Here is an 82,328-nt window from a genome sequence, read left to right as displayed (position 1 = left end):
TCCTGATCAATCTGGCGAGCCATCAACTCTTCCCTGCGGCGCGAGACACGGATTTGGAAAAGCGTTATCATCGCAGAAAGAGATTGGACGCGCTACCGCAGATTACCTAAAGTGCGCGCTGGCCGTGCGCCGTGTTTTGTCCTGAGAAGAACGAGATCGAGTCTTAAACATAGTAGTACCTAAGTATATAAGAGCATAAGAATAGAAAAGCCTATACGACAAGAATTTGCCGTACGAGGTCTCGGTCGGAAAAGAAAATCTGGGGGGCAGTGCCCCAAGACAAGGTGTTACGAGGTAGTGTGCGCTTATTTGCGAATCGGGTCAATAAAAATATTCAAAAATACCTGACCGTCATAAATTGCCTAATAATGGAAGGTGTTTACGTATCAATTCGCAAAAACGTACTTAAATAACGATAGTGCAAAATGGGAAATGCCCGATACGCAAGGTGGCTGTGAGGAACAAGCTTCCAAACTGAGCCATTTTGCCTGGCGGGTAAAACAACGGAGCACTACAAAGTATGAGCAGCAAAATAGCTTGCTAGTGATATCAAAATAAATATTCAACCCATAGATGTGAAATAGCGATAGAACGCACGCAGTCTGACCCGAACCGACCAAGCAAAGTGGCTCAGTGTGCCCGGGTGAACATCCTGACAAGACGCTGCTCTATCTTGGTTATTTCGCCAAGCTATTGCCTGTCGTCCGTTTCTCGGCCAGAACTGCAAAAGGAAATCGATCCGGGCCAACTCGTTTTAAAGTCAAGCCTTAGTCGGTGAGTTCCAGTTGAAACTCGTTGTTTCCGTCTGAAGTGACGTTTACCTTCGCGTCGGACGAACTATCGGAAGCGTATTTTTTAGGGAACGAAAGCTTTGTTTTAGGGGCGGCATACGCAGCGGCGCCTGCATCCGATGCAGGGATCTCTTGGTTGGGAGCTAAGGTCATGGTGTATTCTCCCGGCAGAACACCTCCGCCGGGTGCCGTACTTGTAAAGCTTTCTGCCTTGCCCGTTTCGTCGGTGAATGCGAATGCAGACTTTCCATTGCTATTGAGTAGATTTACGCGAACATCCTGGACCGGTTCGCCTTTGTAGGTGACCGAAACCGTAACGGGACTCGGCCCTTCCGAGTTGCAAGCGAGCGCTGTTACGCCCAATCCAATTGTCAATAAACCAGCAAGCAAGCGATTAGGATTCATGAGTTTCTCGAGGCAAGTGTTTCTGACAGCCTGGTGTCGTTGGCAAGCTGCCGTGGTGGAGATAAGCAGAACTCAGCATTGATCAGGGAAGAGAACCTAATTGGAATTCACTTCGCCACCAGCCATCGTGGCATTGTTTCGATATACGGCGATGTCGATCGTTTCAGCCACAAAGGAAACACTTCCGTCGGCATAGGCAAACTGAAGTCCGCCAGGGTGAGAACTCATGAACGAGTAGTTGTTTGGCCAATCATCGTGGGCACACAACAGATCAGCATTTCGATTACCGGTCTGACATGTCGACTTCTGGGCCAACGGATTGGGAGGAACCGCACAAGTTCCCGTCGTTCCGTTAAACCACCACCACCAAGTGTGATTGCAGTAGGCAGGAATGGATTCACCGATCATGTAGGTGTTGGATGTACCATCCTTTATATCGGCCATGTCCGTTTTGCACGGAGCTGAGCCACCGCGGAAGAAAATACCATTGCCTTGATTTAGCCCATCGCCAGACACTCCCCAAGACGTAACGGCATGCTGGCCGGAGTTCACAATCCAAGTGCCCCATTGCCAGTTGGCACCGCAGACGCCTTTGTAGTTGTTCACGCCCATGGCCGCGTTGCCGTCGATGTTGGCCCGGCTCTTTCTCTTTCCGTCGTCGTGTAGCCCATCGCTAGGGCACAGAAATGCCTCGATACTATGCTGGGCAACCCAGGTATTTGAGCCTTGGGTGGGATCGGTATACCACGTGGACGCGGTGTTTTCGGGATCGTTTCCAACGCCGTAATTGAAATCGATCGCGTCGTACAAGTTTGCTTGTTCAACGAAGGGGAGCGTCTCACGTAGCCAACTGGTTCCTTTGTTGTTCACGTCGTAACCACCGTTGCTGTAGCTGAGCGGGAACTTGCCGAAGGTATCGTGATAGTTATGGCACGCAAGAGCGAGCTGTTTCATATTGTTCGAGCATGACATCCGCCGCGCGGCCTCTCGAGCCTGTTGAACTGCGGGAAGTAAGAGTGCAATCAGCACACCGATGATGGCAATCACCACCAAAAGTTCGACCAATGTGAATGCATGACGGGTAGGCACCCTAGAACGAAACGACACAAACATGAGGAGTCTCCAGGATTAGATAGATATAGAAATACATTGAACTGATGCGGTCAAATACCAATAGATACGGGCACGAAGACGCATCGCCAATGGGGGACGAACGAACGCCAAAAGGAGGACTCGCTCAGTGTTACCAAAATTGCGAATCGGGTCAATGAAAACCTGGATAAAAATCTGACATTAAGAAAATCGCGTAAAGGCCGAGAGTTATCGGGTAAAATCCCTTTTCGGGTGGAGAAGACAGAAGAATGCAGTTCGGGCTATGCCCAATTCGCAATTTTGATGAGATTCGTTGCGATCTGTGGGATTTCACAAAGATTGGGTGATAGATACTCAAGACGAGTATCTCAGTATCAAAGAGATGTTAATAGCATAATGCTAATATGATAGCGCTCATGCCATACTTGTCTCGACTAGGTTGACTGCCGTCTACTTGGGATTCAACGGAATATCGAAGTCGTGCTGAGATGCTTCTTCTGGCACGTCGATTTCATCGCGGTAGACAGGAAACAGCATGTTGCCTTTGGGATGAAAGTCGTTGCGGGCGGAAGACTGCCCGTCGAATCCTTCGACGCGTACGGTATGGGGACCCGGCACGACTCCTTTGGCATGGGCCGAGTTGGTATCGTAGTGGCCATCGACGATGTCGGTGTATCCACCCGGCCCGCTGTTGCCGGCTGCGGTGTCAGGCGTAAAGAAAACTTTGCCGGCCGGAAGTGGCTTTCCATCGTAGAGGACATCGCCGGAGACGCGATATCGCTTGGGACCATCGTCCCGATAACTACAGCCAACGGTGGCGATCAGCGCCACGCATGTCGCCACCATTGGCCACAGTAGCCCCTGCCCACGATTGAAATGATGCCAAGTAAAGATCACGGGGCGTAGCCTCCGATCGGTCCGCCATCGCCACGTCGACCTAGCGAACGGTAAACGGCCAGGTCCATATTTTCGCTGAAGAATCGCACCGAAGCGTCTCCCAAGGTAAACATGCAGCCGCCTGGGTGACGGCTACCATAGGTCGACGTCATCTCGGCCAGTTGATGCGAAGTGGAAATCGGCACAGCGCTATTGATGGGGTTCGCCGAGGCGCACAGCGTGATCGAGGTACCAAAGACCGAGTTGACTAACTGGCCCGAAGCCCAGCTCGTTTCGCGACTCGCAATCCCCGGGTGCGAACCCAAGAGGAAGTGATACATCGATTCGCCCACCATAAACGTGTTGGTCGTTCCATCGGTCACATCGCTGAACCGGGTCGTCGAGTTGTTGTAGAACATGCCGTTGGTGAAAAAATAACGCGTGGGACTACTGGTACCTGCACAAGCAACATGAAGTTCCGCATTGACGGTGCTTGGGTCGCCACCACCTTGGCATGCCAGGTAATTGAGCGTCGGGGCATCTCCGCCTGAGTTTGGATCGGACGGGCACTTGTACATGTCCAGTGGTTCAAACTGGTATTGTTTGTTGGGTGACGAACAGCTGGAACTAAAGGGAGAAAAGATTCGTGTGAAGTCGAACTTATCGTGAAGATTGTTCTGTTCCACAAAGGGAAGAATGAGCACCGTCCACGGGGCGAACGTCTGGTTGCATTCGTTGCCGTTGCCGCCTAGCGGAGTGGTTCCATTCACGCAGGTGACATGGCCACTAATGGCACCTGGAGGAAACTGAAGATGCGTATCGTGATAGTTGTGTATGGCGATACCGATTTGCTTCATCTGGTTGGAACAACTCATGCGGCGAGCAGCCTCACGAGCTTGCTGAACCGCCGGCAATAACAAGGCGATAAGAACACCGATGATGGCAATGACCACTAACAATTCGACAAGCGTAAAGCCTGGCGACCGTTTCACGGGCCTGTTCGGGATCACCTTAAGGGATGATGAGAACATGATCATGAACTCCCTATCAGCGCATGACGGCCAGCAAGGATCGCCAAGGAGGATGAGTGGCTGCCGCGTCATGAAAGGAAAAAAGACGAGAAATAAAAGGTATTTCCTTAGTTTCGTCGTTTCCCCGTATTGGGTCAACAGATTTCGCCCGATCTTAGCAATTTACGAAGATTAAAGGGCCATAGTGTCCAGATAAGACGGGGTAAAGGCGCAATGGCAGAAATGGATGGCCACGCGTTCATAGAGTGACTATCGTTTATCTGACGCCGCTGGACCGTCGGAAGATGCGATTTCAGGTGGTTTCTCACCCATTCCGGTCTTCCTCGGAGGGATGATCACAATACCGATCGTCAGAGGGGGCAGCTGGGGAGCTTTCACATGGTTAATTTCGATAGGCTTCTGGACGATTGCGGTGGGAAAGCGGGCTAACCAGTCTCGGATATGTGGGGGGCTAACCTCTGAATTTTCCCACACGACGACCGCGCCTCGATCGTGAATGTTGGTTTCGTCGATCCAAGGTGCGCAGTGAGGATTGCATTCGGGATACACATCGACCGGCCGATCGGCATAGACCGACGCATTGCCTGCCGGCCACCACGATCCGGCGATCGTGGGAGGTTGACCCACTTGGCCGACCGATTGCCAGCGAAGTTGCACCTCGGCGGCAAGTTGATCGCCGGGGTAATCGACGCGCAAGTATTTCTCACGTATCGCGGTCCCGTAGGTGTTGCGGACGCCAACGGCGATTGCGAAGATAACGCTTAGCGTAGCGCAGGCGACAGCAACTCGGCCGCAGGTAAGTGGATCTTGGCGGCGGCGCTCAAAGCACATCACCAACAACGCAGGCAGAAAGATCCAGATCGGAGCCCCGAGCATGCTGCGAATCATTCCGCCGGTGGCCAGCGATGCGAACACCGCGATCGAGAGCGGCCCTACCACCACAGCCAAAAGGTAGTCGCGTGCCAGGCGGTCTTTCTCGTTGAGGTCGGTTCGCCACTTCCAGAAGAATCCGAGTAGCGCCATCGAACCGATCAGCATACCTGCGATCGATCCAAGCTGTTCTCCGAGGAATCTGGCCGGCATCCACAGGTGATTCCAGGCGTTGGGTTCAGTGTGCGTGCGATCTTGGATGTATTTCAGCGTAATAAAGTCATTTTCGACCATCCACCATATATGCGGCGCGAACAGCAGTAGCGAAACGCCGATCAAGACATAGGGGCCCGGTGTTTTCCACAAACCACGCACTTGAGGGTGAATCGCGGCGAACACGACCAGGCTCAGCACTAACATGCCGTGGTCGTATTTAGAAAGCATGCCTAGCGCAACAAACACGCCGGCGGCTGCCCAGTACGCTAGACGTCCCTTGGTAATTGCCCAGTACAAAAACAACACCGTTAGCGCGGTCATGGCCCGGCGGACCATGTTATTGTTCAGTTCGATCGTGGTGAAGTTATAGAACGCACAGGCTTCCAATAGCGCGGCCGCGGCCAATGCAATCCATGGTTGGTTCCGATCGCGAACGACTTCCCAAACCGCCCACAAGCAGGCCAAGATGCATGCTTGGGCAACGATATACGAAGCCCAGGCAGGGTCGCTAAATACGTTACTCGAACCGGCCGCCAACCAGGCCGGTAACGGAGGATGCTTGTAGTAACCCCACTGCCATTGGTTTCCCCAGTAGATCATTTCGATCGTATCTAACGGGGCGTTGGCTGCGGTCAGAATGGGCATCAGCGACCAGACGACAACGTGCGTCAGCGCAAAGATCCAGAACCATCGCGTCCAAACCGACGACGAAGCTTCCAAGTCCATTAGTAATTCCCATCCTGACGAGTGGCCTGCTATCTAAGTTCGCAGGAAGGATACCAAGAGGATGCTCGTGAGGAAAGATCGATCAGATGGGCCGCCCGGTCTGGTGCTAGGTTTCTGACTTCTTCAACCGCTCTGCTAGCATCGCGATGGCCTCGTTGGCTTCTCCTTGCATCAGCTTGACGCCGGCTCCTACTAGCATCGAGGCGACGGAAATTGGGATGATGAGAAGGAAGAAGGTCAGCCCATAGAGAATGGCCTGCATTAAGTCAGGTGCTAGCTTGATCACCGGCACATCTTGATTGGCTACTTCGGCGGCGGCTTTCTCCTCCGCGATATCTTGGATGCGAGCAATCAGCGGCGGGGCTTCTTGCCCATAGATTAGCTCTAGCGTCGCGTTGGCCACGTAAATACCCAACGCCACACCGAGCACAATGAGCAGCGTGCCGGCCATCAGTTTATAGATGGTGACGGCACTGAGCCCTTCCGAACTTTTTAGGGCATCGTGCCGAAATGGATCGTCTCGCATGGCTTCGCACACCTAATACCAAAACAATGGGCTAACTGATTGCGGCACGAACCCGAAGGCCCGTCTCTACATTTCACAGAGAGCAACGAGCTGGCTTAGTCGATCCAGGTTGAATACCCTGGACCGCCTGTTTCTTAAAGTTTGTTGCCCAACGCGTTAGTTCTCAGCCTGAACGTACTGCGTACCGCTCGATTTGCCGTTGCCGCTATTCAGGTTGAAAAGCACATTAGCTCCGCGCGGGATGATGCTGACCTCGGCCTTCGAGTCTAGCAGTCGCTCGACTTCCATCACCTCGAGCACCGATTCCAGAATCTCCGGGTCGTTCTTGCCGATTTCGTTCAGCATCTTACCCACGATGTCAGGCCGCATCGCACCGGCTTCGGCCATCTTTTGCGAGACTTCCTTGGCCGTTTCACTTTTGATCAAGCCAACGCGGTTTTCGCCGTCCTGCTTCATCGCACTGGTGACCTGAATCAGACGCTTGACGACCTTATCGGTAATGTTGTGCACCATCTGCACGTCGGTGAAGAAGACCTTACGGATATAGACCGAACCGAGACGATAGCCCCACTTCTCGGAAAGGGGCGAAACGGTTGCCCGAACCGTTCGGCTCAAGCTGTGACGGTCTTCCAGCATCTTGTCCATTTCCAGGTTACTCAGCGTGCTGATTGCGCTGGAAGCGACGTTGGCCTGAAGCGAACCTTCGGGGTTCGTATTAATAAACAGGTAAGCAACCGGGTCGTTGACTTCCATCTCGTACCACAGACCGACACCCATGGGTGTGCCTTCTTCGGAGTTGACCATCTGCCCGCGAAGGTAATGTTGACGCAGCGCCGTGCTGACCACGTGCCGTTTGCCAAACAAGGGAACGAGCAGCGCACCCAGGCCGAACTTCGAGATCGGCAGGTGCAAGCCAGGCTCGTCGATGGTGCCGATGACTTTACCAAAGAGCGTGTAAACCTGGGCCTCGCACTCGTGAACGATGACGTACAAACCGAAGCTGGTGGCCAGCTTCAAAAGAATCGGAATGGTTACCAGTCCGACGAATATGCCAAAGAAAAACATGATTGAATCTCGCGTATATGAATGGTGAATTTTGTCCCTGCGTCTCTTGGGAACACGCTATTTTTCTTCGCGGGTTTGAACCACACTGACCGCGCGGGATAGCAGCGGCACCTTCAAGTCGCGGAGGTAGGCATGCAAGGCGGTCGATTCCCCTTCTTGTTTGATCTGCGTCAGCGTACGGGCCAGTTCTCGCAGCGGAGCAACTTCGGCCTGAGCGTTGTTCGAGGCAATGTCGACGGCTCGCTTGCTCATCGTGATCTGCTGTTCGGCATCGGCCTGGGCGGTGCTCAGGTCAGCGGCCACCTGGTTACGTGTGCTGTTAATGGCAGACAACGCGCGGTCGACTTCCGGCGGCGGATCGATGCTGGTAATCAGCGCCGCATCGAGTTCTACCCCATAGCGCCCCGGCGTGCAGCGGCATTGATCTTCCATGTACGAGTTCAACAACGGAAGATTCTTGCGCAGGTCGTTGATTGAAACGCCTTCGGAAAGGTAAACGCTCGTTTGCCCTTCATCCTCGTCGTCGGTCGGCTTGGCTAACAGGCTGGCTCCCTTGGGGTCGCTAAAGGTCGCGATGCGTTCACGAAGCACGCTCACGAAATAGCCCATGATGTGTTCCAGAGGGCTCGAAACTCCGAATAAGAACGCGTAGAGATTGTTCTCGTCGACGCGGTAGCGAATCTGGCCGTTCACGCCGGTTGTCAGGTTATCTTTGGTGACCGCTTCGATCGTTTCCTGTTTCTTCGTGGGGTCCCACACCAGGTCGACGCTGCGGGTAGCGACGCTCACTTTATGCACTTTCTGCCACGGCATCTTAAAGTAAGGGCCGCCTGGGCCGACGACGCGGACCTTGGGATAGGTGTAGCGTTTCTTCTCGTCTTCGCTCAGGTTCGGATCGTCCAGCGGTTCGACGAACTCTTCACTCAATCGCTCGGCCCGACCAAACGTGGTGATCACGGCCCGTTGATCAGGCGGAATGATATAGAACGCCGTCAAAACGACGCGAAAGAAGACGTAAACCATGAGCCCGCATACGAGCCCCATCAATAACCAAGTCATGAAGTATCCCCCTAAGATGTCCGCAGTCTAATGCCCATTGTTTTTCAACTGTAGCACTGCGCAAAAGCCGTGCGACCTGATGGTATCGCGCCGCGTGCAGGTTGCAACGGTTGTCCCCTCTGTAGGGTCGATGGTGGCGACGCGAATCGTGATGGGCGCGAAAAGTTAATGGTTTCGCGGCCAGTTATTCGCTGGCAGATGGGGGATCTTGGGATGAGTTCACGGTTATTCGCTGGATGCTTGGTGGTCCGTCCGAGCTGAATTAGCGAGCGTCTCAGAGCTTTATATCTCAAATGGCCGCAGGCCACACGCGGCTCATGTTCCCGGCAGGAATAAAGATGGGTGCCTAACGTTTAGATCACGTTCTCGCATTAGCCGCTTGTCGGCGATGCCGACCCAGAGATAAAACTCTGGGCCACCCTACGCTCTATTTTTTTAGGTCTGTTTATCTACTAGTTGTTAACGACAACGTTGGCCGAGCCAACTTTGCCAGCGGGGATACCTTGGTTTCGGCTGACGATGATTTCTTTGAGTGACTTCATGCCTTGCAATGCCTGAAGGCCCTCGACTGTGACTGCCGTTTCTCTGAGAGAGAGAACTTCTAGTTTCGTAAGTCGCTTCAGGTCAGGAAGGCCGTTGTCGGTTATGTCGGATCGAAATAGATCTAGCTTGACTAGCGAAGACATTTGAGCGATCGCCGCAACCGAACGATCGTCCACGCTGCAGCCAATCGCGGATAGTTCTTCCAGCGAATCAAGTCGTGCCAGCAATTTCGGAGCTTTCAAGGTGATTTGAGGCATGAAATTTAATGTTAACGTTTGCAACTTGGTAGAGCTGAGCAGTGGTAGCAAGTCTTCGTCCCTTGCCATATTTGCGTGAAGCGTCAAATGTTTTAGCTGTGGCCATGGTTCGAACTGCTTTAGTTGCCCGGGAGAAGCAAGGCTTCCGAACAACTCCAGAGATTCGATTATTGGGTGCGTACGCAGTCGGTTGAAAGCTTGCGGTGAAACCTGGTCAGCATCGAGAGTCAATTCTTTTAGCTGAGATACCATTAGTAGTGAATCGATACTCTTGTCCGTCACGGAGGATGAATTCAGGAGAACGACCTCTAAATTTTGTAAGCGAGATAAGTTGGCGATCAGCTCGTCGTCGACTTGATCGTTGGTAAGCCAAACGTATTGAACGCTGGCAAAGAGATTCTCGCCTAGGATGTTTCGAATCCACTTCGGACCTGGGGCTGGGTTCTTGGAGCTCTTATAAAACCCACCATCCTGCGAAGCTTCCTTCTGATGTGGGTAAATCACCGTCCCTTCGGCCGCAAGAATCATGTCCACCACTTCATCTTCAATACGCATTCGAGCGTGTTTTTGGCCGAGCCAGGCAAGCGGTACACTCAGCAATACGATTAATACCATGAACGACCGCAGGCTGAAGCGTAGCCAGCGACCGCGATGGGGTTTCGTCGGACTCTCATTCGTGGGGTTCATGCTTCAGATCGTACCGAATCTAACGGTCGTCCGCGAATAAATTGCGGCTTGCTTACCTCTTGCGCTTTCTAGGTGACCTAACCTTTTCCAGCCGTTTGTTGAAAGCTTTGCTGGGAATGTCTTGCGAATACGTGCCGGACCTGTTCCGCGGCCGGCAAGCGGAAGACACCTCAGACGAACACCATGTAAGCATCTTAGGAAGATTAAGCGATGCTCGATATCGAAAGCCAAATGCTGGATGCCTTGGATATCCTCTATGGCTGCCTGGAAGATCCGGTTGAAGGGCTCGACGACGAGGTTCGTATTATCTGTTTGAACGAGGTAGACGACCTGGGGCAGCGGACGTACCAGCACATTCTGGTGCCGGAACCTGTGCTGCGGGACGATTTGGTGATACGGAATGTATTCGATCGCGAGATGTTTCCCTTGCCGATTGCGATTGCGGCCGAACGCTACTTGGAGCTTTACGACAACGCTCCTCTTCCGTCGCATGACCGGCCGATCATCGACATGGTACCCACCCAGTCTAATATTCCGCTGACTCGTGTTCGGAACGTTCAGTGGGAGACGTTCACCTACGAAGCGAGTGTTACCGGTCGTTTTCTGACGTGGACCCACATGTTGATCAATGCCGATCTAGTCTACGCTTCGTTGGCCGATCGCGTTTCGGCTGCTCAGATGCAGTCTTGCTACGAACAAGACACCTCTTCCTTGCAATACCAGCTGGTTTCCCGTTGGAACTTGGCCGACAGCATTCCGCAGTACAATCTGGAAGTGGGACTCTCGGAAAGTGTATTTTTAGCGCTGCATCCGAATCACGCAGCAACCGACTTTTTAATTCACTTTCAGTTCATGCTCACGAAGTGGATCGAGAACAACACGCAACGGAAGCATTTGAGTCTGAAGGAGGCGGTGCTCAGCTATTGCACCGATATTCCGGAAGACGTCTATGCAGAACTAATGCCGCCGCTCTCGCAGATTGTCATCATCGATAAGAAGCATCGATCGCTTTATCACTTTGGCTGCGATGTAAATTCGGTTCAACGGATGATGCGACTGCGGCAGCCTGAGTTCGCGTGACGAACGATCGATAAATTACAATGGCCTCACGCGTTTTGCTAGTTCGCCGACGCAAGTGTCAGTTCAGTTTTCTTCAGGAAGCGAATAGATAAACGCTTCACGGACGAGCGCCCCTTTTGTCTTACGAACCACCACCCGCCGGTTTTCGTCCTGAAAGGTCATACCATGGGTCGGTGGATCGGTGAGATGTTCTAAAATCCAGTCGTTCACATTCAGCACCGGCTTTTCGCTGACAGGCTTGAGCGTTAGCCCAGAAACATGTTGCAGGTGATGTAGCGAGGCGAATCCACCGGCAATCCAACCATCGCCACTGCGACGAACGTAAGTCGGCAGGCGATCGAACTCGTCGTGGATTTCGCCGATGATCTCTTCGACGATATCTTCCAGCGTCACGATCCCGACGACACGATCGTCCTCGCGAACTAAGGCGATATGCTGACGTTCGCGCATCAGCCGCTCGAGACATTCAGAAACCGAAGCTTTCGCCGTGAACGAAATGATTGGTCGGGTCAACGTACTCACCTTTTGGTTCGCGTTGCCGTTGGTTTCTTCGGCCACGATATCTTTCAAATTGACGTATCCCGTAATTTGCTGCGGACTGCCTGGTTGCAGCGTGACCGGATACCGCGTGTGCATCGTTTGATAGGCCAGCTGCAATGCATTCTCCATGGTTTCGTCTGCAGGAAGCATGCCTACGTATTCGGTTGGTAGCATAATATCGGATAGCGGTGTGGCTGAAAGCCTGGACGCGCTGACGATGATCCCTTCTTCGCGGCGACCGATCAACTTACTGATGCGCGCGAGTGACGCCGCACCGCGTAGTTCGCGAATGGCCGCTTCCGAGACATTTCCTTCACTGCTTTGACCTTTGCCGAAAAGCGAGACAATGCCGGTGACGGACCTTTCAAAGAACCAGACGGCTGGCCAAACCGCGTAAGAAAACCATTCCATCGGCGGCGAGAGTTTTAAGCAGATCCATTCTTTGTTCTTCAGCGCGAAGACCTTGGGAACCAATTCGCCAAACAAGATGGTAATCATGGTCAACGGCGCGACGACCAAGGTAATGGCCAGCAGCGCGGCAATGGTTCCGGAGAAGCCGGCCTCGATCAGCATGGGCTCGACCTTCTCGGCCGCCCCTGCTCCGCCGGTGGCCGCGGCTACGGCGGCCACCAACGTGATACCCAGCTGCACAACGGCCAGGCTGGCCTCCATGTTTTCCTTCATGCGCAAAGCGGCCGCCGCCCCGTGCCGCTTCTCATCGACTAACGCGTGCAGTCTTCCTAGTCCGATCGACGCGAGAGCAATCTCATACGCCGCAAAGACACTGTTGAACGCGATCATCAACGCGATTATCAGCAGTTCGAACGTTCCCATTGGTTTCAACTTAACGCTTAGCATCCGTCATTTCGCCGAAGTGATCACTTCGATCTCTACAACTTCACTTTCGCATTGTTCTTGGGCAGAGAAAACCGTGGGGAACGAAAAAGGGAAGGCGGGACTGCTTTATTTGGAATTAAGATCGAAGTTAAACTCATTCGGCTCGGCCTTCACGTCCGCAGTTAATTCCGACTTTTCGTGGTACTTCTTGGGCAAGGTTTCCCGTTTGGCACTTCCCGGATTGGCATCGTCGCCCGGCTGCGCCGTTGTAATAAAGACCTTGTTAGCTCCTACCACAGCCCCTTTGGTGTCGTTGAGAAGAATCAACTCGTAGTGTCCCTGGGCATCGGTTTTGCCCGAGGCCATTCTTCCCAGCTCAACCGACTGAAATGAAACGGTTGCATCCGAGAGGGGATTTCCGTCGAGGGTCACGGTGCCGGACACTTCGCCCAAGTCGGGTTGATCACTGGGTTTCGCTGAAGAGCAGCCGCTGCACCAAACAGCGCCCATTAAAATGAACCAAAATCCAAGACGATTATGATAGACCAATGGCCGTTGCATGTCGTTCGTTCCTTCTCTATGGACGTACGGTGGGTTATGGAAAATTCGAGTTGCCGGAGGCCCTCACGTATTTGGGCATCCGGCTAGGATAGAAACTGAGCCAGCGGGTGATTTAGAAGTCGCCGATTGGATTGTTGTCATCGACGCAGATTAGGTACTCGTAGAGACTATCGATGTTGCTGGTGTTATTGGCAGGCGAGGCCGTGCGAATGAATTCAATGTTTTCAGACAGGAAGCGAACGCTACCATCAAACATGAGAACCATCGCCCCACCTGGGTGCAGGCTGCTAAGCGTTTCCCCTTTCTGATCGGTTGAGCCGGTGCTGTCGTTGATGGGCCAACGACCCGAGATAGCGACTTCGTCGATACAGTTGCCACCCAAACTTTGTTGACAGCCTGCCCACGACTTCAAGCTCATCGTTTGTCCGTTGAGCTTTGAGCAGCTTTCTCCAACGGCTAGCGTATTGCTCAGGCCATCAACAACGTCACGGAAATTACGCCCACTATGACGGTAAAATCCAGCGTCGCCACCGTTGAGGTTGCCTGAGCGCGAGTGATTATAGACGGCGTAGTTCATTCCGCCCCCCTTGAGGAAACGCTGGGCCGCGTCGCCAACTGGCTTACCAGTATCGGAAGGACAACGATAGGCGTCGACCGGAACCAACATCGTATCGGTTAGCTCGTTCTCTAGCAGGTTTCCTTGGGTGATGCCTGCTTGTTCATGCAACGCTCCTTGCTCGATGAACGGCAGAATAAACGCGGCCCAGCCCCAACCTTCGACTTCGTCCGCTCCGTTACCATTGTCGTCCGCATCACCAACCGGCGATATCACCATGGGCGGAAGGGTCTGGAACGTGTCGTGATAGTTATGCAGACCTAGTCCAATCTGTTTGAGATTGTTACTGCACTGCATCCGGCGGGCCGCTTCACGGGCCTGTTGTACCGCTGGCAGTAATAAGGCGATCAAAACACCAATGATCGCAATCACCACGAGTAATTCCACGAGCGTAAAGCAGCCTTGGTGGATCGAGAAGTTGACATGCTTTGTGTCCTCGAAAGAGAAGAGAAAGTAAGAAAGAGGCGTTCAATACACCCCAAGATAGGCAGGGACTGCGAAGCAGTCAGCAAACTTATAAAAACTGAGAGAATTTCTGTTAGGTGTGCATAATGCACCAATAAATGTCGTTTAAGGACGATAATCTTAAAAACCCACTAAACAGCTAAGCGTCTTATGGTGCACAAAAAATGTCCGATTTTACATATTAATTAGCTAGGCTATCTAATACACTGAATCTTCTGGCGAACAATCCTGTGTCAGAAGCCTGGTGATTGGGGGCACAATCAAGCCGAATGCTTCACTTTTCCATCTGTCTCAGCTCACGAAAAACTGCTCACTCGATGTGAGAGCACTTCCTTATCCAATCACGTTCTTTTCCACACTTTTCAGGAGTCATATGATGTCGTTCCGTAAGGATCATCGGCGTGGGTTTACCCTCGTCGAGTTGCTGGTTGTCATTGCCATCATTGGTGTGCTGATCGCCTTGCTATTGCCGGCGGTGCAACAGGCCCGCGAAGCTGCTCGTCGAATGCAATGCAGCAACAATTTGAAACAGTTTGGTATCGCGCTGCACAACTACCACGATACCTACGGAAACTTTCCGCCCGGTTATTTGCTGCAAGACCTAAGCGGCAGCACCCTCGACTACAACGGCGCCGGATCGTCGTGGGGTTGGGGCGCTCAGATTCTTCCTTTCATTGAACAGAACGCTCTTGCTGACTCTCTAAGCGTGGGATCCCAGTCCCTGACCGATGCGCTCGACACGCCCGCCCTGGTCACATTGATGCAGCAGCCGGTCCAGGCATTCCAATGCCCCTCCGATACCGCACCCAACCCGAACACGGGGCATAAATTGAAGAAGTCGTCAGGGGACGAATCGGTTGCGACAAGCAATTACATTGGTAACAACACGAGCCACAAATGGCACTCAGGCGGACGGCTTACCGGGTACAGCAACGGTGAAGCAGGCGGTTGGACAGCTCCTGGTGTAAACCAGGCTCCGACTGGGATCTTTTGGCGAAACTCGCGAATGGGAATGCGTGACATCACCGATGGGACATCGAATACGATCGCCATCGGAGAACGCAGCTGGCGTTTGAACAATCCGGCTGGCGGAGAATTTGTCTGCGATGCCGGCGTCGCCATCGGAACGGCACACAACAACGAACAATTGACGATTCGCCATGTGCTCGGAGGTGGTGCGGTCCGCATCAATTTCGCAAACAACGAATGCAAATACGGTTTCTCCAGCCGTCACCCTGGTGGTGCGATGTTTGGGCTGTGCGATGGTTCGGTCCGGTTCCTTCCCGAAACGATCGACCATACACCCACCGCATCTGGTTCCGGCGGAGCGTTCAACAACAGTACGTTCGAGAAGTTGCTGGCGCGTAACGACGGTCAGCCGATCGGGTCTTACTAACACACCATCGTGGTCTCATTCGCAGCAGATCTTCGACTCACGATCGCCCAGGAGGCACTGTCCTCCTGGCGGCGTGGTCTTAGACTTTAACACCCCTTAAGGAAACGGAAATGAAGTGCGCACTAGGTCTGTCCCTGCTTGCCGCTATTGCCATGGTGCTCGGCTGTGGAGGCGGTCACAACGGCCCCCCTGTGGGAAGCGTCTCAGGGACGGTCACGATCCAGGGAAAACCGGCTCCTGACGTGGTCGTTGAATTCACTCCGGCCGAAGGAGGCCGCGGTTCCAGCGGTACCACAGACGGTAGCGGTAACTACGAGTTGATTTACAGTTCAACTCAAATGGGAGCCCAAGTCGGTAAACACGAAGTCAAGGTTAGCGGAAATCAAGCTCTCGACGATAGCAACACGAACCTGATGAAACCGAAAACTTCGGTGCCCAAGGAAGTTAGCGAGATGACTCGCGAGGTCGACGTTACCTCCGGCAGCAACACCATCGATCTCGAATACCCGTAATTCCTTCTTCAGCGACCTGAACCTAAACTAGGGCGACCAGCACAATGATTTGTTGCTGGTCGCCTTTTTTTATCGATTGCTCGCAAGTTAAGAATGAACCTTTTGTGCGATCGGGTGTCTTAAAGGGCTTGGGAACCAGGCCCTGCTATTCTGCGAGTTTGTTCCCGTTTAGAACGATACGGTGGCAAAAACGTTCTACTCGTATTCTCACTCCATCAAGGTCGGTTGATGCCTCCTACGATACGTTGCCAGGACCTCGTTAAGACCTATCCTGGCAAGCCGCCGGTGGAAGCCGTGCGAGGACTCGATCTTGAAGTTCATCCGGGCGAATGTTTCGGGCTGTTGGGGCCCAATGGGGCTGGTAAGACGACCACCATCGAGATTCTCGAGGGACTATTATCCCCGACCAGTGGCGAAGTCGAAGTACTTGGCAAACACTGGGGTGGAAGCGGAGAAGAAGAGATTCGTCAGCGGATAGGTATCTCGCTGCAAGAGACACGCCTGAGCGACAAGTTGACCGTTCACGAAACGATCGTTCTCTTTCGCAGTTTCTACAACCAAGGCATCTCGCCGGACGAAGCTTTAGGGCTTGTCTCGTTGAATGAAAAATCGAGTGCCCGGATCAATAATCTTTCGGGCGGCCAGAAACAGCGACTCGCGGTGGCGTGTGCTTTGGTGGGTGACCCGCTGTTGGTCTTTCTCGACGAACCGACGACCGGGCTCGATCCGCAATCGCGCCGGCAGCTTTGGGACGTCGTTCGTAATCTGCGAGATGGTGGCCGCACGATTATGCTTACCACGCACTACATGGACGAAGCCGAACGTCTGTGCGATCGCGTGGCGGTGGTCGACCACGGAAAGGTTATTGCATTGGGTTCGCCGCGCGATCTGATTACTCGTCTCGGCGGCGATCAGGTCATCGAATTCCGTCTGAAAGAAGACAGCCGAGAGCTTACGCACGAATCGTTCGGGCCGCTTCCTGGCGTGCAATCGACCTTTTTCGACGCCGGAACAATTGTACTGCATGTCGAGGAACTGCACGCCGCGCTGCCGGCGGTAATGGATAAGCTGCGAGCCGACCAAGCGGAACTGGCCCAACTGACAACACGTCAGGCCAGCCTGGAAGATGTTTTCGTCACGCTCACCGGTCGTCACTTGCGGGATGGAGGAGAATAGTCATGGCCTGGTCGATCCGTCCACTGACGCATTTGGTTGTTGCCCGCCTGAAAGAGTTTTACCGCGAGCCGGAAGCCGTTTTCTGGGTGTATGGATTTCCTATTTTGATGACGGTCGCGCTGGGTGTGGCCTTTCGCGAACAGCCTGAGCAGACATTTCGAGTGGAAGTGATCGGTCCGCAAGCTGAAGTAGCGCGCACGGCACTTGAAGCGGACAAGCGTTTCGTTTTGGGGGACAACGAAGAAGCGGCCGCGAAAGAACGTCTTCGGACAGGGCGAACCGATCTGGTGGTTACGGCCAGCGGCACGAAGCAGTTCGACTACTTGTTGGTCCCCACGCGGCCGGAAAGCCAACTGGCGCGAAACGAAGTCGACCTGGTCCTACAAACGGCTTCCGGTCGAATCGACGCGGCAGAGGTTAGCTCGACTGAGCTTGATGCCCCTGGCGGACGTTACATCGACTTCCTGGTGCCAGGTTTGCTTGGCATGGGGTTGATGGGTGGCGGTTTGTGGGGGCTTGGCTTTGTCGTGGTCGACATGCGGCTAAGGAAACTGCTGAAGCGGTTCTTAGCCACCCCCATGCGAAAGACCGACTTCCTGGCCTCGTTAATGATTAGCCGTTTGATTTTTATGGTTCCGGAGGTTCTGCTGCTGTTGGTATTTGCCTGGCTGGTATTTGGTGTGCAGATCGCCGGCAACCCTCTCACCGTGGTGTTCTTTATTCTGCTGGGCGCGGTCAGCTTTGCCGGACTGGGGCTGCTGATTGCTTGTCGTGCTAAAACCCTTGAGACGGTATCTGGACTGATGAATTTGGTCATGCTGCCGATGTGGGTGTTATCTGGCATCTTCTTCAGCCGCGAGCGTTTCCCCGAGTTCCTGCAGCCGGCCATCCGACTGTTGCCGCTGACGGCTCTGAACGATGCCCTGCGAGGGGTAATGCTCGAAGGGACGAGCCTGTTTTCGTTAGCACACGAAACGATTGTCTTGGTTCTTTGGGGAGTCGTTTCGTTCGTGGTTGCCTTGAAGTATTTCCGCTGGCATTGATGAGACTCAGCAAGCCACAGGATGACGTTTCGATGCGGCCTGCAGACGGCGATTTCCCTTACTTAGCTCAGCGGTTGGTTAAGGGAGGTGCCTGCGATCGAGACGTGATTTCCAGGGCTATTGGCTTCCTGCTCTTGGTCTGCGTACCGGTACCCATCGCTGGTAAACATGACGCAAGAGTGAAATTTTGACAGATTCAAGCAAACAATACCTTTTCCCATTGACTACGATTCTCGAGGATCGCTACATTCAAACTTGAATCTAAGCATGGCTGTCAGTCTGCCTGCAATGATCGACCTGTTGGATGTGTTTTCTGAGAGACGTAATGGCGGATAGGGCTTTCTTGCCTGAGTTCGTCCGCTTGTTCGGATGCCTGTTGGCATCGCTCGAACCACCTACTAGTTGACGATTTTGGCGACAGAAAGACGCGGTGGGCCCGACGCCACTGCATAGATGATGTGAAAGGCGCACCGAGCCCATGGGCGAGCGTGCGACGCCCGATCGAGCGAATCGGTCATTTCCGATTTTATGTCTTTCTTGCTAGTAGGTTTAGATCCGTGAAGAAGAAATTGTACGTAGGGAATCTCCCTTACAACTTTACCGGTACTGACTTAGAAAATCTTTTCGGTGAGTACGGTCCCGTCGCGTACGTGAGCGTTATTTCCGATCGTGAAACAGGCCGTTCGCGCGGTTTCGGTTTCGTCGAAATGGACAACGATCAAGATGCAACGGCTGCCATCGATGCGTTGAACGGCTTCGACTGTGAAGGTCGTCAGTTGGTCGTCAACGAAGCACGCGAACGTGAAGGTCGTCCTGGTGGCGGCGGAGGCGGTGGGGGTGGTTATCGTGGCGGCGGCGGTGGCCGGGGCGGCGATCGAGGTGGAGATCGCGGCGGATACCGTGGCGGTCGCTAAGCTAAGGCTTCAAATCAATGAAGCAGCCCGAGAGGTTTTCTCTCGGGCTGCTTTTTTATGGTCCATGCGTGCCGGAGATTTATTCTGCGCTGGTTCGTGTCGTAACTAATTTCCCGCCGCATGACCGTTCAGGCCTCGACGGTTAGGAGCCAGGTAGCGAAGTTTTCGAACTTCTTCAGGGTGTTACCGTTTTGATGATGGGTGTTGTTTCCCTTGGACAACCACGCGAAACCAGGACCGATGAGCGCGTCGGGGCTCCGCATATGGATCGCGATACAGAGGGCACGAAAGTTCATCTCTCGATTGGTATGCATTTTCAAACCAGTCGACTTGTAGCGAAACTGATTACGATCGATACGCATCCGGAGAACCGGATCAGAGCACACGATTTCGAGGAAGACGCTCACGTCGAATCTCGATTTTCGTTCGGTTCGGTGGGAATGGCTTTCCCCATCGCTTTCTTCGATAGTGACGAACTCCACCTTTTCGGCCACGTCTTGCACGATATCCAGTAGTCGGATGTTATCCCAGCGAAGGTACCCTTCCCATTCGACGGAACGAAAAACCAGTTGCTCGTCAGAAAATTCCATGCCTCGGACTGCTTCGCGTGGAGGAGACGGAATACGAACGAGATGATCGTCATGAACGACGCGACAAGGCATGCCATCGAGAATGAGCGCCTTGGCCATATCTCTCGCCGCATCGTAAGGGACCATCTTGGCCAGAACACCAGGACGATCGTGCAGCACTTGGACCGTATCAGCTTTAGCTAAACCAAGATGCGGCCCCATGATCTCGGCTGCACGATCGAGATCTATGCGACAATCGGCTTCGCGCAAAATGGAATAGGTATCCGACATATTTCTACCTGGAAGAGAGGCTCAACCCCTTCGTTTTACCAATCGCCTACCAATCGAGCAAAGCTTTCTCTGGTAGGTAGTCATCCAGACGGATCACGAACTAGAATAGAGGCACGATCCCCTTCAATTTACGAGGTCTTCCCATGAAATTATCACGAGTATTTTGCCTATCTCTGCTGCTATTGTTTCCGTTTACGGTCGGTCTACAAGCCGCCGAGGAAAAACCGGCGACCCAGTCGGAAGAGTCATTCGACCTCCCGGATGGGAAGGAAATGGACTTCCTGCTTTACCTTCCCAAGGGATATGAGCAGCAACCGAAGTGGCCTCTGGTTTTGTTTCTGCATGGCGCCGGCGAACGGGGAGACGATCTGTCACTTGTCAGAAAGCATGGACCACCGAAGCTGATTGAAAAAGGGAAAGAGTTTCCCTTCATCGTGGTCTCGCCTCAGTGTCCCAAGGATACATGGTGGGTGACCGAAGATGTGGTGGCGCTGGTGAAGCACATCATGCAAATCCACAACGTCGATAAGAATCGTGTTTACGTAACCGGTCTGAGTATGGGAGGCCGCGGAACCTGGCAAGTCGCCGGCGCGATGCCAAACGAGGTTGCCGCCATCGCTCCGATCTGCGGACCATCCGACGTGAGCGTGGTCGATAAAATTGCTCACTTACCAATCTGGGTATTTCATGGCGCGAAAGACACGGCCGTGAAGATCTCGAACTCGGAAGAGATGGTTAAGCTGCTGAAGGAAAAGGGGAACGCGGCTAAGTTCACGATCTACCCGGAAGCCCATCATGATAGCTGGACCGAAACGTACGACAACGAACAGCTGTACGACTGGCTGTTGTCTCACGAGTTACAAGCGGACCAAGAGTAGTCTCGGGAATCATCCTAGTGGGGCGACCGAAGCACATGCGTCGGTCGCTCTTGGTAGGATCAAACGCTTCCACCAAATGCGGCGTTGGGGCCCCCGACAACCATTCTGGCAGCCGGTACGATGCGGAACTTCATCGCAGCGAAGGTCGCGTTTTCTCCATCCAGGCTGCAAGGAACATCCGGCGAAGCCTCGAACTCTACTTCCTTGGCTTCGTAGGTGACAATTCTTTGTTCGACATCTTCGTTGGTCAGCACGAAGTTCACTCCCGACTCGAAGAGCTCCGCCGTGGAAAGTGCTGGCAAGATGGTCACATGGATTTTGCCGTCGTTCAACTGGGCATTGGGGGCGATGACAAAGCCTCCGCCGGCACATCGCCCATTGGCCACGCAAAACGCATAGACCTCTTCTTCAATCACTTCCCGCTGATCTAATTTCATTCGAACGCGAAAGACGGGAGGATCAGAAAGTACCGAGAACGCCGACATCCAGTAAGCGAGTGCTCCGTACGTTTGTTTCGTCTCGGATTGAATTTCTTCAGCGACCACACCCCCGATGCCTGCGGTCACAGCATTCATCAGAAGCTTAGGCTCGTCGACGGAAGTTTCCAGAATGTCCATGGCATGCGCCTGGCCACTGATGGCAAGATCCCAAGCTGCTTCGACATTAGCCAAAGGAATATCCAGCGAACGAGCCAAGTCGTTGCCGGTGCCGGTCGGAACAATACCGAACTGAAGATCACTGGGAAAAGAAAGAATGCCCAGCGAGCGAGAAATCGTACCGTCACCCCCAACAAGGATGACTCTGTCAGGTCTTTCCACCTTAACGACCTCGATCAACTCCTCGTTGGATTGGAGTTGATCGATTGGAATCCAACAATGTCCCGCACGTTCTGCGAGCTTTTTGACTTGCGGGCCGATCGCTTGGGCTCCGCCAGATCGACCATTGAAGAGCGTGCAGATTTTCATGCAATCCATTGACTCCGGGCGATTACTCGTCCAGCAACATAATTTCTACTTTGCGGAACTGAACTGGGTGGCTTTCCGATTGAAGAGAAATCGTTCCACCGGAAAGCATAGCGTCGCCACCATTTTTTTCAATTAACATCTTCGTGTGATCGGGTTCTGAAATGGCTCCGTTGCCGGGATCGAGTTGCGACTTTTCGTATTCCAGGACAACATCGCCATCCATGATGTGTTTGATCGTCCCGCTGCCGTGAACTTCAATCTCGCAGGTTACCCAGCGGTCGCCCCGGTAGGTCTCTGACCTGCTGCTAACGCAATGCGGTTTAAACAGCTTGCCATCCATTTCTACATGAGTGCCTGGCGTGCACAGATTAGCCGTAGTACGATTCCCCGCTTCTTTGCCGCCTAGCAGTTGCACTTCGATGGACGCTGGGAAGTTTTGGTCTTTAGTCATGTCTTGTGGTGATTCTCCATGAATCATCACACCACTGTTGCGGAAGGCCCAGCCTGGACCGTCTTTGCATTGGTCGCCAACGAAACGGTATTCGATCCGCAGGCGATAGTTGCTAAATGGCTTTTCGTAGAACAGGTGACCGAACGTTTCGTTAAAGCCGTCTTCGTAGCCGTCATCATACGAGACCGTTAACAGGCCATCTTCTACTCGAAACGTGTTGCCAGGGTTTTCGCCTGCTTCGTGGTACCGGACTTTGGGAATCCAGCCGGTCAGGTCTTTCCCGTTAAAAAGCTGAATCCATTCCCCTTTTGATTCGGTTGCTTGCTTGTCTTCTGCTTGAATCGCGACCACGCATGTCAGAACCAGCAGTAACGAAAGGGAAAAAGACCGATGCAAACTCATGGGGGAACCTCGTTGGTAAAATCGAACCGCCGGTCAGCGGGGTGAATTTCGGAGAACGTTCGACTTGGGGCGTCGTAAAGAGATTCTCTCAGTTTAATCCACAGTCAGTCGGGTCTAAAGTCTCCACCAGCATTCCCAAGGAAAAACTCCCCACCAACTAATGGCGGGAAGTTTCATCTTTTAAGTGCTGGCAATAGGACTAATAGCCAATGATCGGCATTCCGACACTACGTGGGACGGGAGCTTGCGTACTATACCAGTAGGTTTTGGGGTAATAGTTTACCGTCGTCGGAGCGGGATAAGTCGATGCCGCGGGAACCACCTGCGGCGTTGGTGCGTAGTAGGTGGTGGTTGCCGGAGGGGCATAGTAAGCCGTAGTGACTTCCGGCTGATAATACGACGTGGTCGGAGCGTAGTAGCTGGTTGTCGGAGCATAATTTGTCGTGACCACCGGGCGATTCACAACAGTCGTTGCCGCCCCAGGCACAAAAACGGGCTGAAGTTCGGACCGCAATCCAAATAGCCCCCGGCGGACCGGGATGTAGCCAACCGCAGTAGGCGGGGCTACGGTGGTCGTGGTGTAGGCTTGAGCCTCGACGGTTTTGACAGCAAACAGTGGTGCCAGCGCAACTGCGCCGACAATCAGAACGTGCTTGAACATGTTGGATCCCTCTTGAATATGGATAATTCGTTTTGTTTTGGTAGTTAAGAACAACACCTCAAGCATTGTTCCTCGGGTCGTGTTAGAGACAAGGCAAACCCGATGCCAATATCTCAACCGACAAGAATTCTGCACAAGTTTAGGACACGGTTGGTCGCACACCCGTCAGGTTGATCACTGGAATTCAAGGGTTTCGATCCAGAGCAGCATTTTCCCCGATCCAAAGTCATAATGAAACAATTGTTATCAAAATGACCGCAAGTCTTTTGGTGACGTCTCTGCGTGCAGCCGGAGTAATCGTTATAACCGCTGTTTGCTATGAGCTTTAGGGTTTCAGGTCGAATAACCTACTCACTGGCATGCTGGCTGCACTATCAATCTGAACGATCCGTTTCGTCATTAGTCCCAGCGGCCGGAACGCAGTGCCCGTATGTAAACGGCATTTCGCATCCCGATGACGAGCTAATTGAGCTTCATCACTTAGACTCGCTCGTGTCCGGTTGTGGTCGAGAATAACCCAAGGAGTTCTACTATGTTTACGCGTTCCGTCTGGCTGGCAGGTCTGATGATCTGCCTGATCGGACTTCCCGAACTGGGTCAGGCTCAAGATAAGAGCCGAGGCAGTTCGCGTGGTTCTGACAAGGGTAAAAGCGCAAGTGCAAACCGGTCGCGCCCAACGCCCAGTGCTAATCGTAGTCGCAGCAGTCGATCGCCGTCTGCCGAGTCCTCTTCGCGAAGCCGCTCTCCGTCGCCGAGTAGTCGAAGTATTCAAAGGCCGTCGCGATCTACGCCCACGCCATCTCCCTCGCGAAGTACGCCTTCGATCCTTGATCGATCCTCGCGACCGAGTCCGACCCCGAGTCGCATGCAAGGTCGTAGCCCGAACAGCACCCCTGAGTCGCGAACGCGAGGATCGTCTTCGCTAGACTCCCTACGAGACCGGTTGCGATCGTCACAACAACCCGGGGCGACATCCGACCGATCCCGTCCGTCTTCGCCGGCAACGCCGTCACGAAGTCCGTCGAGTGATTCCAATCGAGATCGATCGAGTTGGTTTCGTGAGTTCGGCAGTGGAGGGCAGCCCTCTAATCGGCCAGATGTCAATCGAGATCGGGGTTCAAGTTCACGTCCAGATGCATCGCAGCCAACCCGAGATCTTCGCGACATGTTTAATCGTACGAACCGTCCCGATTTAGATCGGGATCGTGGGCCTTCCGCGACGCCCAGCACTTCACGACCAGGTTCAGATCGCCCCCAGGCGACGCAGCCGAATCGTGACGGTCGAGATAGCTTCAATCGCACCAACCGCCCTGACCTCGATCGCGACAATCGTCCAGGCCAGCCGGGTGCTAATCGTGGACCCAATGCAAGTCCTAACCGCACGCCAGGCTCGGATCTTCGTGATCGATTCCGACCCGGAGATTCCAGTGACATCCGCGAGCGGCTGCGAGATCTGAATCGAGGTGATTCCAATACACGACCAACTTTGCCTGAACGTGGTAATCAAGATCGACCTAGTTCAGCAGATCGGGATGGTCGACCCGGCATGGATCGCGACTCGTCGCCTGGGAATCGCCCTGGATCTAACCGCCCGGATGGAGATCGACCTGGGTCAGGCCCCGGCGACCGCGATCAAGCCGATCGTAATCGTCCAGGACGTGGACCCAATGCGGATGATGGCCCAGGCGCAAACCGCCCTGGCCGTGACGCCAATCGCCCTAACTTCGACTGGCGTGATCGAGCGAGCCGCGATCCTCAGTTCCGAGAACGACTGGATGAAGTTGGCCGCCGAGGGACGCTCGATGACGATGCAATTCGCGATCGCTTGGCACGAGTCGAAGATCGTTACCGCGATGGGAATCGTGATCGCGACGGCGACCGGGGTGATCGTGGTCGGGACGGAAACCGAGATGGTGACCGAGATGGCCGCCGAGGTGACTGGGACAAAGACCGTGACTGGGATGGCCGATGGGACGATCGCCACCGGCGCCACGTGCCAGACAACTGGTATCGCCATGCTCACGATGTTCGTCGCCACAAGCATGACCGGTTTCGCTATGGTTGGAATGATCGCTGGTACCCCAATCACCGATATCTTGGTAATTGGTACTTCCACACTTATCGTCCCCGACCAGGCTACTGGTGGTCGTGGGCTTCCCCCTATCGTTTGAGCAACTGTAGTTTCTGGGGTAGTTACCCTTCGTATCCGGTCTACTACGACTATGGGTCGACGATCGTCTACGACACGCAGTACATCTACGTTGAAGAAGAACCGATCGCTACGCGAGAGCAGTACGCCCTAGAGGCTATCGCTTTGGCGAACGAGGGTCGCAAGATCCTGCAGAGCCGTCCGCCGATTCAAGGCAATGGTAACCCAGACGATTGGTTGCCGCTGGGCGTCTTTGTGTTGACCGATACCCAATCAGGCGAAGGAGACATTTACCTACAGTTGGCCGTCGACAAGCAGGGCCTATTGGGAGGTACTTATTACAACGCCTCGACGGGCACGTCCCTTCCTGTTTGGGGTAAAGTCGATCCAGAATCGCAACGTGCCGCCTGGCTGATTGGCGAAAGTTCCGGCACGGTGATGGAGACGGGTATCTATAACCTCTCTCAGGAAGCCGCATCGGTTCTGGTGCACTACGGTACCCAACGCGAAGAAACGTGGATGTTGGTTCGCTTGCCTGAAGATGAGGTAACGAATCCGGGTAGCTAGTCACTTGTTTGTTGATATAAGATCAAAAGCCCCTGATGCATATGCATCAGGGGCTTTTTTTGTCAGAGAAATGACCTACCGATACGCTCTGTAACAGCAAGCTGTCGGGGGGAAAGCTTAGGGAAATAGGGCGGCATCCCGCATTTTTTTCTTAGAAGCGCAAGAAAGTTTCTGCGAGAATTAATAAGATGATTCGCAATTCATCCCGCCGTCTTATTATCCATCTTTGCACTTGTATTAGTGGCGCAGCTACGCGCACTAAAGTAACTTGACAAGCGTTTCACGAAAAAAAACGACCCAGAAAGCATTAGCATCCGTACGAAGTAGAATCGCAACCTATATTTACGATGAGTCAGAAACTCCAGTGGGAAGACATTGGGATTTTTGCGGCTGAGGCGCAGCAAAGGCTGGAAGTTGCCTGTTTTGTGTAGTCTTGCTACACAAAACACGAATACGATGGCTTTTATTTGAGGTGCCTCGATAGTATTCCGATGAAGGTACTGGAAGTAGAATCTGATTCAACATTCGTTAAGGTTTTAGTGACACTGGCAATCAGTTGGAACGATTCTAAAATCCTCCTTTCCAGTTCACTGCATTAACGTTCCATATAAGTTCCCACCAAGATTCTCGCTGGAAAATGTCGCACGTGCATCGTGCGGCACTTCACGGGGCAGCGAGATGCCACCCTCTTGGCCGCGAACGGAATCAAGGGCAGCAAAACGACTAGGGGTAAACAGGTATGACCGTTTTCCTGTGTAGACAGTTTGCATCCCATGACTTCAGAATCGATTGTTCATTTTGTCGACGATGATCCCGCCGCGCGCGAATCTCTCCTGCAGCTTGCAAAGTCGGTAGGGCTTACAGCCTATACCTACGGCTCTGGCGAAGATTTTCTCGAGCAGGTTCAACCCACGCAGCCAGGCTGTGTTGTGCTCGATATCCGCTTGCCGGGTATTTCGGGTTTGGAAGTGCATCGTCGTATCAATCAGGCTAACTTGCCGCTGATTGTGATCTATTTGTCCGCCCATGCCGATGTGCCGACAACCGTTCAGGCTATGAAGCTTGGCGCCTTTGAATTGTTTCAAAAGCCATGTAATACGACGCGGCTGATCGAGGCCATTCATCAGGCTTTAGATAAGAATCTGCGGACCTTCGAGAAAAATATCAAACGCAAAGAAGCGGATCAGCTATTGCGTGAGCTCTCGAGCGAGGAAACCAAAGTCCTCGAACTGATGTTTCTAGGTCGGACGAATCAGGAAATCGCCGATCGATTGCAGTTGAGTTTGCGGACTGTACAGTTCCGCCGTTCGAGCATCTTCCGAAAGACGAATGTCAATTCAAAGGCTCGGTTGTTCGACATGCTATTCGATGCCGGATGGAGTCCGGCACCGCAGATTCCTCAGGCCCAAGAGGCCAGTCGTAACGACGGTTAGTACCAATCCAGGCATGAACTTCGTCTCCTCTCTATAATTGAGAGAGATTCAAGTTATATTGCCAGAGAACTGTCGTGGATACGCAAAACCCTTATCGTTCACCTCAAACCGATAGTGCGGGCGAGGTGTACTTGCACAGTAAGGTCTTCCGTGGAACGACGCTGGCCTGGTTTGTTGATCGGTACGAATTCTTCGTGCCAGAGATCGAAGACGTTGTCCCCCAGGCGATTGCATTCTACGAAGTCGCCAACGCTCGGATAGTTGCGCGTGAACCTCTCACGTTCTGGCGTGGAAATTGGTGGTCGACGCTTCTCGGGCCTGAACACCGGGCCCGTCAACGGATCGTCTTAAGCACTTCAGCAAGCGACCGCCGGGTAAATCTTGAGTATCACATCAATATGATTCTGCCGACGCGAATCTACTACAGCAGTCAGCGAGAAGCGATACGCCTGGCCACCGATCTAGGGGCAGTCCATCCCGAGACGCTTCGCGAAGAGAAGTCTTAACCGCGGGTTTAGACGATGTTCGAATATCGTGAGAGTAGGAGAAGGCCCTTTGTCGCCTCGAAGAATCATCCGTGGAAACCCTTCTTTCTCGCGATTCCAAGCGGCTATTTCAAGCCAATAAAAAAAGCGAAGCCGTTTGGCTTCGCTTGAGCGTTTTGAAGTCGATATGCACAGGTTGACTAAGTGTTCCACTGAGGCCAGCTACCGTAGCGCTGGAGTTCCATGAACAGTAGGATGGCACCGGTCGTCAATGCGATAAACGACAGGATCAGCATCATGGTGTAGACGCTGAGGTTGGACTTGCGTCCAGACTTATCCGAGCTTTGTGGAGACATAGTCACCCTTCTTAATCAGGCCGCGGCGGAATTCCCGATCGATTTCGCCGACCGCACGATCCGGAGCAGTTTCTTTAATGATGATGCGACCGAGATAAGCGTCTCCGCGGAATACGTCCAGCGTATTGCCTCGTCGGATGCCATCGTCAGAACCAACCGAGATCTCGACCATGTTGTTATCATTGACAGCTGTGACGACAGCTTCCAGCTTAGGTGGAATTCCATCGACTGGTGTGTACTGGTCCATTCCGTGTGCCGTGAGAACACGCTGCATGCGAGCGGTCGTGTTGACCAACTGCTGTTCGCGTTCCTTCAGGCGGTCTTGTTCAACTTTGTACTGCTGAAGTTTGTCGGTCAGCATGACAACTTCCTGGAAGTTGGTATCACGATCGGATTGTGCCGTCTTGATATCGCCCCGCAATTGAGCGACTTCCTGCTTGAGATTCTTCGAGTTGGTTTCGGCCAATTCCAAGAGGATCTTCATGTCGGCTTCCGACTTGACCAGACGCTCGTTCTCTTGATCCAAACGTTGCAGTTCGGCATCTTGCAGCTTGGTCCGAGCTTGTAAGGCAGCCAATGCGAAAACGCGAGCGGCTCGTTCTTGCTCGAGCTTTGTCTTGAGCGTTTCGATTTCACCTTGCAGGTTAGTTGCGGCTGTCTTCTGTTCGGTAATGGTTTTTTCCATTCCCTGAACAGCAGCACCATCCCCTTTCACCACGTCGCGCCAGTTTTTGTGCGTGGCATACACCATCATGGCCACGGTCATGAAGACCAAGCTCATGATGAGAATCAGGACGGTAAAGATCTTTCCGATCAATGTCATGGATATGACTCCTTCAATGGCTTTCGCCAAGGCCTTGCCTAGGTCGGTTTATCGTCGCTTGCAGTCGCACAAAAGAACTTCATGCGATTTTGGCAAGCCGCGTCCATGCAGATTGACGGATCCAACAACCGAAAAGCAGTCTCTTCAAGATCGCGCTCGAAGAGTACCGGGTGTTTAGTTAGGGACAAGATGTGTGAGTATTTACGGCCAGTATAATTCTGGGGTTTGAACAGTGTCAACAAAACGGACAAATTAGTTTGGGGGTTCTGGGAAATGTGGCTCTATAACCGGAACTCGTTCCGCAGTGCGCCTATCCCCTGATCTAATATAAACGACGATAATGCTTTACGACGGTCTCAGACTGAGAAATTTGCATGACTTCTGTAAGTCGTACGTCGGATGGGGGAGCTTCATTCGGTTTCTAGGGATAACCGATCATCGGGATAGGCTATTGAAGCCCCTCCGTCTGCTGGTTACGTTCACCTTCCAGGGGGTTATTGGCTCTTTTGGTTCCCACAAACCACCCAGCGATCGCCCCTACAATCGCTAGAACCAGGCAGCCTGCGGCAAACCAATCTCCGTAGCGTGTGTATTGGGTCAGTGGTCGCTCGGTCGGGTAGATCTCGGCGACCAGGTACGTCGTTTTTTGGACTGGTGAATATTGAGTTAACTTCCCCGACGGGGCGATTACGGCCGAGATGCCGGTATTTGCAGCGACCAGCATCGGTCGGCGGTTTTCAATCGCGCGAAACCGAGCACACGTGAGATGGAGGTCCAAAATGCTAGATCCCCAGAACCACCCGTCGTTGGTCAGCGTGATTAAGGCATCGACATCGTGCCCCTGCTTGTGAAGCTGGCGTACTTGCCCGGCAACGAATTGTGGAACGGTATTCTCGAAGCAGATACAGGGAACCAGGGAAACGTCTTCGACATCGACCGCGACCGGTGTTTGACCCGGCGTGAGTCCGCCGCCAATGGGAAGCAAGTCGTAAACGAAAGGAACGTACTCGCCGAAGGGAACGTATTCGCCAAACATCACCGGGTGCATTTTGTCATACCGCGTGACAATCGTTCCTTGGCGTCCCACGTGGATGGCCGTGTTGAAGTGATCCATTCTCTGATTGCCGTAACGCAACGTGGAAGTGCCTAGAAGCAAGGGTGCCTTCCAACGGTTGACGGCCAGATCTTTCAGAAAGCCGTTGAATCCATTGGCTCGGCTGAGAATCCGCTTCTTATGCTCCTCGGCATCGATGGGCAAATTCACCGGAGGGGCGTAGTCATTACCGAGATCGAAAACCATGTGATCTCCCATCGTCGTTTCCGGCCAGACGATTAAATCGAGATCAGGATGGGCTTTCACCAAGTGATCGGTGAGTGCCGTGTACTGCTCGAAAGTACGGGTAGATTGCGTCGGATCGCCGAAAACGGTGTCGATCGATCCTTGGACCAAGCCGATACGTACGCTGCGAGATTCTTCGTCGTGATGATCTCCTCGGGATCCGCCCGCAAGCAAACCGTTCGCATCGAGAAGTAGGTATCCGGAGAAAAAGTATCCCGTCATGATCGTCAGGGCCGTTAAAACGAGACCTGCTCGACGAATCACGCTGGGGTTGCGATGGACAGATGACCGCGTAAATGTTGTCGAGATTGCCGCAACAAGCAGAGCGGCCACCAGGATCATCACGAAGCTCACTCCGTAAGCACCCACGATTTCGGCGATCTGCACCAACGACAAGATTTCGACCTGGGTATGCCCCAGCATGGCGATCGAGAACCCGGTGGCAAAGTGAGCCCTAATGTATTCCAGGGCTGTCCACACAATGGGAGCCACAATCGCCAGCGGTACAAAGGTGCGATGAATGATGAATCGGCTGAGGACGACAAACAGAGGAATGTAGCAGGCCAGGTAACCACAAAGCACCGGCCAGCCGAATAGACGCGTGGCCCAGTGCGCATTGCCGACGCCAAAAAGCACGGTCAGCCAGAACAACAACCCTGAGAAGTAAAGTATCCAGTACGATCGTTTGGGAAGCACCGGCGTACGGACTAACAGCAACCAACCAATCGGAGCGATCCAGCCCAATGGCCAGAAATTCAACGGCGGAAATGCGGCTGCCAGCAAGAGAGAGCTCGCGATGGCAAGCACCAAGACTCCACGCCACGTAAGCGTACGCGAGGCTTGGGTTTCGGTTAGGGAAGTCGCAGGTAGAGATTCGGAAGCGTGCACTAGGATACTCGCAGGAAACCGGGCAATTGGAAGTCTCTAATCTAAGCGGTTTCCCGAGCAGGTCCTAGGTCGACTTGCTACTACTGTTGGTCATCATTGTGGGCAGAATTCCCTTTCGCTGCTCCCACAAAGATTTGCAGCATCCTTCCTTGGTTCCAGCAATCCCAGCCTTCGATAAACTTGTTGTCTTCATCGGTTCGCAGCCATGTCATGCCACGCAGCGTAACGCGTGAACGAGTTGGCGGAAATCCAAAGCCGTTTCCGGTATGGGTTCCGGTCAAAAACCATCGAACGACGACATCGGGTGGTTGTTCGATAACCGCTTCGACCTCCATATGAAGATCGGGCATGGCTGCAAGAACGTTATCCCGAAACTCCTTAAACGTATCCATGCTGAAATAACGGATATCTGACTCGGCGTATCCGACAGCGTTCTTAGCAGAAAGGTCAAAAATGGCTTCATCACTGCGCTGATTCCATACCAGCTCAAACCAATTCCTGGCCAGTTTCGTCAATTGGCTCACGTGTTGCCTCGACCTTAGATTGCCCTTTAAGTCGAGAGTACCCTCAGTTCTGGTACTCTGAATATCACGGAGAAGTGTAGCCCAGACTGGACCGCTGGCCAACGGCCTAAAGGCGGGGGCTAAACCATTACGGCTGATACGAATTGCCCAGCTTCGTACTGGCTGTTTGCTTCGAAATAGGCCAGCGCGTTGGCCTTTGCTAAGGTGGCTAGATCAGCTGAGCCTTTCCAGTTGAGTGGAGAAATCGTCGCTCCTCCCCCATCTTTGCGGCTGGCAAACGCAGGAAAGAAGACCGGGCGATTGCCTGGATTGAAAAAATCGCGTGTCAGAAGGAACCCGGGTACGAACGGAGACTCGTAGCTTCGCCCCATCAGTTCGTTCAATGCGCTACGAACAAATAAGTGATAGCAAACAAGACTGCTCACCGGATTGCCTGGCAGACCAAATACGAGCGTCGGAGTGTCCGTGTCTATTTGTTGACCAAACCAGAGTGGTTTCCCTGGTTTGAGCTGCACTTTGTGGAAGATCTTCTCGACCCCCTGCTCTGCCAGAAGCTGGGGACCAAAGTCTTTCACGCCGACCGACATTCCACCAGAAATCAGCAACACATCCGCTTGAAGGCCTTCCGTGATTGCCGCAGCGAGATCATCTCGGTTATCGCGAACAATGCCCAGCTGTTTGACGATTGCACCTGACTCGGTCGCCATCGCTTGGAGCATGGGGCCATTGGTGTTCCGAATTTGCCCGGGCCCCGGTTCAATGTTGGGTCCGACAAGTTCATCACCTGTCGATATGATGGCGACCGTTGGCCGGCGACGAACGATTGCTTTTCCTCCGGCCAAATCAGCCAGGATACCAACCTCAACCGGACGAATCACCGAACCGGCGGGAATCACGACCTGCCCCTTGGTCAGCAGGCCACCCTGCTTCAGAACGTGACTACCTTGTTTAACCTGGTGCAGAATCTGTACCCGATTGACGTTCTCAGAGTCGATCTGCGTGTCTTCGACCATGACGACCGAATCGGCACCCGGCGGCATTGGGGCGCCTGTCATGATGCGTGCGGCTTTTCCAGGCTCAATGGCTTCGCTGGCCGTTTTTCCAGCGGTGATCTCGTCCACGACTTCAAGATTGACGCTGCCGGAATCGGTATCGGCGGCGATTAAAGCGAAGCCATCCATCATGGCTTTATCGAAAGCAGGGGACTCGACCGGGCTGATCAGGTCTTCTGCAAGGGCCATTCCCATGGCTTCCATCGCGGGGCACTCTTGCGTGGTTAGACGCGACGCGTGGCGAGAAACTTCTTTGAGTGCCTCGGTGACGGATAGCATAGGTGAACTCCTTTTAGGGACTCGTGACTGGTTCAATCTCCAGAAAACGCTTCAGCATGTCCGTACCGGTCTCGCTGAGAAAGCTCTCAGGATGGAATTGCAGACCCAGTAAGGGAAGCGTCTTGTGGCGGATCGACATGATTTCCTGTTCACCATTGGGCATCACGCTCCAAGCGGCGACTTCAAAACCTTCCGGCAGGGTATCCGGTTGGATTACGAGGCTATGGTAACGCGTGGCAATGAAAGGATTGGGCATCCCTTCAAACAGCCCTTTTCCATCGTGGTGGATCTCGTCTGTTTTACCGTGCATGAGTCGTTCGGCTCGCACGATCGTGGCGCCAAACGCTTGTCCCATCGATTGGTGCCCCAGGCAAACCCCAAGGATCGGCAGCTTGTCAGCAAAGTACTTGACCGCCTCGACCGATATGCCCGCTTCGTTGGGAGTACACGGCCCCGGAGAAACGATCAGGTGGGTCGGAGCAAGTTTCTCGATCGTCTGGCAGTCGATTTGGTCGTTTCGGTAGACCTGAAGATCCAAGGTTGGATCGATCTCCCCAAGCCGCTGTACGAGGTTGTAGGTGAACGAATCGTAGTTGTCGATCAACAGAATCATGCGTGTTTTCAGCGGGGGCTATGCGTGCTTGGAAAGGGGTAACGTCATTTTTCCCTAATCCGCCGTGAGGGACAATATCGGACACGAAAGTGTTCACACTTCCGCTGACGCGGCTGCCTCACGATTCAGGCGAATCGCTGCCGGTTGCGGAATCGGAGCTACTTGGCTTGTCAGTCTCTTTCTTCTTCTGAGCCCGAGCCATGGCTAGAATGTCCGCCGTACTTGGCTTATTAGGGGCCTGTTCAGCGGTGGATGACTCTGATTGGGCCGGCTTGCTTTGCTTCTCGCCGCGCAGCAGAGCCAATTTCTCGGCCGTCGAGAGCACCTTTTCCTCTGGCGGAGAAGGTTCTTCTTTTTTTCCGTCAGCCGCTTTCTTTCCTCGGGCCATGGCCAGAATATCAGCGGTACTCGGTTTTTTCTTCTCTGAAGGTTCGTTTGCCGACTCGGCTTTCTTTTCCCCGCGAAGCATCGCCAGCTTCTCGGCTGTGGAAAGAGGCTTCTCCTCCTGCTTTTCTTCCGGCTTGGCACCTTTGCCGCGAGCCATCGCTAAGATGTCAGACGTGCTGGGCTTTTTCGTCTCAGTCTTCTTCTCTGCCGGGGGCTTTTTGCCTCGTGCGGCAGCTAGAATGTCTGCGGTGCTCTGTTTCTTAGGCTGCGTCTCGGCAGGCTTCTTGCCGCGAGCCATGGCTAAGATGTCGGCCGTACTAGCACTAGAAGCGGACTTGGTAGAAGTCCTGGCCGATGGTTTTTCAGGCGTCGCATCGTTCGCGATCACCTTTTTGTCCGGTTTTTGATCGGGAGTCGGTTCCGGTGAGCGATCCACGATTTTGAGGTAATCGATGTCGATGTCATACCACGAAATGTCGGTCGTACCGAGGAATTCCACCAGAGCCCGACCGCTCATGTTGACAGTACGGACGATGCCTGTTCGCCCCTCGAAACGCTTTAGTTCCGGCACCATATGGGCGATGGATACGTACTTGTCCGTGTATTCTCGCTTGAGCTTCTCGATGTGTTCAAAGACCATACGCGGCTCAAAATGCGGCTACCTACGAGGAAGAAAAATCAGGCGAACGAGTTCACCATTTCCATCATAGAGAATGCGATTGGCTGCGGGAAGTGAACCGCAGGCTATCGGGAGATTGGATTGCCGGCCTGCAATTGGCGGATTTTCTGTGCTGATGCCGTGTATTGGGCACTCTTCTGTGTATTTCCCAGCTCACGATACATCTCGGCCAGATTGTCTAGCGGAACGATTAGTTTCTTCTGCAAGCCGGAGTTCTGAGCGGCAGCCGATTCGATCAGAGATTTCCCTTGTTCGGTCAACGCAAGTCCTTGCTCGCGATTTCCGACGGTCCAGAAAGATACTCCCATACTCACAAGTGATTCGCCGCGACGATCGAGCATGACACTTTGCAGAGTTTGATCGGAAAGGTGTTTCACGGCAAGTTCGTACCAATTAACTGCCGCAGCGTGGTCTTGCTTTTGGACAGCACAAATGGCCCCTGCTCGGAAATAGAGATTACCTAACAACAGATGATCGGCGATACCGACTTCTCGGCCAGTTAAGCCACCCCGCAGAAACGTACGTGCCTGATCGGCCAGCTTCAAAGCCGAGTCATGCTTGCCGCGTGAATGTTCAATAAAGACAGCCTGCGACAATGCTTGGCCCGTTTCCCATTCAAGTGCTCGGTGAAAGAAGGGGTCGTCCGTCTGACCGAGCAATTCGCGATATTGCCCCAGGATTTGATCGACCGAGTCGCCGGGATCGAAGGGAGCATCGTAAAAGCTATGAGCCATTAATGACTTGGTCAGCCAGACCATGTGAAGTTCGCCGGTGGCTTCTTCGTTGGTAGCCAAGTCATCGATATAAACCTTAGATCGCAGAAGCCACTGATTGATTGTCTGTTCTTTCTTTTCCCAGTCGCCGGTAGCGATATCGATTGCCAGTGCCAGGTGTGCCTGGACGAGGACTAGCTTGGCGGCACGGCGTACTTGCTGATTGGTATCGTTCACCAGCGGCGCGGCGATCTCGATAGCTTTGACGTGGTGCTGTACGGCTTCGCGGTTCTTTCGTGGACCTGCCATCTGCAAGAGGTCGCCCCACTGACAGTGAGCTTTGGCCCGCACGTGACTGGCCACCGTCACGTCTTCAGCGATCTGCTGGGTGCTGTGAACTCCGCTGGCCAGGTTTCCCTGAACGACGGTTAAAAGGGTTCGATGCAGGCGATGCTCGGCTGAAGAGCCAACGCCGGAGGTCGCTTTTCTTGCTGCTTTAAACGCTTCCTTGTCACGTCCCATACGATGCAGGATCAGCGACGTTTGGTACCAGGCTTCCGCGGAATACGGTTCTTGGGCGATTGCCAATTGATAGTCGTTAAGACGATCTCTGAAATCGTGCGGAGAGCGATTGCTAGCTCGGATCATGAACGATTCGGCGGAAGGTGACTGAACGATGATGCGATCGATCTCCCAAGGACCACCTTCGGCGGCTTGAGGAATGAGGATGCCTCGCTCGGGATAGATCCTTCCCAGGTGACGTCCCGACGAATCTCGGACTGCGGCAGGATCGATTCTCGAAAGTTCAAACTTCTGCTCGACTACCTCAAGGGAAAGGGGGGTGGTCGGTATCAGAAACACGGAGACAATCTGATCCTTTTCCACCGCGATTTCGACTTTGGCGAATTCGCCTTGCAGCTCGTAGAGTCGAACGCGCTTGTCCTGATCGATACGTCGCGTCTGCGTCGGTTCGCCCCAATGTTTTTCGATTTGTGAAAGGGGTGTCTTGCCGGGGAAGATCTTCCAGACAGAAAACGCTTCGGCTTCTAGCTCGATCGTAGTCTTCGTCGATGGCTCTATTGGCTGTGTTGTAATGGCCTCGGGGCTGGATGCCTCGACAGGCTTTGACGGCGGAGGTGTTTGAGAGAATCGAGACAGAGGTTCCTCGGCCAGCGTCGGCGACGCTTCGACCTGGACTTTAGCAGCCGGCTTGAGCGGGCTGGCCGATTCGGTGAATTTCGAAGTGCCTTGGAGGGCTGCCGGATTGTCGATCTTCTCTGCGTGGATTCCGTAGATCCGAAGAGGTCCATTGGCCGCTGGATGGGCCACCTTAGCGCCTTCCGGTGCACGGACCGACACGCTGGTATCTTGATTGGGGGTCGGTGGTTCTTCAGCAGAAGCCTGACGAACGGCCGTTGTCTCTGGCGGTTCCCCATCTGCGGTAAGCGAAAGCGAGAAGGGGCGCGAGACAATCGGGCGTACAGGCTCGGTATGTTGTACCGGGGCCACCTTGGATTCGACGACCGGCTGGTCGGACTCGTCCAGGGTCAAGCGAATCGGTTCGGCCATAGCCCAACCGCAAAACGCGAGGATCAATACCCCTGAATAGATCGGATTTTGAATAGTTGAAATGCGCATAATTTCCTCAGCCGGGCCAATCTGCTCCGTGCTTTCTTACCCATCAGAGACAGTTCCAGGCGGGCGAGAGTATAGCGATGCGCTGAGTCTATCCAAGATCAATTTACGCTAGCACGCATACATTGCTCATTTCGTTGCGACGGGATCCTCGCGACGGAGAATTTCGAGCAAGAGATTCTGAGGTCGCGTGACCGTGCGATGTCGATTCCAGGCCGCGGCGATGGTTCGGAATGGTTGGATCTTCCGAATCGGAAGGTAGACGCAAGAGTCGTCGGCAGGATCGATCGCCATTTCTGGCAGCAACGAGATCCCCACGCCCAGACGAATCAGCTCCTGGATCGTTGAGATTTGCGCACTCTCGCAAACGACGTGGGGCTGGAACTCTTGTTGGCGGCAGAAACCGAGGACCTGTTCGCCCAGGCAATGAACCTCGTGCAGAAGGACAAAGGGTTCCTGGCGTACCTGGTTGAAAGAGAGGGACGGCTTGTCAGCCAGCGGATGGGAAGGAGGTAAAGCAACCATCAGCGCTTCGCGAAACAAGGGCTCGACTTGTATTCGCGTGTCGTCGATCGGTAGGGCCAAGAGGGCCACGTCTAGTGTGCCCTTGAGCAGTCGATCGAGAAGATGGTCGGTATAGTCCTCGACCAGCGTTAACGTGACATGCGGCATCTCTTGACGAAAGTGCTGGATGATCTGTGGTAGCTGAAAGGGGGCGATCGTTGGCAAGGCCCCAACTCTGAGACTAATCGCCTCTGGCCCTTCCGACTTCTTGAACCACCCTTCGGCAGAGTCGACTTCCTTGAGAATCCGACGAGCGCGCGGCAGCAGTTCTTTTCCTGAGTCGGTTAAAACAACCGTTCTGCCTAGCCGATCCAATAACCTCGTCCCCAGTTCGCGTTCCAGCTTGGCAATCTGCTGGCTGAGCGACGGCTGAGTGACATGACACTGCTCGGCGGCACGCGTAAAGTTCTCGAGTTCCGCGACCGCAACGAAGTATCGCAGCTGTTGAATTTCCATAGGTAGCACTTATGACCAAAATAGGAACAACGAATTTCCGTTATACCTGGATGCACGCTATTCTGAAAGCTACCCCCAAGGACGCGTCGGTCGGCACTGTCGATGTGTGGGAATGGTGACCATGTGTTGATCGACGCGTTCTTTTCATGGAATAGAAGTATTTCCTTGGGCTGCCACAGAAATAAGTTTCTGAGCCACAGAGGAAATGGTTATTTCTGATCGAGCATCCAGACAGGATGTTCTTTGTCGATCAACTTGGGATTCTGCAGTAGCATCAAGGCTCGATCACGGAGACACTTGGTGGGCCCATCGGCCTGACATTCTTCGACTTTGGATATCCCGTCGAGCGTGTTTAGGGCTTCTAGAAAATTTCGTTCTTCAAATTGGCGATAGGCAGTTTCATAGTTTTGTCGCAATTGGTTCCAACTACCGGAAGCTCTCGCAGACAGCTCATGGACGCGAACGGTTTCTGGAATGTTGACGACTTTGATGGTTCCGAGGAATCGCGTTGGCATATTGGTCGTTACGCCCAATCGGGTTGATTCGGTGATCAAAATCTCAGGCGGATAAAAGAGTGTACCAGCGTCGTCGCGTTCTTGCTTGGGACAGAACTGTTTCGTGGCTCCTTGAATTCGGCTCGCGATGTTCACGGTAGGGCCGAGCGGTCCCCACATGTATTTGAAATCGGTGCCCTTCTTTCCCACCACGCAGTCACCCGTGTTGATCCCAATGGTCAGTCCAAACGGCAGTAGCTCGTCAGGAATACGATCGGACCACAGCTGGTTCAACTGATCGAGCTTACCGATCATGTCGATCGCTGCCTGACATGCGAGATTAGGGTGATCGGGCTGATGGTCTGGTGCGCCCCACATAGCGACCAACTCGTCGCCGACATACTCTAAGAGCACGCCATCGTGACGGATCACGCTTTCGGAGAGTTCTCCCAGTACTTCCCGCAACCATTGAAGGGTTCGCACCGAGCCCAAAGAGGAACTGATCGTGCTGAACCCGCGAATATCGCAGAAGAGAACGGTGATATTCTCTTCGCGAGTTTCCAGGAGCGTCTCGTCGTAGAGAATCCGATCGGCAATGCCGGGAGGAAAAAACTGAGCAAGACAAACTTGTTGTTTAGCCGCCTCTTGTTCTTTTTTGAGACGCTCGAGCCCGACGGTGAGGCAATCGCGAATGACTTCGACGAACTTAACCTCGCAATCGGCCATGGTGTCGTCTCCCAGTTGGCCGGAACGTTTCGATGCGTAGAGAGCACCGACCACACTTTCATGGGATACAACCGGGGTCACCACGACTCGCTGATGAGGGCGTTCTCCACCATCGATGATGGGAGTCGACCAGGTCTCGCGATTGGACCAAATGTACTCTAAGGCCTCACCGTCGAAGCTGGGGCCATCCATCTCGCCAGAGTCGGTCGAAGGCCAGGACGCTTCACACTGCCATTGGTTGGCAAGTTGATCGAGACCCAGGTACGAGCACGAATCGAAGTTGCCGAGTTTGCAGACGTTCTCTGCCGCCGAAGAGAAAAAGTCAGGAGAACTGGCTGCTTTCTCAAGGACGGCACTCACCGCACCCAAGATACGTTCGACGTCGGCACTAGACGGACCGCTGGGGGTTGCGTAGCCGTCGGCCATCCGGTTTTGTCGCATCATTAACGCCACATCAGCCACGCTTTGCGAGATGTTCGTGGGGCTGTGCTCTGGAAAATGATGTTCGGCCGGCGCTCCGAAACCACTTAGTTGAATCGCCAGGTTGTCTCCTACCAGCAGGCGAATTGGACTCTGGATAAGTTCACTGGTTACAAATGTGCGGACCTGTTGATGGGCGATGCGACCTTCTGATGAAGGGGACATGGGCACTTCGTGATTGCCGATATTCCCCACGCGGAGATAGTTGCCGGCCGCATCGGGAGAAATATCGAGTGAGCGACGCGAAACTTCCCTTTGCTGAAACGAGGTAATAATCAGCTTTCGATGGTCGGTGAACGTGATTGTCCGGAACGGGCTTGGGTCCCCTTTGGCAACATCCTGCCGACCAAGAATGATCCGCTGCTGTAGATTAAGCTCTAGAACCTCTCTCCCCAACCGATCGTCGAAGATCGGTTGTTGTTGACCGTCAACGAAAATGCTTAGCGAGACTCCGGGAGAGCCTTGCGGGTCGTGTGGACTGGAGTGAGGGTTGTGCATTGCTGGCAGACGAAAATCTTCAAAGTGTCAATCAATGGATCCGCCATTAATTATTCTTCGGCCCCGGTCTGTTCCAAAGCCTCAATCTTTCCAATTATCGACGAATATATTGACGGATTTTCTTAAGAATAACTGAAAGATACCCAGATTTCCAACCGGCTATGACGTTACGGGACTGCGGAAAACCTCAATCCGAACAAGCCCCCCGATAGCGTTTTTCGTTGGTGAAGACTGCTTAACACGATAGAATAGCGTTGAGCTTTCCATCGCACCGAACTCGCCACGTTAAAGCAGCATGTGCCATGGATTTACTTCGATACCTATTTGGTACGTCCAAACGCGATCAATTCGCCGAGCGCCTGATGCATAGCGTCAAGCAAGCCGGTGAGAGCCGAGAGATCCGCTACGAAAAACAAGCGTACCAATTTAGTTTCTATGACCAAGGGGAACTGGCAGGGGTTGCCAATCTGGGCAACATCTTTGGTGAATACGATCGCCTTCCTGAGAAAGAACAGGAAGCATATTTAGGCCAAGTTACCCGAGCCATTCTTTCGCATCACAAGTCGATTCCAGAAGAGTTCGAGGACGCTCGCCCCGACATTTTGCCGATCGTTCGTAGCCGAGCTTACTTGGAAATTGGCAATCTGGAACGACGGCTTCGCGGCGAACATTCATCGGAAGCTACCTCGACGATGGTGGGTGAACACTTACTCGCCTTGCCGATCTTCGATCTGCCAGAAGCGATGCGAACCGTTGACGCGGCACGCATGAATCAATGGGGATGCTCGATTTATGAGTTAATGGAAGTTGCCCTGGAAAACCTGGAAGAGATTGCAGCCGGCGTGACCACGCTCGACGACCGGGTCTATCTCTTCCGTAACCAAGATCACTACGACGCTTCGCGGCTTTTGCTAACAGACCGAATTCGTCAGCTGAAAATACGAGGCCTACCGGTGGCGATGGTGCCGACTCGTGATTGTTTGATTGTTACGGGAGAAGATGATGAAACCGGTCTAAAGTTGATGCACGAACTGGTTTATCAATATGTCCACGACCCGCGGCCGATCAGTCTCACTCCGTGTCGTTTGACAACCGAGGGCTGGGAGACATGGCTGCCCCCTCGGGATCATCCCCACCGTAGCGTATTTTTTGACTTGCATATGCAGGGGCAAGCAGCCGAATATCGTGAGCAACACGAAGCCATTGAAGTTGGGTTCGCTCAAACAGGACAAGAAGGTTTTGTAGCGAATTACTATCTGCACCGCGATTTGAAGACACGTCAACTTCATTCCTACTGTGTGTGGCCGGAGTGCTTACACGCTCTTCTGCCTAAGAGTGACGTCGTTGTGTTTATGGATAGTTCTCACATGAAACCATTGGCAAGTGGAACATGGGAAGTGGTTCAAGAGGCACTGGGATCTCAGATGGAGGATCTGAAAACGTACCCGCCACGTTTTCGGGTACTTGGTTTTCCTAGCGAGAAATCGCTACGGCAAATCGGTTCAATTCCTCGTTTTCGCCTATAGATTAAGGAGTTTATGAGAAGCAAGATATTGGCCAGAATGCTCGACTATGCGCTAAAGCCGAACTACGATAGACCTGCTGCTAAACGCGAGGCTTCGTTGACTGTAACGCATCTGGACTCACTACACAAAAAGCCATCTACCCAATAGACAAACCCATGACTGCGCATTGTGATCTCGGAAATTTGTCGGCAAGCGAACTTCGAGAACTCTATCATGTCACGGAAGAGGATCTCGAATTAATAGTCCAATACGGTCAAATTGTTTCTCCGCATTTGGACACCTTCATCGAACAGTTTTACGAGTGGCTACGGACTCAGCCTGAGTTCGACCTCTACTTCTCAGATAATGCGACACTGCATCGAGTGCAATCTCAGCAGAAACGCTACTGGGAAGATTTTTTTTCCGCAGACATTAGCGAGGTGTACGTTCAGAAGCGGAAGTCGGTCGGAGCGAATCACGCCCGAATTGGCCTGCCGTTGCCAACCTATGTTTCTTCGATGTACCGTTCGCTGCGGATCTGGACGGACGTCCTGTACGATCACAGTTTGGCACCGGAACGCTACGCGCGTTCGCTCAAGGCAATCACTAAACTGATCATGCTAGATACGGCAATTGTGGTCGACACCTTTATGCGACAGACCAATTGCATCATTTCCGAACAGCATGATTCTTTAATGCAGATGTCGACCCCGGTGACGGAGGTATGGAACGACATATTGATGTTGCCGATCGTTGGGATTATCGATTCCAAGCGTGCACAAGACATCATGACAGCCGTGCTGCACAAGATTGCTGATACGCATTCACGCTGTCTAATTCTCGATATTAGCGGCGTCGCGGTGGTTGATACGGCCGTGGCAAACCACTTAATCAAAATCACCAAGGCGACTCGACTGATGGGGTGTACCTGCACAATTTCAGGCGTTTCGCCGGCAATTGCCCAGACAATTGTGGAACTTGGCATCAACGTAGGAGACATACGCACCACCGCGACGCTAAAGGACGCCTTGCGGGATGCGTTCAATGACTTGAATTTGGTTTTACATGAAGATGGAACCTCTCCATGATTCACGATTCCGCGGAAGTGCCGCGCGTTCCCATGCAACTGACTAGTGGTTGCCTGGTGGCGTCGATTCAAATCGACCTGAACGACGAGGTCTTATTCCGCTTTAAAAGAGACTTGTTGGAAGAGATACGCCTGACACAAACGCGGGCCGTGTTGCTCGATGTTTCAGGTGTCGACATCATGGACCGTGTCGAATTCGAGGCGATCCGCGAGATCATGCGGATGTCTCGTTTAATGGGTGCACGTTCGATGCTCGTCGGGATGAAGGCCGAGATCGCTTGCTCTTTGATGGACTTTGATCTTGACCTTCGCCAAATTGAAACGGCCCTGACGCTCGATCGGGCTTTTCAGCAATTACAACCAAACGGGGACAATAACGGAGGCCGCCACGAGTCAACGCGATGAACCTGCCGGAGATGCGGATATGGATCAGTACAGAAGCAAACTTAGTTCGATCGATCATGGCATCTCGCAAGATGGCCGAATCGGCAGGGCTTCAGGCAAACCAGGTTGCGTTGGTCGCAACGGCCGTTTCGGAATTGGCTCGTAACATCATCAAATACGCCCATCATGGCGAAGTGATTCTTCGCTATGTCACCCATGGGCCGAAACAGGGAGTCGAGGTAGTCGCCTGGGACCATGGTCCCGGGATTGAATGTGTTGAATCGGCTATGAGCGATCATCACAGCACCGGCGGAACACTGGGATTGGGACTTCCCGGTGTGAAGCGTCTCATGGACGAATTCGAACTAGAATCCGAAGTCGGCAAGGGAACCAGGATTACGGTGAGGAAATGGAAGTAGTGACACCTCGTAAATTGGAATCCGGTAGCTTCGTCCGAACGGCTGTCGGGCATTTCGTTGGTGGCGATCTGGCGATTGTTCAGCCGCACAACGACTATTTATTTCTCGCACTCGTGGATGTTCTGGGGCATGGACCGCAGGCTTATTCCACAGCATTGGACCTGGAAGAAGTCATTCTGGGTTGGAAAGATAAGTTTGACATTCTCACCTTGATGAAAGCGCTGCACGAACATCAAAAGCAAGGTCGTGGTGCGGTCATCAGTCTCTGCACGATCGAAACACTTTCAGGAGACGTGCGTTACGTGGGAATTGGGAATGCGACATGTCGCACGATGGGAGAGCACCCGCATCATCTGCTTACGAGGGAAGGAGTGGTCGGCCACACATTGCGAACGCCCTCGGTAGAACGAATGACTCTCGACCAGCATGACATCCTGCTGCTCTACAGCGATGGGGTTTCGAGTCATTTTGAGATGGAAGAACCATTCCAACTTTTTTTCGATCCGCTAGATCAGGTCACCCGTCGCGTGGTCGAACAGTTCGGCCGAGACCATGACGATGCTTCCTGCATCGCTGTGAGGTACGCATGAGGACACACCTGGGTGACATCCGAATTTTCGATCAATCTGCGGTCGTGGAAGTCCGCACGAAAGTGTTCAGCCTGACTACGGCATTTGGCTTTGGCTCGGCCATGTCGACCCGCATTGCAACCACACTTTCAGACCTGGTTCGACAGCTGCTCCAAAACTCGGAACCAGGTTCGATGTTTGTTGATCTTGAAGATGCACAAGGGCAACTCATCCTTGGCCTAAGGTTTCTTACCTCGGAAGCGGTTCAGATTACGCCAGCGCTGCGGGAGGTTTTTGATGATGTGCGACAGCTCTCCAATGGCGAGGCCGTCAAGGAGATCACACTTCGGAAAACGATTCGTAACATGCCGGGTTCACTGACTCCGGAGTTTCTTGATTTTCAGCGTGACCGCATCAGCCTCAAGTCACGTGCCGCATTGGTCGAGGAACTGCGTGAAAAGAACCAGCAACTGGAAAGATATAATGCCCATCTCGAGGAACTGGTTCGAGAACGTACCAAAGAACTGGAACTAACTAACCATCGTATGCAACGTGATTTGGATGCAGGCGCAGAGTACGTAGCACGGCTAATCCCTGAACCGATCACGGGGCAGATTTCAATTGATTGGCGTTACGTTCCCTCCGAAGAGCTTGGTGGAGACGCCATGGGATACCATTGGCTCGACCCCGATCACATGGCGATCTATCTACTCGATGTCACCGGGCATGGAATAGACTCGGCGCTCTTGGCCGTCAGCATCATTAACGTGGTTCGAGGGGCGTCCTTGCCTGGGGCTGACTTCCGTAATCCTAGCGAAGTCCTCAAACAGCTCAATCAGTCGTTCACCATGGATCTGCACGGCAATAAACTTTACACCATGTGGTACGGTGTTTTCCATCGGCCGTCGCGTACATTGACATGGGGTGGTGGAGGCCATCCCGACGCGCTGCTGTACGTCAACGATTCGCGCGAACCGATCCGGCTTGCATCAGGAGGGCCTTTGATGGGCATGATTGATTGGCCTCACTTCGAGACCGATTCGATCGTCATTGAATCGCCTTCAAGTTTGTTTCTCTACAGTGACGGCGTATTCGAGATTCATAAAGAGGATGGAGGTGAATGGACGTTTGATGAGTTCGTCGACTTCATGAACATGTCGGTGCCCAAAGGGGATACCAAGATGGACGACCTTTACCGATACGTCCGTGAACTATGCGGCTGCGAGCAACTAGGAGACGACTTTTCGATCCTCGAAATTCGTTTCAATCTGCCTGATGAGCCTGGCAATGTTGTGCAGGGGGCCGGGGCGTCTATTTAAAGAGATGATCGAGGTAGGCACCCTCGACCAGGTCCTCGCTTTGGATCCCCAATTTCTGCATCAGATGGTGAGCAATCGCTTCCCCTTCCGGCTCAGCTTGGGAGGGATCAAGCACGACTTCCAGTTCCAGGTAGCTGCCTAAGTCTTCGACCTCGTCCAAGTGAATACGCGTTTGTCCGATCAGGTAGAGCGTTCGCGTCTTCTTGACGTTACCCAGTGATTCCAGTGCCGAAGTCAGCAATTGCGCGAGTTGCTCGGGCTGAGAAATCGGAACGCGATTGTAGTCAGAAGTCTTGGGGCCTGCCGAGTCAGAGCGGCGATAAAAAATCAATTCGGCATGTTCGCCATTAATCTGACGCAGCTTCAAACGCCCCTCAGGTACGCGAAAGAATTGATCGATCTGTTCAAGAACGACCGGACCCGAGTCCGCGATTGGTACGATACGGTCTTCGATTTCCGATCGCTGAGAAAGTCGGGCCTTGATTTCAATATTCCGAGCCACAAGAGGTTCTCGCTCTTAAATCATTTCGTCGGCAATAAAGCCCTCGAATGTTTGGCGACGGCGAATGACGCGCGCTTTACCTTCTTCGATCATCACCTCCGCTGCCAGCGGCTTCGAGTTGTAGTTAGAACTCATGCAGTAGCCATAAGCCCCGGCACATTCGATGACCAGTAAGTCACCCACCGCAGCCGGCGGCAGTTTACGAGCGCTGACGAAGCCCCCTTCTTCTTGCGTGAAGATGTCGCCTGACTCGCAAAGAGGCCCACCCACGATCACGTCGTGTTCTTGGCCCATTTCCTGACCGTCCTTGCGCGCCACGGATATCGGATGGTAGGCGCCGTACATGATCGGACGAGCTAGGTTGTTGAAGCCAGCGTCGGCGACGTAGAAGAGGTTGTCCCCCATCTGCTTTACGGCGCGAATCTCAGTAACGAGGTAGCCAGCTTCGGCGGAAAGATATCGGCCCGGTTCAATTTCGAGTGAGATACTATGGTCGAAAGACTTTTCCAGTGTCTTGCGCGTGGCGTCCCAAAGCTCGAAGTACTTCTCTAGATCGACGTACGTTTGCTCGCTGTTGTAAGGAACAGGAAGTCCGCCGCCGGCGCTGATCGTCTTGATGCTGCGGCCCACTTCCAGGGCTGCTTTTTCCATCGAGTCGCAAACCTGCGAGAGGTGATGCAAGTCGGTACCGCTTCCGATATGCATATGCAGGCCCGTAATCTGAAGCCCATTGGCGTCGGCTAGCAGAAGGCACTCGTTCAGTTGCTCGTGCCAGATACCGTGCTTCGATTGTTGGCCGCCGGTATTGGTCTTCTGGCTATGGCCATGTCCAAAACCGGGGTTGATGCGTAATGTGATTTCGCGACCCGGAGCCACTTCGCCCAACTGACGAATCATATCGGGAGAGCCACAATTGACGTGCAGCCCATGCTCGATACACAGTTCCAACGCTTCGCGATCAAAGATGTCAGCAGTATAGACGATTGGCGGAGGGTCGCCGTGAACTTCGTATCCGGCCGCGAGGGCTCGGCGAATCTCCCAGGCACTGACCGCATCGACGACCACATTGTTTTCCCGAACAAGTTTCAAAATTGCCAAGTTCGAGCAGGCCTTCTGGGCGTACCGGATGACATCGAACGCGGCGAGGTCTTGGATTCGCTGAACGATCGTAGCGGCGTCGTACACATAGGTCGGCGTACCGAATTGGGTAGCCAACTGTTTGACGGAAACGCCGGCGATTTCCTGACGTGAGGTTGAGAACGTGGGGACTTGTGGCATAGCGAGCACCAAAACTAAAAAGGGCGTGAATCGTAGACTTTATTGTAATGAGACACGCGATTTCGCCCACAGGGCACAAAAAAAGAGACCTTTCCGAAAAAAGGTCTCTCTTGGATCAATCCACTTTGGCGATGTGCCGAGTGTGCATTAAAAAGCGGGGGCTTCTTCAAGCTCGGTATTGGCACCACCAGCGTTCTGGGCAGCTACTCCGGCGCCGATTGCCTTGATGACGCCTTCTTGCAGCAGAACACGTATACGCATGTAACGCTGTTCCATGTCAACGGTTACCAGGAACTTGTCCACACCGCCAGAAAGGGCTTCGACAGCGGCATCTACGCCTGGTACCGGCTGAGGACTGCTCTTCTGGACCATCTTTAAGATGGGCAGAAGCGCAACTTGCATTTGTAAAACGCCAACCTTGGTGTCGGCTCCGGCAACCGATTCGTCAATCGCCTTCTTCAGACGTGCCATGGCGTCGTTGCCACCAGCGATGTAGACGCTCTTTTCGCCAATGCCAAGGATCACTTCGGGGTTTTCACCCAAAATTTCCTTTGCTTGGGGTGGAGCGTCGTCGAGAGGAACTTGCATCACGTGCAGGCGAATCGTCTGGTAGGTGTCGGCGTCCCACTTTACCGATGGAACTTCTCCTTCGGCCGCGGCGAGCTTCAGCATTTCCTTCACGCCATCTTCGACGCGTTGACCGTCGGCGACATGGGCACCGGCTAGAAACGTTCCTTTGCCACCCGCGAGGTCCAGCATCATAGAGCCGTCCAACGAGCCGGTTCGGGCTGTTTCAACCAGGGTGTCGATGGCTAGGTCGATCACCTTTTTGGCGGACTCTAGTTCGTCGCCTTCCAGTTCTCCTTCGCTTTCCAGCTGACGGATCCCTTGTTCACGCAGGTCGTTCATCTGCTTTTCCATCCGAGCGATGTCGGTTTCGGAAAGCTTTTCGGTAACCTGGAAATTGACGGCTGCGTCACTGTTGGTGAAGCCAGAGAACTCGGTAGTCAGGTCGGTGTTCATCGCCATCGTCTTAGCGAGGTCACTTCCTTCGACAGCCGTATAGGCGAAGTCGAGGTAAGTACCTTGCTGCGTTGCATCGACATTCCAACCAATGATGAAGTCTTCCAACTCGGTGAACAGGCGTTCCATTTCCGCCACCTGATCGGCGATCTGCTTCTTACGAGTGGCGAACTCTTCGTCCGTTTCATCGGCCTCTTGTTCTAGCGACAATTCGATCCCCGTCTTCATCTGTTCGATGATGACGTTGCGGTAGATCTCGGGAATGTTGCCAGGAAAGAATTGAAGGGCCAGGTCGTACTGCTCTGGTAGATCTTTGAGGAACGCAGTGGGATCATCCAAAGGGTTGGCCAGCTTTTCCTGATCCATCGCCAAGATAGCCCAATTGCCAGCATCCTTCACGAAGATGGGCATCTGGTTGGGGGTAAACATCTTGATGCCTTCGCCAACGTCTTGCGGAGGACCAATCTGCTCGGTTGCTGTGGTGACCAGCTTGTCGAAGTCGGATACCGGAAGATAGGCGGTCGGTGCGAATTCCTGGCCGTTGGTCATGACGACCACACCAACGGGGCGAGACTTGTCGATCCCGGCGGTAAACGGAGCGGTCAGCAGGGCCGCCATTCGGCCTGCATCGGTCTGACCTGCGGCGTCGGCCAAGTACTGAACGTCGGCTAGGACCTTCTTCACTGGGGCAACTGAAACCACGGCTACCGGTTTAAATTCGGCATCCTGAGCATGAAGTGCGACCAGCGGCATCGCTGCAAGCAACAAGCCTGCAATAGCCAGTCGACCACTTTGGATGAATTTGTTCACAGTGTCTGTCTCCTGAGAGGTGATCTTTATCGGAACTCTGTCCCCGGCCAATCGGATGGATGAGAAGCCGATTGATGGCCTGACTTTAGTGGGACTTTCCAAATGTACCGCAGACCGGGTGCCCGTTAAAGCCAAGGCAACAAGCAAGGGGCGATGCGCGCGTACCGAGTCCGTAGAACCTACCCGGCGGATTGAATAGCAGTTTCACCCAATGAGCAAAATGTTTAGATTGCTTGAGTAATTCCCCAACGGGGATGGGCGTAAGATCGCCTAAAACCATTGACCCAGGTGAAATACGAACCATACCCGAATGAAGTCACTCAAGAACGAGAGCGCAGTCATCTAACCTGGGGGGGAACTGGGCGAGAGTGCAGAGGCCTCCCGCTGTGCGAGCTTTAACGCTCTCGGAAGACAATTCGGCCTTTGGTCATGTCGTATGGGGAAAGTTCCACTCGGACACGATCGCCTGGAACAATACGAATAAAGTGCTTACGCATTTTACCAGCCACATGGGCCATAACCGTTGGGCCAACGTCCAGTTGGACGCGGAACCGCGTGTTGGCAAGTGCTTGCGTCACTGTGCCTTCTACTTCGAGGGCCTCTTCTTTCTTAGACATAATACTCCTTGAGGTAATCTACTTATGCTCATGTAATAGGGACAATGTCAATCGTCCCAGCATTAGTATATCGGGAAGCCCTTTAAAATCAAACGCAGATTGCGCGCCGTTGAAATCCGGTGTGAATCTAATCAACCGACTAGGTAAAGTCGATTACAGGACCAAGGCGAAACTTCGTAGCGTCATCCCCAATTTGCGAAAGAAGAGGCTTTAGGGCATAGTTAGGGGGCAAAGAAGAGCAACAGTCGACGCTTTATGTCGCGCTGTCCCCCGTTGTGTTGATCGCATTCTCGGCAGGAGCATAGTCAAACATTCGGTAGGTCTTCGACTTCTTCGCCCCGCCTCGTTCCAACGACGCTCGAGAGAGATGATTACTTTCGAGAACCCAGGAAAACTCGACCTCTTGAACCCCCCACTTCTTGATATCTGGGACCAAGCGTTCCAGGATCACCAGGCCGATACCCCATCGTTGGTATTCAGGGACTACATTAGTCGAGATCAATCGCATGTTCTTGATCGCCTTTTTATTCCATAAAAGGCGCATGAATCCAAACGGAAACAGCTTCCCGTTGATCTGCTTGATGCGTGGATTGTAGTCGAGCATGCCAAACATCGAACCGATGACCTTGCCGTCCACTTCGCAAACAGAAGTCAACTCAGGTACCAGCAAGTGCTTCATATCGTCGGCCATCTTATCGACTTCAGCGGTGTCGATCGGCACGAAACCCCATGTTCCGACCAATGAGCGATTGTAGTTATCTAAAAACGTATGGACGTCTTCCTTGAAGCGTTTTCGATCCATGCGCCGCAGCTTTAAGTTGAAACGACTTTTGGCTTCGTCAACGATGAATTTCAGTTTCGGATCTAACCCTTCCAGCATGTTGATATGGCCCCAATACGCGTACAGGTCTTGGGTTTTCTCGTATCCGTAGTCGGTAATCAACTTCTCGTAATAGGGAGGGTTATAGGTCATCATGAATGCCGGCGGGCTATCAAAACCCTCAATCAGAGTGCCGATCTCATGGTTAAGTGAAGGGTTGGCTGGCCCCCTCATCTTCTGGATGCCTTGCTCGGAGAACCACGATTTCACCGCATCAAACAATGCGCCGCTAACTTGCGTATCGTCGATTGACTCAAAGAATCCCCAAAAGCCGCGCTGCTCGTCGTACCGCTCGTTGTGGCCCACGTTCAAAATGGCAGCAATACGTCCGACTACCTGTCCTTCGCGACGAGCTAAAAAACACTGGACCTTATTTCGCGCATAAAACGGATGGGGGGCAAAGTTAACCAGTTCCTTCAGATTTTGCCGTAGCGGTGGTATCCAGTTGGGGTCGTCCCGATATAAGTCCCATGGGAACTCGACGAACTCGTTTTGCTGCCGTTTGGTAGTAACAGGCTCAGTGGTGATCGAGGACATTCGTCTCCGCTTTGGTCGAAGGTGATGGACGAAAAATGAGAAACCGCAATCATAAAACGGTTAGAGAAGTCCGTTACTACTTATGAGTAAAATGCCCTGCCAAGTAGGTCGCAAACTTGCTCAACAATACCGAGATGGCTCATCTATCGCAAACCCAGACCTAGATTCGACGCTCGCCCGGAATGCCACGAAGCTTCTCGATAACGCGAAACCGATGAAATTTTCAAGAAAATACTTTAGGAGTGTGACAAATTTGCAATAATCTGAAATTCATATGAACAAATTGATATGAACTTTACCGGCATTAATCTGTAAGATAGACGATTGTGAAATAGCTAACCAAGTGAATCCATTGAAATGAAACTAGCCGTGCTTGCGCGGCTAGGATCGGCCCCACAGGCTCTGCCCCGTCTGTGGGGTTTTTTTATGCGCCGGTCGATGAGGCCCTGACATCGACCGGCGTTACCCAATCTCCATTGGATAGAGAAGCTGCAGGAGAAACGATAACGTGTTCTCCTGTTTCGAGACCTCGAGTGACCTCGACACTTAGATCGTTCATCAGCCCTAATTGCAAGTTTCGTCGCTCTAGTTTGCCGCCCGATACGACATACGCTTGCCAGTTACCTGAGACTTCGCGAAAAATAGCGGAACGCGGAATCACCAAGGCTTGGGGTATCTCTTCGGTGTAGATGCGAGCCTGTACGCGATAATCGACGCCTAAGCCATGCTGCTCCAGCGCCGTTGCAACCTGCCCCGACTCGAAGCGAAGTATGATTAGCACGCGCTGTTGTTCGACTCCCAACGAGCTTACCTTAGTAAATCCGGTCGGATAGACGCGGTGCACTTTCATCGGAATCCCTTGGCCTGCTTCTTTGCCAAGAGATGGTCCATAGATCTCAGCACGATCTCCGGGTTGGATCCGGGTTGCATCCTGACTCAGAATTTCCGTTTCGACTTCCAATTGTGAAAGTTGTCCGATCTCTAGCAAGGTTGTTCCTGCGGCGACTTGCTGTTCGCTGGTTAGTTCTTTCGTGAGCACGACACCTTCGACAGGACTGGTCATGGTCGATCTCTTCATCCGCAATTCGGCTGTTCGCAGACGAGCCTCGGCTTCGGCCTTCTGTTGCTGGAGCACAGCGACTGAGAGGTCCTTTCGGTCGATATATTGAGAAACCAAACTCGGAAGTAGCTTCGTTGCCGCGTCAATCGACAAGATGGCCTGGTACGTCAACGCGTCGGTTTGAAATTCCGTTTCGCTCTCGACCTTTTGTAGCTGTGCCCGATCGAGATCATCCTCAGTCTTTGCCCCCTTTTCGATGAGTTGTTGGACACGTTGCAAGAAAGTCGTCGCATATTCAAAGCGTGATCGGCTCGCCGTCATTTGCGTTTTGGCGGATTCCACTGTATTCACCATGGAATCGACAAAGAATTCGGCCTGCTGTTTGGTTGTCTGCTCGACCGACTTGTCGCTTGTTTCCCGAATCGATGCCGCCAACTGTTGGACGACGGCCTTCGATTCGGCGTATTCAGCTTCGACATCCTCTTGAACGATCTTGGCAACGACCTGTCCTTGGGTTACGTGGTCTCCTTCTTCGAGCTTGATCTCGCCGAGTCGAGCATCGAAGGGCATCGAGATAACAAATGTACGTGGCAGCCGCGTTTTTCCTTGTTCATCGACGTACTCTTGAATGGGTTGCATGGACGCAGTGACAGTGTCTACTGGCGGACCGCTAGACTGCGTGACAAAGAGGATGCCTCCCACGACAATGATGGCGCCAACGATTAGGGCAATCGTTTTGATCATGGCAATATTCTTTCCGTTCGCTTGCTTTTCGGCGAACTCTTAGCAGTCTACTCACGAACTTTCAAAGATTCCAACCAATTCATGTGGTGAATTCGCCATTGAACGACCGCGTGAGCCAACAGCGTGAATAGCAATGCCGTGACAAACGCACTGACATAGATCCACGGGGCGGTCACGATCGGAAAACGCACCAGATCCTGGTCGATCATTTTGGTCATCAAGTGGATCAGCACGTAGCCGACCGGAAGACCGAGCACCGCACCTAGCAAATTAGTGACCATACTCTCACGGAGAAACAATATGCCAATTTCCCATCGGGTGTATCCCATCGCCCCCATCGTCGCGACTTCGCGCTGGCGCTCTGAAAGGTTCACTAGCGAGGCGTTCAATACGTTACCAAAGAAAATGATGCCTGCGAAAAGGACGATCATGCCGATCGCCACACTTTGGTTTTGAATGATGGTCTCGCGCATATTTTTGATCAACTCCAGGCGAGAATTGATGGCCTTCATCGCAGGCATCTGTTTCAACGTGCGATAAAGCTCGCGCTGAGCTTTCTTCGTTTGATTAATTTTCAGTTGAGCGCCACTCATCGCGAACGATTCGCCGCGGATCTGGCAGAGATATTCAAGATCGGCATATACGTTCAGGCCAAACTGGCTTTCACTGATTACCGCCAGAGGGATTTTGAGTGGATCGCGACGTCCCGATTTTGGACGTATCTCGACTAGATCTCCCACCTTCAAATGAAGGTGGTCGGCCAAGCGGCGTTCCATGACCAGTCCGACACTGGGAATGTTGATTCGACGTTTATCTTTGTCGGTCGGAACGGTCAATTGAGCGTTGTTTAAAATTCCTTGGATAGCTCCTTGCCGCTCATACGGGCCATTCACAAAATCGCAAGCGACATTAAACAGCGGCTCAGCCCGATCGACGCCAGGCAAGTGAGACAAGTCGTACCAAGCTTGGCGGTCTAGCGCATCTTTAAAGGTCAAGTCGATGTCACTACGATTCCGCATTTCGAATTCGTCGCGGATGAAGTACTCGGTGGCTTCCATCATCATCAGGCCGCTAACCAGAATGCCAGCCCCGACGGTACCGGCGAACAAGGCAATTGCCGTACGAGTACGATGTCGAACCATCGATCTTAGGGTGACTCTCCAGCCGGGTGAAAGCTCGTTCCACAGCAGTGGAAAGTGCTCCAGAAAGATTCTGCCTCCTTGGGCAGGCGGTTCCGGGCGCATCGCCTCCGCCGGACGAAGCAGAAGCATTTGCCGCGCGCCGTAGACGCTTCCGAGCATCGCGCAGATGATGCTCACGCTCCAACCGATGGCATGCGTTTGTGGGTAAAAGTCGTTTCTTAGGTCGGGGAACTGAAAGAAGTGTTGATACTGCGAGAGCATCCCCAGCGTGACAAAAGTGCCCAGCACACTGGCCAGCAGTCCGGCCACCAGGCCGACCGCGGCCCCGAATTTCAGGAAGTGAAAGAAGATAGTGCCGTCGCCATAGCCGAGCGCTTTCAGCGTACCGACGGTCATTCGCTGCTGCTTGGCCAGCCTGGTCATCAACACGTTTAAAATTAACGCGGCAACAATCAGGAACATGCTGGGAAGAAAAGTCGACAAGTTGCTCAGCTGCGAGATTTCGTTGCTGACAAAGTAGTTCGAGGTAAAATCTTTGAGCAGCGTCGCCGAGATGAATCCAGAGGACTCCAGCTTCCGCTCGACTAAATCGAGGACCGCACTCTTTCCCTCTCCGATGTCCGGCGTAAATTGGCCGACGACTTGGTTGGCGGCTCCTTCAAAGTCGAACAGTTCCTCCATCTGTTTTCGCGGCAGATAAAACACGCCGAAGTTTTCGGGGTCAGGCATCAGGCTGCCGGGGCCAATCAGGTAAGTGAATTCCGCACTAATCGCCGTGCCAACAATCAGAAACTCTTCCCGTCGATTGTTCAGCAGCAAGTGCAACTTCTGTCCGGGATGAAGACGGTTAGCCTCCGCGAACTTGTCGTTCACGATGACCTCCGGCTCGCCACGATCGGAAAAGTAATCGCCACGAATGAGGACGATGTCATTGGTCACCGCTTGCCGACGATCGGGCATCGAGATAACCGACCCATTGAGCGGTCTCATCCGTTGGTCAAGATCGACCGTTACCGGAAATTGAATTCGGTCCCGCCAACTTCTTATACCGGATATCTCATTCAGCACTTCCAACTCGGCGAGAGGGGCTTTTTTTAGATCGAGCCAGAACGCGGCCATTCGGCACTGGCGATAATACCGATCTTTCGCGGCTTGCATGTTGTAGAAGGTCGACTGCATGCCGATCAGCAGCGCCGAACCGAGCATCATGATACTGATGATGGCAATCAATAACCCGCGAGCCGCTGACAGATCTCGCAGCAACTTGCGGTTGAGGATGCTCACCAAACTACCTCCGAGGGAGGCAACGGCTGCTGGTTCTCTTCGACGTTCACGATTTCACCGCTACGAAGATGAATCACGCGGTGCGCTACGTCGGCTAGTGCGGTATTGTGCGTAATAATCAAGATGGTCGTACCGAGGTCTTGATTGAACTGCAGTAGAAGCTCTAACGCGCGAATGCCCGTTTCAAAGTCAAGCGCGCCGGTCGGTTCATCGCAGAGAAGTAGCTTGGGGTTTTTGACCACGGCCCGAGCGATCGCCACACGCTGCTGTTCACCTCCGGAAAGCTGCGATGGAAAATGATCGGCCCGCTCTGCCAAGCCGACCTTGTCGAGCATCTCCTTCGCATCCAGCGGATTCTCAGCCAGCTCGGCCGCTGAGAGAACGTTTTCTAGTGCCGTTAGATTCGGCACCAGATTGTAAAACTGAAAGATAAAGCCGACATGCTTACGGCGGTAACGCGTCAGTACGCTGGAAGAGACCGTCGCCAAATCGGTCCCGTCGAATATCACGCTACCGCGATTGGGTTGATCGAGACCGCCGATCAGGTTCAAGATGGTCGACTTGCCCGACCCGCTGGGACCCACCATCGCCAAGACTTCGCCATCGTAAACATCAAAGGAAAGGTCTTTCAGAACCTCGACCTTCACTTCGCCCATGGTGAAGGTCCTCTCGACGTCCCGCACCGATAGAACGGCTGGCTTCAGTGTAGGTTGCTCGTCTTGGCTTCGAGTCTTCACGATACCGAGGGGGCTGAGGAACGAAACAACGGCACCCTATTTCGCCGCAGGGTGGTTGACAATTCAAGCGAAGATGATCGGCAAATATTCCATGGTAGTCGAATGCTTCTCGGAAGGAACGGTACGTAGCATCGTGCACGCTGAATTCCAATTAGCCCTAACGATCACGTTCCGATGAAGGGATCTGCCGAATATCGATCAACAGCAGGGCTGGCCAAGGAGAACAACCGAGGCAAAGCGACGATTGGAACATAGTGCACATCCGCGTGCGCCGATTTTAGTTATAGCGATCACGCGTGTCGTGTTCTTTAGACGGCTGCGCTCTTCGCGAAAGGGAATATGAAACTTAGCGAGAAATCGGCTTCAAGTTGTCGCACCCCCCGGCGGCAAAAGATAGGGTTTCGGTAACGACCTATTCAAAAAACCTTGCCGATGTGTCCAGTGAAAAATCGTTCGTTTTGAACTCTCTCTTCTAACGGGAACTCTTCGATGTCGCGCCCCAAATGCGAAACGCCAGGCGGTTCGATTACTCTGCCTTGGGAACTGCCACCTTCCATTTATCAACACATCCAAAATCATATCGACTCGCACGCCATAGGACTATCAACCGGCGGACTATCCCTGCCCGATGACACGCGGATCTCTAAAGAAGATGGTCACGCGTGGGTGCCTGGGGCATTCGACAGCATGATGCAATATGCCCCTGCCGAGATCGTGGGTGAACCAGACGAAGCAATCATTCAATTAATTCTGGATGACATCGAAATGGGCATGCCCGGCAAACGGGATGAACTCTACGAGCAAGTGCGCAACACGAAAATCGCCGCCACGCTTCCTGAATTGGTACGCACGATCGGGGAAGCCACCATGCTTAACCCCGATGGAATCTTTGACCTTGCCTATTGGCTGGTAACCCAATCGCGCGATCGCGAGGCGGTAAAGCTGGGTCTGGGGCTGCTGAGCTTGGTACCGGACAGTCCGATCGAAGACGTCGTGTTGGTAGTTGGCCGACACGATGAGTTCACTCGCGGCTGCATCTTTGCGATGCAGCACTGGGAGACGCCGCGTCGTGAAGCTTTGATTGGAAAGCTGTTGCCGCACGTTTCCGGTTGGGGACTGGTACCCCTGATCGAGCAAGTCAAAGATACCGATGATCTTACCATTCAAGATTGGATGCTTCGCGAAGGAGGACGCCGGGCCGACTTCCTGGTCCAGTACGTGGCAATGACGCTCGCCACCACGGGGAATTTACGAGATGCCCTGTTGTCCGAAGAGGTTGATCTGGCTGTGCTTGAATCCGCGGGACGCGTGCTGACGGCATTAATGGATATCGAACGTTCGTTACGCAGCAAACCACAGGACCACCTGACCAGCATTCACGATTACCCCGAAGCCCCGGTGGCCGTGCAGCGATATCTTTTTCATATGCAGAAGCAGGCCAAGACGGTCAAGGACCTAAGCTTCATTGCATCGGTACGGGCCTTCCTTGACGATGGAAATGCCGATTGGATGCTACGCGAAGATTTGGGTTGGAGCGAGCCGCTCGTTCAGCAGATGCGAGACACGGCCAACGAGATCCTACAACGGCCTGCCTGGAAGGACGTGGTTCATCAAGCCCTGGCTGATGAGGACGATGAAGCCTATCTGTATGCCGTCAGTGGCGCGAAACTGCTGAAAATGACCGACGCTAATTTGGACGTGAATCGGATTCAGGAGATCAGTTTGCGGCGAGCGTCACGAATGATCGGCTCGAATGAGCAGCTTGTCGATGAAGTTCAGCAGCACTTCGAACGCGTGCCAGACTTGGTGAGAATCGCGAATTCTCCGCGGACCGGCCCGCAGCAGCGAAGCCGGGATGGCTATCCCTATTCTGTTCCTTTTTGTCAAGAGGACCTGCTGGCCTATCCTGATCAAGCGGAGGCAATGATCGAGTTTCTGCTCGACCAATCGAAACAAAGCATGCGAAAGCAGGCACTGGAGATACTCGATATCTGGGGAGAAGCGAACTGGACCGAAGCCGCCCAGGAAAAATTAGAAACAGCTCAGTCCGATGAGGCGGACGACGAGCTGAGGAAGCTCATGGAGAACCTCACCAACGGCCTAACGATCGACGATTAGCAGACGTGACGGTGGCCTCGATCGAAACGAGGCCACTTCGCGAGTGGGTCTACCGTCGTGGCTCGGTGCCATACAGTTTGCGGACGAAAAAGTCGCGTGTGCGACGCATCCCGTATCGGCCACTTCCGATGCCGTGTCCTTTGCCAGGCATGACCAGCAGGTCGAAGTCTTTATCAGCTTTGACCAGTGCGTTGACGACTTGCATGGTGCTGGCCGGATCGACGTTGGTGTCCATTTCGCCCACGATCAAAAAGAGATCACCTTGCAGTTTGTGGGCGTGGGTTACATTGGAATTTTGGGCATACGAATCATCAATCGGCCAGCCCATCCATTGTTCGTTCCACCAGATTTTGTCCATGCGATTGTCATGGCAGCCACAATCGGCAACCGCAGCGTCGTAGAAGTCGCCATACGATAGCAAGGCCGACAACGCGCTCTGCCCGCCAGCCGATCCACCGTAGATCCCGACTCGGCTGATGTCCATGCTCGGAAACTTCTTTGCGGCGGCTTTCATCCAGGCAATTCGATCAGGAAAGCCGGAATCGGAAAGGTTCTTCCAACAAATATCGTGAAATGCTTTGCCCCGATGGTTGGTTCCCATGCCGTCGATCTGCACGACAATGAATCCAAGTTCGGACGTCTCACGCTTGTGGCTCTGCACCGAGAAAGTCTTGGGTACGAAAGCGCTATGTGGCCCCGCGTAAATGTACTCGATGACGGGATACTTCTTGGCAGGGTCGTAGTTGGTAGGAAAGTAGATCACGCCGTAGATGTCCGTCTTGCCGTCGCGTCCCTTGGCGGCGAATCGCTCGGTCATCTTCCAGCCGGTTTCCAAGAGTGAGGACACCTCCCCTTGCTCCAGCTCGCAGACAAGCGAACCATCTTCCACTTTGCGTAGCGTGTGGACCGGGGGAAGGTCGACGCGGCTGTACTCGTCGATCAGGTAGCGACCGTCAGGAGAGTAGTTGATTTTGTGGGTGCCATCTCCTTCGGTCAGAATCGTTAGTCCTGTTCCGTCAAAGTTCACACGACAATGATGCAGGTAATAGGGATCTTGCCCAGCAACGATGCCTCCGGCGGTAAACCAGATTTGTCGTTGGTCACGGTCGACGCGTTCGACTTCACGCACGACCCACTCTCCCTGGGTGATTGGATGTTTGATTTCTGCTTGGGTGGCATCCACCAGGTACAAGTGGTTCCAACCGCTGCGCTGGGACGTCCAAATCAGCTCGTTCTCGGTTGGTTCGGCGTCGTAATGAATCTTGTTCGTGTAGTCGATGAATGTCTCGCTCGTTTCTTCGACAATGGTTCGAACGTTCCCGTCCGGTTGAATCCCCAACACGCGAATTGCCTGGTGGCCGCGCTGGTTGAAGAGGAATCGGAACTCACTACTGTCGGCCTGCCACGAAGCTTTCGAGGTGGCGAACGGATTCTCGAACAGGCTGCGATCAAGCGAGATCTCCTCTAATTTTTCGAGATCGAACAGCCGCGGCCATTCCTGCCGAATCTTGTCACCCGGTTTGTCGTAGCCAAAGGTGTGCACCTTGGGTTGCAGTTGATCCTCGGGGGATGTCTCTATGATGGTGACCTCCCTCCCCTGCCCCGGCGTAACTTCCATCGCGATCAATCGCTTGGAATCTGGCGACCAGTGGAAACGGTCGCTGAGAAACTTGCTGGCAGTTCCATCGGTGGTCAGACGAATCGGATCGTCTGAGTCTTGGCTGTGGATCACGACGTTGTGATCGACGATCGACGCCGTCCACTTGCCGTCGGGCGAGGTGCGGCGAGTCCGCGCCCCTCGGTCGCCACGTCGGCGTCGACGCGGAAGGTCTCGGACTTGTTTGCCGTCGACCTTTAAAACGCTGACACGATCGACCGCCTCATAGACTGAGAGAGCTTGTCCTTGGTTATTGAGAACCAGCCATACGTGCCCGGCGAATGTTCCCTGTTCCAGCTGCTTGCTCCCGGCGATTTCGCTATAGAACACAGGTTGTCCGTCACGATCGATCCAGAATAGCTTGACGGCATCGTTGGTCTCGTTGACCACTTTCAACGTGACTTCGCCCCCTTTGTCGGTCGAAGGATACGGACGTTGGAATGCTGGCATGCTGGAGAGTAAACGCTCGGCCGGTTGATCTAGCCTCGTTAATGACTGCTCTTTACGGTCGATCTGAAAGGTCTCCCCTTTGACTTGAAAGATGACCCGCTGAAAGTCTTCCGAGATCTGGATCTGCTCGAACGGAAGACGCGTAGGGAGAATCTCTTTTTTAAGCTGCTGCCCCAACTGCTGAGCTAGTTTCCCGTGATCAAATGCCGGCTCGCGCTGGCCTTTCTTCGCATCGACAAAGATGAACTCGTGTTCGGATGGCCCTGTTCGTACCCGATACCAAAAGTGATCTCCGCCTGGCAACCAGTTGGGTTTGACCTGATCACGAAAGACCTTGCCGGAAGTCATCCGGCTTAACTGTTGCATCCGCTGATAGTCGGCTGCGGTTCCCTGAGCGAAGAGGGCCCCGGCCGATGCGAATAACAGAGTGGCGAGCAAGCAAGTACGAAGCGCAAGCGTCATAGCAAACCAAGAGGTAGGAGGTAACCGGCGGGGCTCAAGGGGTCATTCCATCATAGATTCAACCCGGCCGGCAGCAACCTGAATCGTTGGCTCAGCGAGAGATGTTTTCCCGGCTCAGCACATTTTGCATTTGGCACTGGATTTTGCGCATAGAGTTACGCATGCTAGGTGTACTTAGGTGGAAGAGAAAAATGGAACAGATGGAAATGAGCCAGACCAAAAATGATCGACAGGCGAGGCTGACCTTGCTTGACTTGTTGGTCGGCACGGCAGCTGCAGCCATATTCTCGGCATTAAATAACAGCCCAGGCGTTGGCAATACGAGATTTGCCGTCGAGCTGATCACCAACATCTATTTCATCACAACGCTGCTCATCTTTGCGTCAGGAGGGACGGGCCTTTTTCTATTTGCGCGCCGCTGGTGGAACGGTTGGTCAACCGACTTTCAGCCGGGGCATTGGTTGTTGTGCCTGATCGGAGTCATGTATTCGGTCATCATGACCAGCCTATTGTTTCAGCAAGTCGTCTTCGGCAGTGCGATCGAAAATCTTCGTATGAAATGGCTGAGTATGGCGGTTTTTCAAGTCCTTCATTTGTGGGCGTATCTAACGGCTGGGTTTCTCCTGCCGGTTCGCTCATGGTGGAGAATAGCATTGATACCACAAACTTTGATCATCCTTGCCATGCTGGGATTAGTGATTTCTCTTAACTCCGGTAACGAACAAATTGCACTCTTCTGGTTCGAACGAACTAAGCCATTCCTGTTGATATTGGATATCGTGGTGCTGCTAACTCTCGTGGTTTGGGATACATGGACGGCAGGCCAGCGTCGTGACTGGATACACTGGTGGGGTGTAACGGTGGCGGTGATGATGAGCCCCGCAGTACTTCTCTTGGAATTTTCAAACTGGATGGGGTGGTTCACCTAGGAATGAAAGAAGAAATCGTCGATGCTCATTTCGCCCCGCCACCGACCCATTTGACCTGGATTGAAGCGGTGGCCTGGGTGGTGGCGGCCGTTTTGATCCTGGTCAGCGGGATGGTCTTGCACAAAGAATGGTATGATGAGATCGACAGACAATCGCTGACGATGTTAGCCTTTTATACGATGGCCCAAGCAACCGGTGTGGTCGGTATCTTTTACATTCTGCGTACATCCACACGCGAGAAAAGCGAACCGTTTCAGCCTGGGCATTGGTTGTTGATTCTCTTGGGGGTCAGCGCTCCGTTCTATGTTCTCTCGAATATCACTCAGGTCATTCTGTTCTATGATGGCTTTGCAGATACCGAAAGCTACCTGCGGGTTAACACGGTCGCCATCATCTTTTGGCAAATCGTGGAATGGGGTCTCGTTCTGCTGTTGGCTTTTACGCTACCAGTGCGTGGAGGGTGGCGAGTACTACTTGTAGTTTACTTCTTCGGTACGGTAATCTTTCTTGCCGAATTGGTGTCGCTTCACTTTCAACTTCATGTGGCTGCCGAAACATGGTACGGATATTTATCGACCTGGTACTTTGTGCTTAGCGCGGTCCTTTTAGTGGGGCTTGCTATTTGGGACGTGGCGACAACGACCCAGCGTCGAGACTGGCTGCACTGGGTGGGCAGTACCAACGAACTGGTCTTCTTCACTCCCACGTTCGTTTTTTGGATTCAGTCGTTGATGGAAGTTGAGAGCGTGGCCGGCAAACTGTAAGTCACATTGGGAAAGATCATGCCGCGCGAATTTGGATGATTTGTTTCAATCAATCTTTCACCAACTCGGCCGCCATCCGGGCCGTGCTGTGGGGGTGATCGTTCAGCAGCGTCGAGCCTGACTCGATGGTCTTTTGGGCCCACGTGTTGTACTGCTCTGCCTGGTCAGGGACTCGCTTGGCCAGCTCTTTCAGATTGCTAACCGAAATGGCATTGCCGCTGGGTAGTGCGCCGTCGGTGTACAGCTTGCCGCGGACGATCAGGTTCGAGTTGTCGTCCGGCGTAAAGTAGTATCCGCCGAAGGTCTTGTCCCCATAGTGCTTTTGCTGCGTGGCTTGCAGCTTAACGGCTTCATCCAGCCAGCGCGGTTCGTCGGTCGCCGTGTGCAGCGCGAGAAGGCCGTCGATCAACATTGCGTAGTCGTCCAGGTAGGCCAGCGGATGTTCGGCCTTGGTCTCAGGCGTGCGTCTTAGGCGACCATCGTTGGCGGCGGCAGACTTCAATAAATGATCGGCTGCGTTGGAAGCAGCTGCGACGTAACGCGGCTCGTCCAAGATACGCCCGGCATCGGCGAGGCCGTGGATCATTTGCCCGTTCCAACTGGTGATCACCTTCTTATCGAGAAACGGCCTGGTTCGCTGGTTTCGAAGCGACAACAACGCTGCTTTCAACTCGGCCAGCTTCTCCGCTTCTGGTGCACCGTGGAACTGCGGTACGAAGTACTGGTCTTCGAAGTTGGGTTTGCCGGTCATTCCGAATGCCTGTTCGGCCAGACGCATCTGATCGGCGGATAGCTGCTCTTGAAGTTCCTCCGAAGTAAAGCGGTAGTAGGCCCCTTCTTCGCCGTCGGAGTCGGCGTCGATGGCGCTATAGAACTGCCCGTCGGGGCCGGTCATTTCGGTCAGCACGAAATCGGCGATCCCGCGAGCGACCTCAGCGAACTCAGGCTTCTCGAGCGACTTCGAGGCCTGGGCATAAATGGGCAGCAACTGGGCATTGTCGTACAGCATCTTTTCAAAGTGGGGGATCTTCCAATGCCGATCGGTGCTATACCGGTGAAAGCCGCCTCCGACCTGATCGTAGATGCCGCCGCTAGCCATCTTTTCAAGCGTCAGCTCCAGCATGTTCCCTGCGGTGGCATCGCCGGCGTCGTTCCGCTTGAGCAGATAATAAAGGTACGAAGGCTGGGGGAACTTGGGGATACGGTCGTTTCCTTCTTCGAACTCGAATCCGCCAAAACGCGAGTCGAATTCCTTTTCCAGCGTGCGGTCGAACGTGCGGAAAATACTGTCGCTATCGGCCAAGTCTGGCGGCAACAGAGGACGCCCGAGAACCTGTTTCAGGGCCCGGGTGACATTGTCGCCCACTTCTTCCAACTGTGATTGCTGCTCGTTCCATGCAACGGCAACACGTTTGGCTAGAGTTAAGAAGCCTGGCTGCACACCGACGGCTTGACCATCGGCAAGCGGCACTTCTCGGTCTTCTGCCGGTAAATAGGTTGTGCCGATGAACGGTTTGGCATCCGGAGTAAGAAAGACATTCAACGGCCAGCCGCCGTTGTTGGCCATGATCTGCGTGGCGAGCATGTAAACGGAATCAACATCAGGGCGTTCCTCGCGGTCGACCTTAATGCAAACAAAATGTTTGTTGAGAAACGCGGCGATCTTGGGATCGGAAAAGCTTTCCTTTTCCATCACGTGGCACCAGTGGCAACTCGCGTAGCCGATGGACAGAAAGATGGGCTTGTTCTCGGCCTTCGCCTTGGCCAGTGCTTCGTCCCCCCAGGCATACCAGTCGACCGGGTTCTCGGCGTGCATCTGCAAATAGGCCGAAGTTTCTAACCGCAGGCGATTCTTGGTCGGGGCATCCTCTGCCCAGGAGAAATGAGCTGCGATTAGCACTAAGATTGGGGCCAGGGTAGCGAAATATCTCATGAGTAGGTGGCCTTCAGGTGGGATGCCGACAGTGAGGGATATCTCTAAGAGGATAGGCGATCGGCAAGCAAATTGCGAGCGAGAAGGGAGAACCAATGACTGATGTGAAGTGTCCTGATTGTGATGCGGCGATGGAGGAAGGGTTCGTGCCAGAGTTTAAGAGCCCGAACAGCATTATTCAGTCACGCTGGGTAAAAGGTCAGGCGACGCTTTCTAACCTAATGGCGCTTGCGTTTGGCGGTCACACGAATGCTATGCGAGTGACAACGTTTCGTTGCCCGGAATGTGGGCTGCTGCGTGAGTACGCGTTTGATAAATAAAGCAGTGTGAAAACTCACGTTGCCTTCTTTGTTCGTACCGAGGTAAGTTGATCGTCGCGAGAGTTTCCAAACGAAGGGCTTCACGGGAGGACGCAGATGATTCGAAGGATTGGGTCTAGCTTATTGTTGAGTCTCTTGCTGCTACCGGTTTCGCTTGTTGCCGAGCAACCGGGACTGGCAGAGCTTTCCGACGGGCTCGATATCGATCGGAGTAAACCACCACGCGTATTGCGCGACAACCGCGCGCGGTTGATGATTTACCACCAAGGGCAAGCGGCCTCGGCTTTACCGCATTGGTGGCATCATCCTGAATTGTTGATCAAGGTGACCAAGGTCGCTCAGCACGGTCCCCTTGGACAAATGGTGATTCAGAGACAGGACGTTGAGACGCCGTTGAGCATGCTGCTACTTACCCCACGCGGCCCGATCATTCAGGAAGAAGAGCCCCTGCTAGGGATCGACCGATAGCACGGTCGGCGAATCGAAATGCCATACATCATGCTCATCCATTGGATTGCCGACTTCCTTTGCCAAAGCCGGTGGATGGCCGAGAATAAGAGCAAGAACCTTCTGGCCCTGTCAGCCCATGTGGGCGTCTATTCGGCCGTGCTCGGCGCGGCCTGCATGCCGATGCTGGGTTTGGTGCCTGGTCTGCAGTTCGCGATCATCAACGGCGTGTTGCACTTTGCGGTCGACTTTTGCACCAGCCGAGTAACGTCGTACTTCTATCAGAAACAGAATATGCACGCGTTCTTCGCGACGGTCGGGTTCGACCAGTATCTGCACTTCTTGTGTCTGTGGGGAACGCTGGTGTGGATTCGTCTTGTCGGAAATTGAGATCAGGTGGTAGGTTTATCTCACTTGGGACTTTCTTTGTCGATCTCGTGAGGGATATCTGATGGCCATGATCCGAATTTGCTTGGTTGGTACTTTGCTGTTCTGCTTCAATCTAGTAGGAGATGCTGCCGATCTTCCGGTGATGGCTCCGGTAGGTGAGAGTATTGTGCGAACGTTCCACGAAGCCCTTGATCGGAAGCAATACGAGCTGGCGGAAATCATAGCCCAGGGCGTGTTGGTCAAACATGGAGATCGCAATGAACTTGGCAAGGCAATGCTTGACGAGGTGGAAGATGTTGCGAAGCATAACGATGGGCCAAGACTTACTTCGAAATACGTGACCTCGACTAAAGTCTACGCCTTATTCGATTCGACTGAGTTGGCGGAGATCATTCGAGAATCGAACAATTCGGCCCAAGTTAAGCAAAAACTTCTGAACGCAGAAAAGGTTATTGCGAATATCAAAAAGAAAAATGGACCGAGATGGGACATCTATCAAGCTCAGGCCGCTGTTTATGATACGAATCTATCTGTGGTGGTTTCAGGTCCAGGCTTTATTCACGACGAGGTTCGGAAGTCACTTCGTCTATCTAGTGTCGTTGCTATTCGTTCTGATCCATAGACTGCAGTTCGTTCGCCCTTACAGGGCTAACGCTTTCGACAAAAAATAAGCCCAAGGCTTTCGCCCTGGGCTATTATCGACCGCCCCGTTTGGGGCTTAAGACTGGTTGGGACCGTGGGTTGTTTAGCGGGTACCAATCATCTGATTTAAGAGTTATCGCGAAACAACACCTGGTTTCCGACCCGCGACACGCGGGCCCTACTCGAGTTTAGTACCCGTCTCCAGGAACGACTTCGCCACCGTTACGCGTTGCCAAGGCACGGTAAACGTCCAGGTTGATCGTTTCGGTGATCAGGTGTGCCGAGCCGTCGGCGAAGACGAAGTTCGTGCCGGCTGGGTGACGGCTGCCGAAGTCGTCGAGGTGGTGTTCTTCGTCGTCGTGATCATCGTCCCCGTCATGATCGTGATCGTGGTCTTCTTCGTATTGGCTGTTAGGGGCGTGGTCGGCCACACCCAGAACGCGAGCGATCGCTTCTTCGCCACCACTGACCGAACCGACCCAAGTGCTGTATAGCAGTTCGTCCGAGCCACCCAGCGAGGTGGCTCGTTCGCCGACCATCAGCGTGTGGCTAGTTCCGTCGGTCACGTCCCGCATCGACCGTTTGGCGTTATGACCCAGCATGCCGTCACCGTCGCACCGTTGTCCCGCTGGTAGGCCTTCGCAGTCGTGCAGTTCGATCGTGCCGAAGCAGCCAACGTAATTCGCCGAAGCGAGATCGGTAAGCGGGTTCTCACTTTCATCATGCAGCTCGAACAACTCCGGAGCACGGTCGCTCGGACAAGCGTACGGCAGAATGATCGTTTCACGAGCTTGTTGGTTGCTGCCGTGGGTGATGCTTAAGTTAAAGTCGATCAGGCTGTCGGCAATGTTGCCTTGTTCCATCTGCGGCAAAATCATTGAAGCCCAGCCCCAGCCAGGCTCTCCTTCGGCAAGGGGCGTTTTCGTATCCGAGTCGGTGGCGATATAGCCACTTGGGAAACTGCCGAAGGTGTCGTGATAATTGTGCATAGCCAATCCGACTTGCTTCAAATTGTTGAAGCAGGAAATTCGGCGTGCCGCTTCGCGAGCCTGTTGAACGGCAGGCAGCAGCAGCGCGATCAGCACTCCGATAATGGCGATCACAACTAACAATTCGACTAGCGTAAAACCTTTGCGTAGCGTCATGTCTTCAATTCTCTTTTTATATGGGCAACCCGAACCACACGAGGTGTGCCGGGGGACAATTAAAATAAAGTAGCGTAGCGGTGCTAGCAACGCGGCGTGCGCGGGGCTTATGCGGTTGGAAGTTCGCGGCAAAGGAGCCTGAACTAATTCCTAGACCCCTCCTGGGTGAGGGAAATGGAATGTTGGATGGCGCGAAAGCAGTGCGCCATAGCTAAGAGTTACGCTAGGGGAGGTGCCCGAGGAGAATATGGACCTAAGCATTTCGCCGTGATCAGGCGAGTCGATTGTGGGACGACCACGTCAATCACAACGCGGTCGATCGTGGCAATCAAGGCCGCCGGTGCCATTTGCCCCAGAGCCAAATGCTGGCAAAGCAAACAGCCGTCGACAACGATCCCATGTGAATGCTCGGTGGCGTGCCAGCCTGGCACTTCGTGCGAGACAGGCTCGGCGCAGTCTTGGCTGTGATGACCGTGATCATGGTGGTGGTGCCCATGGTCTTCGGCGGCTGCGACCGGCAAATGGGAATGACCCGGCAAATGCGCGTGCTCGCAGCCGGACCAAGCATGGATAACCTGACCGAAAAGCTGCACCACCAAGTAGGTGGCAATCAGAGCGTAACTACCAAATCGCCGCATGAAATTCCCAAGGGACGTACAGAGCCATCAAAGCAACTACCATTCTAGCCAAAAGGACTCAATATGCTCAACGCATTCACCAACACTTCACGACGAATTCGCGGAAATTACGTTCCCCAATAGAGGGGCGAAAATGCTTGACAGGAGGGCTGATTGCGGTACGCTGCCAACTTTTCCGCCCAACGTTCCCCCTTTGAAAGCCCTTCGCGATGCAATCCCCTCTTTGGACACTCTGTCGCAATTGGATAGCCGTACTGCTTTTGACCGTGGTTGTGCCAGCCCTGGCCGAGGATACCGGGCGGAAAGTCCCCGTCATCGATCAGGTCGACCAGGCGGTCTCGAAGCTGGTCGATAAGAACGTCGTTGCCGGGGCCGTTACCCTAGTGGCTGAGGATGGCAAATTGGTCCATTTGAGTGCCGTCGGAAAGGCCGACCTAGAAACGAATAAACCAATGACGCGGGATGCGATGTTTGCGATCGCTTCGATGACTAAACCGATCTCGGCGACCGCGCTGATGACTCTGGTAGAAGAAGGTAAGGTGAATCTCGACGATCCCGTTTCTAAATACATTCCCGAGTTTGCGGACGTCGAATTCGATGGAAAGAAGCTTGAAAAACCCATCACGCTGCGTCAGGTTTTGACGCACACCTCGGGCCTGGGTGGCGATCAACGCGTGGTGAAGTCTTTGGAAAACCAGGGCAAGATCTTGGCCGATCGTCCGCTGTATAGCGTGCCTGGCACCAAGTGGCAGTACAGTCCTGGCTTGAACGTCATTGGAAGAGTGATCGAAGTTGCCTCGGGCCAGCCGTACGGCGATTACCTGCAAGAGAAGATCTTCACTCCCTTGAAGATGAACGATACGACATTTGCCCCGACCGAGCAGCAGAAGCCGCGAATCGCCACGCTCTATGCGCTGGACAAAGATAGCGGCGAGTTGAAGCCCAGCAGCAGTTGGATCGGGAATGTAAAGACCGACCCGTATCCTAACCCGAGCGCGGGCCTTTACTCGACGGCCAGCGATTTGTTTCGCTTTTACCAGATGATGCTCAACGGTGGCTTTCTCGGTGACACGAAGATTCTTTCGCGTGATTCGGTCGCTGAACTGACCACAGCACAAACGCCTGATGAGATTGTTACCGGTTTCACGCCCGGCAATCGGTGGGGGCTAGGCTATTGTGTGATTAGAGAGCCGCAGGGTGTCACGGAAGCCTTGAGTCCCGGGACATTCGGGCACGGAGGCGCGTTCGGAACGCAAAGCTGGGGTGATCCTGAAAAAGGCCGCGTCTATCTTCTACTTGTTCAGCGTTCGAATCTCGGCAACAGCGACGGTAGTGATCTGCGGAAAGATTTCCAAAACGCCGCCAACACAGCGCTGAGCAAGTGAGCTAGAAGATGTCGATCGGTCGAAAACTTGTGATCTTATCGAGCCAACTGGTAGTCGTCTGGGTAGTGCTGGCACTGCTGTCGGCTCCGATGGCACTGGCACAAGCTCAGCCTGATCCGCCGTTGGTCGACTCGTTTCGCCCGTGGCATGACGTCGGTGGAAAATTTCTGACAAAATCGCGATTCGCCTATCTAGATGGTGATCGCGTCGCGTTGTGGACGGAAACTGGGCAAATGTTGCTCGTTCCCCAGGCACAATTTTCCGACGCAGATCAACGATGGATTGCTGATCATCCTGTGAAAGTTCTTCGCGGCAAGGTCATCTTCGTGGCCGATGGCGACACCCTTGGACTGTTGGACGCCAACAAGCGGCAGCATCGCATTCGCTTAGAGGGAATCGACGCCCCAGAGCGTGGCCAGGCCTTCGGAACGAAAAGCCGTCAGATGCTCAATGATGTGGTTTACGGCAAAGAGATACTCGTCGCTTACGACGAGTCCGATCCATATGGAAGGATCCTCGGCCACATTTATCTCAGCGATCGCTGGTTGAATTACGATCAACTCGCCCATGGAATGGCCTGGCACTACCGTCACTTCAATGGAGATGCGTATCTGGCGCGAGCCCAGAAGACGGCCGAGGCTCAGAAAGCCGGGCTTTGGCGCGACGTAAGTCCTGCACCACCTTGGCGATATCGTTTGACCGAGAAGCGTCGACGAGAGATGGAAGAGGCGAAGAACACGGCTGAGCCCATGCAGCCAACCCGTTATTGGCTGAACACTTCCAGCGGCGTGCGGCACAACAGCACGTGCAAACACTACGGCAGAACGAGCCGCGGAAAGTATTGCCAGTCAGACAATGGGAAGCCCTGCGACATGTGCGGCGGGTGACCTAAATCACCATCGCCGTTGGCATTTCGCCTCAAGACACGCTTAGGAAACGGATGTCTTGGGTGTCAGTTGCTGCTTGTTCCAGAACCGCGTCCAGAGAGCAACGCGTCGAACCATCGGTAAGATGGTGTTCGCCATTTGATCGGCGTGGACTGTTTCTTCGTGGTGCAGGAACAACGCACGCGCCAGGGTCGGAATCTGGCCGTCTTTCTTGGCCTTGGTCATCTTGCGATGCCATGCGTTCAAAAGATCATGCTTGTATTCCTGAGGGTTCCAGAGGTCGATATCGGTCAAACGGCCCACTTCGATTTGGCGTTTGGCGACGGTGGTACCAAGGAACATAACCCCTTGAAAACCTTCCGTTTGCGTATCTTGAATTGCCTCGATGGGCGTCGTAGGAAGGAGCTGTAAGTTGGGGAGCATATCGATTTCGAGGTTGTCTGTGACACCCCGTAGAAGATACGTTCCGCCAGCCATTTGGCCGTCTAGCGAGACGACAACAACGGCTTTGTGACCCATGGTTTGGGTTCCTGATGCAGAGAAATGGTGAATTGTCCGTAGCGTATTAACGCTTATAGGAGCCCAACTTAGCAATACCGCTTGGTGAAGATTGTTACGATCTTCACCAAGCTCTTGAAGCTTGCTTAATCGATTGGTTTCGATGGCCTCTTCTGCTAAGTCCAGCACTGCCAAAAGATCAGAGCAAACAGTGTGCCTCTTTATGCGATTTAAACTGTTCGCCTAACCCATCACATCGATCTGATAGCCGCCTAAAGTGACGAAAAAGTTGCGTTAAATAATAAAAACAACAGGAATAATATGACGTTTTCAGCGAAGTCCGTTACGATAAGGGATTAAACGACAAAAATGTCATGAGTTCTGAGCGTTTTGTTGCCCCGCCTGATTCCCATTCCTAATCTCGTCCGGAGACCATCATGCGACACGTAAAGGGGTTCACCCTCGTTGAGTTATTGGTTGTGATTGCCATTATTGGTGTTTTGATTGCCCTGCTTCTGCCTGCCGTGCAGCAGGCACGCGAAGCGGCTCGGCGGATGCAATGCTCTAACAATTTGAAGCAAATTGGACTCGCCGTGCACAACTACCACGACGTGTTTGGCAAATTTCCTAGCGCTATGATGATGGACCAAGCCCGTAAAGCTGCCAGCAGCTGTCCGGAAGGTAAATGCGGCACTTGGACCTGGACTGCGTTTCTGTTACCTCAGGTTGAGCAAGGCAATCTCTACGAGCTCCTCCAAGTAGGTACGCTGCCTGGTGAAGTCTCGCTGGGTGATGCAACCCGGCTCGCTGCGGCAAAAGAAGGATTCGACGGCTATCGTTGTCCTTCCTCGAGTGGGCCAGACCAGAATACCGAACGCAAGGTGCCCTCCGGTAGTGGCGACGGCAGCGCCGATTGCACGGGCAGCGGCTGCGACGCCATTGCGCTGGCCAATTATGTCGGCGCAAACGACAGCAATACTCTCGACCGAGACAACTGGAATGGCTTCATGGCCAAGGATACGAACGATCGCGTATTTACGTTCGCAGACTTTGTCGATGGCTCGAGCAACACGATTGCCATCGGAGAGCGTACCTGGAAGCTCGCCGATCGAATGCTGCGAGCCGGAACTCAGTTAGTGGCCAACGGCGATACGGCCAACCACAGCCTTCAAGGAAATTCGTATGTGACCGCTGGGGGACGCTGGCCTATCAATTGTACGAACGCGCAAGATTGCGACCGCGGCTTTAGCAGCAACCACCCCGGGGGTGCCCAGTTTCTATTTGTGGATGGGTCAGTGCATTTCCTGCCGGAAACGATCGACCACGATACCGATGCAACCGTCGACAGCGTTTACGAGTACCTCATCTGCAAAGACGATGGTAATCCGATCGGAGAATACTAAGCCGGTATCGGGTAGCGATCTTCTTTTGAAATAGAAATTGAGGTCCTTATGATTGCTCGTTTATTTTCGTTGTTTCTGGTTTCTTGCTGCTTGATCGGATGCAGTTCTTCTGGTCCTGAATTGGGAACCGTAGATGGTACCGTTACCTTGGATGGCAATCCTTTGCCAAAGGCGGTGGTTTCATTTCGACCTGTCGCAGGAGGACGTACGGCGGAAGGGGTCACCGATGAAAATGGCAACTTCATCATCGAGTTTGCCGCCGGAGCCAAAGGCGCACTGCTGGGTGATCACGAAATCCGCGTGACGACCTACCGAGAGAAAGTGATTGGCGACAACGGTCGAGTAGAAGATCCCGGCGTGCCGGAGAAGGTTCCCAAGAGGTTCAACGAAGAATCAGAACTGATACGCACGGTCGAACCGGGCAGCAATCACTTCGACCTGGAATTGACGAGTTCCTAGCCAAAGATTGCATCCATGCTTTGGGCAGGATAACCTCAAAGGTAAATCCTATCCCTTGTTCAACTCTTGCACCTTGATTGAACCACCCATCATGATTCACTTGCGACCGCTTTCCGTGCTAGCCTTTTTAACGCTTGTTACTTCCTCGTTCGCTGCCGAACCGGTCGCTGTCGACCTGTGGCCCGAGGGAAAGGTGCCTGGTCTGGCCGCTGGCGAGAAAGAGGAAATTGTCGACGAGATGGACGAGCGGATCGGCAACCGTGTAACGAAGGTGACCAAGCCTAAGATCACCGTGTACAAGCCAGATGCGGAAAGCGACACGGGCGCGGCAGTGGTTATCTGCCCCGGTGGCGGCTACAACATCCTAGCGTATGATCTGGAAGGCGTCGAAGTTGCCCAGTGGTTGAACAAGATCGGCGTGACCGGGATCGTTCTGCATTATCGGGTTCCTCGTGCCAAGGACGGCGAGGTTTACGCGAACCCGCTTAGCGATGCCCAGCGAGCGATTCGCCTGACTCGGGCCCATGCTGAAGCCTGGAAAATCGATCCGCAGAAGGTTGGTATCCTGGGGTTCTCTGCCGGCGGAAACCTGGCGGCGGTTGCCTCGAACGCAGATGAGACCGCATACAATCCTATTGACGATACCGACAAGTTGAGCGCACGGCCTGACTTTACTTTGCTCATCTATCCGGCGTATTTGAATACAAAGGATGCCGATACCGAGCTAACGCCGGAAGCGTCCGTCAATGAGAACACTCCGCCGGCGTTTTTGGTGCATGCCAATGATGACCGTGTTCCTTCTACGGGTAGCGTGGCCTATTACTTGGGTCTGAAGCGACTGAACATTCCGGCCGAGCTACACATCTTTGCTTCAGGTGGACACGGCTACGGCCTGCGTCCGACCGAGAAGCCAGTCACCAAATGGCCGGAACTTGCGACAGGGTGGCTGAAAACGGAAGTATTGAGCACCAAGCAACCGACCGAATAAGTCTCGTCTCCTAAAGGCTTCGCAGGAATTGGAGCAGGTCATCTAATTGCTGGTCGGTCAACTCGACGGCCAGTTGGTGTCCGTGAACCTCAAAGACATCCCGCAGCGATGTGGCTCTAGCGTCGTGAAAGAACGTATCGCGATGACTGATCCCGCGAAGTGAGGGAGGATTGAACGCGCGGTTTAATTCTTTATCGTGCATCCCTACATCGTAGACTTCCGGCGAAGTGTAATGCGGCGGAGCGTGGCATTTAATGCAGTTGTTTCGCAGAAAAATCTGCCGGCCATGAGCCACGGCTGCCTGGTTACGCGTTGCTTGCAACGTGTCGATTGGAGGGGGTAATGTCAGGCTTTTCATGTAGACCGCCAATGCCGAGGCCTGCTCGTCCGTAAGATCGCGACCGTGCATGGTCGTTTCAACCGACTTATGAGCTTGTTCTTCTAGCGTGTCACTGACGGCCAGCCAACCAAAGGGTGCCGTATCGGCTTTACCCAAAAGAGATAGAATTCGCTTCGGCGCTCCGTAAGATTGGTCGCTCAAGTTGTCGCTGCTCAGGCCGTTGGTGTGGCCGTCGGTATGGCAACTATGGCAAGACATCCAGCCTTCCATCGATAGGCGAGCATTGTGAAACAGACGCTCCCCCTGCTCGACCAACTTGGGCTCTCTCATGGAGCCCAACGAGATTCGGCCGATGGTTTCCGCTTGTTCGATGTTTACTATAGAGATCGAATCACTGAAGCCATTGGCGACGTACACAACGTCCTTCTCAGGCGAAACCACTACCGCCGTCGGATGCTCTTCGACTGAAACGCGAAAGAGGCCGAATGCTTCGTGCTTGCCGATACCAACCTGACCTGTGCCCCCCATCGAAACGACTGCCTGCAAATCGTCGATCACGGCGATATCGGTTGGGTCTCCCCCGCCCTTACCAGGCTCGCCGATCGGATGCATAAAACCGTTGCCGTAGAAATCGGCTTCCGCGTCCAACACATGGCCTAGCGGTACCCAGCGCAGCTCATTGCTCATCACGAGACCCCAGTGGATATCGTTCTCGTTCGTGACCGCCAGACTGTTGAGTAACTGATGGGCAAAGAGCAGCTTCGTTCCGTCCGGTGAAAGGGCCATCGCACGGATATTATGTGCCGGAAACTCCCGAACATGCCGCACGGTGAACGTATTGGGATCAACAATTGCCAATCGTCCGCCGAAATTGTCCGCCGCCAAAATCGATTGAACATCGGGGACGAACAGCACCACGCGTGGGGCAAATGGCAGAATCAGTTCCCGCTGAAGCTTGAGTTGATCGCCGGTCAGACTGAGCGAAACAAGCTTTCTGGGCCACAGGCAACTTACACAGATCTGCTGCCCGTCAGAGCTTACGTCGGACTTCACCGGAGAGTAAGGAAGCTGGACGCGCGAGAGAATGTCCAGCACGTCCCCATTTTGTTTCAGTAAAATGGCTGCGTTCGCCCCGCTATCGAGGGCCAAAAATCGTTGATCGGAAAGAGGCAGCAGGTCAACAATAGATTGGCCAATACGCCATTCTGAAGAGATCTTGCCCTGTCGGCGATCGACGATCGAGATCGTGCCGGTCCCTCGATTGGCGGTCAGCAGAAACTGGCCATCTTCGCTCAGGATAAGGTCTTCCGGACTGCGGAGTGTCGGTTGAGACGGATCCACTCGGTCAGCGGGCGCGGCGTGGCTAAGAGACGCCAAGAGAAACGCGACGGCGATTGCGGCGAAACGGATCATGAGCTATCTGACGCGGAAGGAAAAAGGACGGGGGAATCCCCATTTTCTCATAGCAATCCGATTCGGACAAGCCAAAACGCGAATCTCGCCTCAGCAAGACTGACGTGATTTGTGGTTTCCGCCTAAGTACAATACAGGGACCTAACCCCAATACCGGAGATTTCCTCGATGTTAACACGCCGCAATGTTTTTACCACTTTAATATTCTCCTGCGTGGCAATCGCTACGCAACAGGTTTACGCCCAGCAACAATCGAAAGTGATTGAGATTGGGAAAGTCGTCAACGAGGGTCCGAGGCTTCCCTTCTACATCGGTACCTATACCAAGGGTGACAGCCAAGGCATCTATCGAAGCGAACTTGACCCACGGACAGGTCAGATGAGCTTGCCGACACTCGCCTACGAGATCGACAATCCTACGTTTCTGGCTGTTAGCAACGATAAGAAGAATTTATACGCAGTCGGTGAGGTCGCTGATTTCGGCGATGGCAACTCAGGGGCTGTTTCGGCGTTTACGATTGACGAAGACGGAACGCTCGATCTACTGAACCAGGAAGCATCCGCTGGACGCGGTCCTTGCCATGTCGAGATCTCACCCGGGAAACGCTTTCTAATGATTTCCAACTATGGAGGTGGCTCGTTCTCGACGCTGCCGATCGGCGAGGACGGCCAGTTGGCTCCGGCGACATCCTTCTTTCAGCATGAAGGCTCGAGCGTGAATGAGTCTCGCCAAAAAGCAGCGCATGCACACGGCATGTATCACGTGCCTGGCAGTCCGCTTGTGTTGGCAGCTGACTTAGGGCTCGACAAAGTGATGATCTATCGAATGATCAACGGTGCGACCGGGGAGTTGGTATTGAACGATCCAGCGTATCTCGAAATTGCGCCAGGCTCAGGTCCACGACACCTGGCGGTCAGCGGAGCAGGCCGACGCGTGTATGTTCTCAACGAACTAGATTCGACCATGGATGTCTTCGCTTTCAATCCCAACACGGGGGAAAGCGAGCACCTGCAACGTGTTCCTACATTGCCGGAAGATTTTGTAGACAATAACACGACTGCCGAGATCTATATCCATCCTAACGGAAAATGGCTCTACGCCTCGAATCGTGGTCACGACAGCATCGCCGCTTACCGAATCGATGATGAAACGGGCCTTGTCACGCCACTGGGCCACGTCAACACCATGGGCAATACGCCTCGGCATTTTCGAATTGCCCCCGGTGGTCAGTTTCTTCTCGCTGCCAATCAGGGTACGAACAATATCGTGATCTTCGAGATCGACGCGAAGATCGGTACGCTCAAGCCACTGCCGTCGCAAATCTCGGTGCCCAATCCCTGCTGCATTGAATTCGTGCCGAGATAGTCGATCGCACACGGGAAAATGATTCGTGAGATGGCACCACCTTCGATCGGTGGTAGCCATCTTTCTTTTTTGGGAATGAGTTGAGAAAAGGGAAGTTCGTTGCGTACTTTGGCCATTGGCGATGTGCATGGATGTTTGACCGCGCTCGATAAGATGCTGACACTGGTCGAGCCTACCTCGGAAGATCGCTTGGTGTTTCTGGGAGACTACGTCGACCGCGGGCCTGATTCGTGCGGCGTGATCGAGCGAATCCTCGAGCTGCATCAGAAACATGACGTTGTCTGCCTGACTGGCAACCACGAAATCATGATGCGCTCGGCCCGCGACGATGAAGGAATCTACCTGTCATGGTTAGGATATGGCGGCGAGGAAGCCCTGGAGTCATACGTGCGGGATTCGGCAGATTCACCAAGCCTGGAAAGAGTCCCCCAGCGCCATTGGCAGTTTCTGGACGAAGTCTGCCGGCCGTATTTCGAGGATGACACTCACATTTATGTGCATGGAAACGTGTTGCCTGACCTGCCGCTCGACGCGCAGGACAACATGACCCTTTATTGGGACAAGTTCGCCAACCGCGGCCCGCACGTTTCGGGCAAGACAGTTATCTGCGGGCATACCTCACAAAAATCTGGCTGGCCGCTCAACGTGGGTCATTCGGTGGTGATCGATACGTGGGTCTACGGCGAAGGCTGGCTTACCTGCTTGGACGTGCAGAAAAGTCACTTCTGGCAAACCAATCAGGCCAACCAACAACGCCTGGGAACGCTAGCATAGGGGCGAAAGATGCTCGGGTTCGATGATATCACGTTGCATGTCACCCAAGACGATCGTATTTCATGGTGTGGGAATGCTTGCCCTTGACCCCTATGAGCAATCTTCCTATCGTTTTCGCGTACCACGTACAGGTCAGCAGGCAAGAAGCCTGCTTAAATGCGTGGGAAAAGTACGAATTCATCAAGGAAGTCAGGGATGACGACAGCAAACAATGGCGTGAACGCATCCGGTGTTTCGCAAGTTCCACTGCTGGACATTAGCCGTGGTAACACACCGTTGAAAGAAGAATTCATGGCGGCTTTCGAGTCGGTTCTCGACTCGGGCCGGTTCTTGTTTGGCCCAGACGTTTTCCAGTTGGAAGAAACGTGTGCCGCCGCATCGCATGCCAAGTTCGGCATTGGGTGTGCTTCCGGGAGCGATGCTTTGCTATTGTCGCTCATGGCCCTGGATATCGGACCGGGCGATGAAGTCCTCGTCCCAAGTTTCACCTTCTTCGCGACCGCCAGCTGTGTGTGGCGGCTTGGCGCGAAGCCTGTGTTTGTCGACATCGAACCCACCTCGTTCAATATCGATCCAACTCGGCTGCAAGAACAAATCACTCCCAACACCAAGGCGATCATTCCGGTACATCTTTTCGGCCAATGTGCCGACATGACCGAGATCAACAAGATCGCCCAGATGCACGACATTCCCGTCATTGAAGACGCGGCTCAAGCTGTCCTTGCCGAGCACAACGGCCAGCGAGCAGGCAGCATGGGTCTCGCCGGATGTATCAGCTTCTACCCAACTAAAAACCTCGGCGGTATGGGCGACGGCGGCATGCTGGTCACCAACGACGAAGGGTTTGCCGACAAGCTTAAGCTGCTTCGCGGACACGGCATGGAACCCCGCTACTATCACCAAGTAGTCGGTATCAACAGCCGCTTGGACACGCTGCAAGCGGCGGCCCTCAACGTCAAGATGAAGCACATGGCGCAGTGGACCGAGATGCGGCGGCAGAACGCCTTGCGGTACACGGAACTGTTCAACCAATGCGGTCTCGATTTGGTACTGAAGCTTCCAACCGAAAGTGACACCAGCTACCACGTTTGGAATCAGTACACGATCCGCGTGCCGCGCGGTGGCCGTGATTCGCTTCGTAAGCATCTGGCCGATTTGAAGGTCGGCAGCGAGATCTACTACCCGGTCCCGCTTCACCAGCAGCAGTGCTTTGCCGCCTTGAAAGAAGATCTGGCACCTTTGCCGGAAACTGAAAAGGCCGCCGAGGAAGTCTTGGCCCTGCCGATCTTCCCTGAACTAACCGCCGACGAGCAGCACCACGTGGTCAGCTCGATCGCGATGTTCTACGGAATCGAAGCCAACTTCGAAAGCAAGCCTCGTCGTAAGTCGGCTTAGGCGATATCGATACAAGATCAGAACTGATAGCGACGCTCAAAAGGGCGTCGCTTTTTTTGTTTTAACTATTGTCCTTCCCGGAGTTCCTCCAGGCATTGCCAGGCCGTGAACAGAATTCCTCCGACAAGATAAACCCACCAAAGACCGTAGAGAATTCCCAAGAGGATATAACTACCTGATGGAGAGGTTATATGCCGAGTTGCGGTCCACAGGAAGAATCCGCTGATTGGGAGCAGCACAACGAACCCAAAAATTGATCGCAAAAGAATCCGCACATAACGTCTTCGGTAAGATCTTAGCTTTGCGATCTGCTCTTCTGTAAGCCCTTCCAAAGTCGCGGGGGAAAGCAGCATCAAACCGAGCCATACTCCCAATACGATAAACTGGGTCGCTCCCAGAAAGGGCGTGACATAGGCATAGAACTGGATAATGTTTTCGTAAGGCAAGATAGCCACTCCCAATTGATTGAGGTGTGGCCGCGATTATAGACATCTAGTTTTGAGATAGCCAGAAACTAGCTACCGAAATGGTCGCCAGAGGGGTTTCTTAAGCAGCCCTGATTGTTCGTCCTGGGCATCCTCTGTAGAAGCATCGGGACGAGATGCCGTCCGCGATGCAGGCAGCGGAACGGTGGCTGGTGTCCAGCGGGCCGAGTCTTTGCCGCGGAGGTCGACCTGAATGTCTTTCTTTTGCTGGATGACCTCGCCCTGCTCGGTCGAATAGCGGACGTGCAGTTGCAGCGATTCGTGCTCCGGCTTTCCTTCCGTCCAGGGAAGCTTGAGGTGGACGCCTTTGCCTAGCAAGGTTCGTTTGAGGTACTTGGCCGAGTCGGTCGTATCGAAGTCCCAGCGGCCAACGAACGCTTCCTTGCCAGAGTAGGCCGGGTCGAGCAGGACAACCGAAACAGGTCCGGGGGAGTCGACGTACTGGCCGACTTCGTTCTGCGGTTCGATCACCACCATCACGCCATCATCGCCTGGCTTGTCGTCGGCATCGTAGCCGCCGGTCAGCTTGGGATTGAGCTGCATCTGCGTCACAACCCGGTCGACCACCACCTCGGCTTCCGGATCAAACTGCTGTAGCAATGGGCCATCCAATAGTTCTGGGCCAGGAGCGACGCTTTCCAGGTCTGGTAGATGGCTCGATTCACCTAGTTCGATTACGGGGCTAATCAACGAATCGCTATCCGTTTGAGCCGTGATCCTCGACGTCCTGGCCAGTGGCGTAGGGATTGATTCTGGTTGAGAATTGACTTGGGTTCCTTCCGGCAGACCAAGCTGCTTGCGAAGCGATTCGTTCTCGCGGCGGACGGAAGCAATCTGGGAATCTTTCTGATGGACGACGTCCTGCAAGGAGTAGACCTTGTCCTCCAGATAACGCAGCTCCGACTCGAGCAGTTGAACTGACGGATCGGTCGTGCGGCAACCACTTGCCAAACCAAGCAGCACAAACGCAAGCATCGCGAATCGAATTGTGACAGGTCGTGATAGCACGCTGACGAAACTTTCCCAGGAATTCGGCCGAACTGAGGAAGGAAAAACTAAAGGTCCGGCCACGCGTGTGGCATAGGTACGAAAAATCGCCGAACGGGTCAAACCCAAAGCCGAGAGAAGTCAGGCAGATCGCTAGCAGACCCAGTCCTGCCTGAGAGCGTAAGAAACAGACGAGTATCGGGATCGGTCAAGAAACTTGTGTCTCTGCTTGCGACTTCGTAAGCTTACACGAGTATCCTCTCGTGTTTCTATGAGCTGGTATCTTTCGGCTCACTCTTTCGACATCCACTTATCATGCCTATGTCTGAATTCCTCAAAATCGCCAGCTACGCCAATGCCGCTGATGCCGATCATTTAAAGGCCGTGCTGCAAGATCATGGCATTCGGGCGTTTGTAGACGGCGGCGATCTGCAGACATCGCTTAGCTATATCGGTAGTGCTCTGGGCGGGGTGCATGTGATTGTTCGCTCGGTTGAGGCCGAAAAGGCGCTGGACATCGTCGAAGAGCTGAGCCAAGAAAGTCACGAGCCGACCGGCGACCCCTGGTACTGCGGCACGTGCGAGGAAGTCGTTGATGCAGGCTTTCAGGTCTGTTGGTCCTGCGGTGGCGAACGCAGCGAAGTGGAAGCCGCAATGCCAGCGATCGCAGAACTTGATGAGACGGAAGAGCAAGGGTCCCTGCTGGAAGACAGCGACGAGCCACTGCCTGATAAAGAGCACTTCGACGAGGGGAACCCGTACGCTTCACCACAAGCAAAAGTCGCAGGTGCCGAAAGGCCAACTGGGGTAAACGAGATCAGCGAAGAAGCGGAAGCCATGCTCGTCCGGGCCTGGCGAGCATCGATATTAGGGATAACTTTCGTGCCCTTTTTCGCGAACCTCTACTCGATGTACCTGCTGTTTGCCGCCCTGAGAGAATCGACTCAATTCACTTCAGATGGCAATTGGCGATTCAACGCGGCGTTCCTCTTAAATTTGCTCAGTGGTAGCGTCTGGGGTTCCTTCTTTTTCTTTATGTTTCGACCCCCGGCCGCTTGAGGGTGCCTGCGTGCTTTTCAATTGCCTCCCATCGCCGGGACTCCGTCCGCTGGTCAGTCACTACTGGGTGAGCCGCAACAATCGCCAGGTGACGCATGCGATCTTGCCCGATGGATCGGTTGATCTGGTCTTTGCCGCCAATGCGACTTCGACGGAATGCTGGTTGTTTGGAACTTCCACTTCGGCCGCCGAAGTTCCGTTGGTTGCCGATACCAACTATCTGGGCGTCCGTTTCCGCCCTGGTCAGGCTCGCCACTTTATGTCGCTGGCAGCGAAAGAACTTACCGACCACCACGAGGCGGCGTCTGAAGTACTTCGGTTCTCGCTGGAAGATGTGCCGGAGCAGATCGCCACGCCGCAGGTTTTCCAGCGTTTGGACCAGCTTTTGGCGAATCATCTTGCCTGCCGTCATCCTGACGAGCATCGAGTCGATCAGGTCATTCGTTGGATCGAGAAA

The 82,328-nt window shown here is 53.6% G+C and carries 77 protein-coding genes (1 of these 77 only partly in view); 35 read left to right on the top strand and 42 right to left on the bottom strand.

What is annotated here, in order from left to right; translation table 11 throughout:
• Positions 1-767: 767 nt before the first annotated feature.
• The 9 genes from HOV93_RS22990 to HOV93_RS22950 form a co-directional block, all read right to left on the bottom strand.
• On the bottom strand, positions 768-1,196 hold the full coding sequence (locus tag HOV93_RS22990; protein ID WP_207398895.1) for a hypothetical protein: 429 nt from the start codon (positions 1,194-1,196) through the stop codon (positions 768-770).
• A gap of 96 nt (positions 1,197-1,292) precedes the next feature.
• Complete coding sequence (locus HOV93_RS22985) at positions 1,293-2,309, bottom strand: DUF1559 domain-containing protein (protein ID WP_207398894.1); 1,017 nt, start codon at positions 2,307-2,309, stop codon at positions 1,293-1,295.
• A 429-nt stretch (positions 2,310-2,738) separates the two neighbouring features.
• Positions 2,739-3,185 carry a hypothetical protein gene (locus HOV93_RS22980; RefSeq protein ID WP_207398893.1) on the bottom strand — a complete coding sequence of 149 codons (447 nt, stop codon included), beginning with the start codon at positions 3,183-3,185 and terminating at the stop codon, positions 2,739-2,741.
• The gene (locus tag HOV93_RS22975) at positions 3,182-4,195 is read right to left on the bottom strand and encodes a DUF1559 domain-containing protein (RefSeq protein ID WP_207398892.1); all 1,014 of its coding nucleotides are present in this window, start codon (positions 4,193-4,195) and stop codon (positions 3,182-3,184) included. The genes HOV93_RS22980 and HOV93_RS22975 overlap by 4 nt, the downstream gene beginning before the upstream one ends.
• A 249-nt stretch (positions 4,196-4,444) precedes the next feature.
• On the bottom strand, positions 4,445-6,007 hold the full coding sequence (locus HOV93_RS22970; RefSeq protein WP_207398891.1) for a glycosyltransferase family 39 protein: 1,563 nt from the start codon (positions 6,005-6,007) through the stop codon (positions 4,445-4,447).
• A gap of 106 nt (positions 6,008-6,113) precedes the next feature.
• Positions 6,114-6,533, bottom strand: a complete 420-nt coding sequence (locus HOV93_RS22965; protein WP_207398890.1) for a hypothetical protein — start codon at positions 6,531-6,533, stop codon at positions 6,114-6,116.
• A 156-nt stretch (positions 6,534-6,689) separates the two neighbouring features.
• Positions 6,690-7,598 carry an SPFH domain-containing protein gene (locus HOV93_RS22960; protein WP_207398889.1) on the bottom strand — a complete coding sequence of 303 codons (909 nt, stop codon included), beginning with the start codon at positions 7,596-7,598 and terminating at the stop codon, positions 6,690-6,692.
• A 57-nt stretch (positions 7,599-7,655) separates the two neighbouring features.
• Positions 7,656-8,657 (bottom strand): SPFH domain-containing protein, encoded by a 1,002-nt coding sequence (locus HOV93_RS22955; protein WP_207398888.1) that lies wholly within the window; start codon positions 8,655-8,657, stop codon positions 7,656-7,658.
• A gap of 452 nt (positions 8,658-9,109) precedes the next feature.
• Complete coding sequence (locus HOV93_RS22950) at positions 9,110-10,144, bottom strand: hypothetical protein (protein WP_207398887.1); 1,035 nt, start codon at positions 10,142-10,144, stop codon at positions 9,110-9,112.
• 210 nt (positions 10,145-10,354) lie between these two features.
• Between HOV93_RS22950 and HOV93_RS22945 the strand changes: the two genes are divergently transcribed.
• Positions 10,355-11,224, top strand: coding sequence for a hypothetical protein (locus HOV93_RS22945; protein WP_207398886.1), 870 nt, complete (start codon positions 10,355-10,357; stop codon positions 11,222-11,224).
• Positions 11,225-11,287: 63 nt separating this feature from the next.
• On the opposite strand, the gene HOV93_RS22940 is transcribed toward HOV93_RS22945, so the two are convergent.
• From HOV93_RS22940 to HOV93_RS22930, 3 genes are all read right to left on the bottom strand, one after another.
• Positions 11,288-12,622, bottom strand: a complete 1,335-nt coding sequence (locus tag HOV93_RS22940; protein ID WP_207398885.1) for a hemolysin family protein — start codon at positions 12,620-12,622, stop codon at positions 11,288-11,290.
• 105 nt (positions 12,623-12,727) lie between these two features.
• Complete coding sequence (locus tag HOV93_RS22935; protein WP_235990827.1) at positions 12,728-13,162, bottom strand: carboxypeptidase-like regulatory domain-containing protein; 435 nt, start codon at positions 13,160-13,162, stop codon at positions 12,728-12,730.
• A gap of 112 nt (positions 13,163-13,274) precedes the next feature.
• Positions 13,275-14,165 carry a DUF1559 family PulG-like putative transporter gene (locus tag HOV93_RS22930; protein WP_390814351.1) on the bottom strand — a complete coding sequence of 297 codons (891 nt, stop codon included), beginning with the start codon at positions 14,163-14,165 and terminating at the stop codon, positions 13,275-13,277.
• 451 nt (positions 14,166-14,616) lie between these two features.
• On the opposite strand from HOV93_RS22930, the gene HOV93_RS22925 reads away from it, so the two are divergent.
• From HOV93_RS22925 to HOV93_RS22905, 5 genes are all read left to right on the top strand, one after another.
• Positions 14,617-15,639, top strand: a complete 1,023-nt coding sequence (locus tag HOV93_RS22925; protein WP_235990825.1) for a DUF1559 domain-containing protein — start codon at positions 14,617-14,619, stop codon at positions 15,637-15,639.
• Positions 15,640-15,749: 110 nt separating this feature from the next.
• Positions 15,750-16,151, top strand: a complete 402-nt coding sequence (locus tag HOV93_RS22920; protein WP_207398884.1) for a carboxypeptidase-like regulatory domain-containing protein — start codon at positions 15,750-15,752, stop codon at positions 16,149-16,151.
• Between the two features lie 228 nt (positions 16,152-16,379).
• Entirely contained in the window at positions 16,380-17,327 is a 948-nt protein-coding gene (locus tag HOV93_RS22915; protein ID WP_207398883.1) for an ABC transporter ATP-binding protein, read from the top strand.
• 2 nt (positions 17,328-17,329) lie between these two features.
• Positions 17,330-18,370, top strand: a complete 1,041-nt coding sequence (locus HOV93_RS22910; protein WP_207398882.1) for an ABC transporter permease — start codon at positions 17,330-17,332, stop codon at positions 18,368-18,370.
• A 557-nt stretch (positions 18,371-18,927) separates the two neighbouring features.
• On the top strand, positions 18,928-19,284 hold the full coding sequence (locus HOV93_RS22905; protein ID WP_207398881.1) for an RNA recognition motif domain-containing protein: 357 nt from the start codon (positions 18,928-18,930) through the stop codon (positions 19,282-19,284).
• Positions 19,285-19,412: 128 nt separating this feature from the next.
• On the opposite strand, the gene HOV93_RS22900 is transcribed toward HOV93_RS22905, so the two are convergent.
• Positions 19,413-20,144, bottom strand: coding sequence for a hypothetical protein (locus tag HOV93_RS22900; protein WP_207398880.1), 732 nt, complete (start codon positions 20,142-20,144; stop codon positions 19,413-19,415).
• Between the two features lie 143 nt (positions 20,145-20,287).
• Between HOV93_RS22900 and HOV93_RS22895 the strand changes: the two genes are divergently transcribed.
• On the top strand, positions 20,288-21,022 hold the full coding sequence (locus HOV93_RS22895; protein ID WP_207398879.1) for a carboxylesterase family protein: 735 nt from the start codon (positions 20,288-20,290) through the stop codon (positions 21,020-21,022).
• A 59-nt stretch (positions 21,023-21,081) separates the two neighbouring features.
• On the opposite strand, the gene HOV93_RS22890 is transcribed toward HOV93_RS22895, so the two are convergent.
• The 3 genes from HOV93_RS22890 to HOV93_RS22880 form a co-directional block, all read right to left on the bottom strand.
• Positions 21,082-21,987 carry a diacylglycerol/lipid kinase family protein gene (locus HOV93_RS22890; protein ID WP_207398878.1) on the bottom strand — a complete coding sequence of 302 codons (906 nt, stop codon included), beginning with the start codon at positions 21,985-21,987 and terminating at the stop codon, positions 21,082-21,084.
• Positions 21,988-22,009: 22 nt separating this feature from the next.
• Positions 22,010-22,840, bottom strand: a complete 831-nt coding sequence (locus tag HOV93_RS22885) for a 3-keto-disaccharide hydrolase (RefSeq protein WP_207398877.1) — start codon at positions 22,838-22,840, stop codon at positions 22,010-22,012.
• Positions 22,841-23,039: 199 nt separating this feature from the next.
• Positions 23,040-23,501: a hypothetical protein gene (locus tag HOV93_RS22880; protein WP_207398876.1), complete on the bottom strand. Its 462-nt coding sequence runs from the start codon at positions 23,499-23,501 to the stop codon at positions 23,040-23,042.
• A gap of 1,205 nt (positions 23,502-24,706) precedes the next feature.
• Here HOV93_RS22880 and HOV93_RS22875 point away from each other — a divergent pair.
• From HOV93_RS22875 to HOV93_RS22855, 5 genes are all read left to right on the top strand, one after another.
• A complete protein-coding gene (locus tag HOV93_RS22875; RefSeq protein WP_207398875.1) occupies positions 24,707-24,958 on the top strand; it encodes a hypothetical protein in 252 nt (83 codons plus the stop codon).
• 6 nt (positions 24,959-24,964) lie between these two features.
• Positions 24,965-25,672: a hypothetical protein gene (locus HOV93_RS22870; protein ID WP_207398874.1), complete on the top strand. Its 708-nt coding sequence runs from the start codon at positions 24,965-24,967 to the stop codon at positions 25,670-25,672.
• Positions 25,669-26,217 (top strand): hypothetical protein, encoded by a 549-nt coding sequence (locus HOV93_RS22865; protein ID WP_207398873.1) that lies wholly within the window; start codon positions 25,669-25,671, stop codon positions 26,215-26,217. Before HOV93_RS22870 ends, HOV93_RS22865 begins: the two co-directional genes overlap by 4 nt.
• 773 nt (positions 26,218-26,990) lie before the next feature.
• The gene (locus HOV93_RS22860) at positions 26,991-27,650 is read left to right on the top strand and encodes a response regulator transcription factor (protein ID WP_207398872.1); all 660 of its coding nucleotides are present in this window, start codon (positions 26,991-26,993) and stop codon (positions 27,648-27,650) included.
• A 74-nt stretch (positions 27,651-27,724) separates the two neighbouring features.
• Positions 27,725-28,156, top strand: coding sequence for a hypothetical protein (locus HOV93_RS22855; protein WP_207398871.1), 432 nt, complete (start codon positions 27,725-27,727; stop codon positions 28,154-28,156).
• A 179-nt stretch (positions 28,157-28,335) separates the two neighbouring features.
• Here HOV93_RS22855 and HOV93_RS22850 read toward each other — a convergent pair whose 3' ends face one another.
• From HOV93_RS22850 to HOV93_RS22805, 10 genes are all read right to left on the bottom strand, one after another.
• On the bottom strand, positions 28,336-28,491 hold the full coding sequence (locus tag HOV93_RS22850; protein ID WP_207398870.1) for a hypothetical protein: 156 nt from the start codon (positions 28,489-28,491) through the stop codon (positions 28,336-28,338).
• Entirely contained in the window at positions 28,469-29,314 is an 846-nt protein-coding gene (locus HOV93_RS22845; protein WP_207398869.1) for a hypothetical protein, read from the bottom strand. Before HOV93_RS22845 ends, HOV93_RS22850 begins: the two co-directional genes overlap by 23 nt.
• Positions 29,315-29,762: 448 nt before the next feature.
• Complete coding sequence (gene lnt, locus HOV93_RS22840) at positions 29,763-31,460, bottom strand: apolipoprotein N-acyltransferase (RefSeq protein ID WP_207398868.1); 1,698 nt, start codon at positions 31,458-31,460, stop codon at positions 29,763-29,765.
• Positions 31,461-31,621: 161 nt separating this feature from the next.
• Positions 31,622-32,065, bottom strand: a complete 444-nt coding sequence (locus tag HOV93_RS22835) for an ester cyclase (RefSeq protein ID WP_207398867.1) — start codon at positions 32,063-32,065, stop codon at positions 31,622-31,624.
• 119 nt (positions 32,066-32,184) lie between these two features.
• Positions 32,185-33,396 carry a molybdopterin molybdotransferase MoeA gene (locus HOV93_RS22830; protein WP_207398866.1) on the bottom strand — a complete coding sequence of 404 codons (1,212 nt, stop codon included), beginning with the start codon at positions 33,394-33,396 and terminating at the stop codon, positions 32,185-32,187.
• A 13-nt stretch (positions 33,397-33,409) separates the two neighbouring features.
• Positions 33,410-34,009 (bottom strand): anthranilate synthase component II, encoded by a 600-nt coding sequence (locus HOV93_RS22825; RefSeq protein WP_207398865.1) that lies wholly within the window; start codon positions 34,007-34,009, stop codon positions 33,410-33,412.
• A gap of 118 nt (positions 34,010-34,127) precedes the next feature.
• The gene (locus tag HOV93_RS22820) at positions 34,128-35,036 is read right to left on the bottom strand and encodes a hypothetical protein (protein WP_207398864.1); all 909 of its coding nucleotides are present in this window, start codon (positions 35,034-35,036) and stop codon (positions 34,128-34,130) included.
• A gap of 104 nt (positions 35,037-35,140) precedes the next feature.
• Entirely contained in the window at positions 35,141-37,426 is a 2,286-nt protein-coding gene (locus HOV93_RS22815; protein WP_207398863.1) for a hypothetical protein, read from the bottom strand.
• Between the two features lie 126 nt (positions 37,427-37,552).
• Positions 37,553-38,443, bottom strand: coding sequence for a LysR family transcriptional regulator (locus tag HOV93_RS22810; protein WP_207398862.1), 891 nt, complete (start codon positions 38,441-38,443; stop codon positions 37,553-37,555).
• A 209-nt stretch (positions 38,444-38,652) separates the two neighbouring features.
• Positions 38,653-40,641: an adenylate/guanylate cyclase domain-containing protein gene (locus tag HOV93_RS22805; protein ID WP_207398861.1), complete on the bottom strand. Its 1,989-nt coding sequence runs from the start codon at positions 40,639-40,641 to the stop codon at positions 38,653-38,655.
• 302 nt (positions 40,642-40,943) lie between these two features.
• On the opposite strand from HOV93_RS22805, the gene HOV93_RS22800 reads away from it, so the two are divergent.
• From HOV93_RS22800 to HOV93_RS22775, 6 genes are all read left to right on the top strand, one after another.
• On the top strand, positions 40,944-42,167 hold the full coding sequence (locus HOV93_RS22800; protein WP_207398860.1) for a DUF1444 family protein: 1,224 nt from the start codon (positions 40,944-40,946) through the stop codon (positions 42,165-42,167).
• Between the two features lie 155 nt (positions 42,168-42,322).
• Positions 42,323-43,234 (top strand): protoglobin domain-containing protein, encoded by a 912-nt coding sequence (locus tag HOV93_RS22795; RefSeq protein ID WP_207398859.1) that lies wholly within the window; start codon positions 42,323-42,325, stop codon positions 43,232-43,234.
• Positions 43,231-43,638 (top strand): STAS domain-containing protein, encoded by a 408-nt coding sequence (locus tag HOV93_RS22790; RefSeq protein ID WP_207398858.1) that lies wholly within the window; start codon positions 43,231-43,233, stop codon positions 43,636-43,638. Before HOV93_RS22795 ends, HOV93_RS22790 begins: the two co-directional genes overlap by 4 nt.
• 56 nt (positions 43,639-43,694) lie before the next feature.
• Positions 43,695-44,036: an ATP-binding protein gene (locus tag HOV93_RS22785; protein WP_207398857.1), complete on the top strand. Its 342-nt coding sequence runs from the start codon at positions 43,695-43,697 to the stop codon at positions 44,034-44,036.
• Positions 44,036-44,626 carry a SpoIIE family protein phosphatase gene (locus HOV93_RS22780; protein ID WP_207398856.1) on the top strand — a complete coding sequence of 197 codons (591 nt, stop codon included), beginning with the start codon at positions 44,036-44,038 and terminating at the stop codon, positions 44,624-44,626. Before HOV93_RS22785 ends, HOV93_RS22780 begins: the two co-directional genes overlap by 1 nt.
• Positions 44,623-45,924 (top strand): PP2C family protein-serine/threonine phosphatase, encoded by a 1,302-nt coding sequence (locus HOV93_RS22775; RefSeq protein ID WP_207398855.1) that lies wholly within the window; start codon positions 44,623-44,625, stop codon positions 45,922-45,924. Before HOV93_RS22780 ends, HOV93_RS22775 begins: the two co-directional genes overlap by 4 nt.
• On the opposite strand, the gene HOV93_RS22770 is transcribed toward HOV93_RS22775, so the two are convergent.
• The 8 genes from HOV93_RS22770 to HOV93_RS22735 all read right to left on the bottom strand — a co-directional run bounded on the left by HOV93_RS22770 (position 45,917) and on the right by HOV93_RS22735 (position 56,457).
• The gene (locus HOV93_RS22770; RefSeq protein WP_207398854.1) at positions 45,917-46,426 is read right to left on the bottom strand and encodes a class IV adenylate cyclase; all 510 of its coding nucleotides are present in this window, start codon (positions 46,424-46,426) and stop codon (positions 45,917-45,919) included. The two genes, HOV93_RS22775 and HOV93_RS22770, sit on opposite strands and share 8 nt — an antisense overlap.
• A 15-nt stretch (positions 46,427-46,441) precedes the next feature.
• The gene (lysA, locus tag HOV93_RS22765) at positions 46,442-47,704 is read right to left on the bottom strand and encodes a diaminopimelate decarboxylase (protein ID WP_207398853.1); all 1,263 of its coding nucleotides are present in this window, start codon (positions 47,702-47,704) and stop codon (positions 46,442-46,444) included.
• A 147-nt stretch (positions 47,705-47,851) separates the two neighbouring features.
• Positions 47,852-49,537, bottom strand: a complete 1,686-nt coding sequence (locus HOV93_RS22760) for a hypothetical protein (RefSeq protein WP_207398852.1) — start codon at positions 49,535-49,537, stop codon at positions 47,852-47,854.
• Between the two features lie 395 nt (positions 49,538-49,932).
• Positions 49,933-50,154, bottom strand: coding sequence for a translation initiation factor IF-1 (infA, locus tag HOV93_RS22755; RefSeq protein WP_105331308.1), 222 nt, complete (start codon positions 50,152-50,154; stop codon positions 49,933-49,935).
• Between the two features lie 253 nt (positions 50,155-50,407).
• The gene (locus HOV93_RS22750; protein ID WP_207398851.1) at positions 50,408-51,571 is read right to left on the bottom strand and encodes an N-acetyltransferase; all 1,164 of its coding nucleotides are present in this window, start codon (positions 51,569-51,571) and stop codon (positions 50,408-50,410) included.
• Between the two features lie 424 nt (positions 51,572-51,995).
• Positions 51,996-53,375, bottom strand: a complete 1,380-nt coding sequence (locus HOV93_RS22745; RefSeq protein ID WP_207398850.1) for an efflux RND transporter periplasmic adaptor subunit — start codon at positions 53,373-53,375, stop codon at positions 51,996-51,998.
• Positions 53,376-53,422: 47 nt separating this feature from the next.
• Positions 53,423-55,801: an ABC transporter permease gene (locus HOV93_RS26525; protein ID WP_207398849.1), complete on the bottom strand. Its 2,379-nt coding sequence runs from the start codon at positions 55,799-55,801 to the stop codon at positions 53,423-53,425.
• Entirely contained in the window at positions 55,798-56,457 is a 660-nt protein-coding gene (locus tag HOV93_RS22735; RefSeq protein ID WP_207398848.1) for an ABC transporter ATP-binding protein, read from the bottom strand. Before HOV93_RS22735 ends, HOV93_RS26525 begins: the two co-directional genes overlap by 4 nt.
• Before the next feature lie 570 nt (positions 56,458-57,027).
• Here HOV93_RS22735 and HOV93_RS22730 point away from each other — a divergent pair.
• Complete coding sequence (locus HOV93_RS22730; RefSeq protein WP_207398847.1) at positions 57,028-58,656, top strand: hypothetical protein; 1,629 nt, start codon at positions 57,028-57,030, stop codon at positions 58,654-58,656.
• Between the two features lie 49 nt (positions 58,657-58,705).
• Here the strand turns inward: HOV93_RS22730 and HOV93_RS22725 are convergent, their stop codons facing one another.
• Positions 58,706-61,225 carry a prolyl oligopeptidase family serine peptidase gene (locus tag HOV93_RS22725; RefSeq protein ID WP_207398846.1) on the bottom strand — a complete coding sequence of 840 codons (2,520 nt, stop codon included), beginning with the start codon at positions 61,223-61,225 and terminating at the stop codon, positions 58,706-58,708.
• A gap of 191 nt (positions 61,226-61,416) precedes the next feature.
• On the opposite strand from HOV93_RS22725, the gene HOV93_RS22720 reads away from it, so the two are divergent.
• The gene (locus tag HOV93_RS22720; protein ID WP_207398845.1) at positions 61,417-62,154 is read left to right on the top strand and encodes a hypothetical protein; all 738 of its coding nucleotides are present in this window, start codon (positions 61,417-61,419) and stop codon (positions 62,152-62,154) included.
• Positions 62,155-62,156: 2 nt separating this feature from the next.
• Complete coding sequence (locus tag HOV93_RS22715; protein WP_207398844.1) at positions 62,157-62,918, top strand: hypothetical protein; 762 nt, start codon at positions 62,157-62,159, stop codon at positions 62,916-62,918.
• A gap of 49 nt (positions 62,919-62,967) precedes the next feature.
• On the opposite strand, the gene HOV93_RS22710 is transcribed toward HOV93_RS22715, so the two are convergent.
• On the bottom strand, positions 62,968-64,851 hold the full coding sequence (locus HOV93_RS22710) for a thioredoxin domain-containing protein (RefSeq protein WP_207398843.1): 1,884 nt from the start codon (positions 64,849-64,851) through the stop codon (positions 62,968-62,970).
• 95 nt (positions 64,852-64,946) lie between these two features.
• Between HOV93_RS22710 and HOV93_RS22705 the strand changes: the two genes are divergently transcribed.
• The 4 genes from HOV93_RS22705 (at position 64,947) to HOV93_RS22690 (ending at position 66,630) form a co-directional block, all read left to right on the top strand.
• A complete protein-coding gene (locus HOV93_RS22705; RefSeq protein WP_207398842.1) occupies positions 64,947-65,171 on the top strand; it encodes a PF20097 family protein in 225 nt (74 codons plus the stop codon).
• Positions 65,172-65,267: 96 nt separating this feature from the next.
• On the top strand, positions 65,268-65,639 hold the full coding sequence (locus tag HOV93_RS22700) for a hypothetical protein (RefSeq protein WP_207398841.1): 372 nt from the start codon (positions 65,268-65,270) through the stop codon (positions 65,637-65,639).
• A gap of 18 nt (positions 65,640-65,657) precedes the next feature.
• On the top strand, positions 65,658-66,008 hold the full coding sequence (locus HOV93_RS22695) for a DUF3307 domain-containing protein (RefSeq protein WP_207398840.1): 351 nt from the start codon (positions 65,658-65,660) through the stop codon (positions 66,006-66,008).
• Between the two features lie 82 nt (positions 66,009-66,090).
• Positions 66,091-66,630 (top strand): hypothetical protein, encoded by a 540-nt coding sequence (locus tag HOV93_RS22690; RefSeq protein WP_207398839.1) that lies wholly within the window; start codon positions 66,091-66,093, stop codon positions 66,628-66,630.
• A gap of 208 nt (positions 66,631-66,838) precedes the next feature.
• On the opposite strand, the gene HOV93_RS22685 is transcribed toward HOV93_RS22690, so the two are convergent.
• Positions 66,839-67,795: a DUF1559 domain-containing protein gene (locus HOV93_RS22685; RefSeq protein ID WP_207398838.1), complete on the bottom strand. Its 957-nt coding sequence runs from the start codon at positions 67,793-67,795 to the stop codon at positions 66,839-66,841.
• Positions 67,796-68,013: 218 nt separating this feature from the next.
• Positions 68,014-68,433: a hypothetical protein gene (locus tag HOV93_RS22680; protein WP_207398837.1), complete on the bottom strand. Its 420-nt coding sequence runs from the start codon at positions 68,431-68,433 to the stop codon at positions 68,014-68,016.
• Between the two features lie 209 nt (positions 68,434-68,642).
• Between HOV93_RS22680 and HOV93_RS22675 the strand changes: the two genes are divergently transcribed.
• The gene (locus HOV93_RS22675) at positions 68,643-69,818 is read left to right on the top strand and encodes a serine hydrolase domain-containing protein (RefSeq protein ID WP_207398836.1); all 1,176 of its coding nucleotides are present in this window, start codon (positions 68,643-68,645) and stop codon (positions 69,816-69,818) included.
• Between the two features lie 8 nt (positions 69,819-69,826).
• Positions 69,827-70,705 carry a thermonuclease family protein gene (locus tag HOV93_RS22670; protein WP_207398835.1) on the top strand — a complete coding sequence of 293 codons (879 nt, stop codon included), beginning with the start codon at positions 69,827-69,829 and terminating at the stop codon, positions 70,703-70,705.
• 42 nt (positions 70,706-70,747) lie between these two features.
• Here the strand turns inward: HOV93_RS22670 and HOV93_RS22665 are convergent, their stop codons facing one another.
• On the bottom strand, positions 70,748-71,224 hold the full coding sequence (locus tag HOV93_RS22665) for a hypothetical protein (RefSeq protein WP_207398834.1): 477 nt from the start codon (positions 71,222-71,224) through the stop codon (positions 70,748-70,750).
• Between the two features lie 416 nt (positions 71,225-71,640).
• On the opposite strand from HOV93_RS22665, the gene HOV93_RS22660 reads away from it, so the two are divergent.
• The 3 genes from HOV93_RS22660 to HOV93_RS22650 all read left to right on the top strand — a co-directional run bounded on the left by HOV93_RS22660 (position 71,641) and on the right by HOV93_RS22650 (position 74,053).
• On the top strand, positions 71,641-72,606 hold the full coding sequence (locus HOV93_RS22660) for a DUF1559 domain-containing protein (RefSeq protein ID WP_207398833.1): 966 nt from the start codon (positions 71,641-71,643) through the stop codon (positions 72,604-72,606).
• A gap of 48 nt (positions 72,607-72,654) precedes the next feature.
• Complete coding sequence (locus HOV93_RS22655) at positions 72,655-73,065, top strand: carboxypeptidase-like regulatory domain-containing protein (protein ID WP_235990821.1); 411 nt, start codon at positions 72,655-72,657, stop codon at positions 73,063-73,065.
• A 91-nt stretch (positions 73,066-73,156) separates the two neighbouring features.
• Positions 73,157-74,053 (top strand): alpha/beta hydrolase, encoded by an 897-nt coding sequence (locus HOV93_RS22650; protein WP_207398832.1) that lies wholly within the window; start codon positions 73,157-73,159, stop codon positions 74,051-74,053.
• Between the two features lie 10 nt (positions 74,054-74,063).
• Here the strand turns inward: HOV93_RS22650 and HOV93_RS22645 are convergent, their stop codons facing one another.
• Positions 74,064-75,806: a cytochrome c peroxidase gene (locus HOV93_RS22645; protein WP_207398831.1), complete on the bottom strand. Its 1,743-nt coding sequence runs from the start codon at positions 75,804-75,806 to the stop codon at positions 74,064-74,066.
• Between the two features lie 213 nt (positions 75,807-76,019).
• Here HOV93_RS22645 and HOV93_RS22640 point away from each other — a divergent pair, with 213 nt between their 5' ends.
• The 3 genes from HOV93_RS22640 to HOV93_RS22630 all read left to right on the top strand — a co-directional run bounded on the left by HOV93_RS22640 (position 76,020) and on the right by HOV93_RS22630 (position 79,340).
• Positions 76,020-77,171 (top strand): lactonase family protein, encoded by a 1,152-nt coding sequence (locus tag HOV93_RS22640; protein WP_207398830.1) that lies wholly within the window; start codon positions 76,020-76,022, stop codon positions 77,169-77,171.
• A 99-nt stretch (positions 77,172-77,270) separates the two neighbouring features.
• Positions 77,271-77,945 carry a metallophosphoesterase family protein gene (locus HOV93_RS22635; RefSeq protein ID WP_207398829.1) on the top strand — a complete coding sequence of 225 codons (675 nt, stop codon included), beginning with the start codon at positions 77,271-77,273 and terminating at the stop codon, positions 77,943-77,945.
• A gap of 195 nt (positions 77,946-78,140) precedes the next feature.
• The gene (locus HOV93_RS22630) at positions 78,141-79,340 is read left to right on the top strand and encodes a DegT/DnrJ/EryC1/StrS family aminotransferase (RefSeq protein WP_235990817.1); all 1,200 of its coding nucleotides are present in this window, start codon (positions 78,141-78,143) and stop codon (positions 79,338-79,340) included.
• A 65-nt stretch (positions 79,341-79,405) separates the two neighbouring features.
• On the opposite strand, the gene HOV93_RS22625 is transcribed toward HOV93_RS22630, so the two are convergent.
• Together HOV93_RS22625 and HOV93_RS22620 are read right to left on the bottom strand one after the other, a co-directional pair.
• Positions 79,406-79,786 (bottom strand): hypothetical protein, encoded by a 381-nt coding sequence (locus HOV93_RS22625; protein ID WP_207398827.1) that lies wholly within the window; start codon positions 79,784-79,786, stop codon positions 79,406-79,408.
• A gap of 72 nt (positions 79,787-79,858) precedes the next feature.
• A complete protein-coding gene (locus HOV93_RS22620; protein WP_207398826.1) occupies positions 79,859-80,833 on the bottom strand; it encodes a hypothetical protein in 975 nt (324 codons plus the stop codon).
• 294 nt (positions 80,834-81,127) lie between these two features.
• On the opposite strand from HOV93_RS22620, the gene HOV93_RS22615 reads away from it, so the two are divergent.
• Positions 81,128-81,871 carry a putative signal transducing protein gene (locus tag HOV93_RS22615; RefSeq protein WP_207398825.1) on the top strand — a complete coding sequence of 248 codons (744 nt, stop codon included), beginning with the start codon at positions 81,128-81,130 and terminating at the stop codon, positions 81,869-81,871.
• A gap of 10 nt (positions 81,872-81,881) precedes the next feature.
• A protein-coding gene (locus HOV93_RS26520; protein WP_207398824.1) for a helix-turn-helix domain-containing protein crosses the window boundary here: on the top strand, positions 81,882-82,328 show its 5' portion. 300 nt of this gene lie beyond the right edge of the window; the window shows 447 of its 747 coding nt (coding positions 1-447); the start codon lies at positions 81,882-81,884; its stop codon lies beyond the right edge, outside the window.

The sequence above is a fragment of the Bremerella alba genome, assembly GCF_013618625.1.
In the GTDB taxonomy this organism is placed as follows: Bacteria; Planctomycetota; Planctomycetia; order Pirellulales; family Pirellulaceae; genus Bremerella; species Bremerella alba.
Note: the sequence above shows the minus strand (reverse complement) of the source record. Positions and strands in the feature narration are given on the sequence as shown.

Coding starts and splice junctions, on each gene's coding strand:
- HOV93_RS22990 (WP_207398895.1), bottom strand. CDS start 1,196: ATGAATCCTAATCGCTTGCTTGCTGGTTTATTGACAATTGGATTGGGC.
- HOV93_RS22985 (WP_207398894.1), bottom strand. CDS start 2,309: ATGTTTGTGTCGTTTCGTTCTAGGGTGCCTACCCGTCATGCATTCACA.
- HOV93_RS22975 (WP_207398892.1), bottom strand. CDS start 4,195: ATGTTCTCATCATCCCTTAAGGTGATCCCGAACAGGCCCGTGAAACGG.
- HOV93_RS22970 (WP_207398891.1), bottom strand. CDS start 6,007: ATGGACTTGGAAGCTTCGTCGTCGGTTTGGACGCGATGGTTCTGGATC.
- HOV93_RS22965 (WP_207398890.1), bottom strand. CDS start 6,533: ATGCGAGACGATCCATTTCGGCACGATGCCCTAAAAAGTTCGGAAGGG.
- HOV93_RS22960 (WP_207398889.1), bottom strand. CDS start 7,598: ATGTTTTTCTTTGGCATATTCGTCGGACTGGTAACCATTCCGATTCTT.
- HOV93_RS22955 (WP_207398888.1), bottom strand. CDS start 8,657: ATGACTTGGTTATTGATGGGGCTCGTATGCGGGCTCATGGTTTACGTC.
- HOV93_RS22950 (WP_207398887.1), bottom strand. CDS start 10,144: ATGAACCCCACGAATGAGAGTCCGACGAAACCCCATCGCGGTCGCTGG.
- HOV93_RS22945 (WP_207398886.1), top strand. CDS start 10,355: ATGCTCGATATCGAAAGCCAAATGCTGGATGCCTTGGATATCCTCTAT.
- HOV93_RS22940 (WP_207398885.1), bottom strand. CDS start 12,622: ATGCTAAGCGTTAAGTTGAAACCAATGGGAACGTTCGAACTGCTGATA.
- HOV93_RS22935 (WP_235990827.1), bottom strand. CDS start 13,162: ATGCAACGGCCATTGGTCTATCATAATCGTCTTGGATTTTGGTTCATT.
- HOV93_RS22925 (WP_235990825.1), top strand. CDS start 14,617: ATGATGTCGTTCCGTAAGGATCATCGGCGTGGGTTTACCCTCGTCGAG.
- HOV93_RS22920 (WP_207398884.1), top strand. CDS start 15,750: ATGAAGTGCGCACTAGGTCTGTCCCTGCTTGCCGCTATTGCCATGGTG.
- HOV93_RS22915 (WP_207398883.1), top strand. CDS start 16,380: ATGCCTCCTACGATACGTTGCCAGGACCTCGTTAAGACCTATCCTGGC.
- HOV93_RS22910 (WP_207398882.1), top strand. CDS start 17,330: ATGGCCTGGTCGATCCGTCCACTGACGCATTTGGTTGTTGCCCGCCTG.
- HOV93_RS22900 (WP_207398880.1), bottom strand. CDS start 20,144: ATGTCGGATACCTATTCCATTTTGCGCGAAGCCGATTGTCGCATAGAT.
- HOV93_RS22895 (WP_207398879.1), top strand. CDS start 20,288: ATGAAATTATCACGAGTATTTTGCCTATCTCTGCTGCTATTGTTTCCG.
- HOV93_RS22890 (WP_207398878.1), bottom strand. CDS start 21,987: ATGAAAATCTGCACGCTCTTCAATGGTCGATCTGGCGGAGCCCAAGCG.
- HOV93_RS22885 (WP_207398877.1), bottom strand. CDS start 22,840: ATGAGTTTGCATCGGTCTTTTTCCCTTTCGTTACTGCTGGTTCTGACA.
- HOV93_RS22880 (WP_207398876.1), bottom strand. CDS start 23,501: ATGTTCAAGCACGTTCTGATTGTCGGCGCAGTTGCGCTGGCACCACTG.
- HOV93_RS22860 (WP_207398872.1), top strand. CDS start 26,991: ATGACTTCAGAATCGATTGTTCATTTTGTCGACGATGATCCCGCCGCG.
- HOV93_RS22850 (WP_207398870.1), bottom strand. CDS start 28,491: ATGTCTCCACAAAGCTCGGATAAGTCTGGACGCAAGTCCAACCTCAGC.
- HOV93_RS22845 (WP_207398869.1), bottom strand. CDS start 29,314: ATGACATTGATCGGAAAGATCTTTACCGTCCTGATTCTCATCATGAGC.
- HOV93_RS22830 (WP_207398866.1), bottom strand. CDS start 33,396: ATGCTATCCGTCACCGAGGCACTCAAAGAAGTTTCTCGCCACGCGTCG.
- HOV93_RS22825 (WP_207398865.1), bottom strand. CDS start 34,009: ATGATTCTGTTGATCGACAACTACGATTCGTTCACCTACAACCTCGTA.
- HOV93_RS22820 (WP_207398864.1), bottom strand. CDS start 35,036: ATGGTCTTTGAACACATCGAGAAGCTCAAGCGAGAATACACGGACAAG.
- HOV93_RS22815 (WP_207398863.1), bottom strand. CDS start 37,426: ATGCGCATTTCAACTATTCAAAATCCGATCTATTCAGGGGTATTGATC.
- HOV93_RS22810 (WP_207398862.1), bottom strand. CDS start 38,443: ATGGAAATTCAACAGCTGCGATACTTCGTTGCGGTCGCGGAACTCGAG.
- HOV93_RS22805 (WP_207398861.1), bottom strand. CDS start 40,641: ATGCACAACCCTCACTCCAGTCCACACGACCCGCAAGGCTCTCCCGGA.
- HOV93_RS22800 (WP_207398860.1), top strand. CDS start 40,944: ATGGATTTACTTCGATACCTATTTGGTACGTCCAAACGCGATCAATTC.
- HOV93_RS22795 (WP_207398859.1), top strand. CDS start 42,323: ATGACTGCGCATTGTGATCTCGGAAATTTGTCGGCAAGCGAACTTCGA.
- HOV93_RS22790 (WP_207398858.1), top strand. CDS start 43,231: ATGATTCACGATTCCGCGGAAGTGCCGCGCGTTCCCATGCAACTGACT.
- HOV93_RS22785 (WP_207398857.1), top strand. CDS start 43,695: ATGGCATCTCGCAAGATGGCCGAATCGGCAGGGCTTCAGGCAAACCAG.
- HOV93_RS22775 (WP_207398855.1), top strand. CDS start 44,623: ATGAGGACACACCTGGGTGACATCCGAATTTTCGATCAATCTGCGGTC.
- lysA (WP_207398853.1), bottom strand. CDS start 47,704: ATGCCACAAGTCCCCACGTTCTCAACCTCACGTCAGGAAATCGCCGGC.
- infA (WP_105331308.1), bottom strand. CDS start 50,154: ATGTCTAAGAAAGAAGAGGCCCTCGAAGTAGAAGGCACAGTGACGCAA.
- HOV93_RS22750 (WP_207398851.1), bottom strand. CDS start 51,571: ATGTCCTCGATCACCACTGAGCCTGTTACTACCAAACGGCAGCAAAAC.
- HOV93_RS22745 (WP_207398850.1), bottom strand. CDS start 53,375: ATGATCAAAACGATTGCCCTAATCGTTGGCGCCATCATTGTCGTGGGA.
- HOV93_RS22735 (WP_207398848.1), bottom strand. CDS start 56,457: ATGGGCGAAGTGAAGGTCGAGGTTCTGAAAGACCTTTCCTTTGATGTT.
- HOV93_RS22730 (WP_207398847.1), top strand. CDS start 57,028: ATGTCGCGCCCCAAATGCGAAACGCCAGGCGGTTCGATTACTCTGCCT.
- HOV93_RS22725 (WP_207398846.1), bottom strand. CDS start 61,225: ATGACGCTTGCGCTTCGTACTTGCTTGCTCGCCACTCTGTTATTCGCA.
- HOV93_RS22720 (WP_207398845.1), top strand. CDS start 61,417: ATGGAACAGATGGAAATGAGCCAGACCAAAAATGATCGACAGGCGAGG.
- HOV93_RS22715 (WP_207398844.1), top strand. CDS start 62,157: ATGAAAGAAGAAATCGTCGATGCTCATTTCGCCCCGCCACCGACCCAT.
- HOV93_RS22710 (WP_207398843.1), bottom strand. CDS start 64,851: ATGAGATATTTCGCTACCCTGGCCCCAATCTTAGTGCTAATCGCAGCT.
- HOV93_RS22705 (WP_207398842.1), top strand. CDS start 64,947: ATGACTGATGTGAAGTGTCCTGATTGTGATGCGGCGATGGAGGAAGGG.
- HOV93_RS22700 (WP_207398841.1), top strand. CDS start 65,268: ATGATTCGAAGGATTGGGTCTAGCTTATTGTTGAGTCTCTTGCTGCTA.
- HOV93_RS22695 (WP_207398840.1), top strand. CDS start 65,658: ATGCCATACATCATGCTCATCCATTGGATTGCCGACTTCCTTTGCCAA.
- HOV93_RS22685 (WP_207398838.1), bottom strand. CDS start 67,795: ATGACGCTACGCAAAGGTTTTACGCTAGTCGAATTGTTAGTTGTGATC.
- HOV93_RS22680 (WP_207398837.1), bottom strand. CDS start 68,433: ATGCGGCGATTTGGTAGTTACGCTCTGATTGCCACCTACTTGGTGGTG.
- HOV93_RS22675 (WP_207398836.1), top strand. CDS start 68,643: ATGCAATCCCCTCTTTGGACACTCTGTCGCAATTGGATAGCCGTACTG.
- HOV93_RS22670 (WP_207398835.1), top strand. CDS start 69,827: ATGTCGATCGGTCGAAAACTTGTGATCTTATCGAGCCAACTGGTAGTC.
- HOV93_RS22665 (WP_207398834.1), bottom strand. CDS start 71,224: ATGGGTCACAAAGCCGTTGTTGTCGTCTCGCTAGACGGCCAAATGGCT.
- HOV93_RS22660 (WP_207398833.1), top strand. CDS start 71,641: ATGCGACACGTAAAGGGGTTCACCCTCGTTGAGTTATTGGTTGTGATT.
- HOV93_RS22655 (WP_235990821.1), top strand. CDS start 72,655: ATGATTGCTCGTTTATTTTCGTTGTTTCTGGTTTCTTGCTGCTTGATC.
- HOV93_RS22650 (WP_207398832.1), top strand. CDS start 73,157: ATGATTCACTTGCGACCGCTTTCCGTGCTAGCCTTTTTAACGCTTGTT.
- HOV93_RS22645 (WP_207398831.1), bottom strand. CDS start 75,806: ATGATCCGTTTCGCCGCAATCGCCGTCGCGTTTCTCTTGGCGTCTCTT.
- HOV93_RS22630 (WP_235990817.1), top strand. CDS start 78,141: ATGACGACAGCAAACAATGGCGTGAACGCATCCGGTGTTTCGCAAGTT.
- HOV93_RS22615 (WP_207398825.1), top strand. CDS start 81,128: ATGCCTATGTCTGAATTCCTCAAAATCGCCAGCTACGCCAATGCCGCT.